This is a genomic window from Halomonas sp. OfavH-34-E (assembly GCF_024124525.1).
Taxonomy (GTDB): Bacteria; Pseudomonadota; Gammaproteobacteria; order Pseudomonadales; family Halomonadaceae; genus Halomonas; species Halomonas litopenaei.
The window spans coordinates 1-115343 of sequence record NZ_JAMXRY010000006.1; the positions used below are offsets into that span (position 1 = coordinate 1).

Here is a 115343-nt window from a genome sequence, read left to right on the forward strand (position 1 = left end):
CAAGCTAGGATCGTTTCCGCTCGACTTGCATGTGTTAGGCCTGCCGCCAGCGTTCAATCTGAGCCATGATCAAACTCTTCAGTTTAAAGTCTGATAGTCCGTTAAGCGGACCAAACTTGGCTCAAGGCTCAAACGTCTCGTTTGACGAGTCGCTTGCCTTGATATTTCAGTGACAGTGTCACTGACTCATCGGCAAGCGCCCACATGAATTACCTGATCAAATTATTAAAGAGCGTGCTCTGGGCTCTACAAGGAGCTTAAAGAGCGTCTCGCTTTGCTGCGCTGCAGCCCGAAGGCTTGTCACAGCGCCCTGCGAGGAAGGCGTATTCTACAGAATCGAAGCGTTTCGTCAAGGCTTTCTTTTTTCGCCGTGCAAGCGACGCCTGCAGGACCCAAGAGAAAGCGAAGCGAGCCTGACGCGCATCCTGCGATACCGTCCTGGCGACTCCGATCGAGTGGCGAGCATTTTACCGATTTCTCGTTGCCCGTCAAGTGGAGAATTTTTCGAAGACTTGAAAAAGCCTTTTCAAAACAATCACTTTACCACCCTTCACCGCCTGTGACGTTTGCTCGTCGCCGGCAGCGGATGCGTACTTTACGCATCCCCTCCGCCCTTGGCAATACCCTTATGCAAAAAAGTTCATCGAGCTGTCTTCGGGGCGTCATCGACAGCGGTTCAGGCTTCAGTCGCGACCTGGAGCAGGGCCTTACAGCGAGACGGTGCGCTCTTCCGATACGCCCCCTTGAGCAGTCGGCTGACTCGCGCGGTCCAGCAACTCCAGTATGGAGTGATAGGTAAGACCGGAGTGCTGGGTCATGCCCATCTCGCAGGTTCTCGAATTGGAGACACCAAAGTCACAGCCCGCCACCTGCCCCGACAGATCGCGCAGCGATGAAGCCGTCAGTTCCGGTACGCGCAAGCCCTTGTCGCCGGCAAATCCGCAGCAACTGATACCATCCGGCACCACCACCTCCCTGGCACACGCACGCGCCAGCTCCACGAAGGAGTCGGTCAGCCCCTTGCGATGGCTGGAGCAGGTCACGTGCACCGCCACCTTGCAGTCCAGCGGCGTCACCTCCAGGCGCGGCAACAGGTGGTCATGGGCGAAGGCCACCGGCTCCTGCACCTTCAAGCGCTCATCCAGATGCCCCTCGACCTGCAAGCTGCAAGGACTGGTATCGAACAGCACCGGGAAACGACCGTTCTGGCTCGCGACCAGCAACTCCCGGTTGAGTTCGCGCGCCTTGTGCGTCGCCTCGTTATCCATCCCTTTAGAGGAAAACGCCATCCCGCAACACAGGTGGCCTGGCATTTCGGGAATGATGACGTCATACCCGGCTCTGTCGAGCAGACTCAGTACGATCTCCATCACCGCACGCGCCGAGTCGTCCCGCTTGTCGGCGCCAAACACCCGAGTGGCGCAGGAAGGGAAGTACACCACCGAATCGCGCGGCCCCTCGGTGGACGATGCGCCCGCCGATGGCCGCGACGACTTGAGCACCCGAATCGGGGCGGCGGCGGGTATCGCCGGTATCCACTGTGGGACACGCTTGCCGCTGGCCTTGTGAACACCCTGACTGGCTCGGGCCATCAAAGCGTCGCCGATGATCCCACGCCCCAGGCTGGCCGCACGCAGGCCGCCCCGGACAAGCTTGGTAGCCCCGGAGAAGTGACGCCCGATTCGCCTTGCCAATTCCTGCTTGCCGACATGACGTTCCTGGCGCATGGCGAGCACCATCTCGCCGGTATTGATACCGACCGGGCAGCGCGTCCCGCACATGCCATCGGCGGCGCAGGTGACATCGATATCGTAAAGCGCACTCTGCTCGAAGGCATCGCGACGCTCTCGCTCTTCATCGCTCAACTCATCCAGGGCTGCCAGGCGAGCTCGCTCGCGGGTCAGCACGATGCGCTGGCGAGGCGTCAGCGTCAGCTCGCGTGAAGGACACACGGCTTCGCAGAAGCCACACTCGATGCAGCGATCGACGATGGGGTCGGCCTCGGGCAATGGCTTCAGATTTTCGAGGTGCAGCGTCGGGTTGCGCGTCAGCATCACATCGGGGTTGAGCAGATGGCCCGGATCGAACAACGCCTTGATCTGCCACATCAGAGCATAGGCCTCTTCGCCCCACTCCAGCTCCACAAAGGGTGCCATGTTGCGGCCGGTGCCGTGCTCGGCCTTGAGCGAGCCACCGAAGTCCACGGCTACCAACTGGGCCACGTCGGCCATCAGCGCCTGGTAGCGCTCCTTCTCCCCCGGACGCTCAAAGCCCTGAGGGAAGACGAAGTGCAGATTGCCTTCCAGGGCGTGACCAAACAGCAGGGCGTCGTCGTAGCCATGGCGCTTGAACGCCTCGGTCAGGGCGGCGACACCCTCCTCCAGCCGTTCGATGGGAAAGGCCACGTCCTCGATCACCACGGTAGTTCCGAGATCACGCACAGCACCGACGGCGGGGAACAGTCCCTTGCGTACCTTCCAGTAGAGCGCGTAGCTGACCGGGTCTTCGGTGAAGGCGATGGGCTCGAGGGTCGTGATGCCTTCCAGCGCCTGGCCGACCTCCTCGATACGCGCCTCCAGCCGAGGCCCATCCTCCTCGCGGACATCCACCAGCAATGCCGTGGCGCCGTCCGGTAGCTCACGCAGCTGCTCCGGCATGCCCGGCTGCCGCTCCACCGAACGCAGCCCCGCACGATCCATCAGCTCCACCGCCGCCACGCCGGTGCCACGCAAGGCGATGGTGGCACGGCAGGCGCTGCCGAGATCCGGGAAGAAGATCAGGGCGGCGGCCTTGCGTGGCGGCTCCGGCACCGACTGATAGGTAATCCGCGTGATACAGCCCAGGGTACCCTCGGAGCCGATCATCAGGTGGGCCAGGATGTCCACACCGTCACGGAAATCCACCAGGCTGTTGAGAGCGTAGCCGGTGGTGTTTTTCAGGCGATACTTGTGGCGAATGCGCTTGGCCAGCTCGAGATCGGTGCGCACATTGGTCGACAGTCGCTCCAGCCCATCGAGCAGGGCCGCATGGCTTTGACGAAAGGCTGCCACGCTGTCGGCATCGGCGGTATCCAGTACCGTGCCATCGAGCAGCACCATGCGCAGGCTGTCCAGGGTCCGATAAGTATTCTGGGCGGTGCCACAGCACATGCCCGATGCATTGTTGGCGGCGATGCCGCCGATCATGCAACTGGCGATGGACGCCGGGTCCGGCCCGATCTTGCGCCCAAAGGGCGCCAGCAGCTCGTTGGCCCTGGCGCCGATAACACCGGGCTGCAGGTCAATTCTGGCACCGTCATCGAGCACCCTGGCATCGCGCCAGCCACGTCCCAGCTGAATCAGCACCCCATCGGTGATGGCTTGACCGGACAGCGAGGTACCTGCGGCGCGGAAGGTCATCGGCCAGTTGCCCTCGCGGCAGGCGCCAATGACTTCGACAAGCTCCTGTTCGGTCTCCGGCCTCACCACCAGGCTCGGCACCAGCCGATAGAAGCTGGCATCGGTACCGTAGGCCAGCCGGCGCAGCGGATCCTGGACCAATCGCTCGATGGGCAGGCGTTCGGTCAGCATCGCCGTCAACTCATCGATGGAAATGCTGGGCTTGGTGGTGGTGATGGCCGTCATGGTGCGCTCCCTGTCTGATTATTCGCTATTGCAGCCGTTCAGATACTAAAACGCCACTCCGAAGAGTGGCGTTTGGCGTTAGGGGTTAGCCCCTGACGTCGATCTGGACGATGCCGCCGCCCCCGCCATAGCCGCTGACGGTAACGTCATAGACACCTGGCTCCAGACGGGTTTCGATCAGCGACCCGAGTTGGGTACTGCCACCGTCGTCGTCCTGGAAGAACACGCCCTCACCCTCGAGCTCCAACAGCGTATCCACGGCGTCGGACTGAGTCTCGATGCTGATGACGCCAGCCTCTTCGACCACCAGCTGGTAGTTGAGCCTGCCGCTGGCATCGAGTTGACCGTAAAGGGTCTCGCCGGTGCGAATCTCACCCTCGGAGCGCAGTTCGCCGCTGAAGGGCGTCTGCGACAGGCTCAGCGAGTAGGTGCCGGAGCCACTGAAGCTTCGCGCATCGACACTGTAGGTACCAGCCTCGAGGATCGCGCTGATACGCGAATTGGTACCCGAGCCACCATCGTCATCGCTGGTGTCGATTCCTTCGCCGCGCAGGCCAAGCATGGCGTCGAAGGCGCTGGAGTTCATCTCCAGGGTCACCTCTGCGGCGTCTTCCAGGGTGAAGCTGTATTGATTGACACCGCTGGCCCCCACCATGCCGCGCACCGTGTCTCCCTGCTGCAGCTCACCGCTGTTGCGCATTTCGCCATCGAAGGCAGTGACGTCGGTCTCCAGCCGGAACATGCCGGAAGCGACACCCGAGTAGCTCGCCACCTCGATGCGATAGCTACCGGGCTCGAGCACCTCGCTCAGCCGCGAATTGGTACCACCGCCGCCGTCATCGTCGCTGAGCGACACACCGTTGCCCTCAAGATAGAGCTGGGTGTCGAAGGCAGAGGACGACAGTGCAATCGTCACCTCGGAGGGCTGCTCGATGTCCAGGGTGTAGGCATTGGGTTGAAACCCGCCGGCCATGCCCTGCACAGACTCACCTGGCTCGATGGCCCCTTCGTTCTTCAACTCGCCGTCGAAGGGCGAGGTCGAAAGCTCCAGCGAATAGCCGCCGGACTCGCCCCCGTAGCCGCTGACCACCACCCGGTAGTCGCCCGGCATCAGCACGCTGTCGAGATGAGAGTCGGTACCGCTGCCCGAATCATCGACCTCGATATTGGTCTGGCCGCCGCGTACCCGCAGCACGGTGTCGAAATCGCTGGAGGCGAGCGCCAGATTGACGCTGGTGGGCTCGTCGATCTTGAGGCTGTAGGTGTTGCTGGAGGAGGCGTCGGCCAGGGTACCGGTGATGCTGTCACCGGCGCGCAGTGGTCCGGCATTACGCTCGCCGCTGGAAAGATCGGCTTGCTGCATCGACAGACGATAGCCGTCACCGACGCTGACGAAGTCATCCTGGCATTCCACGTCCACGCGTTCCTTGACCGGCTGACCAGGCGTCACACGCACCTCATAGTCACCAGGATCGAGGAACGCCTTCAGGGTCTGCTGGTCATCACCGCAGCGCGCGGCCTTATGCTCGACACCATTGCCACTGAGCACCAGCGATGCGTCAGACGCACCGGCAAGCACCAGAGAGACCTGGCGAGCCTGCTCGAGCGAGAAGCTGTAGCTCGCCGCCTCGCCTCCCAGCGCCCCGACGACGTCCTGGTCGTCGCCCAGCGTCTCGGATGCCTGGGCCTCAGTCGGCTTCAGCGAGTAGGGGCCAAAGCCTGCCATGTCGTCGCTGCTGACGACCACCAGCGAGCACCCCTCGGCGGAAGACAGCAACAGCGATGCCGGCGCCTCCTGGGTGCTGCTCGCACCTCCCTGCCACTTGCCGTCTTCGGAATACACCGAGAGGCTGGCGGCAAAGGGTGAATCGAGCCGGTACAGCACACCAGATTCGGCCTCGCCGCAGACCCAGCGACGGTCGTGGCGCGAGCCATCCTTGAGGTTGATCCCGCTTTGCGAGGTCAATTCGCCCTCAATCGCTTCGCCCAGCGCAACATCCGGCGCCTCGACAAACCGCCCGCCCTGGCTACCGCCGTCGTCCTGGCATCCGCTCAGCAAGACCGCCATGGACACCCCGCTGATCACCAGCAAAGGGGAAATGGCCTTGCAAAGTGGGCGTTTCGACCCCGGACACTGCTGCTTGGACATGCCTGCCTCCATCAGTTGAATTTCGCTTCCTGCGCCGACAACAGAACATCGTCGGGAACGCACACTATAGCCAACTTGCATGACGCGCGTCAGGACGCAAACCACTCCGATGTCGCAGGTGTCGCACGCGAGCACGGTGAATCAGGCGTCGCGCAGGATGACCACCAGTTCTCTTGGACCGTGTACGCCGTAAGCCAGCGTCTGCTCGATATCCGAGGTCTTGCTCGGCCCCGAGATCAGCAGCGCATTGGTCGGCATGGCGCTCGCCCAGCCTTGCCCGGTGACGACATCGAAGAAGGTGTCTTCGACGCTGTCGGCATCGAGCACGGCGATATGCACAGGCGGCACCAGGCTCAGCAGACGCGGTTCATCCGGGGTCGGCCACAGCCACAGACTGCCGGTCTCGGCGATGGCGCCACGGGTGGACGTAAGGCCAGCCTCGACGCCGTCGAACAGCTCATGCTTCCAGCCCTCGATGTCACGGTCGGCGTCGACCAGCTCGACCTCATGATCCGCCAGGGCCTCACGGGCCTGCTGCGCTACCGGATGCTCCCGGCCCAGCGCCAGGCGCTTGACGCCTTTGTCCGCCAGCACCCTGGCGAGGGTCTCGGTCCAGCCGGCAGAGTCACAGTGAATCACCTCGCCATGCACCGAGGAGATCCAGTGCTCGAAGCGCTCGAGTCGTTCGTGGCGCGACCACTGGCGCCCGGTGACCACGCCGAAGTCGCTGTCGGGGGCCGACAGCGGTCCGCCCTGGCGATCGCGCAGGCGACCCAGAATGTTGTCTCTGGCACTCATTCGCCCTTCTCCTTGCGATGACGCTTGATCAGCGTGTGAAGTGACGTCTTGGCCGGCTTCGGGGCGCTGCGGTACTGCGTCCAAGGCCCCAGGTGGGACGGCGCCAGCGCACGGAAGCTGCCGGCGACCAGGGTAGCGCCTCGCCAGGCTCCGGGATGGGTAGCCAGCCACTGCCAGCTCTTCCATGCGGCGACCTCCTTGCGCGAGCGCTTGACCCCGGCACCGGGCACATTGCCGACGCCGTCGCCCACGGCCTCACGCCGCAGACGCACCAGCAGGTCCGGAATCGGGATCTTGACCGGGCACACCTCACCGCAGGCGCCGCACAGGCTCGACGCCGACGGTAGATCCTTGGTCGCTTCAAGCCCCATGAGGTGCGGCATCAGGATGGCGCCGATCGGCCCCGGGTAGGTGGTGCCGTAGGTGTGACCGCCGACCCGGGTGTACACCGGGCAGTGGTTCATGCAAGCGCCGCAACGGATGCAGCGCAGGGTGTCGAGCAGTTCATCGTCCTGGTAGACCCGCGAGCGACCGCTGTCGACCAGCACCAGATGCACCTCTTCGGGACCGTCGTGTTCGTCGGCCTTGCGTGGCGAGCTGATCATGTTGAAGTAGGTGGTCACGTGCTGGCCGGTGGCAGAGCGCGTCAGCAGGGCGTAGAGCGGCGGCACGTCGGCCAGGTGCTCGACCACCTTCTCGATGCCGGTCACGGCGATGTGCACCGGCGGCGCGGTGGTGGTCAGGCGCCCGTTGCCCTCGTTCTCCACCAGGCACAGGGTACCGGTCTCGGCCACCGCGAAATTGACCCCGGACACCCCGACATCCGCCGTCATGAAACGCTCGCGCAGCTGGGCCCTGGCCGCTGCGGTCATCGCGTCCACGTCGGTGGTGCGCTCGGTCCCGGTGCGCTCGTGCATGATGTCGGAGATTTCGCCAGTATTGAGGTGAATCGCCGGCATGATGATATGAGACGGCGTCTGCTCGTTGAGCTGCACCAGGTACTCGCCCAGATCCGACTCCAGGGCATCGATGCCAGCCTTCTCCAGGTGGGCGTTCAGGTGCATTTCCTCGGACACCATGGACTTGCCCTTGATCACCGAGGACGCACCATGACGCTGACAGACCTCGGTGATCAGCTCGCAGGCCTGCTCGCCATTCTCGGCCCAGTGCACGCGGATGCCATTGGCCTCGCAGTTGGCCTCGAGCTGCTCCAGCAGGTCGGGCAGCTTCGACAGCGCACGTAGCCGGATATTGGCCCCCAGCTCACGCAGGGTCTCCAGGTCCCAGTCGTCGAAGGCCTTGCGACGCTTGCCCATCAGGCCGTCCATCGCCTTGCGGAAGTTGGCACGGATCTGCGGATTCTCCAGCGCCTCGTGGGCCTGGCGATGGAACGCCTCGGGAGTAAAGGTCTGAACAGGCTGGCTCATGAGGTCCTCCGCCACAGATAGGAAGCGATGTGCTCGCCTTCGAGCGTGCTGTCGCGGTGGGCCAGACGCCCGGCGATGTTCATCAGACAGCCACAGTCGGAGGTCACGAAACGCTCGGCGCCGGCGGCTTCGATGGCACGACTCTTGTCTTCGACCATGGCACCGGACACCTCCGGATGGCGCACCGCAAAGGTCCCGCCGAATCCACAGCATTCGCTGGCCCGCTCCTGCTCCACCAGCTCGACCTGGCCGAGCTTGGCCAGCAGCGCGGGGCCGGTCTCGGCGAGGCCCATTTCGCGACGGGCGCTGCACGAGGTATGCATGGCGACCTTCTCCGGCGCGCCTCGATCCTCAAGCGTCAGGTGGCAGACGTGCACCAGGAATTCGGTCAGTTCGAACACCCGATCAGCGACCTCCCTGGCCCTTGCCTCCTCGGGGGTGCCGGCAAACAGCGAGGGATAGTGGGTACGCATCATGCCGCCGCAGGAGCCGGACGGCACGATGATCGGCCAGGGCTCGGGGAACAGATCGAGCTGGGCCCTGGCCACCGCCCTGGCCTCGGTGTGATAGCCCGAGGTGTAGGCAGGCTGGCCGCAGCAGGTCTGGTCGTCGGGGAAGATCACCTCGATCCCTTCCCGCTCGAGCAGCCGAACGGCATCGAGGCCAGCCTCGGGATAGAGCATGTCGATCAGACAGGTTCCGAACAGGTAGACCTTGTCGGGGCGAGGGGGATAAAGCTTGACGGCGGTCATCGCGGGGTCCTCAGGGTCAGGCACGGCAGGACGTTGTCGTTGTTCCCGGTATCAATAGCGGCACAACAGAGGCGAGCAGGCTACCGCTGCACGCCTCGTCTGGACCGCCGGAACCGAGGCCCCCGGAGCATCATCGGTCTTGCCAACGACCGCCAGGGATAGAGTTGGAGTAAATTGGTAAAACCAATTGACAACGCCGAATCTAGGCACAGTAGGTTCGCTCTTCCAGAGTGTCAAACCAGACGCCGATTTTTGCTCGGACTTTGCGCTATACTTTGGTCTATGTCTCGATGGCCGTGAACGTAACAGGTTGATAATCCGGGAAGAACGAGGATCAGAATAGGCAACAGGACAACCTCGTCTATTGGTAATACCAATTAGTTGTCGTTACACTGGCGGCCTCGTTCCCACGTCGATGATAAACCGCCATGGCCTACCAGCCCGTGCGCCAGCCTCGCCTGGCCGATGTGATCACCGAGCGCCTCGAGGCGCTGATTCTGGAAGGCAGCCTGACCCCCGGCCAGCGCCTGCCCCCCGAACGCGAACTGGCCGAGCGCTTCGGCGTCTCGCGCCCGTCGTTGCGCGAAGCGATCCAGAAACTGGCCGCCCGCGGCCTGCTGGTCAGCCGCCAGGGCGGTGGCACCTATATCACCGAGGCTCTCAACAGCGGCTACAGCGACCCGCTGCTGGAGATGCTGTCTCGCCACGGCGAGTTCCACCTGGACCTGCTCGAATTCCGTGACGCCATGGAAGGCCTGTCAGCCTACTATGCGGCGCTACGCTCGACACCCACCGACAGGGCGCTGTTGATTCAGCGCTTCGAAGAGCTCGAGACGTCCTTTCTCGGCGAGGACCCCCAGGGTGAGGCCAAGGCCGACGCCGCCTTCCACCTGGCGATCGCCGAGTCCGCCCACAACGTCCTGTTGCTACACACCATTCGCGGCATCTTCCACCTGCTGGAACGCAGCATCGTCGACAATCTCGCCCATCTGTTCGAGAAGCCGGAGGCACGCCCCCGCCTGATGCAGCAGCACCGGGCACTGCTCGACGCTATCCTCGAGGGGCGCGCCGAAGACGCCCAGGCGCTGGCCCACGAACACCTGGTCTACGTCGAAGAGGGTCTGCTCGAGATGGAGCGCGCCGAGACCCGCTCGCAGCGAGCGCTGCGGCGTGCCCAGGTCATGCCGCCGCGCCGGTCGCGCTAGTCGATGCGACGCTGGTCACGCTGGCTGAATCGCCGCACCCTGGCGCTGGCGCTGGCGCTGGGTCTCGCCCTGGTGCTTTGGCAGAGCGCCACCCTGGCCCGTGAGCAGGCGCTGGCCTCGCTCAAGCGTGATGCCGATACCGAACTCCGGCTTTCCGCCACTGGCCTGACCGGTTACCTGTCACGCCACGAATACCTGCCGGAACTGCTCGCCACCCGGGAAACCGTCAAGCGATACCTGAGCGCCCCGGACGGCCAGGACGTGATGCCACTCAACCGACTGCTCAACCGCTTCCGCAGTACCACCGGCGTCTCCGATATCTACCTGCTCGACGCCGAGGGCACCACCCTGGCGGCCAGCAACTGGCACCGCCCCGACAACTTCATCGGCCAGAACTATCGTTTTCGCCCCTACTACCAGGACGCCATCGCCGGGCACTACGGCCGCTTCCACGGCCTCGGCGTGGTATCGATGGATCGCGGCTACTACTTCTCGGCGCCGGTCTGGCTCGACGAGGTCAATCCCGACGCCACCCCGGCCGGGGTCATGGTGGTCAAGGTCCGCGTCGATACGCTGGAGGCGAGCTGGCAGAGTCCGGGGACCAGCCTGCTGGTGGTGGACCAGAACGGTATCGTGTTCATGGCCAGCCAACCCGAGCTACGCCTGACCTCTCTCACCCCGCTGGCGCCACCGCGCCTGGCCGAGCTGCGCGACTCGCGGCGTTACGCCGATGAAGCGCTGAAGCCGAGCGGCCTCGAGGTCGTCGATCACCTCGCCAACGACGCCAGACTGGTGGGCTTCGACAGCGGCCCGCTGGCGTCCGGGCACTACCTTGGCGTCACTCGGAACTTTCCCACCCTGGGCTGGCAGATGCATATCCTCAAGCCCATGGCCCCGGTGATCGAGGCCCAGTGGCAGGCGATGCTGATGGGGGGTGGTCTATACGGCCTGCTGGCGCTGGCCGGAGGCATCGGCTGGCAGCGCCACCGACTGCGCCGGGAGCGCGAAGCCTTCGCCGAGCGTGAGCGCACCACCCTGGCGCAAGCCCGCGACGAACTCGAGCGCAACGTGGCCAGCCGGACCCGCGACCTGCTCGCCACCAATCGCCGGCTATCCGACGAAATCGAGGAGCGCCGACGCACCGAGGCGACTCTGCGCCAGACCCGTGACGAGCTGACCCAGGCCGCCAAACTGGCGGTGCTCGGCCAGCTCGCCGCCGGCATCAACCACGAGCTCAATCAGCCACTGGCGGCCATCCGCGCCTACGCCGAGAACGCCCGGGGCTTTCTCGCCCGACAGCGCCACGACACCGTCGACGCCAACCTCGGCGAGATCATCGAACTCACCGGCCGCATGGCCGAGATCAGCGCCCAGCTACGCCAGTTCTCGCGCAAGAGCGGTGAGCCGCCAAGCCCGGTGTCGACCCGCGCCTGCCTCGACTACGCCCTGCGCCTGTTCAAGGCACGCCTCGGCGAGCAACAGGTCGAGGTGGTGTTCGACACCCCGGAGGAAGCGCCCTGGGTACTGGCCGACCTGGTCAGACTCGAGCAGGTGCTGGTCAACCTGATCGGCAATGCCCTTCAGGCCATGGCACAGACGCCGTCACCACAGCTGATACTGGGCGTGGCCGCCGCCGATGGCCGCGCCAGGCTATGGGTCGACGACAACGGCCCCGGCGTCCCCGAGGACCAGCGCCGCCAGGTGTTCGAGCCCTTCTACACCACCAAGGCCCCCGGCGCCGGACTGGGGCTCGGGCTGTCCATCTCCGCACGGATCATCGATGATCTCGGCGGCCGCCTGCAGGCCGGTGTCTCGCCTCTGGGCGGAGCACGCTTTACCATCGAGCTGCCCCAGGCCGAGCACGTCCTCCCGCCCCACGATGAGAGCCACGCCACATGACCGACGAAGCCCCCGTGATGATCATCGACGACGAAGAGCACCTGAGGGTCACCCTGGGCCAGACGCTGGAACTGGCAGGCTATCGACCACTGCCCTTTCCCAGCGCCGAACAGGCCCTGGCCACCCTGGACCGGGACTTCAGCGGGGTGGTGATCAGCGATATCCGCATGCCCGGCATGGACGGCATGAGCCTGCTCAGAGAGATTCGTCAGCGCGACCCGGACCTGCCGGTGGTACTGATTACCGGTCATGGCGATGTATCCACAGCGGTGGAGGCCATGCGGGAAGGCGCCTGGGACTTTCTCGAGAAGCCGTTTCCCGGTGAACGCCTGGGCGAGGTCGTGCGGCGAGGCGTGGAGAAGCGTCGACTGAGCCTGGAAAACCGCTTCCTCAAGGCCGAGCTCGAGGCCCAGCAGACCGCGCCAGGCCCACGTCTGGTAGGGCGCACCCCGGCGATCAAGCGGCTGTCGTCGATGGTCCAGCGCATCAGCCAGGTCGAGGCCGACGTGCTGCTGTTCGGCGAGACCGGCGCCGGCAAGGACCTGGTGGCCCGCGCGATCCACGAGCGCAGCGCCCGCGGCGGCAAGCCCTTCGTCGCCATCAACTGCGGTGCGGTGCCCGAGAGCACCATCGAATCCGAGCTGTTCGGCCACGAGAAAGGCGCCTTTACCGGCGCGGTGGAGCGGCGCATCGGCAAGTTCGAGCATGCCGCCGGCGGCACCGTCTTCCTCGACGAGATCGAATCCATGCCGCTGGCGCTGCAGGTCAAGCTGCTGCGGGTACTGCAGGAGCGCCAGGTCGAGCGCCTGGGCAGCAATACCCCGGTGACACTCGACATTCGGGTGATCGCCGCCACCAAGATCGACCTCAAGACGGCCGCCGAGGCCGGCGAGTTCCGCGAGGACCTGTACTACCGCCTCAACGTGGTGACCCTGATGATTCCGCCGCTGCGCGAGCGCCGCGAGGACATCCCGCTGCTGTTTCACCACTTCGCCGCGGTGGCCGCCAGCCGCAGCGGCATGGAAGCGCCGCCGCTGGACGCGGCCGGCGTCACCGCGCTGCTGGCCCACGACTGGCCCGGCAACGCCCGTGAACTACGCAACCTGGCAGAGCGCTACGTGCTGCTCGGCAGCACCTGCGACTACCGCCTCGACGCCTTGATGGAAGGCGTCGGCAGCGACGGTGGCGAGCTGCCGCTGCCCCAGCAGGTGGAGCTGTTCGAGAAACAGCTGGTCAGCCAGTCGCTGGCCCGCCACCACGGCCGTATCAACGAGGTCTGCGAGCACCTGGGACTCCCGCGCAAGACCCTCTACGACAAGCTCAAGAAGCACGCCCTCAAGCCCGACGACTATCGCCAGCGCCCCGACACCAGCGCCACGCCCTGATCGACCAGCCCCTGCAGCGCGTCCCAGGACGGCAGCCAGGGCGCCAGACTCAGGGTCACGCACAGCATCGCCAGAGAGTTGCCGGGATCGCCCCAGTCAAACGGTTTGAAGGCGGTGCCGAAGGAACGTTTCAGTCGCGCCCCGTTCAGATCCACGCTGTAGAGCTCATCGAGCAACAGATGGATGGCAAAGCCAAAGGTCAGGGCGCCGCCGTGGGCCCACGCCATGGCGTCCGGTGGTGCGAACAGATGGTGGCTGAGCGCCGCGGTCGCCAGGCCGCACATGGCCGCGGCCAGTAGCGAGTGCCAGAGCCCCCGGTGGACGGTGAAGCGGGCGAAGATCGCGCCGGCCACATAGCGCACCGCCAGATAGATGGCGCCGCACACCAACAGCAAGGTGCCGTCGGAGAACCGCTCCTGCAGCATCACCGCGCCGGCCACCACCGCCGGCACCGCCATCAGATTGAAGATCAGCCGGATCGCCTTGGAGCTGTCGGAGTCGATATCGGGGAGGATGCCGCCCAGGGTCGTCAGCGCCAGCATCGGCAGGCTGTCGAGCGCCGACCACAGCCCCGCCTGCCAGCCGCCATGGGCCAGCACCGCGCCGCCGGCGGCGGCCACGCTGAGGTGGGTGCGGAAGTTGGCCATGCCGGGCGGGCTCCTCGAAAAGGCATATACTGGATAAATGACCAGATTATCGCCCGGCAGTTCAATAGAAACAATTGGTTGGAAACATACTGGATAAAAAAACACGGACCTGCGCGGGCAGATCCGTGTTCTTCACCACTGCGGCTCTGCCGTCAGCCCTCGGCCGAGGCCAGGTACTGATCCTTGAGCTTGACGTAGTTGCCCGCGGTGTAGGGGAAGAAGGCGCGCTCTGCATCCTTCAGCGGGCGCAGCGCCTTGGCCGGGTTGCCGGCGTAGACGTGGCCGCTTTCCAGGCGCTTGCCGGGGGGCACCACCGCACCGGCGGCGATGATCACCTCGTCCTCGACCACCGCCCCGTCCATGACGATGGCGCCCATGCCGACCAGGATCCGGTTGCCCAGGGTGCAGCCATGCAGCACCGCCTTGTGGCCGATGGTGACTTCATCGCCGATGGTCAGCGGCCAGCCGCCTTGATTGAAGTCGCTGGCGTGGGTGATGTGCAGCACGCTGCCGTCCTGCACGCTGGTGCGCGAGCCGATGCGAATCCGATGCATGTCACCGCGAATCACCGCCATCGGCCACACCGAACAGTCGTCTCCCAACTCCACGTCACCCAATACCATGCACTGGGGGTCGATATAGACCCGCGTGCCCAGCCTGGGGCTTACGCCCTGCCAGGAACGGATCACCGGATAACCCGGCGCACCATCGTGCGCTTCCGTTGCCACCCTGTCTGCCATCGCTGTCTCTCCTGAAGGTTGTGCGCCGGTCGGTCGCGGCACTACAGCAGACCGCTGAACAGCACCACCAGTACCAGCGGAATCGATACCCAGCGTACCACGGCGCGCCACACGCGAAAGCCATTGGGCCCCGCATCCAGCGCCCGCAGCGCTTCCTGCTCAGGCATCACCCAGGCGGCAAAGATGGCGATCAACAGACCGCCCAGCGGCAGGAATATCTCCGGCGGGATGGTGCTGACCACGCCGAAGAAGTTCATCTCGCCGATCAGCTGGACATCGCTCAGACTCGAGAACGACAGCACGCACAACAGCCCCACCAGCCATACGCACAGGCCCACCGCCAGGGCGGCCATGCGCCGCGACAGCCCCCAGCCCACCAGGGTCGAGACCATCGGTTCGGCCAGGTTGATCGATGAAGTCCAGGTCGCCAGCAGCAGCAGCAGGAAGAAAAGTCCCAGCCAGAAGGGACCACCGGGCAGCTCGGCGAAGGCCACCGGCAGGGTCACGAATACCAGTCCTGGACCCTCCCCCGGATCCATGCCCTGGGTGAACACCACCGAGAAGATCGCAATACCGGCCAGCAGCGCCACCAGCACATCAAGTACCGCCACCGCGCCGGCGGCGCCAGGCAGGCTCTGGTGGTCGGGCATATAGGCGCCGTAGGCCATCAGCGCGCAGGCCCCCACCGCCAGGGTGAAGAAGGCATGTCCCATGGCGTGCACCAGCACCATCGGCGTCAGCGCCGAGAAATCCGGGGTGAACAGCCAGGCCATGGCCGGACCGAAGCCGTCCATGGTCACGGCGTGGCCGGCCAGCACGATCAGCAGCAGGTAGAGCGCCGGCATCAGCAGGTTATTGAGGCGCTCCAAGCCCTTGGCCACGCCGGCGGCGACCACCACCATGGTCATCACCAGAAACAGCGTATGGTTGAGCGTCATCCGCAGCGGGTCAGCCAGGAAGGCGTCGAAGCCTGCGCCGATCTGCGGCGCACTCTGGCCTGCGAAGCCTCCGCTGAAGGCCTTGACCATAAAGTCGATGGACCAGCCGGACACCACCGAGTAAAACGACAGGATACAGAACACCGTAAAGGCGCCGAACAGCCCCAGCCACTTCCAGTGGCTCGAGGTGCCGCGCTGACGCGCAAGCTCAGCGAGCGACTGCATCGGGCTGCGCCGACCGGCCCGGCCGATCATGATCTCTGCCATCATCACCGGCAGGCCCAGCACCACCACGAAGCCTACATAGAGCAGCAGGAAGGCGGCGCCCCCGTTCTCCCCGGTGATGTAGGGGAAGCGCCAGATATTGCCAAGACCGACGGCGGCCCCGGTCACGGCCAGGATAAAGGCGCGGCGCGAACTCCAGCGTTCCAGCGTTTGGTTCATGGTCTTTCGGTGTCCAGATCGAGAAAAACGAAGGCCGCAAGACTAGCACATTGAAACCGCCGGCAGTCGCCCGCATTTACTGAACCATTGTCGAATTCCCGAGAGGTGCCCATGTCCCGCAATCCGCTGCTAGAACGCCACACCCTGCCGCCCTTCGGCGAAATTCGCCCGGAGCACGTCGCCCCTGCGGTGGAAGCACTGCTCGAGGAGCTGCGCGAAGGCGTCGAGAAGCTGGTGGCCGAAGCCGAGCGCGACACCCCCAGCTGGGACAGCCTGGCGGCGCCGCTGGAAGAGATGAGCGATCGCCTGGCCCAGGCCTGGTCGCCGGTATCGCACCTCAACTCGACCATGAGCACACCGGAGCTGCGCGAGGCCCACGACGGCTGCCTCGAGAAGCTCTCCGCCTACAGCACCTGGATCGGCCAGCACGAAGGCCTGTTCCGCGCCTGGCAGGCGCTCAAGGACAGCCCGGCCTTCGCCGAGCTCGACGAGGCTCGCCAGCGCTCGGTGGACAACGCCCTGCGTGACTTCCGCCTGGCCGGCGTCGACCTGCCGGCAGACAAGAAACAGCGCTCGGCGGAAATCCGCACGCGCCTGTCGAGTCTGTCGAGCACCTTCTCCAACCAGCTGCTTGACGCGACCCAGGCCTGGGCGCTGGAACTCGACGATGACAGCCGTCTGGCCGGCCTGCCCCAGAGCGCCCTGGACACCCTGGCGGCCAACGCCGAGGCCAAGGGCAACAAGGGCTATCGCATCACCCTGGACTTCCCCAGCTTCTTCCCGGTGCTGAGCTACGCCGAAGACCGCGAACTGCGCCGTGAGGTCTACACCGCCTTCGTCACCCGGGCCTCCGAGAAGGGCCCCAACGCAGGCGAGTACGACAACGCCCCGATCATGGAAGAGACCCTGGCGCTGCGCCGCGAGATGGCCGAGCTGCTGGGCTTCTCCAGCTACGCCGACTACTCGCTGGCGACCAAGATGGCCGACAGCCCCAGCGAGGTCATCGGCTTCCTAGACGACCTGGCCAGACGGGCCCTGCCCCAGGGCCAACAGGAATTCAGCGAGCTCGAGGCCTTTGCCCGTGACGAGCTGGGGCTCGAGGAACTCGCCCCCTGGGATGTGGGCTACGCCAGCGAGAAACTGCGCGAGGCCCGCTACGCCATCTCCCAGGAGCAGCTGCGCCCCTACTTCCCTGCGCCCAAGGCGGTCGCCGGGCTGTTCAGCGTGGTCGAGCGCCTCTACGGCGTGCAGGTCGAGCAGGATCCCGACGCCCCCAGCTACCACGAGGACGTCAGCTTCTACCGGGTGCTCGAGAACGGCCAGCCCATCGCCGGCTTCTATCTCGATCTCTACGCCCGGGAAGGCAAGCGCGGCGGCGCCTGGATGGACGAGTGCCGGGTGCGTCGTCTTCATGGCGTCGAGCTGCAGCTGCCGGTGGCCTACCTGACCTGCAACTTCACCCGCCCGGTGGGCGACAAGCCGGCGCTGTTGACCCACGACGAGGTCACCACCCTGTTCCACGAGTTCGGCCACGGCCTGCACCATATGCTCACCCGCCAGGAGGTGGCCGACGTCTCGGGCATCAACGGGGTGGCCTGGGACGCGGTGGAATTGCCGAGCCAGTTCATGGAGAACTTCTGCTGGGAGCGTGAAGGACTGGACCTGATCTCCGGCCACGTCGACACCGGCGAGCCGCTGCCCGACGAGCTGTTCGACAAGCTCACCGCAGCCAAGAACTTCCAGTCCGCCATGGGCATGCTGCGCCAAGTCGAGCTGTCGCTGTTCGACTTCCGCCTGCACCTGGAGCCGGCCGCGCCGTCTGCCGCCGACATCCAGGCGCTGCTGGACGATGTCCGCGCCAAGGTCTCGGTGGTACCGCGAGTCGAATTCAACCGCTTCCAGAACAGCTTCGGCCACATCTTCGCCGGCGGCTATGCCGCGGGCTACTACAGCTACAAGTGGGCCGAGGTGCTGTCCGCCGACGCCTGGAGTGCCTTCGAGGAGGCCGGCACCTTCGACGCCGAGACCGGCACTCGCTTCCGCCGCGAGATCCTCGAGCAAGGCGGTGCCAGGGATGCCGCCGAACTGTTCAAGGCCTTCCGCGGCCGCGAGCCGAGCATCGAACCGCTGCTGCGCCACAGCGGCATCCGCGCCGCCTGACCACCCGTCTCGTCGACGCCCCCGCCGCCAGCGGGGGCGTTGCCATTTGTGGAGACCGACATGACCGTCAAGAAACGCTTTATCGCCGGCGTCGTCTGCCCCCGCTGCGCCGCCATGGACCGTATCCGCGCCTGGGAGCAGAACGGCGTGCGCTACCGTGAGTGCGTCAGCTGCGACTTCTTCGAACAGCTACCGATCGAGGACGACGTGGTCGAAGAGCTCGCCACCCGGGTCAACCAGGACTCCGAAGCCCCCGCCACTGAAGAGATCCAGCCGGTTCGCATTCTCGACCCCGGCAAACGCCACTGATCCAGCACGCGACGCTTTTACGCCCAAGGGTGTGCGGATATCCGCACACTCTAATTCGGCAAACGTGCGAAACTTCGGACAAAGACCTTGACGACATTTTCGACCAATGTCTAAAGCGCCTTTTATAACCAACTGATTTACAGATAAATCCTTGGGTCGGGCACACCCCTTGCGATACCTCTTGCGTTGACCGACGTCCGGTCAGGCTCGGTCTTGGCGTCTAGGCTTGAGACCGCAGCACGATAACCACAACGTCCATCGCATTGGGAGACATTGCATGAGCACCTCTACCCGGCTCCTCACCGGCGTCCTCGCCACCACCTTCGCCGGCACCCTGCTGGTGTCCGCTGCCGCCCAGGCAGACCGTGAAGACTGGCCCGAAAGCTTCACCGTGGGCACCGCGAGCCAGGGCGGCACCTACTTCGTCTACGGCTCCGGCTGGGCCAACCTGGTCGCCGACCAGCTCGGTCTATCCGGCGGCGGCGAAGTCACCGGTGGTCCGACCCAGAACCTGGCGCTGGTGCACGGCGGCGACGTGGCCTTCGGCCTGACCACCATGGGTCCCGCCTCCGACGCGGTGAACGGCAAGAGCCCGCTGGCCCCCGGCGTGAAGATGGACAACGTCTGCGCCATGTTCCCGATGTACGAGACCCCGTTCTCCATCACCGCCCTGTCCGACAGCGGCATCACCTCGATCTCCGAGATTCCCGACGGCGCTCGTATCGGCTTCGGCCCGGCAGCCTCCACCTCCGACACCTACTTCCCGGCCATCCTCGAAGAGCTGGGCGTCAACTTCGATCGCCGCAACGGCGGCTGGTCTGACCTGGGCGGGCAGCTGCAGGACGGCCTGCTCGACGTGATCGCCTTCGCCGCCGGCATTCCGATCCCCGCGGTCAGCCAGCTCGAGGTGCAGACCGACGTCAACATCGTCGAATTCACCGAGGAAGAGCAGCAGCAGGTCCTCGACAAGTTCCCGGTCTCGGCCTTCCAGATCCCGGCCAGCACCTACACCACCCTCGAGGAAGACGCCCGTGCGGTGTCCATGTGGAACTTCGCCATCGCCGGCTGTGACCTGCCCGAGGACTTCGTCTACGAGGTCACCAAGCTGACCATGGAAAACAACGACAAGATGCTCGACGTGCACCGCAGTGCCGCGACCACCATTCCCGAGAACATTCAGTACAACACCGTGCTGCCGTTCCACCCCGGCGCCGCGCGCTGGTACGAGGAAAACGGCTACGAGATCGATCCGTCCATGATCAAGCAGTAATCAGGATCACCCGCCCGCGGCCAGTCCGCGGGCGGGCACCCGGCCGGTCGTCCGTTTCTCAAGGTATCGTTCCATGACCCACACCCCAGATTCTCCCCGCGACGAGGATGCGGCCGACGCTTCGGTCGAACCCATCGTCGCCTCGGGCGTCGACGACGAAGCCGTCGAACCCAATCGCCGTGTCTTCCAGGGCGGCAAGTGGTGGCTGTTCGGCGTGCTCGCCGTGGCCTACACCGTCTTTCATCTGGTCTCGCTCAATATCTACCCCATCGAGACCTGGTCGTTTCGCATCATCCATATCGCCGGCGCGCTGATCCTCGGCTTCGGCCTCTACACCGGCTCGCGCTTCGTCGAGGACGGCCAGGACGGTGCGCCGCGCTGGGCCAGCGTGATCGCCCTGGCGTTGCTGCTGCCCGCAGGCTACGCCCTGATCCAGGTGGTGCTGATGCAGCAGACCATGGCCGGCGGCGCCATGCGCATCGAGCCGGCCATCGAAAACTGGCACTACGGCGCACCGCTGATCCTCGCCACCGTCGGCGCCATTGCGCTTTCCTGGTTTCCCCGTCAGGCCCGCCACCAGTTGCTGCTGGCCGACGTCGTGTTGATGGTCTGCGCCGCCGCCGTGGCCGGCTACCTGCTGGTGGTCTTCAACAGTCCGCTGCGCGCCTCCACCGGCACCTCCTTCGCGCCCATGGGCATCAGCTGGGCCGCCATCTCCGGCTCGCTGCTGATCCTCGAGCTGACCCGCCGCGTCGCCGGTCTGGCGCTGGTGGTGATCTCCGCCATCTTCCTGGCCTACGTCTTCATGGGCCCCTGGCTGCCGGGCTTCCTCGGCTACCCGGGACTGTCGCTGGGGCGCTTCTTCAGCCAGGTCTACACCGACGCCGGCATCCTCGGCCCGACCACGGCGGTGTCCTCCACCTATATCATCCTGTTCATCATCTTCGCGGCCTTCCTGCAGGCCTCCAAGGTCGGTGACTACTTCGTCAACTTCGCCTTCGCCGGCGCCGGTCGCGCCCGTGGCGGCCCCGCCAAGGTCTCGATCTTCGCCTCCGGCCTGATGGGCATGATCAACGGCACCAGCGCCGGTAACGTCGTGTCCACCGGCTCGCTCACCATCCCGCTGATGAAGAAGGTCGGCTATCCGGCCAGAAGCGCAGGCGCCATCGAGGCGGCCGCCTCCACCGGTGGCCAGATCATGCCGCCGATCATGGGTGCCGGCGCCTTCATCATGGCCGAGATCACCGGTATTCCTTATACCGAGATCGCGGTGGCCGCCTTGATCCCGGCGATCCTGTACTTCGCCTCTGTCTACTTCATGGTCGACTTCGAGGCGGCCCGCAAGGGCATGCGCGGCATGCGCAAGGAAGAGATTCCGCAGTTCTCCAAGCTGATCAAGCAGGTCTACCTGTTCGCCCCGATCATCATCCTGATCACAGCGCTGTTCATGGGTTACTCGGTGATCCGCGCCGGCACGCTGGCGACCGCCTCCGCCGCGGTGGTGAGCTGGCTGTCACCCCACAAGATGGGCATTCGCTCCATCCTGCGGGCCCTCAGCCTGGCTGGCACCATGTCGATCCAGATCATCGCGGTATGTGCCTGTGCCGGCCTGATCGTCGGCGTCATCGCCCTGACCGGCGTCGGCGCGCGCTTCTCGTCGCTGCTGCTGGGCCTGGCCGGTGTCAGCCAGCTGCTGGCGCTGTTCTTCGCCATGTGCATCTCGATCCTCTTGGGCATGGGCATGCCCACCACCGCCGCCTACGCGGTAGCCGCCTCGGTGGTCGCCCCAGGCCTGATCGACATCGGCATCCAGCCGCTGGTGGCGCACTTCTTCGTGTTCTACTTCGCGGTGGTCTCGGCGATCACCCCGCCGGTGGCGCTGGCCTCCTACGCGGCGGCGGGTATCTCCGGCGACAACGCCATGGGCACCTCGGTGGCCTCGTTCAAGATCGGCCTGGCAGCCTTCATCGTGCCGTTCATGTTCTTCTACAGCCCGGCCATGCTGATGGAAGGCGACTGGCCCCAGATCCTGAGGGTCGGCACCACCGCCACCATCGGCATCGTGCTGCTGGCGGCCACCGTCCAGGCCTGGTTCTTCGGACCGGTGAAGGCCTGGCAGCGGCTGGTGATGCTGATCGGCGCCCTGTGCCTGATCTACGGTGGCATCGTCACCGACCTGGCAGGGCTGGCCATCGCCATCGGCCTGTTCGTGATGCAGCGCGCCAGCGGAGGCGGCACCCGCAGCGCCACCGCAGGCTGAACCCCGCCCCCCTTTAACCCCGCACCTTGAGCCCCGCCCTCTGGCCCCGCCCCATGGCGGGGCTTTTTCGTGCCTGGGACTCCCCTCATGACGACGGCCGCCCGCCGTTAGCCTGCGCCCAACCGCCAGGCTTCTTCGTTTCTCTACCCTCCCCCAGAACGACGACGGCCCCGCACAGGGCGGGGCCGACGTTCTTGTTGTTGTGGTCGCGACTGGCTAGCGCGACCCGTCCAGCGTTGTTGTTGGTGTCATGAGCGGCCGGTGATGTTGTCGACGATCTTCAGCGTCGGCTCGGCCTGGTTGAGGGTGTAGAAGTGCAGTCCCGGGGCGCCGCCGTCGAGCAGGCGCTGGGCCAGGCGCGAGATCACCTCTTCGCCGAAGTCGGCGATGGCGGCGCTGTCATCACCGTACGCCTCGAGCTGCTTGCGAATCCAGCGCGGGATCTCGGCACCGCAGGCGTCGGAGAAGCGCGCCAGCTTGGAGTAGTTGGTGATTGGCATGATGCCGGGGATGATCGGTGCTTCCACGCCAAGCTGGCGGGCCCGCTCGACGAAGTGGAAGTAGGCGTCGGCGGTGAAGAAGTACTGGGTGATCGCCAGATTGGCACCGGCATTCATCTTGCGGGCAAAGTTCTGCAGATCCGACTCGAAGCTCGCCGCCTGGGGGTGAGACTCCGGATAGGCCGCCACCGCAATCTCGAAGTGATCGCCGGTCTCCTCGCGGATGAACTCCACCAGCTCATTGGCGTAGCGCAGCTCGCCGATGCCGCCCATGCCGGAAGGCAGGTCACCGCGCAGGGCCACCAGGCTGTTGATGCCCTGGGCCTTGTAGTCGGTCAGCAGCTCGCGCAGCTGGGCCTTCTCGCTGCCGACGCAGGACAGGTGCGGCGCGGTGGTGATGCCGCACTCGCGCACCGCATTGACGGTGGCAAGGGTGCGATTCTGGGTGGAACCGCCGGCACCGTAGGTGACGGAAAAGAACCGCGGGTTGCGCTCGGCCAAGAGGTCCCGGTTGCGCATCAGCTTCTCCCGCCCGGCGTCGGTATTCGGGGGGAAGAATTCGAAGCTGATGCCCAGCGGGTGCTCTTGTGCGCTCATCTCGGGGTCCTCGTGAAGCGTGTCGGGCTACCGCAAATCGGCGGCCGTAAAGGTGATGGGTGCCATTGTGACGACTCGGCCTCACCCCGACCAATGAAAGTTTCGCGGGTAAACTTCAATTCTCTTCATATAAGAAAGGGGAGACTCATAACCATCTGTTCTAAAAAATGACCTCGGCAGCCGGCCCGGGCTGACACCGGCGCGCCCAGACGGCATGATACGGGGCCTGGCACCCAAGGATGATGAACATGGCCGTCGACCCGACCTCGCTGATGGGCCCCCTGTGGACCCTGCTCGCCTTCGTCGCCCTCGGCGTCCTGTCCGCCAGGCGGCTCAAGGTCGACCCTCGTCCCATCGCCACCCTGCTGATCTACCTGATCGCTCCGCTGACCTTCTTCCGCGCGCTGGTACTGGGCGGTCCGACGCCGGCCTACCTCGCCCTGACCGCCGCCCTGTTCGTGATCGCAAGCCTGGTGGCCATGCTCATCAATCGGCTGGGCAAGCGCTGGCTGGGGGATGAGGAAGGCTCGGTGCTGGCGTTTTCTGCCGGCACCGGCAACACCGGCTACTTTGGTCTGCCGGTGGCGCTGGTGTTGCTGCCCCCCTCCGGCGTCACCCTGTACCTGTTCTGCGCACTCGGTGTCACCCTTTACGAGTTCACCGTCGGCTTCTATCTAAGCGCCCGCGGCCGCTTTACGGTGCGCGACAGCCTGCTCAAGATCGCCAGGCTGCCGCTGATCTACGCCTTTCTGGCGGCGCTGCTGGTGGAAGGGGTCGGCGTGACGGTGCCAGCGGCGGTGACCGATGCCATGTCGGTGTTTCCAGCGACCTACACTCTGCTCGGCATGATGATCATCGGCATGACCCTGGGCCGTGTTTCCGTGCGCTCGCTGGATGGGCGCTTTATCGGCGCCTGCGTGGCGGTGCGTTATGCGCTGTGGCCACTGCTGATGCTCGGCGCCGTCCTGTTGCTCAAGGCCACCACCGGGCTGTCACAGGACATGGCGCTGGCGCTGCTGTTGATCGGGGTGGTGCCCATGGCCGCCAACGTGGTGGTAGTGGCCATGGAGCTTGGCATCGCGCCCGAGAAGGGCGCCCTGGCGGTGTTGATCACCACCCTGGCCGCGCCGCTGGTGATCCCGCTGTACCTGAGCGGGATGCTGGGACTGGTGCAGTGAAGCTGAAAGGCGAAAGTCGCTAGCGCCGAGAGTGACTAACGGGGAAACACGGGCGCGACCAATACCGCCTTGCCGGAAGGCCGCGATCTCAGACGCTCCACGTAGGCTCGGACATTTGGCGCCTCCTCCATCAGCGAGGCGGCGGGCGGCGTGGCCTCCAGATAGTCGAGCATCGGCGCCGCCAGGGCATCGGCCAGGGTGAAGCCATCACCGACGAGAAAGTCCCTCCCCGCCAACTGGTGCTCCAGGATGGCCAGTATCCGTGCCACCTCCGGGGCCGCCTCGCGTACCCGGTCTTCCCTCACCTCGCCATTGGGCCCCTTGGGAAAGACCAGTTCCAGCAGGTAGTGCCGCACGATGGCCTGGTCGGCCTGGGTGGCCAGCGCAGCACACCACTGGTCCACCTGGGCCCGCGTCCAGTCATCCCTGGGTAGCAGGTCGGGCCCATCGAAGGCGCCCTCCAGGTAGCGGCAGATGGCAACGCTCTCGTACAGGCGTCGTTCGCCGTGAATCAGCACGGGGATCTTGTCGAAGGGATTGAGTGCCTTGAACTCCGGTGAATGCAGCTCGACCCGACGCCCCTCAACCTCCATCCCGACACTGTGCTCGATGCCCTTCTCGTGACACACCAGCACCACGCTGCGCACGAAGTTCGAGAACGCGGGACCCACGATATGTACGCTTGCCATGCCAACCTCCTGGTTACCAGACGAAAAACCGCCGGCGCTTACCGATATATACGCCGACGTGTGTGCAAGTCGTGCTCGCTCGTCTTGCAGCATGGCCGCTGACACCATATGTTCAATAACATATTCTGCCATCGGAGACGGCCCATGCCCTGGAGCCGCGAACGCAAGCACGAGACCCGCACCCGCATCCTCGACGCAGCTGCCCGCTGCTTTACCCGAAAAGGCTACGATGCCGTCAGTATCGACGAGGTGATGGCCGCCGCCGGTCTGACCCGGGGCGCCTTCTACGCCCACTTCGACAGCAAGTCGACGCTCTACGCCAATGCTATCCGTCATGCTGCCAGGCGCGGGGCCATCGCGCTCGATCACCTCGAAAGTCGAGAAGCCCGCATCGAGGCCTACTTGAGCCAGTCTCTCGCCAAGGACGAGGCAACCTGCCCACTGGCCTGCCTGGTCAGCGATGTGGCACAGCGCGACGAGCAGGTGCGCACCACCTATACCGCCCTGCTGGAAGGCTTCCTGACGCGCTTTGTCGACACCTCTGACATGGACACCGACACGCGAAAGCGCGCGCTCGGCCAGACGATTGCGATGATCGGCAGTCTGGCCATGGCGCGTACGGTCAATGACCCGCGGCTGGCGGAAGAATTACTGGAGGTTGGCAGAGCACTGGCAAAGGCCAATGCGCTACCCGTCAGTCGGAGCGGCGTTGTCGGCCAGGAAGCCTGAAGAAAACGACTGAGCAAGGCCGGTAAAGCGAACGGATACAACACGAGCGATGGGGGAAGCCTCTCAGGCCCCCGCCAGGGCGCCCTCGGGGCAGGCGCGGGGCATCGAAGGCTCGGCCTCGATCACCTGCCCTTCCCAGTCGATCAGCGCCAGGCTGCCGTCGGGACGCTCGATCAGCGCCGTGCAGTGCTCCACCCAGTCGCCGTCATTGCAGTACAGCACGCCGTCCTGGGCGCGAAATCCGGCCTTGTGAATATGCCCGCCGACGTAGCCATCGAGTCCTTCCCGGGCCGCCTGGTGGATGGCCGCCTGCTCGAACTGTTCGACATAGCGCTGGGCCGCGCCGATGCGCCCCTTGACCGCCGCCGCCAGCGACCAGTAAGGCAGGCCCAGCAGGCTGCGCGCCTTGTTGCACCAGCGATTGAGCGACAGCACAAACTGATGCATGCCATCACCCAGCGCCATCAGCCAGGGAGCCAGGCGCACATGGGTATCGAACTCGTCGCCGTGGCTCACCAGCAGACGGCGACCATCGGCGGTCTCGTGGATCGCCCGGCGCTCGATGCGCACCCGGTGCATACGGATGCCACACAGCTGACGCAAGGCCGCGTCGTGGTTGCCGGGGATGTAGATGATCTCGCAACCGCCCTTGGCCAGGCGCAACAGTCGCCCCACCAGACGCTGCTGCTCCGCCGGCAGTGACGCCCGACGGTGCATGGCGATAAGGTCGATCACATCCCCTACCAGATACAGGCGCTCCGGACGCACGCGGCGCAGCAGCCGCGACAGCAAGGCGGCCTGGCAATCCCGGGTGCCGAGGTGAAGATCGGAAATGAACAGGGTACGAGCGGTCAGTGATGTGGCCATGGGCAGTCTCCTGTGACGCCCACCCAGCCTGTCCTGTCCCGGTGACACTGCCGTGGCGCGACCATGACGAAACGATGACCGGTGCCGTCCCCTGCCCCGCTATTCCCCAGGCTCGCCCCAGGCTGACTACCCAGCCCTGATTCCCTGCCCCCTATCAAGGCTGGCGGGGCTCACAGCCCCCTATCCGGCAAGCCTCAGTAACGATAGTGGTCGGGCTTGTATGGCCCCTCCACCGGCACTCCGACGTACTCCGACTGGGCCTCGGTCAGCTGGGTGATCACGCCGCCAAAGCCCTCCACCATGTAGCGTGCCACCTCCTCGTCGAGATGGCGTGGCAGCACCGTGACATCGATCATGCCGTCGCGCTCGTCGGGGCCCAGCTCGGCGAAACGCCGGGCGTACAGGTGCATCTGTGCCAGCACCTGATTGGCGAAGGAGCCGTCCATCACCCGCGAGGGGTGGCCGGTGGCGTTGCCCAGGTTGACCAGACGCCCCTCGGCCAGCAGGTAGATCACATTGCGGCTGTCGGGATCGTACGTCTGCCCCGGCCCGGCGTCACGGTAGATCTTGTGCACCTGGGGCTTGACCTCCTCCCAGAGCCATTGCTTGCGCATGTAGGCGGTATCGATCTCGCTGTCGAAGTGGCCGATATTGCAGACCACCGCGCCATTCTTGAGAGCGCCCAGCATGGCGGCGTCACAGGCGCCGATATTGCCGGTGCAGGTCACCACCAGGTCGGTCTTGCCGAGCAGTTCGAGATCGAGACTGTCGACGCCACGATTGACACCGCCACGATAGGGGGAAACCACCTCGAAGCCATCCATGTAGGCCTGCATGGCACAGATCGGGTCGATCTCGGCGACCCGCACGATCATGCCTTCCTGGCGCAGCGAGGCCGCCGACCCCTTGCCCACGTCCCCATAGCCCATCACCAATGCCTGCTTGCCCGCCAGCAGGTGATCCAGCCCACGCTTGATGGCGTCATTCAAACTGTGACGGCAGCCGTACTTGTTGTCATTCTTCGACTTGGTGACGGCGTCGTTGACGTTGATGGCCGGCACTTTCAAGGTGCCTGCCCTGAGCATCTCGAGCAGTCGATGGACACCGGTGGTGGTCTCTTCACTGATGCCGTGGATGGCGTCAAGCTTGTCCGGATGTCGCTCGTGCAACAGCAGCGTCAGGTCACCGCCATCATCCAGCACCAGATTGGGGGTCCAGCCGTCGGCGCCATCCACCGTCTGCTCGATACACCACCAGAACTCGTCCTCGCTCTCGCCCTTCCAGGCAAATACCGGGACGCCTGCTGCGGCGATGGCCGCGGCGGCGTGGTCCTGGGTGGAAAAGATGTTGCAGGACGACCAGCGTACGCTCGCACCAAGGTCGACCAGGGTCTCGATCAGCACCGCGGTCTGAATCGTCATATGGATACAGCCGGCGATACGTGCGCCCTTGAGCGGCTGGACCTCACGGTACCGGGCTCTGAGGGACATCAAGGCCGGCATCTCGCTTTCGGCGATGCGAATCTCGCGGCGCCCCCAGTCGGCCAGGCCGATATCGGCGACCCGGTAGTCATCCTGACGCTGAGCCCACTGCGCCCTTTGCGAAGCCTCGGTCGGAGTCATGCTCGCCTCCTGCTGGTTATCCAGCCTTCACTATAGGAGTCACTATGGCGGACTCGCCAACCAGGGCGCTGCGTCGATCTCTAGCCGGGCGCCAGCATCACTTTTCAGTCGAGTCGCTGAGGGAGAAGCTGGTGCGCGGTGTGAGGGACTAGCTGGAGGGCGGTTCGAAGGGCTATGAGAAGGGCTATGAGAAGGGCTAGCTGAGCCCGGCGTGGCAATCGAACGTGTCGCGTCATCGTCGAAGGCCCCGACGAAGCCAGCAATACCGGCGTCGGCCAGTTGCCGCGCCAGGGCGACGACCTCGGGATGCGAAAGAAACGCTCGCCAGCGCCTGGCGCCAACATCACCGACGCCGGGGCGGCGGCGCCAGCCGGCTGCGTCCAACGCCGACAGCGTGCGCCAGGAGTCGTGCTCGGAGATACCCCCGGCCGCGGGCGCTCCCAGGGCCCTTAGCCACCGCGAGAAGCTGCGATGACTGGTCTCGGAGAAGGCAACACCAAGACGCTCTGCGGTGACCTTGCCGATGCCGCTTGCCTGGGCCAGTCGCTCTGGCGACAGTTCCCGCCAGTCCAGCAACCCCGCCACCAGGCCGGCGTCCACCAGCGCCTTCCAGGTGCCTTCCCCGACGCCGTCGAGATCCAGCGCCGATGAATCACTGAGCCAGGCCAGGCGAGCCAGAAACTGCTGCCGACACTCCGGGGTCGGGTGCCAGCAACTCAGCAGGTGAAAGTCCGATTCCGCGGGAACCTCGAGGTCAGGCCTCTCGGCTGCGCGCCAGGCCACCCCCTTTAGCTGAGGGATGATCAGCCCGGCCAACTCGATGATCACCTGATCGCCGGGCCGCAGATCCCACTCACGCCAGCGTGACAGGCTCCCCAGGCTGACCTGGCTCAGCCTGCGTCCATCCACCTCCACCGGCACAAGCCGGGCCACCGGGGTGATGCGACCGCTGCGACCAATGCGGAACGCTATGTCGGCTACCTCCGCCAGGGCCTCTCGCGGAGGATACTTCCAGGCCAGTGCCCAGTGCGGCGGCTCGGCCTGCCAGGTCACACCGTCGGGCCTGCGCCCACGCCGTAGTACCACGCCATCGGTGGCGAAGGGCAGCGGCGAGCGATACCAGCGCTCGCGCCAGGCGGCGGCGTCCTCCTGGGATTCAACAGGGTGGGTGTATCGCGATATTTGACCCAGGCCCAGGTGCTCGAGCCCTGACAGTCGATCCTCGAGCCCCCGCGGCCCCATCGGCCAGGACCAGACGAACAGACCGATACGCTGGCCCAGCGCAGGGGACAACTCATCGCGGGCAAGCCAGCCGGCCACATGGGAGCGTGCCCCTGCCCCGCCATCCCGTTGCTGGACATGATCTTCAAGGCGCTCATACAGCTCACCCTGAAACACCAGACCATCGCCGTCGGCAAGCGACTGCCAATCACCTGCCAGGCGCTGGGGAATCGACGGGATGACCGCGGCATGGCGTGTCCAGTCCTGGCCGGTCCGCCCGTCCCCACGACTGTACACGCCCGCCAGGCGGCCTCCGTGATAGACAAGACTGACCGCCACACCATCCACCTTGGGCTGAATCCAGACATCGGTAGCGCGGTCGGCCGGTGCCGCAGGCGGCGAGCCTGGACCTTCAGTCACCAGCCAACGCTTCACCTCGGCGGCGCCCTGCGCCTTGCGAAGCCCGGTATGCGCCACAGGGTGGCGCTGCCAAGGGGTGGCACTATCCACTGTCGGCGCGGAAGACCTATCCTTGAAGTCCGCCACCTCGAGCTCGGGAAAACAGCGCTGGAGTTCGCGCCACCGACGTTCGGTCTGGTCGAACACATCATCGCTGACCGGCGAGCTGCCGTCCTTGCGGTAGGCCTGCTCCCACTGCCGCAGGTGGCTGGTCAACTCGGTGATGCGACTGGACGCCATGCTCGCCGTCCAGTCAGGACAGCTGGCGTTGGCCCACGAAGGCAGGACCAGCGACACCACGAACAGCAGGCATCGCCAGCTGGCTGAGGAACGGTGAGACGAGAGGATGGTGCTTTTCTGACAAGATACGAAACTCTGACAGGAGACGAGACGCCCGGCCATCTGGCCCTCCTTGGTCACGACCGAAGGTCACCATCGCAGACCACGACCTGACATGACGGCCGAACGCCTCGGCCGAACGCCTCGACCGATCGGCACGTTCGAACGGCGTGATCAGACGGCATACCTGAACGGCGCGGCTGTACGGAGAGCCCGTATGCTGAGGTGCTACTGGCGACGCTTTCTCAGATGGCGATCGGTACGTCGTACCGACCACCATGTCAGCACCAGCAACGGCGAGGTGATGGCGACGCCGAGCAGCACCTGTTGACCGATGCTCATAATCGAATATCTCCCAAGGGTTCGCTCTCGAACATCGTTGCATCATGCCCCAGGCACGAAAGGCGCTGCGTCGACAGCACAAAGGCGGGCACGCTCAGTGCAATGACGATGACGGCGGTCAAGAGTCCCTGGTGCTGAAGCAGAATCATCATGATGGCGGCGGCAGTCACCAGGAACGTTGCCAGTGCGGCGGTAGCCTCCAGCGCCAGCTTGGTCATGAATAGCTCACGATACTGGAGATAATCATCGTCACCTTCCGGCGATACCACGTCATGGGAGTATCGCCCTCCAGCCTCGGTGGTCCCGTCATCGCCAGCCCCCTTGCGCGACGGCGACTCCTTGCGCCAGAGTTCCTGCTGTGACGCCAGCCTGGTTCGCGAGCAGGTCGGGTCCGCGTGAAGACGCTGAAAGTGCCCCTGATGATGGCGCTGATAGAAGTGATAGTGGTGCCTTGCTTCGCCCATCTTCTGATCCCCCTGTCGTTGCTACCGTCTTGGCGCAGCGCTCATGTCCCTGATCCTGTCTCACCCGCACATCGGCTCTTCTTCGTGCCGCCCGGGGCACCAGCCAGTATTCCTGTCACGGGCGCTATGGCCTCTTTCCATCGTGCCGACCACACCATCGTGCCGGCCACACTTCAATCGCGGCCAAGACATGTGCTTCCACGAACCGCCTTCTGTCCAGCGCCCCAAATGCCAAGGACATGGATATATACCGACGTCCAACTCACACAGGCCATATATGCCTGTCGCCGAAAGCGCCTCTTTCCTGACATCTTTCAGGCGGCTCGCCGGCGTTTTTTATCGCTAATCATTCTCACGTTCTGGCCGCCTTCCAACCGATTTTTTCCAGCCGCTGCCTAACCAATTCACAGCCACTTAGTGACCGCTTTCTCACCGCTTTTCCGGCGACGTGGGCGTCACTTTCCCGTTCAGGCCACTTGGCCGCCGATGGTTCTTGAACAGCGGTTTCCCGACAGCGGTTTCTCGACAGTGGTTTCTCGACAACGATCTGGCGATGGACAACGACACATCGAACCTTTGACTACCGAGAACCAACGACCATCACTGGCTGCCTGACAGATGATGACGCGCTGATGCGATACCGCGCTGCCGACTAAGCGGCATCTGCATCCTGTCTCCATCTAATATTAGATTAGCCGTGAGCCAAAGGCTTCTCCGCCCGCATGCGCGGATATGAAAAGGAATGAGATGATGTCGCCGTTTGACGCATAACCCGGCGACAAAGAGGTAGGCAAAGACGCACAATCACCACCAGGTCACCAGAAGACTTGCGACCGCTCTGCCAACGTCTCTTCGCACATTCGCGGCCCCCCCGCCGCCACAATGCGACAAGGCCCGCCTGGCGAACCAGGCGGGCCTTGTCATGTCGGCAGGCGCGGACACCGTGCCGATACTGTCGGATGAGGGCTCAGATACCGGCGGCGGCGCGCAGAGCGTCGGCCCGGTCGACCTTCTCCCACGGGAAGGCGGTAAAAGTCTCGGTGTGGATCTCGCCTTCGGTATCGGTCCAGCTATAGCTGGTCTCGAAGGGCTCACGGCCAAAGTGACCGTAGGCTGCGGTCAGCTGATACATGGGATGCAGCAGATCCAGCATGCGAGTAATGGCATTGGGGCGCAGGTCGAAGTGATCGCGCACCAGCTCGACGATACGTTCGTCATCGATACGACCGGTGCCGAAGGTGTTGATCGACACCGAGGTCGGCTCGGCGACACCGATGGCGTAGGACACCTGGATCTCGCAACGCTCGGCCAGTCCCGCCGCTACCACGTTCTTGGCCACGTAGCGGCCGGCGTAGGCGGCGCTGCGGTCGACCTTGGACGGGTCCTTGCCGGAGAAGGCACCACCACCATGTCGCGCCATGCCGCCGTAGGTGTCGACGATGATCTTGCGCCCGGTCAGGCCACAGTCACCCACCGGGCCGCCGATGACGAACTTGCCGGTCGGGTTGATGTGATAACGCGTGCTGTCGGACAGCCACTCCGCCGGCAGTACCTGCTCGATGATCTCGCGCTGGACCATCTGGCGCAGCTGCTCCTGGTCGATGTCCGGATCATGCTGGGTGGACAGCACCACGGCATCGACCGCGCAGGGCTTGCCGGCATCGTCGTAACGGAAGGTCAGCTGGCTCTTGGCATCGGGACGCAGCCAGGGCAGCAGGCCACGCTTACGCAGCTCGGCCTGGCGCTCCACCAGCCGATGGCTGTAGTGGATCGGCGCCGGCATGTAAGAGTCGGTTTCGTTGGTGGCATAGCCGAACATCAGGCCCTGATCACCGGCGCCCTGATCCTCGGGCTTTTCGCGATCGACGCCCTGGGCGATTTCGACGCTTTGCTTGCCGATCAGGTTGAGCACCCCGCAGGTCTCGCCGTCGAAACCGACGTCGGAGGAGGTATAGCCGATATCCATGATCACCTTGCGCACCAGCTCCTCGAGATCCACCCAGGCGGAGGTGGTGATCTCGCCGGCCACGATGGCGACACCGGTCTTGACCAGGGTCTCGCAGGCCACACGGGCATTCTTGTCCCGCGCGATCAGGGCATCGAGCACGGCATCGGAAATCTGATCGGCAATCTTGTCCGGGTGTCCTTCGGACACGGACTCGGAGGTAAACAGGGAGTATTCGCTCATGGCGTCCTCGACCCTCTGTAGGATAATCGGCAGGCGGGCCTGGCAAGATGGAAACGGGAGCGACCGTGATCGACGATCGCACTATGCAGATTCCGCGTGGACCTGGCGGGACGAAATTCTACACGCTCGACCGTCCGGTTCCTAGCGACAGGCCGGGCCATGGCAGACCCTGCCAGGCATGGATCAAGTCCCCGGCATTTGATGGATCTGTCATTTCCGGCGACAATATGTCCCCGATCGATCCGCGCCGCCCCTCCCGCCCTCGTTGTCCACAGGCACGACAGGCGGCGCCTATCCTTGACGCCGCTGCGCCGCCCCCACCGGGCAGGCCAACGTCAGATTGCCACTTTGCCCCAGGCGAGGAGCCCTCAATGCCGTCCCGTTTCGAACTGGCCAACGCCATTCGCGCCCTTTCCATGGATGCCGTCCAGAAGGCCAACTCCGGCCACCCCGGAGCCCCGATGGGTATGGCCGATATCGCCGAGGTGCTGTGGAACGACTACCTCGTTCACAACCCTGACGATCCCAAGTGGGCCGATCGCGACCGTTTCGTGCTGTCCAACGGCCACGGCTCCATGCTGCTGTACTCCCTGCTGCACCTGTCAGGCTACGACCTGGGTCTGGAAGAACTGCAGAACTTCCGCCAGCTCCACGCAAAGACCGCTGGTCACCCCGAGTACGGCTACGCTCCCGGCGTCGAGACCACCACCGGCCCCCTCGGCCAGGGCCTGGCCAACGCCGTCGGCATGGCCATGGCAGAGCGCACCCTGGCGGGTCAGTTCAACCGCCCGGGCCACGAGATCGTCGACCACTACACCTACTGCTTCCTCGGCGACGGCTGCCTGATGGAAGGCATCTCCCATGAGGTCGCCTCGCTTGCCGGCACCCACCAGCTCGGCAAGCTGATCGCCTTCTACGATGACAACGGCATCTCCATCGACGGCGAGGTCGAAGGCTGGTTCACCGACGATACCGCCAAGCGCTTCGAAGCCTACGGCTGGCACGTGGTACCGGCGGTGGACGGGCACAAGCCCGAGGAGATCAAGGCCGCCATCGAGATGGCCCGCACCCAGCAGGATCGCCCGACCCTGATCATCTGCAAGACCGTCATCGGCTTCGGCGCCCCCAACAAGCAGGGCAAGGAAGAATGCCACGGCGCGGCACTCGGCGAAGAGGAAGTCGCAGCGGCGCGCAAGCAACTCGACTGGCCCCACGCGCCCTTCCATATCCCCGAGGATATCTACCAGGGCTGGGACGCCTGCGAGCGTGGCCAGAAGCACCAGGCCGACTGGCAGGCTCGCTTCGAGCGCTACCAGCAGGAGCACCCGGAGCTGGCCCGCGAATTCCTGCGTCGCCAGAAGGGTGAATTGCCGAGCGAGCTCAACAGCGAAGCGCTGGTCGAGGCCGCCCAGCAGAAGGGCGAGTCCGTGGCCTCGCGCAAGGCCTCGCTGAACTGCCTCAACGAGCTCGGCCCGCAGCTGCCGGAGCTGCTGGGTGGCAGCGCCGACCTGGCGCCTTCCAACCTGACCTTCTGGAAGGGTGCCGAGGCCATCAGCGCCGAAGCAGCCGGCGGCAACTACCTGCACTACGGGGTACGCGAGTTCGGCATGGGCGCCATCATGAACGGTATCGCCCTGCACGGCGGCTTCGTGCCCTACGGCGCCACCTTCCTGATCTTCATGGAGTACATGCGCAACGCCGTGCGCATGGCGGCGCTGATGAACCAGCGCGCCATCTTCGTCTACACCCACGACTCCATCGGTCTGGGCGAGGACGGCCCGACCCACCAGCCGATCGAGCAGCTGACCAGTCTGCGTACCACCCCGAACCTGTGCACCTGGCGCCCCTGCGATGCGGTCGAGACCGCTGCCGCCTGGGCCCACGCGGTCAAGCGCAGCGCCGGCCCCACCGCGCTGGTACTGTCCCGTCAGGGCCTGCCCCACCAAGAGCGCAACAAGAGCCAGCTGGCCAACATCCAGCGTGGTGGCTACGTACTCAAGGACAGCGAAGGCACCCCTGAGCTGATCCTGATCGCCACCGGCTCCGAGGTGACACTGGCCATGCAGGCCGCCGAATCCCTGGAAGCCGAAGGCAAGCAGGTGCGCGTGGTATCGATGCCGGCCACCGACGTCTTCGACAGCCAGGACGCCGACTACCGTGAGTCCGTCCTGCCGCGCAGTGTTCGCGCCCGTCTGGCCATCGAGGCAGGCCATCGCGACTACTGGAGCAAGTACGTGGGCCTCGACGGTGACACCATCGGCATGTCCAGCTTTGGCGAGTCGGCCCCGGCGGGCGACCTGTTCAAGCACTTCGGCTTCACCGTGGACAACCTGGTGGAACGCGCCAAGGCGCTGCTGGGTTAAGTCCAGCGCGGGCCGGCACGCCCGGCCTGTTGCGACCGAAAGCGTGACCAGCAGAAACGAGCAGGGGCACGGCTTACGCCGTGCCCCTGCTGTATCTAGCGACCTTGATGGTCGGCCTAGGCGGCCTGATCCTCTATCCTGCGCGGTTGTTGAGGCAGGCTTGGATCAGGCGATGGTGACATCCGGCGCCAGATAGACGTCCTGAATGGCGTTGAGCAGGCTTACCCCGTCACGCATCGGCTTCTGGAAGGCCTTGCGACCGGAGATCAGGCCCATGCCACCGGCCCGCTTGTTGATCACCGCGGTACGCACCGCCTGGGTCAGATCGCCTTCTCCGGTGGAGGCACCGCCGGAGTTGATCAGCCCGGCACGCCCCATGTAGGCGTTGGCCACCTGATAGCGGGCCAGATCGATCGGGTGATCGCTGGTCAACTCGCTGTAGACCTTCTCGTGGGTGTTGCCGAAGCCGATGGTGCGATAGCCATCGTTGTTCTCGGGCAGCTTCTGCTTGACGATGTCCGCCTTGAGCGTCGCCGCCAGGTGGACCGCCTGACTGGTGAGGTCGGAGGCCACGTGATAGTCGGTGCCCTCATGCTTGAAGGCCGGGTTACGCAGATAGGCCCACAGCACCGTCACCATGCCCAACTCGTGGGCGCGCTCGAAGGCCGCGCTGATCTCTTCGATCTGGCGACGGCTCTCGGGGGAACCGAAGTAGATGGTCGCACCCACGGCGACGCACCCCATGTCGAAGGCCTGGTCGACCTCGGCGAACAGGGTCTGATCGTAGATCGCCGGATAGGTCAGCGTCTCGTTGTGGTTCAACTTGAGCATCATCGGGATGCGGTGGGCATAGCGGCGCGCCACCGACGACAGGCCACCCAGGGTAGAAGCCACGGCGTTGCAGCCGCCCTCGATCGCCAGCTCCACAATGTTGGCCGGATCGAAGTAGATCGGGTTGGGTGCGAAGGAGGCGCCAGCGGAGTGTTCGATCCCCTGATCCACCGGCAGGATGCTGAGGTAACCGGTGCCCCCCAGACGGCCATGGTTGAACATCGTCTGCATGCTGCGCAGCACCGCCGGCGAGCGGTCGGAGTCCATCATCACCCGGTCGACGAAGTCCGATCCCGGCAGGTGGAGTTGCTCCTTGGCGATACCGCGACATTCATGAGTCAAAAGGTCCTCTGCCTCGGCACCCAGCCAGCTGGCAATATCACTCATCATCAATCTCCCTGTCATGCCCGACCCAGTCGGGCGGTAGGCGAATAGTCAGTCTACACAGGGTAGCGGATGACGCGCTGCAACGAGAGCCCCTGCTGACCAAGGCACCATGAGTCGGCACAATGGCTCAATTCCCCTGGCCCCGGCCAGTGACAATGACCCAAGAGGATTGCAATGTCCGTGTTACGAGGCTTTTTATGGCTTTCGCTGCTGTGGCTGGTCGGCGACCTGGTGGTCAGCCTGGGTGAACTGCCGCTGTCCCCCGGCGTCGTCGGACTGATGCTATTGACTGGTGTCTTCGTACTACGAGGCCGCATGCACGAAGACGTGGCAGCGGCGGCACAGCCGCTGATCATGCTGCTGGCGATGCTGATCATGCCCGGCGTGGTCGGGGTGTTCTGGGTGCTCGACCAGATCTCGGGGCACTGGCTCGCCGTAGGGCTGGCGCTGACCCTGGGCACCCTGCTGAGCGTTGCCAGCACCCTGTGGCTGATGCGCCGCCTGCTGCCGGCGACGCCCTCCGAGGCGACCACCACCGCCCAAGGAAAGACCTCATGAACCTCGCCGTGGTCGATCACCTCGATACCCCAATGCTGGCCATCGCCCTGTCCATCGGCGCCTACTTGGCCGGCATGGCGCTGTTTCGGCGGCTCGGCTCTCCCGGCTGGTGCCCGCCGGTACTGCTGGCCTCGTTGCTGCTCGCCGCGACGCTCAAGGCGGCCGGCATCGCCTACGTCGACTATCGGCAGGGCGCCCAGTGGCTGATGCTGTTGCTGGGCCCGGCCACGGTGGCCCTGGCGGTACCGCTCTACCAGCAGATGCACCACATACGCGCGTTGTGGCGGCCGCTGCTGGTCTGCCTGCCGGTGTCGACGGTGCTGGCCGCCTGCTATGCGTTGCTAATCGCCTGGGCACTGGGGGCGCCGCCGGAACTGCTGGCCTCGCTGGCACCCAAATCGGTGACCGCTCCCATCGCCATGGGCATCACCGAGCGCCTGGGCGGCTCGGTGCCGATCCTGATGGGGGGATTGTTGATCACCGGCGTCGCGGCCACCGCCTGCGTCAGCCTGTTTGGCCGGCTATTGAAGATCACCGATCAGCGCCTGCTGGGGCTGGCACTGGGCATCAACGGCCACGCCATCGGTACTGTGCGCGCCTTCGAGCTGGGCCCCACCGCCGGTGCCTTCGCTTCTCTCGGCATGACGCTGACCGGGGTGCTGACGGCACTGATGATGCCGCTGGCCTGGCGCCTGGCCGGCATGCTCGGCTGAACCGATTCAGCTTTATTTTTATGCTACCTGCGCGGTTTTATGCCCAGTGTGACGCCGCTGGAGCCGCGACGCGCGGGGCGATTTGAGATAGACTTTCGCGCCTGTGTCCATCCCTCCGTGGAGAGTATCGAGCCCCATGGCCCAGCGTATTGCCATCAATGGCTACGGCCGCATCGGCCAGTGCGTCCTGCGAGCCCTCATCGAACGCAACGACCCCAGCTTCGAGGTGGTGGCGATCAATGAGCTCTCGGGACTCGATACCATTACCTACCTGACTCGCTACGACACCACCCACGGGCGCTTCCCCGGCCGGGTGGAAAGCAGCGACGGCCACCTTATCATCAACGGGCATGCGATCCGGGTGCTGTCCGAAGAGGACCCTGACCTTCTGCCCTGGCGGTCACTCGGCATCGACCTGGTGCTGGAGTGCTCCGGCAGCTTCAAGGATCGCGCCACCGCCGAGCGCCATCTCGCGGCAGGGGCCGGCCGGCTGTTGTTCTCCCAGCCGGCAGAAAGCGACGTCGACGCCACCATCGTCAGCGGCATCAATGACGACGACCTGACGCCCGACGTCCGGGTGGTCTCGGCAGCGTCCTGCACCACCAACTGCCTGGTGCCGATCCTGACCGTGCTCGACGAGGCGCTGGGCATCGAGCACGGTGTGACCACGACCATTCACTCGGCCATGAACGACCAGCCGGTGATCGATGCCTACCACCAGACCGATCTGCGCCTGACCCGCTCGGCGATGCAATCCATCGTGCCGGTGGACACCGGCCTGGCCCGAGGCATCAATCGCCTGATGCCGCACCTGGCGGAGCGCTTCGAGTGCCTCCATGTACGGGTGCCGACGATCAACGTCTCGGCCATGGACATGTCCATCTGCGTCAAGCGCGATACCTCGGCCAGCGAGGTCAATCGACTGCTGCGCGAGGCCAGCGAGTCACGGCTTCCTGACCTGCTGGGGTATACCGAGGAGCCCATGGCGTCCATCGACTTCAACCACGATCCCCGCTCCGGTATCGTAGACGCCACTCAGACGCGGGTGGCCGGTGGCCGCCTGCTCAAGCTGCTTTGCTGGTTCGACAACGAATGGGGCTTCGCCAACCGCATGCTGGACGTGGCCGGGCGCCTCGCCAGCCTTCCCCGGGTTCCCGAGCGATGACACTTCCACTGACCAGCCGTTGCCATTCGCTGTCTCCCTCAGACTTTCCAGACGAGGATCTGCCGACATGAACGTGCGCAAGATGACCGATCTCGACCTCAAGGGTCAGCGGGTACTGATTCGCGAAGACCTCAACGTACCTGTCAAACACGGCCAGGTGACCAGCGATGCCCGTCTGCGCGCCAGCTTGCCGACCATCAAGGCAGCTCGCGACGCAGGTGCCAAGGTGCTGCTGATGAGCCACCTGGGCCGCCCCACCGAAGGCGAGCCCGCCGACGAGTTCACCCTGGCACCGGTGGCGGCCTACCTCGGTGACCTGCTGGACTGCCCCGTGCGCCTGGTGACCGACTATCTCGAGCAGGAACCGAGCCTGGAAGACGGCGACGTGGTACTGCTCGAGAACGTGCGCTTCAACCAGGGCGAGAAGAAGGACGACGAAGCCCTGGCCAAGCGCTACGCCGAGCTGTGTGACGTCTTTGTGATGGACGCCTTCGGTACCGCCCACCGTGCCCAGGCCTCGACCCACGGGGTGGCCCGCTTCGCACCGACCGCCTGCGCGGGCCCCTTGCTGGCCGCCGAACTCGATGCCCTGGAAAAGGCGCTGGCGACTCCCAGGCGCCCGATGACCGCCATCGTCGGCGGCTCCAAGGTCTCGACCAAGCTCGAGGTGCTCAACGCCCTGTCCGAGAAGTGCGACCAGCTGATCGTCGGCGGCGGTATCGCCAACACCTTCATCGCCGCGGCGGGTCACAACGTCGGCAAGTCTCTTTACGAGGCCGACCTGGTGGACAAGGCCAAGGCGCTGATGGCCAGGGTCGAGATTCCGCTGCCCACCGATGTGGTCGTGGCCACCGAGTTCTCCGACTCCGCCGAAGCCGTCACCAAGCCGGTGGACCAGGTCGCCGACAACGAAATGATCCTCGACATCGGCCCGGAAACCGCCGCCCGCCTGGGCGACATGCTCAAGAGCGCCGGCACCATCCTGTGGAACGGCCCCGTCGGGGTGTTCGAGATCGACCAGTTCGGTGGCGGCACCGAGGCCCTGTCCAAGGCCATCGCCGAAAGCGACGGCTTCTCCATCGCCGGCGGCGGTGACACCCTGGCAGCCATCGACAAGTACGGCATCGCCGAGCAGGTGTCCTACATCTCCACCGGAGGCGGCGCCTTCCTCGAGTACGTCGAGGGCAAGGAACTGCCGGCGGTCAGCGCCCTCGAGGCGGCCGCTCGCTGAGGTTTGCCGAAAAAGCAGCGGCGCTCGCCGATGCTTTCTACCAAGCCTAAGCCCCGGGGCCGGCCATCGCCGGCCCTTTGACAACCCAAGCGACATGGGCGCGACAGCATCGCGCTCTCGACCTCTTCAAGAATCAGGTACCTCCATGGCACTCGTCAGTATGCGCCAATTGCTGGACCACGCCGCCGAACATGGCTACGGCGTGCCGGCCTTCAACGTCAATAACCTCGAGCAGGTTCGCGCCATCATGGAAGCCGCGGACGCCACCGATTCCCCGGTGATCCTGCAGGCCTCCGCCGGCGCCAGTAAATACGCCGGCGCCCCCTTCCTGCGCCACCTGATCCTGGCCGCCGTGGAAGAGTTTCCGCATATTCCGGTGGTCATGCACCAGGACCACGGCACCAGCCCCGCTGTGTGCCAGCGCTCGATCCAGCTCGGCTTCTCCTCGGTAATGATGGACGGCTCCCTGGGCGAGGACGGCAAGACCCCGGCAGACTACGACTACAACGTCGACGTCACCCGCCGTACCGTCGAGATGGCCCACGCCTGTGGCGTGTCGGTAGAAGGTGAGCTCGGCTGCCTGGGCAGCCTGGAAACCGGCATGGCCGGTGAGGAAGACGGCATCGGCGCCGAGGGCAAGCTGAGCCACGACCAGCTGCTGACCGACCCGGAAGAGGCCGCCGACTTCGTCAAGGCCACCGGCGTCGACGCCCTGGCCATCGCCATCGGCACCAGCCACGGCGCCTACAAGTTCACCCGTCCGCCCACCGGCGACACCCTGTCGATCCAGCGTATCAAGGAAATCCACGAGCGCATCCCGGATACCCACCTGGTCATGCACGGCTCCTCCAGCGTGCCCCAGGAGTGGCTCGAGGTGATCAACGCCAACGGTGGTGCCATCCCCGAGACCTACGGCGTCCCGGTGGAAGAAATCGTCGAGGGCATCAAGCACGGCGTGCGCAAGGTCAACATCGACACCGATCTGCGTCTGGCCTCGACCGGTGCGGTACGTCGCTTCCTGGCCGAGAACCCGGCAGAGTTCGACCCGCGCAAGTTCCTCAAGCTTACCGTCAGCGCCATGAAGGACATCTGCATCGCCCGCTACGAAGCCTTCGGCACCGCCGGCAACGCCAGCAGGATCAAGCCGATCAGCCTGGAAGGCATGTTCGAGCGCTACGCCCGAGGTGAACTTGATCCAAAGGTGAAGTAAGCGTCGATCAGATTCCCGCAGCGGTTACGCAAAACGCCCCATGCCTTCAAGGCTTGGGGCGTTTTATTGTGCGCCGCTGGTACAACACCAAACCGCTCGTCAGGTGTCAGCAGGTGGACTCTTCCAGCCGTCGCCGCAACGGAATATTGGCCTCCGTGCGGGCCGAGGACACCGGTAGCTCGGCGCGAATGTCCTCGATGGCATTGAGCAGCGGCTCCAGCGCGGTGAGATGGCGCGGAGCACGCAGTCGCCTTTCAAGCGCCCGATAGACCTCATCGGGGTCTTCCCCCGGCGCCTGGCTCGAGGTAAAGGGTGCCCGCCGCGCAGCAGGCGCCACCGAGACAGGCTCGAATAACCGCGCGTAGGGGTCTTCGCCGGACCAGGTCAGACACAGCAGATGATCCCGGGTGACCTGAACGTTCAGTTCCGGATAACTGCGGGCAAGACGCACGAGACAGTCAACGACATCATCGGTAAGAAACGCCGCCAGGGCGTCATGTTCCGCCGTGCAGGCGACGAAATAGCGAGAAAAGGCGCCCTCTCCCCAGCGTTCGCCGGTGGAACCGTGGTGCAACAGTCGCCACTTGCCCTCTCGCGGGTTGCAAAGATCCACCGCCGCTACCTCGAAGAGATCGCAGATCAGGCCGTTGCGATGGTAGGTCCGGCGGTCCTTGTCCATGCCCTCGTCATAGGCGAAGCGATAGACCCAGTATTCGCCACCGACGCGCTCATCGGCCGCCCTGCGGCAGTACTCAAGCTCGCCATTGTCCGCATAGGTACGCTGAAAGTCGGTGATCTTTCGCCGGAGCGTCGTCAGCATCGCATCAAGATCGACATCGGGCTCGGCCAGTCGAAAGTCGAGCTCCGCCGCACGCCGCACCAACAGTCGCAGGAAGGCGGCCACCCGCTCGGTGGCGTGCCAGTCGAAACCCAGCAAGGCTGCCCCGACCAGCGCCAGCGGAATCAGCCACGGCCAGGAGAGCCCTCCCGCCAGGGTGATGATAAAGCCGAGCGTGCCCAGCAACAGGCAGAGAAGCCCCAGCGCCAGAATAGACGAGGAAGGACGCGGATTGAGCGACACGTCCTCGTCCCGGGCGCGATCCAGGATCTGGATCAGCGACTCCCGTGATCTGGCCGCTTCCGCGGCATGCTGCTCGCGGCGCGTAAACCGATATGCCTTCCATAGCGGCGTCATCGTCGCGCCTCTCCTTCGCTCATGGTGATAGCTCTCTTGATGGCAACCTTGATGACAGTGATGTCAGCAGCAACAAGTCTAGTGTCCACCAAGACCTGGGCGCCCCTTGGCATGGCCACATCAGGGGTACACGGGCCGTCCCCATGGAGAGTGAAACACATCCTTCGGACCACACCCGGCTGCAGCTGTGCTGAAGCGATAACCTAAGCGCACTTCAGCGCAATCGCCTCGCGCCCACCACCCGGGCTGCCGACTCGAAGACCAGCGCCTAACCTGCGCCGTTCGATCTCCGCCGCTGGTGCTGGCGCCAGCGACTCGGCGCAACCCCAAACCAGCGGCGACAACCTCGCGTCAGCGCGCTCAACTCGGAGTAGCCCAGCAGATTCGCGATATCGGTCAACGGCAGCGACGTTTCCCGAAGATAATGAATCGCCAACTGCCTGCGGACCTCATCGACCAGATCCTGGAAACATCGCCCCCTGGTGGCCAGACGTCGCTGCAGCGTTCTCGGGTTCAGCGCCAGTCGCCTGGCGATGTCATCGAGTCCAGCGCTCCCCTGCCCCAGCTGCTGACGGATTTGCCACGACACTTCATCGACCAGATCTTGAGGGAGTTGTTCCGGCCGATAGGTCAGATACTGCTCCATCAAGCGATGCAGACGTCCGTCGGCGGTCACCAGAGGACGCTCGAGGTCGGAACATTCCAGCAGCCAGCCATCGGAAGGGCTGTTGAAGGTCGGCACCACCCCCAGCAAACGTTGATACAGGAGCGCAGGCACGCTGGGGGACGTCGCCAGATAGATGGCCCTGGGACGCCACTGCGGCCCCAGCAGCAACGACAGCAGGCGCTGGCCGACGCCTACCGGCAACTCGCTGATCTGGCGACCGGGAGCCGCCCCGCCCCCCACCATGGTGTAGCTGAGAAAGGCTTGGCGGGGGCCACGTTCGATGTCGATGACCGCACTGCTCGAGTGGGCGGAAAAGTGATCTGCCAGCGCCTCCAGCGCCAGGCCGACCGTGGCGGCATTCTGAATCAGGTAGAGCAAGGGTCCGAAGATATCGACTCCCTGGTACTGGCCGAACTTCAGGCCGAACAGCGAATCTCCGGATGCTTCGGCACAGTTTTCGAGCAGCATCGCCAGACTCGAGAACTCGATGATGCTTTCCGGCGACTCCAGCAACGAGAGCGATAGTCCCACCCTGGCAAGCTGGGCCTCGGGGTCGATGCCCTGCTGGCGCGCGAAGTTGGCGAAACCGTGCAGTGACGACGCTCGCGAATAGTCGGCCATGCTCTCTCCCTCAGCCTGACTTCCTTACCACCTACGTTGCTCGGATGCTGATTCTCTCTTCAATTTTCGAAGCGGTTCATCGTTTTCGAGGCGGTTGATCCTGGGGCTCTTGCCTCCAGCGCGCTTGGCCTGGCCCTCTCCATCTAAGGTCTAGCCCTGAGTGTCGTGCAAGGTCAAATCCTTGTCATCAAATGTCAAATCGGAGGATGTCTGGCAGACGAGGATGATGCTTCGAAGACGTTTCTTTGATCCATCCACGACAAGAGCGACAACAAGATGCCATTTCCTTTCCAGATTTCGACCCATGATGCCCTGTTGACCCTGGATACCCAGGAACTCCCCATCTATGAAGACGCGCTGCCAGGCATCCCCGGCGTCGACGTCCAGCCGCTGTTTCTCGACCCGCACAACGGCGTCTGGGTGCTGCGGGTGAAGTTCAAACCCGGTGTGGTGCTGCCCAAGCACTACCACACCGGTACGGTGCACTTCTTCACCCTGTCGGGACGCTGGCACTATCTCGAGTATCCCGATCAACCCCAGACCGCCGGCTGCTACCTGTACGAGCCCGGCGGCTCCATCCATACCTTCGCCACTCCCGCCGACAATGACGGGATCACCGACACCTTCATGGTCGTCGAGGGCGCCAACGTCAACTTCGATCAGCAAGGCAACTATCTGGGGCTGATGGACGCCAGCAGCATCATGGGGCTCATCGATGCGCTGATCACCGAGCGCGGCCTCGACCCGGCGCGCTATGTCACGCCTCCCCAACCGCACTACACCGACGCGCCGCGCTAGCCCGCCAAGATCACGCCTCCACGCGGCGTCAATCGACAAGACTCCCTACAACAATTGCGCTCGGTATGTGTCCCGCCAGGCAGGTGCCGCGGGGCCCGTCATCGACGCCAAGGAGATTCCCCATGCGCGCGATCGTCCTGCGCAACGAGCGACTCGGCCTCGAGTCACTGCCCGACCCGACGCCGGAAGCGGGAGAAGTGCTGGTCAAGACCCTGGCCTGCGGTATCTGCGGCAGCGATCTGCACATGGCAGATCACTGTCACGATGCGCTGGCGGGGCTTCGCAAGGGCCGCGTTCCGGTGGCCTTCGAACCGGACCAGGGCGTGGTCTTCGGCCACGAATTCTGTGCCGAGATCCTCGACCACGGCCCCGGCTGCGACAAGCGATACAAGGCCGGAACCCGCGTCTGCTCGGTGCCCTACGCGGTCAACGCCCAAGGCTTTCATCACATCGGCTATGCCAACGCCTACCCCGGCGGCTTCGGTGAGCTGATGCGCCTTCAGGAACACAGTCTGCTGGAGGTGCCCGGCGATTTGCCCAGCGAACTGGCGGCACTGACCGAGCCACTGGCCATCGGCCGCCACGCCGTCGCCAGAGCCCGGCTCGCCGGAGGCGAAGTGCCGATCGTGATCGGCTGCGGTCCGGTCGGCCTGTCGGTGGTGATGGCACTGAAGGCGGCCGGCTTTGGCCCGGTGGTGGCCACCGACTTCTCCCCCCATCGGCGCCAACTGGCCGAGTGCCTGGGTGCCGATATCGTTGTCGATCCGGCCGAACGTGCCCCCTTTGATTGCTGGCTCGAGGCCGCAGAAGCGCCACAGGGCTTCGACATGTACGGCCCCATGGCAATGCTGTCGATCGGCGCTCAGCCCAGGCCTTGCGTGGCCTTCGAGTGTGTCGGCGTGCCCGGTCTGATCGCCCGGACCATGCTCGACCTGCCACCAAGAAGTCGGCTGGTGGTGGTCGGCGTCTGCATGCAGACCGATCAGATCGAGCCGATCGTCGGTATTGGCAAGGAGCTGGACCTCAGCTTCTCGTTCGGCTACCGCCCCGAGGAGTTCGCTGCCACCCTCACCGACCTCGCCGACGGCCGCCTCGACGCCGCCCCCTTGATCACCGACCGCGTCACCCTCGACGGGGTCCCTGCGGCCTTCGAGACGCTTCGCCATCCCGGTGATCACGCCAAGATTCTGATCCAGCACGGAGACAGAACATGACCCCGAGCCTTTCCTCTTCTCTCGAAAATGGACCACACAGGCTGTGCGTGCTGGGTGGCGGCGTCCTGGGTGGCCAGATCGCCTGGCACAGCGCCTTCAAGGGCAAGAGTGTCATCGTCTATGACATCGACGACACGGCGCTGGAGCGCTGCCGCGCAAGCCATGACCACTACGCCGGCATCTATCAGGCCGACGTGGGCGCCAAGCCCGAAGCCATCGCCGCCACCCGCGCGCGGCTCGCCTATACCAGCGACCTGGCCGAAGCGGTGGCCGACGCCGAACTGGTGATCGAAGCCGTACCCGAAGATCCCGAGATCAAGCGCCAGCTGTACCGGACCTTGTCACCGCTGCTCAGCCCCGAGACCCTGGTGGCAACCAATTCCTCGACCCTGCTGCCCGCCGACTTCGCCGATGACAGCGGACGCCCGGAGCGCTACTGCGCGCTGCACTTCGCCAACCTGGTGTGGATCATGAATGTGGCCGAGGTGATGGCTCACCCACGCACATCACTCACTACCCTGGAGTCGGCTACGCGCTTCGCCATCGACATCGGCATGATCCCCATCCCGGTCGAAAAGCCGCGCAACGGCTATCTGATCAACAGCTGGCTGGTGCCACTGCTGACAGCTTCCCTGACCCTGCTGCGTGAGGGCGTCGGCAGCGCCGAGATGATCGACCGCACCTTCATGAAAATGTGGAGCTCTGCAGCGGGGCCCTGCGGCATGATGGACATCATCGGCATGAAGACGTGCTTCGACGTCAGCCACCACTGGGGCGAGGTCGACGACAACGACGAAATGCGGGCCAACGCCGACTTCCTCCATCAGCATTTTCTTGCCAACGGAAAGCTAGGTCTGCCCAGTGGCGAAGGCTTCTACCGCTATCCCGACCCCGCCTATTCCCAGAGCACCTTCATGGCGATCCCCGACCACAGCGAAGCAGGTCACATCGCGGCCCAGGTGCTCAAGGGCATGACGGGTTGACCCAGGAAGGGGCGGTGGGCGACGCCCCTTGCTGTACTGTGATCAACGCTTGCCGGGCAGCAGCCTGGCAGAACGCCCGCCCTTGCGGGTCTTGTCCAGCGCCTTGCGCCCGGCGCTACGGCCCACTACGCGGGCCACGCCGACCATCACGCCGGTAGCGGCTCCCCACAGGATCGCCTCGCGCCACTCGACGTCGTCGCGATCCGGATTTTCCGGCGGTTCCTTGTCCGATACCTTTTGATAGGCACGCTTGGCGGCCTTGCGTGACATCACGCTGGCCCCCACCGCGGCCGCGGATCCCACGATGGACCACAGTGTCTCTTCTTTCATGAGTACCTCCTTGAACCATGGCCGGGGCCATCCCGCCCCGAGAATGTGGTGTTTCGAACACCGCAGTGTTTCAGCATAGCGAAGAGGTCCTCGCCGCCTCAAATTCCCCTTTTCCGCACCGCAATAGTGCGGACTGCGCAGCGTGAAAAAACAGTGTTCAAAAATTGTGGTTTTCGACTTCGAACACAGGCAGACTCCGCAGAAATCTGCAACACTGTTCGATAACGCAACGAATCGCGAGGTCGCCTCCATGGCTCGCCCCCTCTGCCTGCTGTTCGACTGTGACGGTACCCTGGTGGACAGTGAACCCCTGCTGGCCGCCGAGATGGCCGTCAGCCTCTCCGCCGCCGGACTGCCGTTCCGGGCCGAGGACTATATGGGCGACTTTCGCGGCGCGCGCTTTCGCAACATCGTCGCCACCCTCGAGGCACAACATGGTCAGGTCGATCCGGACCACCTCGAGGTGCTGGAAGCGAGCATGCGCGCCAACCTCAACCGCCGCCTGGCCACCGACCTGACCCCCATCGCCGGTGCCACCGAGGCCCTCGCCGCGCTGTCGCACTACCCCATGGGCGTGGTTTCCAACGGCCCCGAAAACAAGGTGCGCACCTCGCTTGCCACCGTGGGCCTGACCGAGGTGTTCGGCAATCGCCTGTTCAGCGGCTACACGGCCAACTGCTGGAAGCCGGACCCCTGCCTGTACCTGCATGCCGCCAGCATCATGGGCTTCGCCGCCGAGGACTGCATCGCCATCGATGACGCCATCGTCGGCGTCAACGCGGCCCTGGCCGCAGGCATGACCGTGGTCCACCTCAATCGCTTCGCCGATGCCGAAGAAACGCCCGAAGGCGCCCACATGATCACCAGCATGTTCCAGCTGCCGACGGTCATCTCACGGCTGCAGAAGGATCGCGACAGACACGCCATGCTCTCCAGCGGCTAAATTCCGCTGCATATACCCTGAGGCCCGGCAATTGTCGGGCCTTTTCATTGCTCTACATCACCTCAAGACCATTGTCTAAGGCACGCCTTGTTGCTGGCTTCGGCCTTTAGCGCCTAAGCTTGTCAGCCAATGGGAACGTTCCCATACGGACTTCTCGACGTCCTGCCGTTGTCGCATCACCTGGCCTGCTCACCTCGACAGGGCTCGCCAGCGTCGCCCTTGTAAACGGACGATGCCATCTTATCCAAGAGCCGCCCCATGAATGACCGCCGTCGACCCGCCACCATCCTCGAAGTCGCCCGCCAGGCTGGCGTCTCCAAGACCAGCGTCTCGCGCTACTACAGCGGTGAACGAGAACGGCTGTCCGGGGCCATGCGCGAGCGTATCGTCGCTGCCGCCACTGCGCTGGGCTACCAGCCCAATCCCATGGCCCGGGGCCTCAAGGGAGGCCCCTCCGGCCTGGTCGGCATGCTGGTGGCCGATATCCGCAATCCTTTTTCGGTGGCGATCATGCATGGCGTCGAACAGGCCTGTCGTCAGGCGGGACTGTCGTTGATGGTGTGCAACAGCGATAACGACCTCGAGCAGGAGCGCCAGCAGCTGGCGCTGCTGTCGTCCTACCGTATCGAGGGCCTGGTGGTAAACGCGACCGGCCGCCACAGCGACGCCCTCGCCCAGCTGGCCGACAGCGGCACGCCGTTGGTACTGCTCGATCGCAGCCTCGCCGACGTCCATGCCGACGAGGTAGGGCTCGACAACGACGCCGCCATCGACATGGCCATCGCGCACTTGCGCGAACAGGGCTACGGGCGCCTGTTGTTCATTACCGAACCGCCGGCCCAGGCCAGCTCTCGCCAAGCTCGTCTGGAGCGCTTCAACCAGCGCTGCCGTGACGGCTCGCTATCCGGCGACACCCTGGTCATCGAGCTTGGCGATCGCCAACGCCTGGACCAGGCATTGGCTCGATTTGTCGATAGCGCAGGCGATTCCCGCCCGGCGATCCTCTGCGCCAATGGCCAGGTAACCCTGGCACTGACCCGACGCATGAAGGCCCTCGGCTACCTCCTGGGAGAGATCGGGCTGATGGGCATCGACGAGCTAGAGTGGTGTGACCTGACCGAACCGGGCATCACCACCCTTGCCCAGCCCACCGGTGCCATCGGTCAGGCCGCCGTCGACTGCCTGCGCGCCCGTGCCGTCGGGCCTCGGCAGGCGCCGCAGCGTGCGACCTTCGCCCCGACGCTGACGGCAAGGGGCTCCACCCAGCCCGCTGCCACCCCTTCCGTCACTGCGGAGCCTTCCTCAGTGTCCTCTTCGTCTTCCACCTCAGAGACCTCCTCATGAACCAGAACACTCCTGACATCCTTACCTTCGGCGAGGCCATGACGCTGTTCGCCGCCGACGCCCCTGGCGACCTGGCCGAGGTCGAGCGCTTTTCGCGCAGCTGTGCCGGCGCCGACACCAACGTGGCCATCGGCCTGTCACGGCTGGGCTTCAAGGTGGGCTGGCTCAGTCGGGTCGGCGAAGACTGTTTTGGCCGCTACCTGCGTGCGAGCCTGGAGCGCGAAGGCCTCGACTGTCGCCACCTGATCACCGACGCCGAGCACGCCACCGGTCTGGTGTTCAAGGAGCGCGCGGTGGGCGGCGCGGATCCCCGAGTCGAATACCGTCGCCACAACAGCGCCGCCAGCAAGCTGTCGCCGGCCGACGCCCAGGACGTCGACTTCAGCACCCTGCGCCATCTGCACGCAACCGGCATCCCGCCTGCGTTGTCCGCCAGCTGCCGTGAACTCTCGCAGTTTCTGCTCGAAAAGGCCCGCCAGCATGGCACCAGCGTGTCCTTCGATCCCAACCTGCGTCCGACCCTGTGGGCCAGCGAAAGCGAGATGCGCGACACCCTCAACGGCCTGGCCGCCCAGGCCAACTGGGTGCTGCCCGGTCTGTCCGAGGGCCAGTTGCTGACCGGCCAGACCAGCGCCCACGATATCGCCGGCTTCTACCTGGATCAGGGTGCAGACGCCGTGGTCATCAAGCTAGGCCCGGAGGGCAGCTACTACCGCGGCACCCTGACAGGGCAAGACGAAACCTTCACCGTGGCCGGCGTCCCGGTGGAGACGGTGGTCGATACCGTCGGCGCGGGGGATGGTTTCGCCGTGGGCTTCGTCAGCGCCATGCTCGATGGTCTCGATCCGCGCCAGGCGCTCAAGCGCGCCAACCTTATCGGCGCCGAGCAGGTCCAGGTACCGGGCGACATGGAAGGACTCCCCGACCGCGAGCGCCTGGACCAACTGGAAGCCGCAACCGCGGCCTGATGCGCCGACTGCCGAAGGCCCCCTTGCCTTCGGCAGACGTCACCCGACGCGGCCCCCGGCTGCCCCATGCCGAAAAGGACGGCCGGGAACCCACCGCACCACAACGACAAGAGCACCCCATGACCAAACGCATCCTGGTATTTCGCGAGATCAACCAAGAGCAGCTCGACGCCCTGCGCGAGGAGTTCCACGTGGACTACCTGCCGGGCGTCTCGCATACCGAGGACCCGGCCTTTGTCGACGCCCTGTCACGGGCTCATGGCCTGGTTGGTTCAAGCCTCAAGATCACCTCCTCGCTGCTCGACAGGGCGCCGAACCTCGAGGCTATCGCCAGTATTTCGGTGGGCTACGACAACTATCCCCTCGACGAGCTGACCCGCCGCGGCATCCTGTTGTGCAACACCCCTGACGTCTTGACCGAGACCACCGCCGATACGGGCTTTCTGCTGATCATGAGCACCGCACGGCGAGCCGTCGAACTGGCCGAGCTGGTCAAGCAAGGCAACTGGAAGGAAAGCATCGGCAAGCCGCTCTATGGCAGCGACGTCCACGGCAAGACCCTGGGCATGGTCGGCATGGGCCGCATCGGCGCCGCCATCGCCCGCCGCGGCGCCCTGGGCTTCGGCATGAAGATCCTCTATACCAAGGCCTCACCCAAGCCTGAGCTCGAGCGAGAACTCGGCGCCCAGCGACGCGAGCTGGAAGAGCTGCTCGAGCAGGCCGATTTCGTCTGCGTCACGGTGCCGCTCTCCCGCGAGACCGAAAAGCTCTTTGGCGCCGCCGAGTTCCAGCGCATGAAGCCCGGCGCCATCTTCGTCAACCTGGCCCGTGGCAAGGTGGTAGACGAAGCCGCCATGATCGCGGCGCTGCAAGACGGCACCCTGCACGCCGCCGGCCTCGACGTCTACGAGCAGGAGCCGCTGCCCGCAGATTCACCGCTGCCGCACATGGCCAATGTGGTCGCCCTGCCCCATATCGGCTCGGCCACCCACGAGACGCGTACCGCCATGGCCCAGCGCGCGGTGGACAATATCCGCCTGGCGCTCCAGGGTGAACGCCCGCTGAGCCCGGTCAATGACGAAGTGCTGACGCGCTGAATCCCCCTCTTCCCGCGAGGTATCCATGTCCGACACCACCGCCCCCCTCTGCCTGCTGTTCGACTCCGACGGCACCCTGGTCGACAGCGAGCCGCTGCTCGCCCGGGCCATGGCCGAGACCTTCCCCGACTTCGGCCTGCCGTTCACGCCCGAGCAGTACATGGAGGAGTTTCGCGGCGTGCGCTTTCTCGACATCGTGCTCGAACTCGAGCAACGCTTCGGCGCCCTCGATGACGCCCGGCGCGACGTCATGGAGGATCGCCTGCGGGACAATATGGCCGCGCGCATGAAGGCCGAGCTGACCCCGGTTCCGGGCATCCCGGAAGCCCTTGCAGCGCTTTCCGGCCACCCCAAGGCGGTGGCCTCCAACGGCCCGCTGGCCAAGATCCGCCTGGCCATGGCAACCAGTGGACTGGCGCCGCACTTCGGCGACAATCTCTACAGCGCCTACGAGTTGCAGGTGTGGAAGCCGGACCCCGGGTTGTATCTCGCCGCCGCCGAAGGCATGGGCGCCGAACCGGAGAACTGCGTGGTGATCGACGACGCTGCGGTAGGGGTGGAAGCCGGACTCAAGGCCGGCATGCAGGTCATCCACATCAACCACTTTCCCGACGAGGAGCACACCCCGGAGGGCGCCATCGCCATCACCCACGCCAGCGAACTGGTGACAGCCATCGAGCGCTTGAACCTGGAGCGGCGAGGCCACCAGCGGGGCGTCGCCGCCACCGAGTGACCGGGCCAGGGCGCTGCGAGACACTCGTCCAGGCCCCCCCAGGCCAACCGGTGGTCTTTTCGCCACTCTTTGCTACTTTAGCGATCGTCGGTGCTCTATGCGCGATTGACCACAACGGCTCGCGAATTGATCTTGATCGCTATACTAAAGTCCCCCGTCGAAACCGGGCATACAGGGATTGCCGCGTTGCACAAGGCTCCCTATGCTGACGGGACAGCCCCTTAAAGTCAGGAGACACTCCATGCAAGAAGTGGTGATCGTTGCTGCACGCCGTACCGCCGTTGGCGCCTTCGGTGGCTCCCTCGCCGGCATTCCCGCCAGCGACCTTGGCGCCGCCGTGATCAAGGACGTGCTGGCACAGACCGGCGTCAAGCCGGAACAGGTCGACGAGGTCCTGCTGGGGCAGGTGCTGACCGCAGGTGTCGGCCAGAACCCCGCCCGTCAGGCGTCCATCAAGGCAGGCCTGCCCGACGCCGTGCCCGCCATGACCATCAACAAGGTCTGTGGCTCCGGCCTCAAGGCCCTGCATCTGGGCGCCCAGGCGATCATGCTCGGCGACGCCGAGGTGATCATCGCCGGCGGTCAGGAAAACATGTCGGCTTCCCCGCACGTGCTGCCCAATTCACGCAACGGCCAGCGCATGGGTGACTGGAAGGCCATCGATACCATGGTCCATGACGGCCTGTGGGACGCCTTCAACAACTACCATATGGGCATCACCGCCGAGAACCTCGGCGAGAAGTACGGTGTCACCCGCGAGGAGATGGACACCTTCGCCGCCGCCTCCCAGCAGAAGGCCGCCGCCGCGATCAAGGAAGGCCGCTTCAAGGGCCAGATCGTGCCGATCGAGATTCCCCAGCGCAAGGGCGACCCGGTGGTCTTCGACACCGACGAGAACCCGCGCGAAGTGTCCGCAGAAAAACTCGGCACCATGCGTCCGGCGTTCAAGAAAGACGGCAGCGTGACCGCCGGCAACGCCTCCTCGCTCAACGATGGCGCCGCCGTGGTCATGCTGTGTTCCGCCGACAAGGCCAAGGAGCTCGGCCTGGAGCCGCTGGCACGCATCAAGGCCTACTCCAACGCCGGCGTCGACCCGGCGATCATGGGCATCGGCCCGGCCCCGGCCACCCGCCGCTGCCTCGAGAAGGCCGGCTGGAGCATCGATGAGCTGGATCTGGTCGAGGCCAACGAGGCCTTCGCCGCCCAGGCCATCTCGGTCAACAAGGAACTCGGCTGGGATACCGACAAGATCAACGTCAACGGCGGCGCTATCGCCCTTGGCCACCCGATCGGCGCCTCCGGCTGCCGCGTGCTGGTGACCCTAGTCCACGAGATGATCGCCCGCGACGCCAAGAAGGGCCTTGCTACCCTGTGTATCGGTGGCGGTCAGGGCGTGGCGCTCGCCATCGAGCGCTGATCGGCGTCTCGACGCCAGAGGGCGCTGACCGACAGGCCCTCGCCAATCAAGCACTTGCGAAGTAAGCACTGCCCAGATAGGCCCCTGCCCAGCAGGGGCCTTTTTCATGCCACGTTGAGCGCCCCCCAGGACGCGCTCGCTGGCGCCTCGGGCGCCAGGGCTCATACCCCGTTGTCTACCGCCCTACCTCTTGTCGCTCGGCCATGACGCTCTTCCCGGTGGGCTCCCCACCGCTTTTCCGCCCAGACCGGCGCCGCCAGTCGGAAGAAGCGCTCGACCACTGATTCATCGGTGGGGGCGCTTGCAAGGCTCGTCACGACGAACACCGGCAGGTTGACCAACAGCCCCCAGAAGCCAGCATGGATGCCCAGCGGATGCGGCCACAGGGTGATGCAGGCCACCGTCACCACAAAGCCCGCGAGGATGCCGGCGGTCACGCCGCGAGCGTTGGCCCGGGGCCAGAAGAACATGCCGATGAAGGCCGGCAGCACCTGGGAGGCGAAGCCGAGACCGATCAGCAGGATCATCACCAGACTCCCCGGCTCGGCGATCGCCAGCGGCGCGATCACCAACGCCATCAAGGGCACGATCAAGCGCTTGGCCCAGCGCCCGGCACGCTCATCGCTGAAGCCTGCCCAGGGCCCTATCACGTCGCGGCTGAGGCTCAGCGCCACCGAGTGGATAAAGGGCTCGGACGAGGACATCGAGGCGGCCAGGGTGCCGGAGCCGAGCAGCCCTACCAGCAGCACTGGCAAGTTGGCCATGGCGTACTCGAGCACCACGGTATCGGCACGCTCGAGCCCCGGCAGGGCGAAGACGCCGATAAAGCCCACCGTGACCAGCGGCAGGATCACCAGATAGTAGCTGGGCAGCCAGGTGGCAGAGAGCCGTAGGGTGCGCGCCGAGGTGGCGCTCATCCACTGGGTCCACACCGGCGGCATGAACGACAGCATCGAGACGATGATCGAGGTGGTCCAGAAGGCAAAGCTCATGTCGCCACCGGCGCCGGGAAGGGTCAGAAACGCCGGGCGCTCGGCGAGGGCCTGACGGTACACCTCGTCAAATCCCCACTGACCGGTGGCGCTGTGGGTGGCCCACAGACCGACGGACCAGGCCACCGCGAACATCAATATGCCCTGGAAGACGTTGGTACGACCGATGGCCCGCTGTCCGCGCAGGGTGAGATAGACCGCAATGGCGCCCAGCACGATCACCACACCGAGCCAGATCGGGATGCGCCCACCACTCATCACATTAAGGATGTAGGCCGAGCCGATGGTCTGCAGCACCGCGTAGGCCAAGGAGCCGATCGCCATCACCAGCGCCGCCAGCGCACCGAGCCCCGGGCTCTGGTAGCGATCGGCGATGGCACTGGCCTGGGTAACATGGCCGAAGTGGGCACCGAAGGCCCACACCCGGGGGCCGAAGTACCAGGCCACCAGTGCCAGATAACCCAGGTAGACCACCACGTAGAACACCGGCACGCCCTTGGCGTAGGCCCAGCCCGGCGCCCCCATGAAGGTGTAGGCACTGACGCTGCCGGCGGCGATCAACAGATACAGTGTGACCGGGCCCATGCTGCGCCCGGCCACGCCCCACTCCTCCAGCGCGTTCGACGAGCGCCCGGCGCGACCGCCCAGGCCGATGACCAGGGCCAGCAGGACGTAGCCCAGGGTCAGACTCAGCGGCAACCACTCACTCATCGTTGACCTCGCCCTCTCCCACCTTTCCGATCCTTGTGCGCGTATCGCCATTGCCAGCGTGCTCACCGGCTTCGTCCTGACCTCGATGGAGCAGACGGTTGCCCAGCAGCATCGTCAGCGTACAGCCAACCAGGATCAGGTAGCTCCAGGCCACCAGCGCCGGCAGGCCCAGCACCAGCCGCGCTTGATTGACCAGCGCGATCACGGGCCAGATACCCGCAGCAAAGACGGCGACGGCCGCCACCAGCACCAGCCAGCCACGCAGGCTCGCTGGCACAACAAGGGAAGAAGACATCGAGGCTCCTCGACTCACGGTAAGTCCATCATCAAACAACAAGAACGAAAGCGAGCCGAGGTTACCCTCTGCCACGACTCGCCATAAGGGCTGACGCCCTGCGCCATGCCCGGGATCAAGTCCGCGACGTCGTCCCGGGCGGCCTGGTTTCCTGCCGGCTGACCACCCGCGCAGGGGTCACCGCGATCAGCAGCGCCGCCGCCACGAACAGCCCTCCCGCCGCCAGCAGCACCGCCGATAGTCCGAGCGCATCCACCACCTGGCCGCCGGACAGGGCGCCGAGGCCGATCGACAGGTTGAACACGAAGGCCATCATGGCGGTGGCAGCCTCGGGATTGGTGGCCGAGCGCAGGATCCAGGTCTGCAGGCTGACCGAGATACCGCCGAACACCAGCCCCCACAGCATCAGCAACACCGTGGCGCTGAACGGGCGGATACCCAGCCAGGGAAAGGCCAGGGTCGTGGCCGCCAGCACCAAGGGTATCAGCAGCACCGTGAGGTAGGGCCGGCGACCGGCGAGGCTACCGGCAATGAAGTTGCCGGCGAGCCCCGCCGCGCCGAACAGCAGCAACAGGCGAGAGACATCGCCCAGCGCTACCCCGCCAAGACGCTGCAGGATCGGGCTGACAAAGGTATAGGCGCCAAAGTGGCCGACCACGATAAGCGCGGTCGCCAAGGCGCCGATGCACACGCCGGGCACCCTGAGCTGGCCACCAAGGCTCGCCAGTCGTACCGGCTTGCGGGCGGGCAGGCTCGGCAACAGGCGCCACAGCCCGATGCACACCACCACACTCAGCCCGCCAAGAGCGGCGAAGGCGGTGCGCCAGTCGCTGACATCACCCAGCCAGGTCCCCGCCGGCACCCCCAGCACCGTGGCCGCGGCGACACCGCTGAAGATCAGCGACATCGCCCGCGGCACCTGCTCGAGCGCCACCAGCCTGCCGGCGAGTCCGCCGGCGATGGCCCAGAAGCCGCCGATGCAGCAGCCGATCAGCACCCGGGTGGCCAGCAGCCAGCCAAAGCTGTCCATCAATGCACCGAGGACACTGGCCAGGGCCATCAAGGCCATCAGCCCGGTCAGCAGGTAGCGACGATCGAGGCGCCCCACCGCCACCGGCAACAGCGGCGCGGCGAACGCCGCCACTACGCCGGGCACGGTGATCATCAAACCCGCCTTGCCCTCGCTGACGTCCAGCGAGGAAGCGAGCTGGGACAACAGCCCGATGGGGAGCTGCTCGGCGGTCACCAGCAGAAAGATGCCGGCCATCACACTGACCACGGCCCACCAATCGCGGCGACGGGTGGTGGCCTTGGCGGGCGCGGCCGAAGAGGAATCGAGTTGCGTCATGTCCATCTCATTACCGCCCGGTGATCGCGCCGACAGGCCGAGATCAGCGGGACACACACAAAAACGCCCCCGTGGCGTCAGCGACGGGGGCGTCAGACACCGAGTGCGATCAGATCTCGGTTTCGGCTTCCTCGGCTTCGAAGGCAGCCTTCTCTTCTTCGGTCATTTCCTTGATCGTCAGCTTGACGCGATTGCGGTTGTCGATGTCGAGCACCTTGACCACGATCTCGTCACCCTCATTGAGGTAGTCACGCACGTCATTGACGCGCTCGGGCACGATCTGGGAGATGTGCACCAGGCCGTCGGTACCCGGCATGATGTTGACGAAGGCGCCGAAGTCGGCGATACGCACCACCTTGCCACGGTACAGCTTGCCGATTTCCGCCTCGGCGGTGATCGCCAGCACGGTATCGATGGCCTTCTTGGCGGCCTTCTTGTCCTCGGCGTAGATGCGCACGGTGCCGTCGTCGTCCAGGTCGATGGAGGCGCCGGTGTCGTCGCAGATCTTGCGGATGGTGGCGCCACCCTTGCCGATGACGTCGCGGATCTTGTCCGGGTCGATCTTGATGGTGGCCATGGAGGGCGCGTTGTCGGAGACCTCGGCACGGCTCTCGGCGATCACGGTGTTCATCTGCTCGAGGATGCTGATGCGCGCCTCATGGGCCTGGTTCAGGGCCGTTTCCATGATCTGCTCGTCGATACCCTCGATCTTGATGTCCATCTGCAGGGCGGTGACACCCTCGGCGCTGCCGGCCACCTTGAAATCCATGTCGCCGAGGTGATCCTCGTCGCCGAGGATGTCGGTCAGCACGGCGTAGCCATCAGCGTCCTTGACCAGGCCCATGGCGATACCCGCCACCGGTGCCTTGATCGGCACGCCGGCGTCCATCAGTGCCAGCGAGGTGCCGCAGACAGAGGCCATGGAGCTGGAGCCGTTGGACTCGGTGATCTCGGAGACCACGCGAATGGTGTAGGGAAAGTCCTCTTCCGCCGGCAGCATGGCCTGGACACCACGACGGGCCAGACGACCGTGGCCGATCTCGCGACGCTTGGGACCGCCCATGAAACCGGCCTCGCCCACCGAGTACGGAGGGAAGTTGTAGTGCAGCAGGAAGCGGTCCTTGCGCTCGCCTTCCAGCGACTCGATCAGCTGGGAGTCACGCAGGGTGCCCAGGGTCGCGACCACCACCGCCTGGGTCTCGCCACGGGTGAAGATGGCGCTGCCGTGGGTCTTGGGCAGGGTACCGGCCTCGATGGCCAGCGGACGCACGGTCTTGTGGTCACGGCCGTCGATACGCGGCTCGCCCTTGATCACGCGGGCACGTACCACGCGCTTCTCGAGACCGGCGAAGGCGCCTTCGACCTCGGAGGCCTCGAACTTGCCGTCTTCTTCACCGGCCAGCTTCTCGACGGCCTCGGCCTTGAGTGCGGACAGGGCATCCTGGCGCTGCATCTTGTCGGTGATGCGGTAGGCTTCGCCGACCTTGGCTTCGAAGCCCTGGGCCAGGGCTTCCTTGAGCGCGGTGTTCTCGGCGGCGGGCTGCCACTCCCACTTGGCCTTGCCGGCCTCGGCGGTCAGCTCGTTGATCGCCTGGATGACGGTCTGCATTTCCTGGTGGCCGAACAGCACGGCGCCCAGCATCTCGTCCTCGAGCAGCTCTTCGGCCTCGGACTCGACCATCAGCACGGCCTTCTCGGTACCGGCCACGACCATGTTCAGCTCGGAGCCGCCGAGCTCCTCGACGGTCGGGTTGAGGAAGTAGCCACGCTCTTCATTGAAGCCCACACGAGCGGCGCCGATGGGACCATTGAAGGGCACGCCGGAAATCGCCAGCGCCGCCGAGGTGCCGATCATCGCGGCGATGTCCGGATCGTGGTTGCGATCGGTGGACAGCACGGTACAGATGACCTGGACTTCGTTCATGAAGCCCTTGGGGAACAGCGGACGGATCGGACGGTCGATCAGTCGCGAGGTGAGGGTTTCCTTCTCGGTGGGACGCCCTTCACGCTTGAAGAAGCCGCCGGGAATCTTGCCGACCGCGTAGGTCTTTTCCTGGTAGTGGACAGACAACGGGAAGAAAGGCTGGCTCGGGTTGGCCTCCTTTCTGGCCACCACGGTGCACAGCACCACGGTGTCGTCCATGGTGACCATCACGGCACCGGTGGCCTGGCGGGCGATGCGCCCGGTTTCCAGGGTGACGGTGCTGCGACCGTACTGAAACGTCTTCTTGACCGGATTCACGGCGACTTCCTTTACTTTTCGATGTTTGGGTCGTTTTTGACTCGGCGACTATTTTAGGGGGTCAAGCCCGTGAGGGCCACCACAAAGGTCAAGGGAGTTTCAAGTGGCCGCCGCTGCCTGCCGCGACCGCGCACAACGCTGTACCACCAACGACAACGGGCAGCCCCGTGGGGCTGCCCGTTATCTGACGCCGCTTCCCGAAGGAAGCCTTGTCGCGCTTGCGTCTTAGCGACGCAGACCCAGACGCTGGATCAGGGACTGATAGCGCTCGAAGTCCTTGCGCTTGAGGTAGTCAAGCAGCTTGCGGCGCTGGTTGACCATGCGGATCAGGCCACGACGGGAGTGGTGATCCTGCTTGTTGGTCTTGAAGTGATCCTGCAGGCCGTTGATGTTGGCGCTGAGCAGGGCCACCTGAACCTCGGGGGAACCGGTGTCGCTGTCACCACGGCCGTATTCGTTGACGATTTCGGCCTTCTGTTCGGCGGTAAGTGCCATCTGTCTCTCCAGTAAGCAATATGCCTGAATGATGAATGTCGGAGACCACGCATATTTGCAGTCTCCAGCTGCCGCAACCCCTTGAGGGGGTCAGTCTTGCCCTGAGCCCGCGACGAACGTGCTCAGAAGGCGCCGGGGCACGATATCCCCGGTAGGCTCGACCAGACCGAGACCGATAAAGGACTCACCCTGATAGAGGCGATACAACGACTCCTCGGCCATGGCCGAATCGCCGCCCTCGAGCTCACCGCGTGCCGGGCGTCCAAAGCGCAGGGCCTGGACACCTGCCTCACTGAGGCGATGAGCCGGGAGGTGTTGAAGCAGACTGTCGATCGGTGCCAGGCGCGCCTGGCGCTGGCCGTCGTCCTGGGCCTCGAGCGTGTCGAAATCGACCATGCCATCGGCATCGAAGGGGCCGGTCTTCAGCCGTCTGAGCTGCGAGATATGCCCTTCGCAACCCAGCGCCTTGGCCATGTCCTCGGCCAGCGTACGCACATAGGTGCCTTTGCTGACCCGGACCTCCAGGTCGAATCCTGGGGACTCGCCCTCGAGGCTGGCGGAAAGTAGCCGAGCATCATACACCCTTATCCGCCGGGTTGCACGATCTACGCTTTTGCCCTCTCGCGCCAGTTCGTAGAGCTTGCGCCCCTGGTGCTTGAGCGCGGAATACATCGGCGGCAGTTGATCCTGCTCGCCGATGAAATCCGCCACTACCGACGCGACGTCGCTGCGCACCAGCGCCGGCACCGGCGCCTCGGCGATGACCTCGCCTTCGGCGTCACCGGTATCGGTGCTCTGCCCGAGCTCGACCCGGGTGCGGTACACCTTGTCGGCCTCGAGCAGCTGGTTGGAAAACTTGGTAGCCTCGCCGAACAGCACCGGCAGAAGCCCTGTCGCCATGGGGTCCAGGGTACCGGTATGACCGGCCTTCTGGGCCTGGTACAGGCGCCTCGCCCGCTGCAGTGCAAAGTTGCTGGACATGCCCTTGGGCTTGTCCAGCAGCAGTACACCATCGATCGGCAGTCCTCGACGACGACGGGCCATCAGTCCTTGGCCCCGTCCTCGCCGCTGTCGTTCTCGTCATCCCCCTCGGGGTGGCGAGAGCGATCGCTGGCCACCGCCTCTTCGATCAGCGATGACAGGTGCTGACCACGCACCACGCTTTCGTCATAGTGAAAGCGCAGTTCCGGCACGTGACGTAGTTTGATGCGACGCGCCACCTGGCTACGCAGGAAACCGCCGGCGCGCTTGAGCACCTTGAGGTTTTCCTTGATCCGTTCCGGGTCCTGCTCACCCAGCAGGGTGATATGGACGTCGGCGTAGCCGAGGTCACGACTGACCTCGACCCCGCTCACGGTGACCATCCCCAGGCGCGGGTCCTTGACCTCGCGCTGGATCAGGACCGCCAGCTCCTTCTGGAGCTGGTCGGCCACTCGGTCGGTACGCTTGAATTCGCGCATGGATGACGACTCCTCGAACGCTTACAGCGTGCGCTCGACCTTGACCTGGTCAAAGACCTCGATCTTGTCGTTGACCTGGACATCGTTGTAGTTCTTCACCCCGATGCCACACTCCATGCCGTTGCGCACTTCCTGGACGTCGTCCTTGAAGCGGCGCAGCGACTCGAGCTCGCCTTCGTAGATGACCACGTTGTCGCGCAGCACGCGGATCTTCTTGTTACGGAAGACCGTACCCTCGACCACCATGCAGCCAGCCACGGCACCGATCTTGGGCGCGCGGAAGACGTCACGGACCTCGGCAATACCGACGATCTCTTCCTTCCACTCGGGCTCGAGCATGCCGCTCATGGCCTGCTTGACCTCGTCGATCAGGTGGTAGATGACGCTGTAGTAGCGCAGCTCCAGACCTTCACGCTCGATGATCTCGCGGGCGGCCGCATCGGCACGCACGTTGAAGCCGACCACGATGGCCTCACTGGCCAGCGCCAGGTTGGCATCGGTACCGGTGATACCGCCAACGCCGGAGGACACCACGGACACCTGCACCTCGTCGGTGGACAGCTCCTCGAGGGCGCCCTTGATCGCTTCCAGGGAACCCTGGACGTCGGCCTTGAGCACGATGTTGACCTTGGCGGCCTCGCTCTGGCCCATCTGGGAGAACATGTTCTCCAGCTTGGCCTTCTGCTGGCGTGCCAGGCGAATCTCGCGGTACTTGCCCTGGCGGAAGTTGGCGACTTCACGCGCCTTCTTCTCGTCGGCCACGACCATGAAGTCGTCACCGGCTTCCGGGGTGCCATCGAGACCCTGGATCTCCACCGGCATGGCGGGACCCACGGCGTCGACCTGCTTGCCGAGTTCGTTGGTCAGGGCACGCACACGGCCGTAGTGCAGACCGGCCAGCACGATGTCGCCCTTCTTCAGGGTACCGTTCTGGACCAGCACGGTGGCCACCGGGCCGCGACCCTTGTCGAGGCGAGACTCGACCACCACACCCTTGCCGGGTGCGCTCGGGACCGCCTTGAGCTCGAGCACCTCGGAGACCAGGTGAACGGCTTCCAGCAGCTCCTCGATGCCTTCGCCAGACTTGGCGGAGACGTGGACGAACTGGGTGTCGCCACCCCACTCCTCGGAGATCACGCCGTGCTGGGACAGCTCGTTCTTGACCCGGTCGGGATCGGCTTCCGGCTTGTCGATCTTGTTGACCGCGACCACCATCGGCACTTCGGCAGCCTTGGAGTGCTCCACCGCCTCGATGGTCTGGGGCATGACGCCGTCGTCGGCCGCCACCACCAGGATGACCACGTCGGTGGCCTTGGCACCACGGGCACGCATGGCGGTAAACGCCGCGTGACCAGGGGTGTCGAGGAAGGTCACACCGTCGCTGTCGTCCTCGACGTGGTAGGCACCGATGTGCTGGGTGATACCGCCGGCTTCACCGGTGGCCACCTTGGCACGACGAATGTAGTCGAGCAGCGAGGTCTTGCCGTGGTCGACGTGACCCATGACCGTGACCACCGGAGAGCGGGTGATTTCCTCGCCCTCGTAGGAGATGGCTTCGAGCACTTCGGTCTCGAGGGCATCGTCCTTGACCAGCTTGGGCGTGTGGCCCATTTCTTCCACCACGATAGCCGCAGTGTCCTGGTCGATGGTCTGGTTGATGGTCACCGCGGCGCCCATGGTGAACATGGCCTTGATGACCTCGTTGGCCTTGATCGACATCTTGTCGGCCAGTTCGGCCACCGAGATGGACTCGGGAATCGAGACCTCACGCACGATCGGCTGGGTCGGCTTCTGGAAGCCATGCTTGCCGTTGCCCTGGCTGCCGCCACGACGGCTGCCACGGCGCTCGGCGCGCTTGGCCTTCTTGCCACCGCCACGACGACGCTCTTCGCGGTCGCTGCGATCGTCGTCGTCACGCTCGCCACGGCCTTTCTTGCCGGTCTTGGCGGCGGCCTTCTTGACGGCGGCACGACGCACGTCGCCACGACCTTCCTTGGGCGGCGCCGGCGGCTCGTCGCCAGCCGGGGCAGAGGTGTCGAGCTCGGGCACCGGAATGTCGGGCACGACGGCGGCCTCTTCGGCCTCGCGCTTGGCCTTGGCGGCCTGCTCGGCGTCCTGGCTCGCCTTCTGCTCGGCGCGCTGCTTGGCTTCTTCGGCCTCCTGGGCCTCGCGACGTGCACGGGAATCGGCCATGTCGCCGACCAGCTGACGCGGACCGTGGTCCTCCACCGGCGCCGGGGCTTCTTCCTGGGCCTCGTCACGCTTGACGTAGGTGCGCTTCTTGCGGACCTGGACCTCGATGGTCTTGCCGCGCTCGCTGGTCTTGATCTTGCTGCGCGTCTTGCGGGTCAGGGTGATGCGATTGCGCGCAGCCGCGCCCACACCGCTGCCACCGCCATGGCTCTTGGTCAGAAAGTCCAACAGCTTGCGCTTGTCTTCCTCGGACACGGCGTCGGCTTCCGACTTGTGCTCGAGTCCGGCTTCTTTCATCTGTTCCAGCAGACGGGGCACTTCACGCCCCACCTTCGCTGCAAAATCCTTAACGGTCATCTCTGACATTACGACCCTCCTCAGCCCGTGACCCTGTTACTGTTCGCTCTCGAACCAAGGCGCACGGGCGGTCATGATCAATGCCGCGGCGCGCTCTTCGTCCACCTCTTCGATGTCCACCAGATCATCGACAGACTGTTCAGCCAGATCTTCCATGGTCTTGATGCCACGGCTGGCCAGGATGAAGGCCAGATGGCGCTCCATTCCGTCCATCTCCAGCAGATCATCCGCCGGCTGGGCTCCGTCCAGTTCCTCCTCGGAGGCAATGGCCAGGTTCAAGAGCTCGTCCTTGGCGCGAGCTCGAAGCTCCTCGATGAGGTCTTCGTCGAACTCTTCGATTTCCAGCATTTCCTCGACCGGTACGTAGGCCACCTCTTCAAGCGAGGTGAAACCTTCCTCGACCAGCAGCCGAGCGACATCATCATCGATGTCCAGGTGCTGAACGAAGTGCTCGACCAGACTGTCGATTTCCTGGTCGCGCTTGGCCTCGGCGTCGGCTTCGGTCATGACGTTGATACGCCAGCCGGTCAGCTCGGACGCGAGACGCACGTTCTGGCCACTACGGCCGATGGCCTGGGCCAGGTTGTCCTCGGCGACGGCCACGTCCATGGCGTGGGCATCCTCATCCACCAGGATGGAGGCGACGTCGGCCGGGGCCATGGCGTTGATCACCAGCTGTGCGGGATTGTCGTCCCACAGCACGATGTCGACGCGTTCGTTCTGCAGCTCCGAGGACACCGCCTGCACGCGCGAACCGCGCATGCCGACGCAGGCGCCCACCGGGTCGATGCGACGGTCGTTGGTCTTGACCGCGATCTTGGCCCGGGAGCCCGGATCACGCGCCGCACCCTTGATCTCGATAAGCTGCTCGGCGATCTCGGGAACCTCGATCTTGAACAGCTCAATGATCATCTGCGGGTTGGTGCGCGACAGGATCAACTGGGCGCCACGCGCCTCGGCGTCGACCTTGACCAGCAGTGCGCGCACCCGCTCGTTCATGCGGTAGCGCTCACCGGGGATCATCTCGCTGCGCGGCAGGAAGGCCTCGGCGTTGTCGCCCAGGTCAATGATCAGGCCGTCACGTGTCGTCTTCTTGACGATACCCGCGACCAGTTCACCTTCACGCTCGGCATAGATGCGCACGACCTCGGCACGCTCGGCCTCGCGCACCTTCTGCACGATGACCTGCTTGGCGGTCTGGGCGGCGATACGACCGAAGGCCGCATTCTCGATGCGCTCCTCGACCACGTCACCCAGGCCCAGCGGCGGATCCCGCTTTTCGGCGAAGGTCAGCTTGATCTCGGCGTCGGGTCCGTCGAAGTCATCGTCCTCGACCACCACCCAGCGGCGGAAGGTCTCGTACTCGCCGGTCATCCGGTCGATGTGTACGCGGACGCTGGCTTCCTCATCCTCGAAGCGCTTGCGCGAGGCACTGGCCAGCGCCGCCTCGACGGCTTCGAAGATGACCTCGCGGGGGACACCCTTCTCGTTGGAGATCGCGTCAACGACCGCCAGAATTTCTTTACTCATGCCTTAAAGCCTCGCCAAAAAACCGATCCTTGTTCTCTCTTGTCGCGCATCAGTCGTCGCGCATCAGTGAGCGTCACTCGTCAAACTGAGGAACCACCCGCGCCTGATCGATGCCGTCGATCGGAAAGCAGTATTCCTCACCGTCGATCTGCACCAGCACCTCGTCACCCTCGGTTCCGGCGAGCACGCCCTGGAACTTGCGCCGACCCTCGAAGGGAGCGCGCAGCTTCAGAGCCACGTGATGGCCAGCGTAACGGGAGAACTGATCGAGACGGAACAGCGGACGATCCATCCCGGGCGAAGACACCTCGAGACGGTACTCCCCGGCGATGGGATCCTCGACATCCATGATGGCGCTGACCTGTCGACTGATATCGGCACAGTTGTCGACACTGACGCCATCGGCGTGATCGATGTAAATCACCAGACGGGAATGTTTTCCCTGGGACAGATAGTCGATACCCCAGAGCTCGAACCCCATGGCCGTTACCACCGGTTCGATCAACGCATTGAGCGCAGCATCTTTGGTCGCCACGAATGAAAGCTCCTACAGCCGTTGCATCAGCACCTGGCCGGGAGTGAACAGGAAAGTCAGGTGGCTGATTGGCGTTCGCGCCGCCGGGCGAGCCCCGGCAAGCTGCTAACAAAAAGCCCCTTCACAGGAAGGGGCTTTTTCCAAGAAACCTGTCACCATCTGGCAGAAGTTCGCATGCCCCTTGAGGATACCTGCATGCCTGCCAAGAAGATGGTAGCGGGGACCGGATTTGAACCGATGACCTTCGGGTTATGAGCCCGACGAGCTACCAGACTGCTCCACCCCGCATCAATCTAGGCCGGTGAGTATACTGCGCCTTGACCAGGGCGTCAAGGCATTTCACCGAACCGCCAACCCTGAGAGAAGATCACCGGTCATCACCGGTCATCACCGGGAGAGCTTGTCATCCACGCCGTCATTGCAGAAGACGAGGATGGTGCCGAAGGCGGGACTTGAACCCGCACGACCGTAAGGTCACTACCCCCTCAAGATAGCGTGTCTACCAATTCCACCACTTCGGCTAGGGGAGTTCCGGAGATCAGCCTTGGCTGTCCTCCAGCACTGGCGCTGCATTATCCACGTCGCTTGAACCTTCGTCAAGCGTAGGCGCAGAATTTTCCTGACTTTCTTCCTCAAGCGCAGGCGCACTGTTCTGGGTGCTTTCGTCATCCAGGGTCGGCGCGCTGTTCTGCCGCTCGATCACCTCGGCGTCGGGAATACCCGCTTCTGGCGCGGAATTGCCCGCCTCGGAGGCGAAGTAGGCCAGGGTCAGGGAAGTGGCGAAGAAACACGCCGCCAGCGCCCCGGTCGCCTTGGACAGGAAACTGCCGCTGCCACGGGAACCGAAGACGGTCTGGGAGGCACCGCCACCGAAGGAGGCGCCGGCATCGGCGCCCTTGCCCTGCTGCAGCAGGATAAGAACGACCAGGGCGATGGCGATCGCCACATGGATCATGAGAATGGCAACTTGCATGGATTCAACCTGCTGACTGACAAATGGCTAGAAAATCGTCGACCTTCAGCGATGCTCCGCCGATCAGGCCGCCGTCGATGTCCGGTTGGGCCAGCAATTCCGCCGCGTTGTCGGGCTTCATGCTGCCGCCGTAGAGAACCTGCATGGACGCCGCCAGGGCGCCATCGTAACGTTCGAGTCGTGCACGAATCGCCGCATGCACCTGCTGCGCCTGCTCAGGCGTTGCGGTACGACCGGTGCCGATCGCCCAGACCGGCTCGTAGGCCAATACCAGGCGCGCGCGCTCGTCACTGTCGAGGGCTTCCATCACCGCCTCGAGCTGACCGAGCACCACCGCCTCGGTACGCTCGGCGTCGCGCTCTTCCAGGGTTTCCCCCAGGCACAGCACCGGCGTCAGCCCCTGACCAAGCGCGGCCTGCACCCGTGCAAGCACCGCCGCGTCGTCTTCTCCGAACAGGGTACGCCGCTCGGAGTGTCCGACCAGCACCATGTCGGCGCCGACGTCAGCAAGCATGGCGCCGCTCACCTCGCCGGTGAAGGCTCCGCTCGGCTGGTCGCTCAGGGTCTGGCCGGCCAGCCTGACGCTCTGCGGCAACCGCTCCCTGGCCACCCCGACATAGGGAAAGGGAACCGCCAGGGCCAGCGTCACCGCCTGCGGCAATTCGGCGCCGGACAGCGCCTCGGCGAAGGTATCGATCAGGCTCAGCGAGCCATTCATCTTCCAGTTGCCGGCGATCAGCGGTGCACGCATGGAACATCCTCTTTCAAGGTGGGCCGAAATGGTATAGGAGCGGCCCTGTCAAGACAAGATTTGCCGCGGGATCGAAGCCTTCGGTCCCGCGCTGGAGCAAGCCGACAAGACGCTTTCGCCGGCATCTGGGTCCACCAGGCCTCGCGTCATGGCACCGCGAAACCGGGCGGTGAGATCAGGGTTCAGCCGACCAGCTCACGCACGTCATCGGCCAGACGCCTGGCCAGCCCTTCGACATCCAGATGAGGGCGCCCCTCGACCATGACGCGAATCAGCGGCTCGGTACCCGAGGGGCGCAGCAGCACGCGGCCCTCATCGCCAAGCTCGGCCTCGACCGCACGGGTGGCCTGTTCGAGACTCGGGTCGGCCATCACCGCCTTGGCGTCGACGCCCGCCGACAGGCGCACGTTGACCAGCGACTGAGGCGCCTTCTCGAAGCCGTGCAGCAGACGTGACAGGGGCTTTTCCTCACGCACCATGTAGGACAGCACCTGCAGCGCCGAGACGATACCGTCGCCGGTGGTCTGCACGTGGCGACAGACGATATGCCCCGAGGACTCGCCACCCAGCTGCCAGTCGTTGGCGGCCAGGCGCTCCATCACGTAGCGATCGCCGACCTTGGCACGCTCGAAGGGCACGCCCATGGACTCCAGCGCTGCAGCCAGCCCGAAGTTGCTCATCAGGGTACCGACCACACCACCACCCAGCTCGCCACGCTCGTGACGGTCCTTGGCGATCAGGTAGAGCATGTCGTCACCGTCGATCTCGTGACCATCGGCGTCCACCATCAGTACTCGATCGCCGTCGCCATCGAAGGCGATACCCAGATCGGCGCCTTGCTGGATCACCGCCGCGCGCAGCGCCGCGGGATGGGTCGAGCCCACCTCCTGGTTGATATTGAGGCCGTCGGGCTCGGCCCCGACCAGGCTGACCTTGGCCCCGAGCTCCTTGAACACCGCCGGCGCGATGTGATACGTCGCGCCATGGGCGCAGTCCAGCACGATACGCAGGCCGTGCAGGTTGACCCGGTCGGGGATCGTCGACTTGCAGAACTCGATATAGCGCCCGGCGGCGTCGTCGACCCGGCTGGCCTTGCCCAACTCCCTCGGTGACACCGTGGTCAGGGTCTCATCCAGTGCGCGCTCGATGCGCTCCTCGATCTCATCGCCCAGCTTGGCGCCCTCGGCCGAGAAGAACTTGATGCCGTTGTCCTGGTAGGCGTTGTGGGAAGCGGAGATGACGATCCCCGCATCGGCGCGAAAGGTCCGCGTCAGGTAGGCGATACCCGGTGTCGGCATCGGACCGAGCAGCATCACGTCAACGCCCGCCGCCGACAGTCCCGCCTCGAGGGCCGACTCGAACATGTAGCCGGAGATCCGGGTGTCCTTGCCGATCAGTACCCGCGCCCGCTGACGGCGTGGCTCGAGCACGCGGCCGGTAGCCCAGCCCAGCTTGAGCATGAAGTCCGGCGTGATCGGCGCCTGACCGACAGTACCGCGAATGCCATCCGTGCCAAAATAGCGTCTAGCCATGGTGTTCTCCTTCCTCGAGAACGGCCCAGGTCATGTTCACCGCGTCCACATGGGGCCCCACATCGTGAACGCGTAGTATCCGTGCGCCTCGCTCCACCGCCAGTGCCGACAAGGCCAGACCGCCCGACAGGCGCTCCTCGACCGCACGGTCGAGCACCTTGCCGATCATGCTCTTGCGCGACATCCCCACCAGCAGCGGAAGCCCCAGGGCTTCCAGGCGCTCCAGGCGATGCAACAGGCGAAGATTATGCTCCACGGTCTTGGCGAAGCCAAAACCTGGGTCAAGCAACAGTCGCTCTCGCTTGAGACCGGCGGCCTCGCACTCGGCGATGCGCCTTTCGAGGAAGTCTGCGACCTCTTCCTCCACCGGCCTGTCATAACGGGGCGCGTCCTGCATGTCGCCCGGCTCGCCGAGCATGTGCATCAGCACCACCGGCAGCCCGGTGCCGGTCGCCGCCGCGACGGCGCCCTCACGACGCAGGTTGCGCACATCATTGATCATGCCAGCCCCGGCCTGGGCGCTTTCGCGCATGACCTCCGGCGTCGAGGTATCCACCGACACCAGGGCATCCAGCTCCCGTACCAGCGCCTCGACCACCGGGATCACCCGGTCGAGCTCCTGCTGCGCGGTGACCGGCGTCGCACCGGGCCGCGTGGACTCGCCGCCCACGTCGATGATGGCGGCACCCTCGGCAAGCATCTGTTCGGCATGGCGCAGGGCGTCGTCGATGACCACGTGATGGCCACCGTCAGAAAAGGAATCGGGAGTGACGTTGAGGATCCCCATGATGCGGGGAAAGGTCAGATCGAGGCGGTGTCGACCACAGGGCAGTACAGCGGGGTAACGAGCGTCCATCGAAGAGGATGTCCTGGGAAAATCTGGGTATTCACCAAAGAATACTAATGCGAGAGGCGGGTCATGCAACGCCAGAGGCGCCCCGCGGGGCGCCTCTGTGAGCGGGCGGGCCGTCAGCTACCGGCGGGGCCGCCAAGGGGGTCGGAGGGGCGACGGCCGGAGCCTTTGTCATCCTCTTCCTCGTCCCCGTCGCTGGTGTCGGCGCTGGACTCCGGCTCCTTCGACGGCTCGGGATCACCGGTGACCGGAGAGCCGCCGCCGGAACCGGGCTCATCCCAGTCCTTGGGCGGACGCGGGTCACGCCCTTCCATGATGTCCTTGAGCTGATCCGCGTCGATGGTCTCGTAATGCATCAGCGCTTCGGCCATGGCATCGAGCTTGTCGCGATTGTCCTCGAGGATCTGACGCGCCTGCTCGTAGCAGCCGTCGATGATCTTGCGCACTTCCTTGTCCAGACGCGAGGTGGTTTCGCCCGACTTCAGCTTGCCACCGCCCTGGCCCGGGCCGCCGAGGAACTGGTGAGACTCGTCCTCGTCGTACATGATCGGCCCCATCTCCTCGGACAGGCCCCACTTCGCCACCATGTTGTGGGCAAGCTCGGTGGCACGCTTGATGTCGTTGGAGGCGCCGGTGGTGACACCGTTCGGTCCCAGCGTCATCTCCTCGGCGATGCGGCCGCCGAACAGCGAGCAGATCTGACTGATGATCTGCTGGCGCGACAAGCTGTAGCGATCCTGCTCCGGCAGGAACATGGTCACACCCAGGGCGCGGCCACGCGGAATGATGGTCACCTTGTAGACCGGGTCATGCTCCGGCATCACCAGACCGATGATGGCGTGGCCCGACTCGTGGTAGGCGGTGTTGAGCTTTTCCTTCTCGGTCATGACCATGGAGCGGCGCTCGGCCCCCATCATGATCTTGTCCTTGGCCAGCTCAAGCTCTTCCATGCCCACCAGACGCTTGTTGCGACGAGCGGCGAACAGCGCGGCCTCGTTGACCAGGTTGGCCAGGTCGGCACCGGAGAAGCCAGGGGTACCACGGGCAATGAAGGTCGGCTTGACGTCATCGGCCAGCGGCACCTTGCGCAGGTGCACGTTGAGGATATGCTCGCGACCACGGATATCGGGAAGCGGCACCACCACCTGACGGTCGAAGCGGCCCGGGCGCAGCAGCGCAGGGTCGAGCACGTCGGGACGGTTGGTGGCGGCGATGACGATGATGCCTTCATTGGCCTCGAAGCCATCCATCTCGACCAGCAGCTGGTTCAACGTCTGCTCGCGCTCGTCGTTGCCGCCGCCCATGCCGGCGCCGCGCGAACGACCCACGGCGTCGATCTCGTCGATGAAGATGATGCAGGGTGCCTGCTTCTTGGCCTGCTCGAACATGTCGCGCACACGGGAAGCACCCACACCGACGAACATCTCGACGAAGTCAGAGCCTGAGATCGAGAAGAACGGCACCTTGGCCTCGCCGGCGATGGACTTCGCCAGCAGGGTCTTGCCGGTACCGGGAGGCCCGACCATCAAGACACCGCGGGGGATGGTGCCACCCAGCCGCTGGAACTTGGTCGGATCACGCAGGAAGTCGACAAGTTCCTCGACTTCCTCCTTGGCCTCGTCACACCCCGCCACGTCGGCAAAGGTGGTCTTGATCTGATCCTGGGACAGCAGTTTGGCCTTGGACTTGCCGAAGCTCATGGGGCCGCCCTTGCCGGCACCACCGCCCTGCATCTGGCGCATGAAGAACATGAAGATGGCCAGGATCAGCAGAATCGGGAAACTCGCGATCAATAGTCGCGTCCACAGACTCTGCTGTTCCGGCTTCTTGCCCACCACGGTGACATTGTTGGACAACAGATCGTCCATCAGCTTCGGGTCCTCCGCCGAGGGGCGGATGGTCTGGAAGCTGGAGCCATCGTTGCGCTCACCGCTGATCGTGTAACCGTCGATGGTTACACTGCGTACCTGCTCGTTTTGCACCTGTTCGACGAACTGGGAGTAGTTCATCTGGTTGGGTGCGTTCTCGACGCTGAAGTTGTTGAACACCGTCAGCAGCACCGCCGCGATGACCAACCACAGAATCAGGTTCTTCGCCATGTCGTTCAAGGGACCACCCTCAATTGCAAGAATCTGTCGGCCTAGGTGCCTAAGGGTTCGACACTACATGACCCGGCCTGGTTCAGCCAGCCTGATCGGATCCAACGAAGCGGCGCAAGCGCCCCTTCCGCCGGGACTCACCCTCGGAAAATGCCGAAAAAATGTCGATGCGATGACTGCCTGGCAGGCCATCGCACGCCATCATGTGTCCTTTCCTGCCCGTACCATGCCTCAAGACTGGCACAGCCAGGCCACTTTTGCCGGTATCGCTCCGGTAGGCGCGGTCTATCAGACGTCGACCGGCGCCAATGCTCAGCCCTTGAATCCCTGGGCCAGCAGGTAGACCTCGCGGGAGCGTGCCCGCGATGCCCCCGGCTTGCGCGTCACCACCTTTTGAAAGGCGCCGCGCAGCTCCTTGAGATATTCGTCGAAGCCTTCGCCCTGGAACACCTTGGCCAGGAAGGTACCCCCGGGACGCAGCGTCTGGCGAGCCAGGTCGAGCGCCAGCTCCACCAGGTACATTGCCTGGGGCTGATCGATAGCCGCCATACCACTCATATTGGGGGCCATGTCCGACATCACAAGGTCCACCGGGCGATCACCGAGCCTTGCCAGCACCTCTTCCAGCACGCTTTCCTCGGTAAAGTCACCCTGTACGAAGTCGACCCCGGCCAGGGCGTCCATCTCGAGGATGTCCGAGGCGATGACCACGCCGGCGTCACCGACACGCTCTGCGGCGATCTGGCTCCAGCCGCCCGGCGCCGCACCCAGATCGATGACGGTCATGCCCGGCTTGAACAGCTTGTCCTTGTCGTCCAGCTCCACCAGCTTATAGCTGGCCCGGGAACGGTAGCCGTCCTGCCAGCTCTGCTGAACGTAGCGATCATCGAAGTGTTCCTTCAACCAGCTGGCGCTGGTCTTGCTCGCGCTGCTCTTGCCGGATGAGGATTTTTTACCGGAGGGGGGACGGGATGCTGCCACTGAGCCACCTGAAAGAAGATTTCCTGAACAATTGCCGGAAGGGCGTTGCTCGAAGTGCATTTACTGCGGACACCCGGCATGGCCGCCGGAGCCGAACCGCGTGGCGGGGAGGCTCGCCGCAGGAACCGAGGGGTGGGCTGCACGACGCATCGAGCGGCTTTGCCACCGCCGGCGAACGGCTGCCTGGAGATTGTCATGCACAAGCGCTTTCACCGCACGGGGAATCCCCGTACCATGTGCTGTCACGCGCCCTACGGCCAAAACGGAATGAAGCAAGATACCATGAGCTTGTCACAGGCACAAAAGAAAGCAATGCGCAGCATCGGCCACCACCTCGACCCGGTGGTGACGGCCTCGGAGAACGGTATTTCCGAAGGCATGCTGGCCGAGCTCGAACGAGCCCTGAACGACCACGAACTGGTCAAGGTGAAGCTCGCGATCCCCGACCGCGACGACCGCACCGCTGTGCTCGACGAACTCGTCGCCCAGAGCCGCTCCGAGCTGATCCAGAAGATCGGCAAGGTGGCCCTGCTGTACCGCAAGAACCCCAAGGCCAACCCGAAGCTGTCCAACATCACGCGCTTCGAGAACCACCACGGCCGCCACTGACGCACCGGCGCCACTGACGCACCGGCGTCGCTGCGCCACCACCGGGCGCCGACGAGCCTGTCGCCAGAAAAGACACCGCCCCGCCAGGAATCCTGGCGGGGCGGTGTCGTCTGGATCGAAGGGTCCGGGTCTAGATGTGCTCGACGCCGGTGATCTCGTACTCGACCTCACCACCGGGGGTGCGGACCAGCACGACCTCACCCTCTTCCTTGCCGATCAAGGCACGGGCGATGGGCGAGGTGACCGAGATGCGACGCTGCTTGATGTCGGCCTCGTCCTCACCGACGATGCGGTAGGTCACCTCTTCGTCGGTATCCAGATTCAGAAGCTCGACGGTCACGCCGAAGATCACTTTGCCGGTCTTGGGCAGCTTGGTGACGTCGATGACCTGGGCGTTGGACAGCTTGCCCTCGATCTCCTGGATACGCCCCTCGATGAAGCCCTGCTGCTCGCGCGCGGCGTGGTACTCGGCGTTCTCCTTGAGGTCGCCGTGCTCACGCGCTTCGGCGATGGCAGCGATCACTGTCGGGCGAGCCTCGCTCTTGAGCTGTTCGAGCTCTTCACGCAGGCGTTGCTCACCGGCGACGGTCATCGGGACCTTGTTCATGTATTCGCTCCTGCATGCAGTTCCTGTAGCCGCCGCACGGTCACGGCATTGCCGTACTCGAGCGCCAAACAAACGGCACTGGCCCCTGCCAGCGTCGTGGCATAGGGAACCTTGCGGGCGAGTGCGGTGCGGCGGATCACCGAGGAGTCATTGATGGCCTGGCGGCCCTCGGTGGTATTGACGATATAGGCGATCTCGTCGTTCTTGATGGAATCGACGATGTGTGGCCGGCCTTCGTAAACCTTGTTGACGACCTCGACGGGCAGACCAGCCTGTTCAAGGGCTGCCGCCGTTCCTCGGGTCGCACAGAGTGTGAAGCCCAATGTTACCAGAGAACGCGCCACTTCGATAACACCCGCCTTGTCCGGTTCGCGAACCGACAGGAACGCCTTGCGATCGCCGGTCAGCGCCGGAATCGCCTCACCTGCACCGAGCTGAGCCTTGTAGAAGGCCTCGGCGAAGGTGTCGCCGGACCCCATCACCTCGCCGGTGGACTTCATCTCCGGCGACAGGATCGGATCGACGCCAGGGAACTTGTTGAACGGGAACACCGCTTCCTTGACGCTGTAGAAGTGCGGCACGATCTCGCGCTCGAAGCCCTGCTCCTTGAGGCTGACGCCGGCCATGCAACGGGCCGCCACCTGGGCCAGCGAGGTACCGATGCACTTGGACACGAAGGGCACGGTGCGCGAGGCGCGCGGGTTGACCTCGATGACGTAGATCTCGCCGTCCTGCCAGGCCAGCTGGACGTTCATCAAGCCCTTCACGCCAAGCTCCACGGCCATGCGCTTGACCTGCTCGCGCATCTCGTCCTGCACTTCCGCCGGCAGCGAGTACGGCGGCAGCGCACAGGCGGAATCGCCTGAGTGCACACCAGCCTGTTCGACGTGCTGCATGATACCGCCGATCACCACCTGCTCACCGTCGGACACCGCGTCGATGTCGATCTCGATGGCGGCGCTCAGGAAGTGATCGAGCAGCACCGGCGAGTCGTTGGAGACCTTGACCGCGTGGGTCATGTAGTTCTCCAGCTCGCTGGCGTCATAGACGATTTCCATGGCGCGCCCACCGAGCACGTAGCTCGGGCGCACCACCAGCGGGTAGCCGATCGCCTCGGCCTTGCTGAAGGCCTCGTCAAAGCTTCTGGCGGTGGCGTTGGGCGGCTGCTTGAGGCCCAGCTTGTCGATCATCTGCTGGAAGCGCTCGCGATCCTCGGCGCGGTCGATGGCGTCCGGGGTGGTACCGATGATCGGCACACCGGCGGCCTCGAGCGCACGTGCAAGCTTCAGCGGCGTCTGACCGCCGAACTGCACGATCACCCCGACCGGCTTCTCCTTGTCGGCGATCTCGAGCACGTCCTCCAGGGTCACCGGCTCGAAGTACAGACGATCGGAGGTGTCGTAGTCGGTGGACACGGTCTCCGGGTTGCAGTTGACCATGATGGTCTCGTAGCCGTCGTCGCGCATGGCGAAGGCGGCGTGGACGCAGCAGTAGTCGAACTCGATGCCCTGACCGATACGGTTGGGGCCACCGCCCAGCACCATGATCTTCTTACGATCGCTGACCTCGGCCTCGCACTCCTCCTCGTAGGTGGAGTACATGTAGGCGGTGCCGGAGGCGAACTCGGCGGCGCAGGTGTCGACGCGCTTGTAGACCGGACGGATACCGGCGTCATGGCGCGCCCTGCGCACATCGTCCTCGGACACGCCCAGCACCTTGGCCAGGCGAGCATCGCCAAAGCCCTTGCGCTTGAGACGATAGAGTTCGCGCGCGTCCAGCGACGACAGCGGACGGCTGGACAGATCCTGCTCGATCTTGACCAGATCCTCGAGCTGCACCAGGAACCAGGGGTCGATGTTGGTCAGCTCGAACACTTCTGCCACCGACATGCCGGAGCGCATGGCATCGGCGATGAAGAAGATACGCTCGGCGCCGGCGGCCTGCAGCTCGCCCTTGATCAGCGCCATGTTCTCGTCGCTGAACTCGGTGACGATGGGATCGAGACCGTCGTTGCCGGTCTCCATGCCACGCAGCGCCTTCTGCAGCGACTCCTGGAAGGTGCGGCCGATGGCCATGACCTCGCCCACCGACTTCATCTGGGTGGTCAGACGGTCGTTGGCCTGGGGGAACTTCTCGAAGGTGAAGCGCGGAATCTTGGTGACGACGTAGTCGATGGACGGCTCGAAGGACGCCGGGGTGCGACCGCCGGTGATGTCGTTCTGCAGCTCGTCCAGGGTGTAGCCCACCGCCAGCTTGGCGGCGATCTTGGCGATCGGGAAGCCGGTGGCCTTGGAGGCCAGGGCGGAGGAACGCGACACCCGCGGGTTCATCTCGATGACCACCATGCGGCCGGTCTCGGGGTCCACGCCGAACTGGACGTTGGAGCCACCGGTCTCGACACCGATCTCACGCAGCACCGCAAGGGATGCGTCGCGCATGATCTGGTATTCCTTGTCGGTTAGCGTCTGGGCCGGCGCCACGGTGATGGAGTCACCGGTGTGCACGCCCATGGGGTCGAAGTTCTCGATGGCACAGACGATGATGCAGTTGTCGTTCTTGTCACGAACGACCTCCATCTCGTATTCCTTCCAGCCCAGCAACGACTCGTCGATCAGCAGCTCGTGGGTCGGCGAAAGCTCGAAGCCGCGCCCACAGATCTCCTTGAACTCTTCCTTGTTGTAGGCCACGCCGCCACCGGAGCCACCCATGGTGAAGGACGGCCGGATGATCACCGGGAAGCCCAGCTCTCCCTGGATCTCCCAGGCCTCATCCATGCTGTGGGCGACCTTGGCCTTGGGGCACTCGAGACCGATGTTCTTCATCGCCTTGTCGAAGCGATCGCGGTCCTCGGCCTTGTCGATGGTGTCGGCGTTGGCGCCGATCATCTCCACGCCGTACTTTTCCAGTACGCCGTGGCGATCGAGATCCAGCGCGCAGTTCAGCGCGGTCTGGCCGCCCATGGTCGGCAGCACGGCGTCGGGACGCTCGGCCTCGATGATCTTCTCCACCGCCTGCCAGGTGATCGGCTCGATGTAGGTGGCATCCGCCATGGCCGGATCGGTCATGATGGTGGCCGGGTTGGAGTTGACCAGGATGACGCGAAAACCCTCTTCGCGCAGCGCCTTGCAGGCCTGGGCGCCGGAATAGTCGAACTCGCAGGCCTGGCCGATGACGATGGGGCCAGCGCCGATGATAAGGATGCTTTTCAGGTCTGTACGCTTGGGCATGGTGCTTCCCGCAAGAAAATTGGACGATGAACCGGAGTCTGTGTCAGCGCCTTAGCGACGGCTGCGCATCATGTCGATGAAGCGGTCGAACAGCGGCGCCACATCGCGGGGGCCGGGGCTCGCTTCGGGGTGGCCCTGGAAGCTGAACGCCGGACGGTCGGTACGCTCGATCCCCTGCAGGGTGCCGTCGAACAGCGAGCGGTGGGTGGCGCGCAGGTTATCCGGCAGCGTGGTCTCGTCGGCGGCAAAGCCGTGGTTCTGGCTGGTGATCATCACGTGGCCGCTGTCCAGTTCCTGCACCGGATGGTTGGCGCCGTGGTGGCCGTGATTCATCTTGACCGTAGTGGCACCGCTGGCCAGCGCCAGCAACTGGTGGCCCAGGCAGATGCCGAACACCGGCACTTCGGTCTCGAGGATCTCGCGGATGGCGTCGATGGCGTAGTCACACGGCTCGGGGTCGCCGGGTCCGTTGGACAAAAAGACGCCGTCGGGGTCGAGCGCCAGCACCTCGGACGCCGGGGTCTGGGCCGGCACCACGGTCAGCTTGCAGCCGCGACTCGCCAGCATGCGCAGGATGTTGAACTTGACGCCGTAGTCGTAGGCCACCACATGGAAGGGCCGCTCGGCCCCTTCGGTATCGGCGTAGCCCTTGCCCAGCGTCCACTCGCCCTCGTTCCAGACGTAGCGCTCGCTGCAGGACACCACCTTGGCCAGGTCCATGCCCTTGAGCCCGGGGAAGGCGCGGGCGGCTTCCAGGGCGCGCGCTTCGGCGTCGTCGCCCAGGGCCTCGTCGCCGGCCACAATGGCACCGTTCTGGGCACCCTTGTCGCGCAGGATTCGAGTCAGCCGGCGGGTATCGATGTCGGCGATGCCCACCACGTTCTGGCTGGCGAGATAGTCCGAGAGGCTCTGGGTAGATCGGAAGTTGCTGGCGACGAGCGGCAGATCGCGGATGACGAGGCCCGCGGCGGCGATGCTGGCGGACTCAACGTCCTCGGGATTGATGCCGGTATTACCGATATGGGGATAGGTGAGGGTGACGATCTGTCGGGAATAGGAGGGGTCGGTCAAAATTTCCTGATAGCCGGTCATGGCCGTATTGAACACCACCTCACCACTGGTCTGCCCATCAGCGCCAATGGCCGTGCCGTGGAATACGCTGCCATCTTCCAGGGCCAAGATTGCGGGTTTGTTCAACGCTACGTCCTCCCAAAGCTCGTCAAGGTATCTACGACCGCCGCCATACGCTCGCCGGCGTCGGCGACCTGTCGCCAGGCCATTCGGCACCGACCCGGCCCATCGTGCGTCAAGCACACAAGGAGCCGGGCCGTAAAAAAGCGGGACGAAACCCGGTGTTTGACCGGTTTCATCCCGCTTGTTGTCATTCGCTCGGAATGCAGAGCCGGCACCTATGCTGCGAGAGACGTACTGAACGCTCTCGACGCGACACTTTCATGCCCGGCCCGGCCAAAATTTTTGGAATGTTACAGCATCTGGGCCGGGCTGACTACCCCGGAACAAGCGCTTTGCCATGGGTAACACCACCTCCGACGTCGCCAGAGGCCCACAAAACTCAGTCCAGGCCCAGCACGTCGGACATGCCGTAGCGTCCCGCCTCACGCTCGGCGACCCAGCGTGCTGCGCGCACCGCGCCCCGGGCGAAGGTCATGCGGCTGGACGCCTTGTGAGTGATCTCGATGCGCTCGCCTTCGGTAGCGAACATCACGGTATGCTCCCCGACGATATCGCCGGCACGCACCGTGGCGAAGCCGATTTCCTTGGGATCGCGAGGACCGCACTGGCCTACCCGCTCGAACACCCCGTGCTCCTTGAGGTTGCGATCCAGCGCCCCGGCGACCACCTCGCCCATGCGCAGGGCGGTACCGGACGGCGCATCGACCTTGTGACGATGGTGGGACTCGATGACCTCGATATCATAGCCCTCGTCGCCCAGCGCCTTCGCTGCAGTCTCCAGAAGCTTCAGGGTCAGATTGACGCCGACGCTCATGTTGGGCGCAAACACCGTGGGCACTCGCTCGGCATAATCGTCGAGCTCGGCCTGCTCGTCATCGGACAGACCGGTGGTGCCGATGACGATGGCCTTGCCATGCTCGGCACAGAAGGCCAGGTTGGCCAGGGTCACCTTGGGCGCGGTGAAATCGATCAGCACGTCGAAGTCATCGACGATGGCCTCGAGGGAGTCCACCGCCGCCACGCCCTGGCGGCCGACTCCGGCCAGCTCGCCCAGATCGGCGCCAGCCAGCGAACTGCCCGGCTCGACGATGCCGCCGGCGAGGGCGGCGTCGTCGTCCTGCATCACGGCGTTGACCAGGGTGCGGCCCATGCGGCCGGCGACGCCGACGATGGCGATACGGGGGGCGGTACGGCTCATGCAATCTCCTGGAGAAACGAGAGTTCGAACAGACAGGCGGATCAACGTAGATACGCCAAAATGTAAAGGGATTCGGCGCAGTATACCAACGTCGCTCCCTCTTGCCTCGCCCTGGCCTTCACGCTGACATTCCCGCCCGACAGGACCGCCCCATGCCGTTCAGAAAAATGCTCCGATTGCCCCTTATCAGCACGCTGGCAGCGTCCCTGTGGCTTGGCGGCTGCACCGCCCAGGTCAAGCCGACCAGCTTGCAGGGCGAGGCCCCCGCCCAGCCGGGGCTGAGCATGTGCGGCACCCTGGCACTGCCGAGCCAGTGGCGTCCCACCGAAAACGATACCAGCGTTCCCCTGGGTGGTCTCTCGGCCATGGCCTGGGACACTGACGACAACCTGCTGCACCTGGTCTCCGATCGGGGACGCGTGCACCAGGCAAGGCCAGTACTTGAAGATGGCTGGCTGGTGGACCTGCGCCCGATCACCAGCCACCGATTGAAGGCGCAGGACGGTAAACCGCTGGAAGGCAAGGCAGCAGACGCCGAGTCGCTGGTGCTGGAGAGGGCCGATGATGGCGTCACCGGCAACACCGAACTACTGATCGGCTTCGAGCAGGATCATCGCGTGCAGCGTTTCGCTCTCGACGGGATGCCAGAGGGGAACGCCCTTCGCTCACCGCTTACCCTTGATGCAGGTGCCAATGAAAGCCTGGAAGCACTCACCCGGGTGCCGGGCATCGGGCTGGTGGCGGGTCTGGAGTCACCGCCCGATGGCATGAGCGCGCAAAACGGCGTCAGGCACACCCTTCTGTTCAGCCTGGCGGAGGACGGTAGCGACACGCGCCGGTGGCGCTACCCGCTGGCCTCACCGGCCGACAGCGCCCTGACCGAGCTGCTGGCCCTGGAGAACACTGCCACAGAGACTCCACCGCGGCTGCTGGCGCTGGAACGCGCCTTTTCTCCGCCACGTCCGCTGACCATCAGCTTAAGCCTGGTGGAGCTGCTGCCACCGCCGCAGGTACGGGTGACACGCCTGGCCAGCCTGTCCGCCGGAGAAGGCTGGCGCGTCGACAATATGGAGGGGCTAGCGCAATTGCCCGGTGGCGAATTTCTGATGGTCAGCGACGACAACTTCAGCGCCCTGCAGCGCAACCTACTCGCCTGCTTTCGACTGCCCGAGGAGGCGCTCCCACGATACTGACCCCATTCGCGCCATCGGCCGACGATGTCACTCGGCCACCCTGCTTAGCGGCGGGCCACCAGCAAGTGATGATTGAACCCGTCAGGGCCCCACAGCCAGGCCGACTCAGCATCGGTGAAGCGCAGCGGCTCGCGCCTGACCTGAGAGAAGCCGACCGACTGCAGCGTTGTGACCACGATGCGACCAGGGATCGCCACGTGGTCCACCGGCAAGACGTCGTCACCGGCGCGCACCTGACCAGGCACCAGGCTCCAGGGCCGGGGCCGCTCGCCCGGGGCGACGCCCGGGTCGTAGCGATAGCTGGTCAACGCCTCGAGGCGATCCATGCGCGCCGGGTCAAGCACATAGTCGTGGGTGATATCGAGCCACACCAGCAGGCCACCGGGCTTGAGCGCCTCGAACAGGTTACGGCAGGCACGGGTGAGCATGGCCTGGTGCTGGATGAAGTGGAAGGCGAAGACACTGACCAGGGTATCGAAGGGCGCCTCCGGCAGAACAAGCTTGCGATAGGCGTCCTCGACCCGAAAGCCGAGGCCCGGTGCCTGGTGGCGCCGGCTGGCCAGCGCGACCTGGGAGGGACTGATGTCGATGCCCAGCACCTCTTGCGCACCCTTGCCCTTGAGTTCGGCCGCCAGCGCTCCGTTGCCACAGCCCACATCAAGAAGACGCTTGCCGACCAGATCTTCTTCCAGATTGAGATAGTGAAGAACGGAACCGGTGAAGGTGCCGTATCGCTCGTCGCGGGCCAGCTGGTCATAGCGCTCGCTCAGCGCCTCGGAGAAGACGTCGTTGGCAAGGCCGCGGTCGCCAGGCTGCTGACAAGGGGAAACGGCTTGTGCGCCGAGAAGGGGGCTGGCTGACGGCATGGGGGCTCCTTGGCATTGATGCGCCTTTGCCCCACCTTTACAGCTTCATATAACCACCACCACACCGCACTAAGCCAAATCCGTACACCGCCCACCTCTTTGCCCAATGATGCAAAGATGTCTGAGTAAAACTCGCCTGCTCACGCCTGGCTGCGCAGCTTGACGTCCCGCCGCAGCAGCAGCGCGATGGCCAGCACGACCAGCAGACTGCCCGGCAGCCATTCGAGTGCAAGGCGTTCAGGCGCCTGGGCAAACAGCAACAGCATCGACACAAAGGGCACCAGATAACCGTAGGCGGTAACCGCCGCCGGGGTCAGGATGGCGGTCGCCCGCTGCTGCAGCCAGAAGGTCATTCCGCTGGAGAAGAGCCCGAGATAGGCCACCACCGTCAGATCGAACAGCGTCATTCGGCCCAGCGCGGCCGGATCCCCGAAGACCAGACCCGAAACCCCGATCAGCAGTGCCCCCATCACCAGGCTCCACAGGGTACGCACCCCCGCGTGCTCAGATAGCCAGCCCTTCGCCAACCCCAATTTGGACAACACCGGATACATCGCCGAGGCGATGCAACCAGCGAAGAAGGCGGCTTCGCCCACGCCGAACTGCATGCGGGCAAAGGAGCCACCGGCCTCGGCCCAGGCCAGCCCCACGGCGCCGACGGCGCCAAGTACCAGCAAGGCCAGCAGCGCCAAAGCACGGTGCTCGACCCCCACCAGCCGGCCCAGGCCGTAGGCCAGCAGCGGCACGATGACGAACAGCGTGGCCATGGACAGCGCCGTGGTCAGGTGCGCCGCCCAGAACATGGTGCCGAAGAAGCTCGCCAGACAGAGCCCCATCAACCCATAGAGCCCGAGCCCGGCCAGACTCGGCCGGAGACCAGGCGCACCCCACACCAGCGGCAACACCGCCAGAGCGGCAATCACGAAGCGCAGTGCGGTCAGCGACAGTGGCGGAAGCCCTTCACTCAACATCCCCACCGCCGGAAAGGACAGCCCCACCAGCGTCGCCCACACCAGCATCCCGGCGTGGGCCCACCACACACTGCTATCGCTGGACACCCGGCAATCAGTCGTCATCACGGCTGACCTCCCCTTCCAGCGCCAACAGCAACTGGCGTAGACCAGCCGCCAGGCCTGCCGCCTCATCATCTGCCAGGGCGGCACGCATCGAAGCGAGTTCAGCCAGGTAGGCGTCCAGCAGCGCCGGCATCATGGCCTTTCCCGACTCACTGAGACGAATCAGTACACTGCGACGATCTTCAGGGTTGGCAACACGCTCCACCAGGCCACGACTGGCGAGCCGATCGAGGCGGTGGGTCATGGCCCCTGAACTCAGCACCACCGCCTCGCACAGGGCGTTCGGTGTCAGCCCCTCGTGCACGTCGCGCCGGTAGAGGGTCGCCAGCAGGTCAAACTCGCCTTCCTTCAAGCCGTGCTGCCGGAATACCGCCTGAACCCGACGGTCGACATGCTTCAGCACGCGATACAGCCGGGTAAAGATGCCCATGTCGCCAGGGTCGCGATCCGGGAGAACCCTGCACCACTCCGCCATCAGTCGATCGATGGCATCGTTCGGCCCGGTGGACGGAACCTGCATATCACTTATCTCCAAGAAAAGTATCTTTATTTGAAGATAGTTATTCCGACGCAAAATGCCAAGCCCCTCATGCCCACAACGCCTAACAGCGATGGTCGCCTGGGCGCAACATGCAGTCGGCAACCGCGACGTAGCGTCTACCTTTTCCTCAGAACCACGATAACAACCGCAAGGGGACAACGATGATCGTCAACTGCGTGGCGTATGAAGAAGGACGGCGTCTTTGCAACATCGACAGAGGCGAGATCGATGACTACCGCTCGCGCTCGAACTGCTTTGTCTGGGTGGCGCTGCACGACCCGGACGCCGAGGAGCTCTCCACCTTTCAGGACATCTTCGCGCTGCATGAACTGGCCGTGGAGGATGCCCTGGTCGGCGAACAGCGCCCCAAGGTGGAGGAATACGGCGACGCTCTGTTCGTCGTCACCCAAGTGATCAGCGTCAATCAGGGCGAGGTGCAGCATGGCCAGCTGGCCATCTTTGCCGGTCCCGGCTATGTACTGTCGGTACGTCAGCACTCCGGGCGTGGATTCACCGACGTGCGCGCCCGCTGCGAGCGCGAGCCCGAACTGCTCAAGCAGGGGCCGGCCTTCGTGCTCTATGCGCTGATGGATGTCGTAGTGGACCGCTACTTCCCGGTGCTCGAAGAACTCGAGGCCGAACTGGAAAGTATCGAGGACCAGATCTTCGTCCGTGGCAGCGCCCGCGCCAGCCTTGAGCGGCTGTATCAGCTCAAGCGCCGCACCATGTGCGTCAAGCACGCGGTGACCCCACTGGCCGAAGCCAGCTCCCACCTGTTCGGTGGACGCGTCCCGACGCTGTGCTACGAGACCCAGGACTACTTCCGCGATGTCTACGACCACCTGCATCGAATCGAGGCGGCCATCGATACCATTCGCGAAACCATCATTACCGCCATCCAGGTCAACCTGTCGATGGTGGCCATCGACGAGAGCGAGGTGCACAAGCGCCTGGCCTCCTGGGCGGCGATCTTCGCGGTGGCGACCATCCTCGCCGGCATCTGGGGGATGAACTTCACCCATATGCCGGAACTGGACTGGCGGCTGGGCTATCCGCTGGCGCTGGGAATGATGGTCCTGTGCTGCGGCGCGCTCTACCGACGCTTCCGTCGCACCGGCTGGCTATAGCGCCGATCGCGTCCAGCCAAACTCACTGCCAGACGACGCTGAGCGGCTCCTTGCCCGCCATCCGCTCCAGGTGGCTGGCCACCACGTCCTTGAGGCGCTCCAGCCGCTCGGCGTCCTCGGCCTGGAGGTCGACGCTGAGCTGCGAGTCGGACGCCTTCATCCAGCACTCGCCGCCTGGGAACACCACGTGACCGCTCTCGGCATCCACCTCGAGCTTGTGGGCCCAGTGCTTGCACAGGCGATTGATCAAGCGTTGCCCTGATGCGGTCTCGACGAAGGCTCGGGATTCCACCATGCTTTCCACCGTTTCTGAGAATACGAATATATCGCAAAATCATATCCCCCATGTCATCTCGGCGTCAGGCAACGGCGTGTTGCTGTTCATCGTACCCACGCATGTCTAGCCGTTCTCGGGCGGCGAGCGCCGGCGCGGCCACCCCAGGCGACGGCCTTCCATGGCGGCCAGGGCGGCACCGCCGAGCAACAGCGGCAGCGCCAGCAGAAAGCCGCTCGACAACGGCTGGCCAAACAGCCAGAGATCGGCCAGCACCGGCCACACCAGGGCGATGTACTCGAAGGGGGCAAGCCTCGACACCTCGGCGAAGCGCAGCGCCAAGGTCATGCAGATGTGCGCCGCGCCCCCCAGCAACCCGGCCAGGATCAGCAGCGTCAGCGTCTGGGTCGGCAGTGCTACCCAGCCCAGCGGCAGGGTCGCCAGCCCCGCCAGGGTGCAGGCCAGCACGAAGTAGAAGGCGATGGCACCGGCCCCCTCTGTGCGCGAGATGCGCCGCACCGTGACCAGCGCTGCGGCGGTCAACGACGCCCCCAGCACACCGAGCGCGTAGCCCGACAATTGGCCGGCCTTGTCGGCGTTACCGATATCCGGCACCACCAGCACCGCCACCCCGCCCAAGGCGAGCACAAGTGCCAGCGCCCGCGACGGGGTAAGGCGCTCGCCCAGCAACACCACGCCGCCGATCGCCATCAGTACCGGTGCCAGCTGCGCCAGCAGGGTGGCTTCGGCTACGGGCAGACGCGCCAGGGCCGCAAAGGTGGCAAACATCGAAGCGGCGCCGAGGCTCGAGCGCAACAGATGGCCCAAGGGGCGACGGGTCGCCAGCCCCGCCGGAAACTCTCGACGCCAGGCCAGAAACAGCACGATCGGCAACAGCGCAAAGGCGGAGCGATAGAATACTACCTGGCCCAGCGGCACCTCGTCGCTCACCCACTTCACGCACACCAGCATGGCGGCGAACAGCACCCCGGAGGCGATGCGCAGCACGATGCCCGCCAGGGGCCTATCCCTATCACTCATGATCATCGTCCCTGTTCAGAAGAGCCGCGCCGTCCACAAGCCCTGCCCCACCCAATCAAGCCGCCCAGCAGAACCGCCCACGAGAACCGCCCGAGCGCGACGCCCCGCTGACGGCCCTTGTGCTGCCGACAAAAAAAACCGACCCCCGGCGCCAGGCGTCGGGGGTCGATCATCGTCACTAAGCCCTGGTCGGCGCAGGATCACTCCTGGCCCGAGGGTACGCGACTTACAGCTTCATATCTTCGAAGAACTTCTTCACTCCGTCGAAGAAGCTCGACTTCTTCGGCGAGTGCTGGGCGTTGCTGCCACCCAGGCTGTCCTGGAACTTGCGCAGCAGATCCTTCTGTTCCTCGCTGAGCTTGACCGGGGTTTCCACCACCACCCGGCACAACAGATCGCCGGCGGGGCCGCCGCGCACCGGCTTGACACCCTTGCCGCGCAGCCGGAACAGCTTGCCGGTCTGGGTTTCCGCCGGAATCTTCAGCTTCACCCGACCATCCAGCGTCGGCACTTCGAGCTCACCGCCAAGGGCGGCGTCGACGAAGTTGATCGGTACCTCACACTGCAGGTGACGCCCTTCGCGCTCGAAGATATGGTGCGGCTTGATCGCGACCTGCACATACAGGTCCCCGGGCGGACCGCCGTTGATACCGGCTTCGCCCTCGCCATTGAGACGAATGCGATCGCCGGAATCGACGCCGGCCGGAATCTTCACCGACAGGGTGCGGGTCTCGCGCACGCGACCTTCGCCATGACAGGCGTGGCACGGCACCTTGATGTGCTGGCCGCTGCCGTGACAGGTCGGGCAGGTCTGCTGCACGGCAAAGAAGCCCTGCTGCATGCGCACCTGACCGTGTCCGTGACAGGTCGGGCAGGTTTCCTTGGTGGAACCCGGCTCGGCACCTTCGCCGTCGCAGCGCTCACATTCGATGTGACGCGGCACACGGATGTCGACACTGGTGCCGGCCACCGCGCTCTCGAGGTCAAGCTCGAGGTTGTAGCGCAGGTCGCTGCCCCGCTGGGGCGCATTGGGGTTACGACGTCCGCCGCCACCGCCGAAGATGTCACCGAAGACATCACCGAAGATGTCACTGAAGCCGCCAGCCCCGGCGCCGCCAAAGCCACCACCGCCCTGGCCGTCGACACCGGCATGGCCAAACTGGTCGTAGGCCGCACGCTTCTCGCTGTCGGTCAGGACCTCGTAGGCCTCGGACACTTCACGGAATTTTTCCGCTGAGGTGTCATCGTCCGGGTTACGGTCCGGGTGGTACTTCTGTGCCAGGCGCCGATAGGCCTTCTTGATGTCCTTCTGATCGGCACCGCGCTCGACACCTAGTACCTCGTAGTAGTCTCTCTTGGACATGGGTCTGTCCGCCTCCGTCGCGACGCTCAGCAACACCAACGCGGGAGTCCGGCTCCCGCGTTGGCGTCATCCGAGGTTCAGATGTCGTGGTTACTGCTTTTTCTGGTCGTCGTTGACTTCTTCGTACTCGGCGTCGACCACGTCATCTTCCTTCTTGGCGCCAGCGTCGGCGTCACCCGCCTGCTGGCCAGCGTCCGCCTGCTCGGCGTACATCTTCTGCGCCAGGTTGCCGGAGGCCTCGGTCAGGGCGTCGAGCTTGGCCTGGATGGCATCCTTGTCGTCGCCCTGCAGCGCTTCCTCGAGCTCCTTGATGGCGCTCTCGATGGCCTGCTTCTCTTCCTCGGAGGCCTTGTCGCCGGCTTCCTCGAGGGTCTTGCGAGAGGCGTGGATCATGCCGTCGGCCTGGTTGCGCAGCGCCACCAGTTCCTCGAACTTCTTGTCCTCGTCGGCGTGGGCCTCGGCGTCGCGGACCATCTGCTCGATCTCGTCGTCGGACAGGCCGCTGGAGGCCTTGATGACGATGGACTGTTCCTTGCCGGTGGCCTTGTCCTTGGCGGACACGTTGAGGATACCGTTGGCGTCCAGGTCGAAGGCGACCTCGATCTGCGGCACACCGCGCGGCGCCGGCGGAATGTCCGACAGGTCGAAGCGACCGAGCGACTTGTTGCCGCTGGACTGCTTGCGCTCACCCTGCAGCACGTGAATGGTCACGGCGGTCTGGTTGTCGTCCGCGGTGGAGAACACCTGGGTCTTCTTGGTCGGGATGGTGGTGTTCTTCTCGATCAGCGGCGTCATCACGCCACCCAGGGTCTCGATACCCAGTGTCAGCGGGGTCACGTCCAGCAGCAGCACGTCCTTGACGTCACCGCCGAGCACGCCGCCCTGGATCGCAGCACCCACGGCCACGGCTTCGTCCGGGTTGACGTCCTTGCGGGCGTCCTTGCCGAAGAACTCGGCGACCTTGGCCTGAACCATTGGCATACGGGTCTGGCCACCGACCAGGATGACGTCGTCGATCTCGGAGGCGGACAGGCCGGCGTCGGACAGTGCGGTCTTGCACGGCGCCAGCGAACGGCTCACCAGCTCTTCCACCAGCGACTCCAGCTTGGCCCGGGTCACCTTGACGTTGAGGTGCTTGGGACCGGTGTTGTCGGCGGTGATGTAAGGCAGGTTGACGTCGGTCTGCTGGGCGCTGGACAGCTCGATCTTGGCCTTCTCGGCGGCTTCCTTCAGGCGCTGCATGGCCAGGTTGTCGCCAGACAGGTCGATACCGCTGTCGGCCTTGAACTGGTCGACCAGGTAGTTGATCAGCTTGAGGTCGAAGTCCTCACCACCCAGGAAGGTGTCGCCGTTGGTGGCCAGCACCTCGAACTGCGTCTCGCCGTCGACGTCGGCCACTTCGATGATGGAGATATCGAAGGTACCGCCACCCAGGTCATAGACCGCGATGGTCTTGTCGCCGCGTGACTTGTCCATGCCATAGGCAAGGGCAGCCGCGGTCGGCTCGTTGATGATGCGCTTGACCTCGAGCCCGGCGATGCGACCCGCGTCCTTGGTGGCCTGACGCTGGCTGTCGTTGAAGTAGGCCGGCACGGTGATAACCGCCTCGGTCACTTCTTCGCCCAGGTAGTCCTCGGCGGTCTTCTTCATCTTCTTCAGCACTTCCGCGCTGACCTGGGGCGGTGCCAGCTTCTTGCCCTTGACCTCGACCCAGGCGTCGCCGTTGTCGGCTTCGGTGATGGTGTAGGGCACCATCTTGATGTCCTTCTGGACGACGTCATCCTTGAAGCGACGGCCGATCAGGCGCTTGATCGCGTACAGGGTGTTTTCCGGGTTGGTCACCGCCTGACGCTTGGCCGCCTGACCCACCAGGGTCTCGCCATCATCGGTGTAGGCGATGATGGACGGGGTGGTACGTGCGCCTTCTGCGTTCTCGATTACCTTGGCGCTGTCGCCGTCGAGCACGGCCAGACAGGAGTTGGTGGTACCAAGGTCAATGCCGATGATGCGTCCCATAGGAAATCCTCGAATTCGTGTCTTGCGTAACTGAAGTTTGGCTTGCGGCGTTCGCCGCGGGGTTGCCGACTATCTGGGGGGCGTCTCCGCCGATTTCAAGGCCCCATGTTCAACTCCTGTCGACAACCCGTATCGGTCAGGCCCCGTGGGCCGGATGTTTCAGCCGGCCGCCTGGCTCACTACCACCATCGCCGGGCGCACCAGGCGTCCGTTGAGCACGTAGCCCTTCTGCATCACGTCGATGACGGTGTTGGGGTCGACCTCGGGGTTCGGCACCATGGCCATGGCCTCGTGGTACTGCGGGTCGAACGGCTCGCCCTGGGGCTCGACGATCTCGACGCCGAACTTGGCCAGTACGTCGAGCTGCATCTTCAGGGTCATGGAGACACCCTCGCGATGCACCTCGGAGGCGTCCTCACCCATGGCCTCAAGCGCCTTTTCCAGGCTGTCGACCACCGGAAGCAGGTCCTTGATGAACTTCTCCAGCGCAAACTTGCGCGCCTTCTCGGCCTCGGCTTCCGCCCGCCTGCGCACGTTCTGCGCCTCGGCGGCGGCACGCAGGGCCTGGTCCTTGGCCTCGGTCACGCTCTGCTCGAGCTCCTCGACGCGGGCCGCCAGCACCTCGGCCTCGGGGTTGTCACCGCCTTCCACGGCCTCGGCCTGTGCCTCATCCTCAGCCTGATCGACGATGTCCTCGAGTTCGCCCTCGACGGCCTCGGCAGCATCGACCGCCTGCTCCGGCTCGCCTTCCTGCTCCTGGCGAGCGAGTTCGTCATCCAACGGGGTCTGGGGATCTTTGGCCATGTGCAGCCTCCTGAAGAAGTCCAACAATTGCGGTAGCACCGCCTGTACAGTGGCTGGTCCGGGGACCAGAGGTTGCAGAGGTATATGGGGTTGGCCACAACAATCTCAAGGGGAAAGACGCAGATCCTGATCAGACTTTCCCCGGCAGGCCCAGGATTTGCCGCAGCGCTGACCCGCAACCACTGAAGTTGCTGCGCAAGGATGCATTGAGGGCGCGCCTGGACTACTGTATAAACAGACACCACATGGATGGATAAACAGTAATGCCAACCCCCATCCATTGCGCCATATCGATGCTCTAGCGATTGCGCGAGCGATTGCCGCACCCATCGCCCTGTACGACCGCCACCCTTGCACTGACCGTCGCACCGCTCGGTGACGCCACCAGGAGGCACGCATGCTGACCGAACTCTCGATCCAGGACTTCGCCATCGTCGACCACCTCGAACTCGAGCTCGAGGGCGGCATGACTGCCATCACCGGCGAGACCGGCGCCGGCAAGTCGATCCTGCTTGGCGCCTTGGGCCTGTGTCTCGGCGAACGCGCCGACGCCGGCAGCGTGCGCCACGGCCAGTCCAGAGCCGACCTGAGCGCGCGCTTCGACATTGCCAACCTGCCCAACGCCCGGGCCTGGCTTGCCAACCGAGAACTGCCCGATGACGACTGCCTGCTGCGTCGCGTGGTCACTAAAAGCGGTCGCTCCAAGGCCTGGATCAACGGCCAGCCGGCCACCATCGCCGACCTCAAGTCGCTGGGCGAGACCCTGATCGAGATCCACGGCCAGCACGCCCACCAGGCCCTGCTGGCCGAGGACACCCACCTGCGCCTGCTCGACGACCTGGCCGGCCACCGTGAATCGGTGAGCCGACTGGCCGAGCTCTATCGGGAGTGGCAGTCCACCCGGCGACAACTGAAACGGCTGGCCGACGACGGCGATGAAATCCGCGCCCGTCGCCAGCTGTTGCGCTATCAGGTGGAAGAACTCGACCAACTCGGCCTGGGCGAAGACGAGCTCGAACAGCTCGAACGTGAACAGGAGCTGCTGGCCCACGCCGAGTCGCGCCTGGCGGAGACCCAGTTCGCGCTCGACTGCTGCGATGGCGAGGAAGGCGGTGCCCTACCCCTGCTCCACCAGGCAAGCCAACACCTGGCCGCCCTGCCCGGCAGCGACAAGGGAGCCCTGGCCAACGCCATCGCCTTGCTGGGTGACGCCAGCATTCAGCTCGAGGAAGCCGGCCGCGAACTGCATCAGGTGGTCGCCGACGTGGAGCTGGACCCGGAGCGCCTGGCCTGGGTAGAGCAGCGCCTGGGCGAGGCTCACCGCATCGCTCGCAAGCACCATGTACTGCCCGACGAGATCGTCGCCCTGCACCAGCGCCTGACGGCAGAACTTCAGGGGCTGGAGGGCGGTGACGAGGACCTCGAGGCGCTGACCGAGAAGGCCGACGCCCTCAAGGCAGAATGGCGTGCCCTGGCAGAGACCGTCAGCGCCGCTCGCCAAAAGGCCGCCAAGCGTTTCGGCAAGGAAGTCCAGCAGCAACTGGCGTTTCTGGCCATGGGCAAGGCCCGCTTCGAGGTCGACGTCAGTCGGCGCGATGCCGCCGCTCCAGAGGGCATGGACCGGGTGCGCTTTCTGATCGCCGCCAACCCCGGCCAGCCGCCACGCCCGCTGGCCAAGGTAGCCTCCGGTGGCGAGCTGTCGCGTATCAGCCTGGCCATTCAGGTGATCGCCGCCCAGCACTCCACCATCCCCAGCCTGGTGTTCGATGAGGTCGACGTCGGGGTGTCCGGTGCCACCGCCGAGATCGTCGGCCAGCTGCTCAAGCGACTGGGCCAGGGTGGCCAGGTACTAACGGTGACCCACCTGCCCCAGGTCGCCGCCCAGGCCCACCACCATCTGCACATCGAGAAGAAGGCGCGCAAGGATTCCACCCGCACCCGCATGGCGCATCTGGACGAAGCCGGGCGGGTCGGCGAGCTGGCGCGCATGCTCGGCGGCGTCAAACTCTCGGACCAGACCCTGGCCCATGCCCGCGAGATGCTCGACGCAAGCCAAAGGGCGCACCACTAGGCCCGGCGAACCCAGACAGCACAGAAAAGCGATACTGAAGAGCAGTACGCAAGAAAAAGCAGCATTTTACAGTGAGCCAACAACGCAAGCGCCACGCCCCCAATTGACGGGGACGTGGCGCTTTTGTGTATCCACTGGCCGAACAGCGCTGATCACATCTTCCAGACACGAGAAAGCCTCCGCCCGGGGGCAGAGACTCTTGCTCAGCGCTACGCGCAGAGGGATCCGTTACTTCTTGGCGATGCCTTCCTGACGCGTCGCCTTGGAACCCTTGGGTCTGACGTAGAGGACCAGCGCGTGATCGACGAGTTCGAAGCCGTGCTCCTCGGCGATCTCCTGCTGCCGACGCTCGATGGTCTCGTCGAAGAACTCGATGATCTCACCGCTTTCCAGGCACACCATATGGTCGTGATGCTCTTCCTGGGAGAGCTCGAAGACCGCATGGCCACCGTCGAAATTGTGTCGGATCACCAGGCCCGCCGACTCGAACTGAGTCAGCACGCGATACACCGTCGCCAGGCCCACATCTTCACCGGCTTCGAGAAGCGTCTTGTACACGTCCTCGGCGCTGAGGTGGTGCTGATCGGTGGCAGATTCGAGGATCTGCAGGATCTTTACGCGCGGCAGAGTGACTTTCAGTCCAGCCTTGCGCAATTCATGGTTCTTGTCGGCCATGGTTGCTCTTCGCAGTATCAGGTAGGGTCGGGTATGATCGACCGACCCCACGATAGTGAAGAACAGGCGCAAATGCAAAAGTTGACCGGAATTGTCACCCTTTCACTGGCCCTGGCGCTGACCAGCGGCTGCACCTACTTCAGCGTGTACAAGCGCGACCTGGCACAGGGCAACCTGGTGACCAACAGCATGGTCGAACAGCTGCGCCCCGGCATGTCCCGACAGGAGGTCATCAACCTCATGGGCTCGCCGCTGCTGGAGGCCCCGTTCAGCGCCGACCAGTGGGACTACGTCTACCGTCTCGACGAAGCTTACGGCGACGTGATGCAAAGACGCGTCACCCTGACCTTCGCCGGCAACAACCTGGTCAATATCGACCGGGAAGGCGACTTCAGCATGAACCCGGACGTGGCAGGCAAGCATAGCTACGGCGTAGGCCCCACCAGCGGCGGCGGCGACGATAACCCCGAGGGCGAAGCCAATATCGAGCCGATCTACAACCGCACCGTGGACCCCGAGCGCGAGTAAGCCGTTGGCGCCAGCGAGAACACGCATCAGGGTGGCCACAACGGCCACCCTGGTTGGTTCTACGCCTGGTTGGTTCTACACCTAGGTGCTTCCATGCGCAGCGCCTTCGCTCAGACGGCGACGCACCTGCCCCGGCCGCCCAGGGTCGCTAGGAGGAAGAGCGGCTACGAGCCGCCCTCTCTGCCCTCGCCGCCTTGGGATCGATCTTCAACGGTCGATAGACCTCTACGCGATCACCGTCACGCAGTATCTGCCGTGAGGGTTCTTTCAACGCCTTGCCGAAGATACCGAGACTGGCCTCGCTGAAGGTTTCCACAGGCAGTTCGGGAAACAGCGACGGCAGGTCGGCCAACGCCAGCGCTTCGCTGGCGGTCGTGCCCTTGGCGACGCGCAGCGCGACAAGACGTTGCTTGTGCGGCAAGGCAAAGGCCACTTCCACGCGAAGCACCTCGTCGCTTGCGTCTTCCTTTATATCTGGCCCCGCCGAGTGATCGGCGGGTGCCGGCTCGACGCGAGGAGTCGAGGGTCTTGCGCTGTCAGCGCCCATAGAGCTCATCGGCACGCCGCGTGAAGGCATCCACCTGCTGGCCCGCGATCTGCTGGAAGACCTTGCCAAAGGCCATGCCGAGCAGCCGGCTGGAGAACTCGAAGTCCATCTCCAGGCTGACCTTGCACACGTTCTCGCCCATGGTGATGAATTTCCAGCGTCCGTCCAGTCGCTTGAACGGCCCCTTTACCAGCGACAGCTCGATACGGTCAGGTTCGTGCAGGTCATTTCGGGTGACGATGGTCTGCTCGATGCCGGCCCGCCCCAGGGTCATTTCGCCGATCAGGTGCGATTCGTCCTTCTCCAGCAGCCGCGCGCGACGACAGCCCGGCAGAAACTCCGGATAGCGCTCGAAATCGTTGACCAGATCGAACATCTGCTTGGGGGTGTGCCGCACCATGGCGGACCGATTGACGGTTGGCATTGACCTCTCCGCTGACTTCCAGAAGCCCAGGGCGTATCATGAGCGGTTATTTCGGCCTCAAATGGTAGCACGCTTCCCCGGCAGAACTGGAGACAGCCGAAAGGGGGACCGACGGGCAGCGCCGCCGTGGCAACCGCCTGGCGTCGACCCGGAAGGCTACACATCGGGCCACATCGGTTACGACACCGCTTCCACGACCGATTCAGACATCAAGAGGTTCCATGGCCAGCAAGAAGGGAAAGGACAAGGGTCCCGGCAACAACACCATCGCTCAGAACAAGAAGGCGCGCTTCGAATACCATATCGACGAGTCCTTCGAGGCCGGGCTGGTGCTGGCGGGATGGGAGGTCAAGAGCCTGCGTGCCGGCAAGGCCCAGCTCACCGACACCTACATTCTAGTGAAGAACGGCGAGGCCTGGTTGCTCGGCAGCCATATCATGCCGCTCAACACCACCAGCACCCACGAGGTGGCGGACCCCACGCGCACGCGCAAGCTGCTGCTTCATCGCAAGGAGATCGCCAAGATCTTCTCGCGCACCCAGGACAAGGGGCACACCTGTGTGCCGCTGAAGCTGTACTGGAAAGGCAGCCGGGTGAAGTGTGAGCTGGCGCTGGTGACGGGCAAGAAGCTCCACGACAAGCGCGCCACCGAGAAGGATCGCGACTGGCAGCGTCAGAAGGGCCGCGTCATGCGGGAACAAAACCGCGCCTGAGCCGTCAGATGTAGTACAGACCGCCGGATCTTTGGTACACTGGCGGGGCGTTACGGGGGCGACATGGTTTCGACGCCGATGACAACCCCTGAGGTGCATGCCGAGAGCGTGATGTATCTCGTAAATCCAACATCACGACTAAATAGTCGCAAACGACGAAAACTACGCTCAGGGCGCGCTGGCAGCGTAAAAACTGCTAGCTTCTAGTCCTACCCGGCGGCGACGTGCTCATCCGTTGCCAATGGGCTACGAGCCAAGATAGGTGAGATCGCGGTTGGCGCTGTCCTCTCGTCAATCGCTAAACTTTGGAGGAATCGCGTTTCGGGATCCTGCCCGTCGGAGCCCGAGGCGTTAAATCAAATGACGGAACTAAGCATGTAGAGCCAATGGGCGAGTGTCGGCGGACGCGGGTTCGATTCCCGCCGCCTCCACCAACACCGACGAAAGAACCTCCCTTGTGGAGGTTTTTTTGTGCCCGACAGTTTCCAAAGGCAAAGAAGACCCAAGGGCGAGGTCGGCGCTCTCTACAGACCCAGGGGTTCGATTCCCGCCGCCTCTACCAACACCGACGAAAAGGCCACCTCATCTGAAGGTGGCTTTTTTGTACCCGGAAGATACGGTGAGCCAAGGGCGAGGTCGGCGCTCTCTACAGACCCAGGGGGTTCGATTCCCGCCGACTCCACCAACACCAGAAAGATGCCACCTTCCCAAAGGTGGCATTTTTCGTTTCAGGGCACACCCCCAGAAAAGCAGAGCCAAGGGCAAAGTCGGCGCTCTCTACAGACCCAGGGGTTCGATTCCCGCTGCCTCCATCAACACCGACGAAAATGCCACCTTGTGTATCAAGGTGGCGTTTGCTGCTGGAAGATCTCGAGCCCCAGCGACGATGGCCAGGTAAGCGCGTGACAGTGCCTGTGATGGCGGAGAGGTAGGTGGCGTCGGCTCTCACTCTTCCTGACGCTTTCCTTCGACAGGTGTGAGCGGGCTGTAGTCCTTGCGCGTGGCCAGGAACTCGGGGCGAGGCTTGTTGCCGCAGTAGGGATCGTGGAGGGTATTCTCGACACTGTTATAGACGAAGAACAGATTGCTCCTCGGCCAGCAGGACATATTGATATTGGAGCCGTGCAGCGTATTGCACTCGAACATCACCAATGAGCCAGAATCGCCTTTCGGCGCCTCTATATCGTTCTCCAGCATCAGTTTCTTCAGGCTGGCGGCATCAGGAACACCGATGTCCTGGCTCTTCAATGACTCCTTGTAGTTGTCCTCCGGGGTGCGTCCGACACAAGGAACGAACTGCTTGTGGGACCCGGGAATCAGCATCAATGGGCCGTTGAATTCACCGTTATCCGTCAGGATGATCGAGCAGCTCAGTGACCGCATCCGAGGCATGCCGTCTTCGCTATGCCAGGTCTCGAAGTCCGAGTGCCAGTCAAAACCTTTCCCCTTGAAGCCGGGCTTGTAGTTGATACGCGACTGATGGATGTAGACGTCGCTACCGAGTATCTGCTGCACCATGGCCAATAGCCTCGGTTCCCGTGTCAGACGGCTGAAACGATCCGAGACTTGATGTATGCCGAAGATCGACCGGATCTCCTGTTTTCCGGGCTCCAGCACCGTCCCTTCGGACAATTTGAGGTCCTCGTCTTCCTCGTACTCCCGCAATTCCTGGATAAAGGCATCCATCTCCTCCTTGTCGAAGAAGTTCTCGAAAGAGAGAAAGCCTTTTCTATCAAACTCATCAAGCTCTTCTTCGCTGAGGGGGCCGTTCGCTCGCTGCTGTTCATCGCAATGAACGACCGGGTCGATGCGCTCGAACATGCCCAGCTTGCGCTCCAGGCGTGTCGGAAAAAGATCCTGTGTATCTCGCATGGTGGCTTGCTCCCTTGTCATGGCAGAATCGCTGAACGAAAGACGAAGACGCCACGCCTGCCCGAGTCACCAATAAACCGTCGCGGACAAGACTCGATGGGCGCTTTATGTCAAAGCTGTTGCAATAGCGTCTAAACAACGTCAATTCGAAAGTCATCAAGGTAATCCTTTACGTCGCCATCAGACGCTGCCAGAGCAGGGCGCTGTTTCGTACTTCTTATTGAAAAGAGTTGTAACGCCGTGTGACTTCACTTCTTCACATTACTTCGAATCTCGACGGTCAGATTCAGCGGCGGCCAAGGTAGCACCGCTGTGCCCAGGCAAAAGCGCAAAAACCTCCAGCGAAAGGACACCTCCACGAAAGAACACAGGCCGACACACTCCCTGGCGAACGTCGCTCTTCCTTTCATATGATTTCGCCCACTCGCCTCTGGATACGTTTCGGTATTCAGGCAACTGGCGTTGAAGACGTAAATGGCAAGTGATTATGCTGGGACTGATCCGGGTCGAACCTGGCGGAGTCTGGCTTTTCGTCGTTGGGTCTGTCGAGCCTGCCAGGCAGCAAACTATTAACGCCGGTACGACAATCTTCTTTCCCTTCAAGGAGGTAACCATGCCAGCGAAATCGAAAGCCCAGCAGATGGCGGCAGGAGCGGCCCTCGCTGCCAAGCGCGGAGAACAGAAGGTGAGCGAACTCGACGGTGCCGCCCGGTCGATGTACGACTCGATGAGCGAAGACGAACTGGAAAAGATGGCGTCGGCCGAGCGTACCGGCAAGCCCAGGCACGATTCGCAGTCCTAGGGCTTGTCTGAAAAGTGCCTGCGCTCGGTAATACGGCGTTAAAAATCGGATCAAAATGCTCATTTACACCCCGTAAACTGCGCTTTCTCACCGATTTTTGCCTTGTCTAACCTTCGATCGTCGACTTTTCGGACAGCGCCTAGCCAGAGAACAGCGCCGGATCAAGGCTCCCGTCGATCCTTAAGCGTAGATTAAGGTTTTGCGCCCCATACTGCCTGAGAGACAGTTGGGTAGATCGACGGAGAAGACGCCATGCGGGCACTACTGGTGGAGGATGACCCTCTGTTGGGGGACGGTATCAAGGTCGCACTTGAACGAGAGGGCTATGCAGTCGACTGGTTCACCTGCGGCAAGCCGGCCCTCGAGGCGCTGACCCTGGAGGCGTTCTCGGTGGTGATCCTCGACCTTGGCCTGCCCGACTGCGATGGACTGGAGGTCCTGAGACGCCTGCGCCAGCAAACTGCCCTGCCGGTCCTGATCCTGACCGCCCGTGACGCCGTGGAAGAACGTATCCAGGGCTTGGACGCCGGGGCAGACGACTATGTACTGAAGCCCTTCGACCTCCAGGAACTGCTGGCGCGCCTGCGCGTGGTGATTCGACGAGCGGCCGGTCGCGCCAGTTCCACCATCGACGTCGGCACACTGTGCATCGATGAGGCTCGCCATTGTGTCGACTGGGAGGGACGCGGTATCGCCCTGAGTCGTCGCGAGTTCGCCCTGCTGATCGAGCTCGCCCGTCATCCCGGCCAGGTACTGTCGCGTCCCCGCCTGGAGAGCCTGCTCTACGGCTGGGGCGAAGAACTCGAGTCCAACGCGCTGGAAGTTCACGTACATCATCTTCGCAAGAAGCTGCACAAGGAGATGATCACCACGGTGCGTGGCATCGGCTATCGCCTCAATACCGACTTCCTGGCCATCACCCCGTGATGTCGATCCATCGCTATCTTTTCCGCACCCTGGCCCTATCCCTGGCCATGGTGGCGCTATTGTCGGTGGTGGCCGCCTGGCTGATCTCGCAAAACGAGCTGGAGGAGATCCTCGATGCCCAGCTCGCCTTCACCGGCAGGGGGCTGATGAGCATGCTCCCCGAGGCACCCGAGGCAGACGACTATCAACGTCTGGCCCGATGGATGGACCAGCGCAAGGCCAGCGCCCACCTGTACACCGACAGCGGCACGTCCGATGACCTGCCGGTGGCACCCGGCCAGACCTATCACCACGAAGAGCGCAAGATGGGCTTCGGACTGTGGACCGAGACCGGCCAGCCGGTGGTGATTGGCCCTGGATGGCAAGACGTCGATCGCCAGCCCCAGATGCCGCCACCTGGTGAGCAGGGTTTCGAGTGGCGATCGCTGGGCGAGTCTCGCTGGCGGGTCTTTGCCCTGCATGACCCGGGTCGTGGTCTGTGGCTACAGATCGGTATCGAGCAGGACTTCTTTCTCGACATCATCGAGCGCATCGCGCTCAATCACCTCTGGCCCATGCTACTGCTGATGCCGCTGTGCCTGCTGCTGGCGCTGCGTCATATCCGGCGCGGCCTGCGCCCCATCGAGCGACTATCGCAGCAGGTGGAGCATCGCGACTCCGCCGACCTCAGCCGCATAGCACTGGACGTACCGACGGAACTGGCTGGCCTCAGAGGGTCGCTCAATGACTTTATCGGGCGACTCAAGGCGACCCTGGAAAAGGAGAGACGTTTTACCGCCGATGCCGCCCACGAGCTGCGCACTCCGCTGGCAGCCCTCAAGATCCACCTGGACAACGCCCTGGCGGGCGAAGGCGACGCCCTGCCCAAGGCTCGTCAGGGTGTCGAACGACTCCAGCGCGTGGTAGAGCAGCTTCTGGTACTCGCACGGGTCGATCGCCACACCGCCGCGGCACCGGAAAGCGTAGACCTGCGCTCCCTGCTGCTGGACCTCGCGGCCGAGCTCTGGCCGCTGGCCGACGCCCGTGGCCAGCAACTCCGCCTGGAAGACGTCGACCCGACCACGGTCATGGGCAATGCCACGGAGCTCGGCATCATGATCCGCAATCTGCTGGACAACGCGCTGCGCTACACACCCGACGGTGGCACCATCGAAGCCATCCTCCAGGCAGAGCCCCAGGGTGTTCGCCTAAGCATCCTCGATAGCGGCCCCGGCATTCCCGATACGCACATGGAGCGTGTCGCCGAGCGCTTCCATCGCGCCAGCGACGCCACCATCACCGGTAGCGGTCTGGGCCTTTCCATCGTGCTTGCACTGGCTCATCAGCAAGAGGTCGAAGTCAGCCTGAACAACCGTGAGTCTGGAGGGTTGAACGCCACGCTCCGCTGGCGTCAGCACGCCAGCGCCGCGAGGTGAAGCGCTTTCACTGGCCGTCACCGGCCCACCCGGAGGAAAACGTCACAGCTGTCCGCCCATTTGCTCCAAAGCTCATCGTGAAGAGGCACGGAAATACCAGAATGCTTTCCTGATGTAACAGGGGGCCACGTAAAGCTTTGCCCGAATCGGCAACCAAGGTCGACTCGACTAAAGACAACGGCACTTTATCAGCGCTGTCTCAGCGCCTGACAACGCCTGCCTACTATGATTTTCTTCTCTGAGCCAGACGCCGGCATTTACACTTTTTTCACCGCCAGGACAACAATATAGCGCCCTGTATCACGCAAGCATTGACCGACAATTCTATACTCAAACGCGGATCCATCATGCTGGCGTGGCGACCACTCAGCCCGGCAGGAGCCTTTGCTCTACGCGCCAGGTCATGCTAATCAATGAAGAGGTTGTCTTAAGGCCTTACTACAAGGGACCCACCCCGACCCATGCCGCCCATCTTTATTACCTACCCGCAGGTCGCCCAGGCCATACAAGGAGTACACACGCCCTGGCTCGTCGTCCTGTCGTGTCTGGTGGCACTGGTATCGGTGTATTCGGCCATGGCCGTCGGCGAACGCGTTCACTCTGCGCGATGGCAACATCGACGCAGGGCCTGGTGGCTGGCCGGTGGCACCATGATGGGGCTAGGCATCTGGAGCATGCACTTCACCGGCATGCTCGCCTATCGTCTGCCCTTTCCCGCCCATCATGGTCTGTGGCTGACCCTGGCTTCTTTGCTGCCGGCGGTGGTCGCCGGCCTGATCGCCGTGGCGGCGATGGCTCGCAGGGGACTGTCCACCACGCGCAAGATCATCGCGGGATGCCTGCTGGGGCTGGGTATCGCCACCATGCACTACACCGGCATGGCAGCCATGGAGGCGCCTGCCAGCATGCGCTTCGCTCCCATTCCCTTGCTGCTGTCACTGGTGATCTCGCTGCCCTTTGGTATCGCCAGCATCTACAGCTTCCATGCGTCCAGACATTTGCCCCGCGTGCAGGGCATTCGCCTGGGCAGCCTGCTGGCAGCAGTTTTCGCCGCCCTGGCCATCTGCAGCATGCACTATTCGGCCATGATGGCGGTGTACTTTCTGCCGGACCCAGGCTGGCAGGCGACGGCACCAATGGCCCATCACGGCTCGCTACTGGCCACCGCCGTCGCCGTGCTGTCATTTCTGTTTGCGGTGGCCACCCTGGTCACGGTGCTTGTCGACAGGCGACTACAGGACAGCGCCATGCGCATGCAGGTCTCACGCCGCCAGTTGGTGGATGTCATCGAATCGATGCACGATGGCGTCGTACTGCTGGATCAGCGTGCCCGCATGATCATGTGCAACCACGCCTTCGAGACCCTGACAGGAGTGCCCCACACCGACCTCCAGGGCCACTCGATGCTCAAGCTCAACACCCTGCTGCGGCTCGATCAGCATCGCAGCCAGGTACTGCGCTCGCTGCGAGAAAATGGCGCCTGGATCGGCGATGTCGAGGTCCGACACCGCCAAGGTCGCCGCTTCCCTGCGCGCCTGAGCATCAATCGTGTACGCGCCGACGAGGAAGGAAGTGGGCATTTTGTCGCCACCCTCAGCGATACCTCCGCCCACCATGACGCCCAGCAGCATATCCGTTACCAGGCCTATCACGACGGTCTGACCACCTTGCCCAATCGCAGCTCGCTGCAGGAGCGCATCCACGCCCTGCAACTGGCCAGCGACATCAGTGGCCGGCACATCATGTTGCTGCTGGTGGATATCGACAACTTCAAGGGCATCAATGATGCCCTCGGTCAGGCCACCGGGGATCGCCTGCTCAAGGCGCTGGCGGCCCGTCTCAGGCCCTGGGCCAGGCAAGCCAACGATCTGGCGCGGCTGAGCAGCAATGAATTTGCGCTGCTCTACGACGGTCTCTCGGTCTCCCCTGAGAATGCCATGGGGCAGGCCAGGGAAAAGGCACGCAGCGTACTGGAATCCTTGAACGGCGACTATTCGCTGGCCGGCGAGCGCCACAGCTGCCGCGTCAGCGGCGGCTACCTGTTGTTTCGTGGCGGTGACCTCGGCGTCAGCGAACTGCTCAAGCGCGCTGGCCTGGCCCTGCTCGAGAGCAAGAGCGAGGCCGCCCAGCGTCCTTGCGCCTTTGAAGCCAGCATGGTCGAGCGCCTGAATGCTCGACTCAGGCTCGAGCGACAGCTCAAGGACGCGGTCGTCGGCGAGCAATTGCGCCAGTACCTGCAGCCTCAGGTCGATCACCAGGGCACGATTACCGGCGCAGAGGTACTGCTGCGCTGGGAGCATCCGGAGCTGGGGCTGGTCTCGCCGAGTGCCTTCATCAGCCTGGCCGAGGACACCGGCCAGATCATCGAACTGGGCAACTGGGTGCTGCGCAAGACCTGTGAGCTGCTGGCCGACTGGCAACACGACCCCCACAGAAGCGCCTGGACCCTGTCGGTCAACGTCAGCGCCCGGGAATTCCAGCGCGCCGACTTCGTCACCGGCGTGGAGAGGGCCCTGACGGATACCGGGGCGCCTGCAAGCCAGCTGACCCTGGAGCTCACCGAGTCCTTGATGCTGGGTGAGGCCTATCCGGTCATCGATACCCTGACCCACCTGCGCACCCTCGGGGTGCGCTTCGCCATCGATGACTTCGGTACCGGCTACTCCTCTCTGGCCTACCTCAAGCGCCTCCCGCTGGACAGCCTGAAGATCGATGTGGCCTTCGTCCGCGATCTGACCGATGACCCCACTGCGGCTCCCATCGCCCAGACCATCATCGCCCTCGCCCAGACCCTGCAACTCGGTGTCATCGCCGAGGGTGTCGAAACCGTGGAGCAGCAAAAGCGGCTGCTGGAGCTGGGCTGTCGTTCATTCCAGGGTTACCTGTACTCGAAGCCCCTTCCCCTCCATCAATTCCTGGCCCTGTCGTCGCGCCGCCGACTGCCGGCAGGTGGATCGGCGATGCCACTGCTTCAGGGCTGACGATTTCTCTGACATGGGCATATGCGAGAAGGTCTCGACGCGGGTACGCCTCTTCCCGCGGAACACCTCTACGTGAGGTATCACCTTTGCTGAACTTGCATTACCGCCACCAATTGGCAAGATGGACACCCTGACCCGAGGCGACTCCATCCCCCATGAACGACCCCCTCAACCACGACGAACGCGCATCGCTGATTTCCCCGGAAAGCCACGTCGAGGGGTTTCGCAAGGCACGAGACGCCCGCCGCACCGAACTGATCGAAGACTACGTCGAGCTGATCTCGGATCTGATCACCGACGGCGGTGAAGCGCGCCAGACCGATATCGCCCGCCGCCTGGGCGTCGCCCAGCCCACCGTCGCCAAGATGCTAAAGCGTCTCGATGACGAGGGCCTGATCATCAAGCGCCCCTACCGCGGCATCTTCCTGACCGACAAGGGCAAGGCCCTGGCCGATGCCAGCCGCGAACGACACCAGATCGTCGAAGCCTTCCTGATCAAGCTGGGCATCAATCCCGAAACCGCGCGGGTCGACGCCGAAGGCATCGAGCACCATGTCAGCGCCGAGACCCTGGCCGCCTTCGAACGCTTTCTGAAACGCTGACGCCATCGCCGGAGCCCATCAGGCTCCGTGCCCCCCCTCTGCCAACACTATGCCAGCCCTCAGCCAGCCCCTGGCCACCTCCAGGCTAGTGGGCCTGTCGGTGCGCTCCAACGCGCGAATAGCCTGACTCGATCACCTCGATTAGCGCTCTACGCTTGACGCGAGGGGCCTTAGGCGCCAAAACTTAGCCACGTCTATAAATGATAGCCAAATAGCACTTCGGTGCTGCTTGCGCGTCGTTCTTGCCCCGAGGAGCCCTGTTCATGCGTCGTTCAGCCCCGGCTTCGGCCCTGCTGACCCTGGCCTCGCTGGCCGCTCTGACCACCACCCAGGTTCACGCCCAATCCGACGCCGCGAAGACGCAGGCGCCGCTGGATGTGGTCGTCACCGTCGGCATGCTCGGCGATCTGGTCGAGCAGGTGGGCGGCGACTGCGTCGCGGTCAACACCATGATGGGGCCGGGGATCGATCCCCACCTGTACCAGGCCAGCGCCCGCGACGTGCACGATCTCGATAAGGCCGAGCTGATCCTCTACAGCGGCTTTTCACTGGAGGGCCAGCTCGGCAAGGTGTTCGATCGATTTTCCCGGATCAAGCCCACCGCCGCGGTAAGTGAACAGGCCGTCGGCGACGACCAACTTATCCACACCCAGGACGCCTATGGCGTCGACCCCCACCTGTGGATGGATGCAGGACTCTGGGCCCGGAACGTTCCGGTCATCGCTGAACTGCTGGGAGAGCAGCGTCCGCACTGTGCCGAGGCCATGCAGCAGCGCGCCGAGGCCTACCAGGCGTCACTGGCCGAACTCGATGACTGGATTCAGGCCAGCATCGACAGCATCCCGGCCGAGCAGCGCATCCTGGTGACCGCCCACGACGCCTTCGGCTACTACGGACGCGCCTACAGCATCGAGGTGGCCGGCATCCAGGGGCTATCCACCGCCACCGAGACCGGCGTGGCCGATATTCGCCGCATGGCCGAGCTGGTGGTCGAGCGTGGCGTTCCCGCCATGTTCGTCGAGAGCACCATCAATCCGCGCACCGTCCAGGCGGTGATCGACGCCGCCGCCGATCAGGACCACCGGGTCGAGATCGGCGGTCAGCTCTATTCCGACGCCATGGGCGCCAAGGGCACCCTGGAGGGTACCTACATCGGCATGCTCAAGAGCAACACCGAGCATATCGTCAGCGCCCTGGGCGGTCAGCCCGCTCCCTTGCCTGAGGCCCTCGCGGCGCAGATCGCCTCCGCCAGCCAGGACGCCGACCAGTGAACACCACCACCCCGCAGCGCTTGAACGCCACCGCGAGGTCGACAGGAGCCACACCATGAGCGAGCAGCTCCACGAACCCGACCTGGCCCTCCACGTGGAGGACCTGACGGTCAGCTACCATGGCAAGCCGGTGCTGTGGGACATCGATTTCGACGTACCGCCCGGTGTCATGGCCGCCATCGTCGGCCCCAACGGCGCCGGCAAGAGCACTTTGATCAAGAGCATCCTCGGCCTGGTGCCCAGCGTCGCCGGCCACGTCACCCTGCATGGGCGCCCCTACCGCCAGGCGCGGCGGCGGGTCGGCTACGTGCCCCAGCGCTCCACGGTGGACTGGGACTTTCCCACCACCGCACAGGACGTGGTCGGCATGGGCCTCTACGGCCGGCTGGGCTGGCTCAGGCGGCCCGGCCGCCGCGAGCGACACGAGGCCATGCAGGCGCTGGAGATGGTCGGCATGGACGGCTTTGCCGATCGCCAGATCAGCCAGCTGTCCGGCGGCCAGCAGCAGCGGGTGTTCCTGGCCCGGGCGCTGGTTCAGAAGGCCGACGTCTACTTCCTCGATGAGCCCATGGCCGGTGTCGACGCCACCACCGAACGCGCCATCGTCGACATCCTGCGCAGGCTGCGGGACCAGGGCAAGACGGTGATCGTGGTCCACCACGACCTGCAGACGGTGCGCAGCTACTTCGACTGGATGCTGATGCTCAACGTGCGAGTGATCGCCCAGGGGCCGGTCAACGACGTCTATACCGCCGACAACCTGCGCCGCGCCTACGGCGGCCAGATCGCCCTGCTCGACGATGTCACCGGCGCCATTCCCGCCGAGCGCGAGCTCGCCGGCCAGCGCCCCGAGGCGCGCCCGCAGGAAAGTCGCGAAGAGGTGCCGAGATGAGCCTGAACGCCCTGCTCGGCGACTACACCCTGCAAAACGTGGTGATGGGCGCGGCGATGCTGGGTCTGGTCAGCGGCGTGCTCGGCTGTTTCGCGGTGCTGCGCAAGCAGAGCCTGCTCGGCGATACCCTGTCCCACGCGGCGCTACCCGGTGTCTGCCTGGGCTTCATCATCGCCGGGGGCCGCGAGATGGGCAGCATCCTTGCCGGCGCGCTGTTTACAGGCTCCTTGGCGGCGCTGGTGATGCTGCTGCTGACCCGCATGAGCCGGCTCAAGACCGACGCTGCCCTGGGCATCTCGCTCAGCGTGTTCTTCGCCATAGGGGTGGTGCTGTTGACCTATATCCAGGGCACCGGCAACGCATCCCAGGGGGGGCTCGACGCCTTCCTGTTCGGCCAGGCCGCCGCCACCCTGCGCAGCGACCTGTGGATCATGGCCGGCGTCAGCGGCGTGGCGCTGGTGCTGGTCGGTGGGCTGTGGAAGGAATTCAAGCTGGTGTCCTTCGACGCCGAATTCGCTGCCACCCAGGGCCTGCCGGTCACACTGCTCGAGGCCTTGATGACAGTGATGATCGCCCTGGCCGTGGTGGTCGGCCTGCAGATGGTCGGCGTGGTGCTGATGGCTGCCATGGTCATCGCCCCGGCGGTGGCGGCGCGTCAGTGGGCCAACAAACTGGAGACCATGGTCATGCTGTCGGCGCTGTTCGGTATCGTCGGTGGCGTCACCGGCGCCTTGATCAGTGCCCTCGGTCCGGGGCTCGCCACCGGGCCGCTGATCATCCTGAGCCTGTCCAGCGTGGTGCTGGTATCGCTGCTGTTTGCGCCTCACCGGGGCTTTGTGTGGGAAATCCTCAAGCTTCAGCGTGATCGGCGCCAGCTACGTCACCAGAGGGTGCTCACCACCCTCTACCAGCTCGCCAGCCACCACGCCGATCGCCAGTATCGCTCCGAGAAACGCATGGTGGACGCCTACCTGGGCACCGACAGCCGGCGCGCGCTGGAGCGCTTGACCGCCCGTGGCCTGATCACCCAGCAGACCCCGCCGTCCCACGAACCCGGTGACCACAAGCGCTGGGTACTGACGCCGGAAGGCTGTCGCGAGGCCGAACGCATCCTCGATGACCTGGGCCGGGGAGGCCGCGCATGATGGCATCGCTGTTCAACAATATTCCGCTGATGATCATGCTGGTCGGCGCCCTCGTCGGCATCGCCTCCAGCCTGGTCGGGACCTTTCTGGTACTGCGCGGCACCAGCATGCTGTCCGACGCCATCGGACACTCCATCGTCTTCGGCATCGTGGTGGTGTGGTTGCTGACCCACCAGGCCAGCGGCCCGCTGCAGATCATCGGTGCGGCGCTCACCGGCATCTTCACGGTGTTTCTTACCGAGCTGCTGGTGTCGACCCAGAAGGTCAAGAAGGACGCCGCCATCGGTCTGGTGTTCCCGGTGCTGTTTTCCCTCGGGGTCCTGCTGATCAACCTCTACGCCAGCGACGTGCACATCGATGCCCACACCGTGCTGCTCGGCGAGATCGGCTTCGTGTGGCTCGACACCCTGCCTATCGGCGGTGTCGAGGTGCCCCGGGCGCTGGTCTCCATGGGCGCCATGACGGCGCTGAACCTGGCCTTCGTAGCGGCCTTCTACAAGGAGCTGAAGCTCGCCACCTTCGACAGCGCCCTGGCCAAGGCGCTGGGCTTCGCGCCGACCGCGCTGTTCTATGCGCTGCTGCTGTTGACCAGCGGCACCGCGGTGGCCGCCTTCGACGCTGTGGGCGCGGTGCTGTTCGTGGCCTTTGTCATCGTGCCGCCCTCGGCGGCCTACCTGCTCACCGACCGGCTGTGGAAGATCTTCGTCTACGCCTCGCTGATCGCCGCCGCCTCCAGCGTCTCGGGCTACTATCTGGCGGTGGCCTGGGACGTCTCCATCGGCGGCATGATGGCGGTGATGACCGGCGTCTTCCTCGCCCTGGCCTTCCTCCTCGGCCCGCGCTACGGCGTCTTCGCTCAATGGCTCGAACGTCGCCGCCAGCGCGAGCTGAACGAGAGCCGTACCCTGATGGTGCACCTCTATCACCACGAGGACGGCCCGGAGAAGGCGGTAGAAAACGTCACCATGGCGCTGCGTGATCACCTGATGTGGGACCCCGCCCGTGCCGAGCGGGTGGTGGAGCGCTCGCGCCAGCGCCATCTGGTCGTCCAGGAGGGCGAGCGTCTGCACCTGACCCAGGCCGGACGCAACCTGGCCCGGGAGATACTCGAGCCCGGCGCCAAGGCCGAGACCGGGGCCTGAAGCACCGCGCGGACCCGGATACGCCTCTGGCAGCGACATAAGCCCAGCTAGCGCAACAAAAAGGGCGGCCAATGGCCGCCCTTTTCGTGTTCCAACTACCGGTAGCAAAATCGCTTACTGGGCCTGGCGAGGGTCCGGCCAGGCCAGACCATCCTCAGATCTTGATGTCGTAGTCCACGTACTTGTGCATCAGCTCGTCGTAGGTGCCGTCTTCCTTGATCTCGGCCAGGGCCTGGTTGAACTGCTCGGCGAGCTCCTTGTCGCGGGGACGGAAGGCCACCGCCACACCATGGCCGAAGTACGACTTGGGCTCACGGATCAACTCGGAGCTGACCACCACCTCGCTGTCGGCCTCGTCCACCTGCAGATTGGCCAGCGCCAGCGGGTAGTACATGAAGGCGCTGTCCAGGCGTCCGGTCTTGACGTCCAGCGCCAGGTCCTCGGCGGTGGCGTAGCGACGAACCTCCATGATGTCGCCATAGGTGTCGGTGATGAAGCGATCGCGGATGGTGCCGCGCTGTACACCCACCGTCAGGCCTTCGAGGCTGTCACGATCGTCGGGGTCGATCTGCTGGTCGCGCAGGGTCACCCACACGCTGGGGTTGGAGTAGTAGGGTTCGGAGAACAGCACCTGCTGTCTGCGCTCCTCGGTGATCGCCATCGATGACATGATGGCGTCGTACTTGCGCGCCATCAGCCCCGGGATGATGCCGTCCCAGCTCTGCTCGACCCACTCGCACTGGCGCTGGATGCGCCGGCACACCTCTTCCCCGAGTTCCACCTCGAAACCGGCAAGGGTGCCATCGGGAAGACGATACTCGAAGGGCTCGAACGGGATATCCACCCCCAGCTTGAGTGGCTCATCCGCCTGAACGGTGGTGGAAGCAAGGGCGGAGAGCCCGATCAGGGCGCCAAGCAGCAGGGGGCGGGAAAACGATCGCATCCGTGAGATTCCTTTTTTGCGTTATGGTTATTGATCTATGCCTTTTGGGCCTGATGAGTCTGCCACTCTCCGCCTGCGCCGCCAAGCCACTTGCAGGACAATGACAGACACCGCCCCACCACGACCAAGGAATTCCGATGCTCAACGGCCGTGCCCTGGCCTATCTGTGTGAAGTGCAGCGCCGTGGCTCGCTGCGCGCCGCCGCCGTCCACCTCAATGTGGACGTTTCGGCCATCAGCCGATTGATCCGGCGCCAGGAAGAAGAGCTGGCGACGCCCCTGCTGACCCGCCACCCCGACGGCGTCTCGCTGACCGAAGCCGGGCGCCTGCTGGTCGACCACCATCGCGCCCAGTGCGACGCCGAAAGCGCCACCCTGTCGCGGCTCAACGCCCTGCAGAGCCTGAACAGCGGGGAGGTCCGTCTGGCGGTGGGCGAAGGCTTCATCGCCGATCTGATCAACGCCCCGCTGCAGACCTTCATGACCGCCCACCCGGGCATCGACATCGTGGTGGTGATGGCCGGCGTCAACGAGGCCATGGCCCTGATCCGCGATCGCGAGGTGGACCTGGCGCTGCTTTATGCCCCACCGGTGGACCCGACGCTGCACTGCCATGTCGAGCGCCGCCACCCGCTGGACCTGATCGTACCCGCCGACCACCCGCTGACGCGGCGCCAGACGCCGCTGACCCTCTACGAGATCAGCGACTGGCCGCTGGCGCTGATGGACAACCCCTTCGGCATGCGCCAGATGGTCGATCAGGTGGCCCACCAGGAGCGCCTGCATCTGACCTCACGGCTGCACACCAATTCGGTGGCGGTGCTGAAGAACTTCGTGCGCTCCGGGATCGGTGTCACCTTCATGCCGGAACTGACCGTTGCCGACGATATCGTGCAGGGGCTGATCCGGGTGTTGCCGCTGGCCCATCCGGTGCTCAATGGTGCCCGCGCCCAGATCGTCAGCCGCCAGGATCGACCGCTCTCGGTGGCCGCCGAGGCGTGCCTGTCCCATCTCAGACGAGGCATGCGCTTCTTTCAGGATGACGCCCCTCGCGTCAAGGCAGCTTGCCGCTACTGAGGCGTTGCCTGAAGATCAACGCCATAGGGTTTGATTAGTCAACGCGACAACGCCTAGTCTCGATATCGACTTGCAACGATGCCGTTTTACAACAACACGACAACACCGGAGAGTCCCATGAGCCTGTTTCGTCCCCTTCCCCTGGTCGCCGCCCTGTCCACCGCTGCGGCGCTGAGCCTGTCGGCCGCTTCGGCGCTGGCCGCCACCACCGTCAACCTGAGCTACAACGGCGCCCCGGATCCGGACAAGAACGCCGTCCACGTCTTCGCCACCAACCTCAAGGAACTGGTGGAAGAAAAGACCGGCGGTGAGCTCGAGCTCAAGCTCTACCCCAACAGCATGCTGGGTGAAGAGCAGGAGCGCATGGAGCAGACCATGGCCTCGCCGAGCCTGAACATCGCCTCCTTCGCCGGCATGTCGCCGATCGTTCCCGAGGTATTCGTCAGCGCCATCCCCTTCCTGTTCAAGGATTTCGATGACGCCCGCACCTTCTTCGACGAAGGCGCCTACTGGCAGGCGGTGAAGGACGATCTCGAGGGCCGCGCCGGACTTGAGCTGCTGGCGGTGGTCGAGGAAGGCGGCTTCCTGGCCTTCACCAACGACAAGACACCGATCGCCGAGCCGGCCGACTTCGAGGGCCTGCGCTTCCGCGCCATGGACCCGAGTCAGGTGGCCCTGTACGAAGCCTTTGGCGCCTCCGGCACCCCGATCCCCTGGACCGAGGTCTACATGGCGCTGAAGACCGGCGTCGCCGACGGCCAGATGAACCCGCCGATGTACATCATCCTGGGCAGCCTGTACGAGGTGCAGGACTACCTGACGCTGGCCAACATCCAGTACTCCGACCAGTTCCTGGTGGGCAACGCCAGCATGATCAACGGCTGGGATGAAGAGACCCAGGCGGCCTTCCGCGAGGCGGTGGCCGAGGCCAACCAGCTGGCTCGTGAGCACAACCAGGCCAAGGTCGACGAGCGCATCACCTACCTCGAGGAGCAGGGCATGGAGGTCATCCGTCCCAGCGCCGACCAGCTCGAGGCCTTCCGCCAGCAGGGCCAGCCGGCCTATCTGGAGTGGCTCAAGGATCAGAACATCGAGCAGCGCTACATCGACATGGCCCTGGATGACGCTGGCGTCGAGCTCAGCAGCGAATAACCGCTAGACCGTGCTCAGGCCCTGGCGGGCCTGAGCCAGACAGCCCAAGCAAGCGCCTGGTGGCCATACCCGTCGACCAGGCGCTGCCCAGAGCGCGGCTGCCTTGAGCCCCTCTAAACTGGGACTTTTCACTAAAGCCCGGTCGCTGGAAAGCCTCAATCTCCGGATAATCCTCGATTGGATGCTGCCCGAGGGCGCTCCGCCGATCTTCACCCCTGCCGTGGAAGCCTTTGCCCATGTCCTGGTCACTTGCCCACTCTCCGCCGCTGATGGCCCTGCGGCGACTATCGCTATGGGTCGCCAGCGCCCTGCTGGTGATCGACTTGCTCGCCATGCTCTACGGCGTGCTCGCGCGCTACCTGGCCGGCGGCGCGCCGATCTGGACCGATGAGCTGGCCCGCTACCTGATCATCGGCGCGGTGATGCTGGCGCTTGGCAGCGTCTGGATCGAGGGCGGCCATATGCGTGTCGCCCTGATCGAGCGGCTGATTCCGCGCCTGGCCAGCAGGCTGCTGTCCTGGTACCAGTGGCTGTTGACCCTGGTGCTGGCCATCGGCGGTGCCTGGTTCAGCTTCCAGTACGCCCAGTCGGTGGCCATCTTCCAGAGCCAGGGGCTTGGCATCAGCCGCGCGGTACCGGTGATGTCCGTGCCTATCGGGTTCGCCCTGCTGGCGCTGATGGCGCTGTGCCACGGGCCTCACCCGCTGCCCACCCTGGACACCGAGGAGCCGCACTCATGACCCTCGCCATGCTGGCGGTGTTTATCATCCATGTGCTGCTCGGCCTGCCACTGTTCATCTCGCTGCTGGCCACCGCGGTGGTCGGTTTTGCCTTCGTCGACCTGTCGATGATCCCGCGCATGATGCCCCAGCAGTTCTTCGGCGGCATCGACGCCTTCTCGCTGATGGCCATCCCGCTGTTCATCCTCGCCGGCAACCTGATGAACGCCTCGAAACTGACCGACCGGCTGATGGCCCTGGCGCGCCTGCTGGTGGGCCACCTGCGTGGCGGCATGGGCCACGTCAATGTGGTCTCCAGCGTGTTCTTCGCTGGCGTCAACGGCTCGGCGGTGGCCGACACCTCGGCGCTGGGCTCGCTGCTGGTACCGGCCATGCGCAAGGAAGGCTACTCCACCGCCTTTGCCGCCGGCCTCACCGCCGGCAGCTCGCTGATCGGGCCGATCATCCCTCCCAGCATCTTCATGATTCTGTACGCCTCTCTGACCAATACCTCGGTGGGTGACCTGTTTCTGGCAGGCGTCATCCCCGGGCTGCTGCTGGGCGCCGCCTTCATGGGCATGAACGCCGTCTACGCCAGGCGCAAGGGCCTGCCCAGGGGCGATGGCTGGCCCGGGGCGCGCCAGCTGGGCATCGCCGCCCTGGGGGCGCTGCCCGCGCTGATGGCGCCCTTCCTGATCGTCGCCGGCATCGTCATGGGCCTGGTCACGCCGACCGAGTCGGGCGCGCTGACCGTCGCCTATGTGGCGCTCTACGGCGTGCTTGCCGGCAACCTGAGCCTGGCCGGGCTGTGGCGGGCCTGCGTGGACACCACCCGCCTGACGGCGGCGATCTTCGTGATCATGGCCGCTTCCAGCACGGTGAGCTGGCTGTTGTCCTACGCCCAGGTACCCAACCAGTTCGTCGAACTGCTGACCCCCTACGTCGACAACCCGGTGGTCATCCTGCTGCTGCTGAGCCTGATCACCTTCATCACCGGCATGTTCATGGAGGAAGTCTCGGCACTGATGCTGCTGACGCCGATCTTTGCCCCGGTGGCAATGATGGCGGGTATCGACCCGGTCCATCTGGGCATCATCATCACCCTCAATATCACCATCGCGCTGATCACGCCGCCCATGGGTGCCTGCGTCTTTGTCGCCGCCGCCGTCAGCCGGCTGGAGATCACCGCGCTGTTTCGCACCATCTGGCCCTTCGTGGTCATCGCCCTGCTGGTCCTGGTGGCACTGATCCTGGTGCCGTCACTGACCCTGTGGCTCCCGACCACCCTGGGATGAGGCAACCATGACCCAAGATCGCTCTTCTCGTGATGCCTGCCGCGATCCGCGCCACACACCGATCCCCCTCGCGTCGGAACCGGCCTGGTCGCAGCTACGCCAGATTGCCATCCAGGGGCTCGACGAGCCGCTGGTGCCGATGAGCCTGGCACCGGCGCCGGTAAAGGTATTTCCGGCCTACGCCCGCCTCGGCATCCCCGGGGCGATCAACGAGTGCTATGTGCGCGAAGGCGTCTACCGCCGGGTGCTCGCCGCGGCACGCTCGCTGCCCCAGGGCGTTGGTTTGATCGTGCTCGACGGCTGGCGCCCCTGGCGGGTCCAGCAGTACCTGTTCGAGACCTTGATGGAAGCGATTCGCGGTAATCACCCCGATATCGCCGAAGATGAACTGCTCGAGCGCACCCGGGAGTTCGTCGCAGAGCCGAGCACCAGCCCGACCGGCCCCAGTCCGCACTTGAGCGGTGGCGCGGTCGACGTGACCTTGTGCGATGAAGACGGCCTGCCGCTGCCCATGGGTACGCTGTTCGACGAGGCGATACCGGCCTCCCACACGGCCTTCTACGAAGCCAAGGAGGCCCCCAGCGCGACCGAACGTGAGGTCCGCGACAATCGCCGCCTGCTCTACCACACCATGGCCGCCCAGGGCTTCACCAACCTGCCCAGCGAATGGTGGCACTTCGACTTCGGTGACCAGCTATGGGCGCACTACGGCGGCCACCCCCAGGCGCTATACGGCCCGGCGGAACTCGACACCATCGAGAATCGCTGGCGGCGCCAGCTCTAGGGAAATGACTCAGCGCAGCGCCACAGCCTCGAGGGGGCCAGCGAACCACTGCTGGCGCAGGCCACGCTGCTGATCGAGGATCAGCGCGAGGTAGTCGCGCAAGGGGTGGGCGGCGGGCAGACGCGCGCAGTGGCGTTCGAGTGCTTTCTTGTACGGTAGCTGCTCCGCGCGTTGGTGCTGTGAGTCGGCCTCGTGCGCTAGCCAGGAAAGGCGTGGCAGCAACATCCCGTCAGCGCCGCTGGAAAGCGCTTCGCGAACACCGGCAGCGTCGAAGTCGCCCAGATACAGGTGCGGTCGCTGGTCGCGAAAGCGCCGCCCCCAGGCCACCACCAAGTCATCGAAGCCCTTGCGATAGATTTTATCACCGCGATAGACCACCAGCGGATTGGCGAAACCACCCAGCTCCGCCTGCGTCACTTTCAACTCATGGACGCTATCCAGATTCTCCACCTGTACCAGGGCGTCGAAGGCGGCAAGCTCAAGCGTTCGCCCATCTACCTCAAGGGTCTCTCTCACAACTGCCGGAAACCCGGGGCGATGCTGGGTGCTTGGTGCGCTCACCAGCACCCGATAGCGTCGGGGTGGCTCGCGCACGTTCTTGTCTTCCCGGATCCCGAGCTTCGCCTGTTCGACCGTGGACAAGCCACTCAGCGACTGCCCCAACCCCGGCTGCTTGAGGCTGTCGAGCATGGCATCAATGTCGGCCAACAGACGCCGGTCAAAGCGCAGCGTCTTCCCCCAGCGATAGCCATCCAGCCAAATATCGTGGGCGTCGCACCAGGCCTCGATATTGGCAATAGCTGCAGTCTCGCGCTTGCGCTCGGTGCGGGGGGAGATATCCAGTTCTCCCTGAATGTTCTTCAGGACATTGCGCGCACGGTTACTCAGTTCGATCACGTATCACCTCTGCCTAGA

General features: G+C 64.5%; 98 protein-coding genes, 2 tRNA genes, 1 rRNA gene and 1 other RNA gene (1 of these 102 running past the window's edge). 45 read left to right on the plus strand and 57 right to left on the minus strand.

Annotation, left to right across the window (positions count from 1 at the left end; genetic code table 11):
• From NH448_RS04020 to NH448_RS04045, 6 genes are all read right to left on the minus strand, one after another.
• Nucleotides 1-85 (minus strand): 16S ribosomal RNA (locus NH448_RS04020); the annotation flags it as partial.
• A gap of 622 nt (nt 86-707) precedes the next feature.
• A complete protein-coding gene (locus NH448_RS04025; protein ID WP_253028423.1) occupies nt 708-3623 on the minus strand; it encodes an FAD-binding and (Fe-S)-binding domain-containing protein in 2916 nt (971 codons plus the stop codon).
• A gap of 85 nt (nt 3624-3708) precedes the next feature.
• The gene (locus tag NH448_RS04030) at nt 3709-5772 is read right to left on the minus strand and encodes a hypothetical protein (RefSeq protein WP_052704308.1); all 2064 of its coding nucleotides are present in this window, start codon (nt 5770-5772) and stop codon (nt 3709-3711) included.
• A gap of 141 nt (nt 5773-5913) precedes the next feature.
• The gene (locus NH448_RS04035; RefSeq protein ID WP_045992222.1) at nt 5914-6570 is read right to left on the minus strand and encodes a lactate utilization protein C; all 657 of its coding nucleotides are present in this window, start codon (nt 6568-6570) and stop codon (nt 5914-5916) included.
• The gene (locus NH448_RS04040) at nt 6567-7997 is read right to left on the minus strand and encodes a LutB/LldF family L-lactate oxidation iron-sulfur protein (RefSeq protein WP_045992223.1); all 1431 of its coding nucleotides are present in this window, start codon (nt 7995-7997) and stop codon (nt 6567-6569) included. The genes NH448_RS04035 and NH448_RS04040 overlap by 4 nt, the downstream gene beginning before the upstream one ends.
• Complete coding sequence (locus NH448_RS04045) at nt 7994-8749, minus strand: (Fe-S)-binding protein (protein WP_045992224.1); 756 nt, start codon at nt 8747-8749, stop codon at nt 7994-7996. The genes NH448_RS04040 and NH448_RS04045 overlap by 4 nt, the downstream gene beginning before the upstream one ends.
• Nucleotides 8750-9177: 428 nt before the next feature.
• Here NH448_RS04045 and NH448_RS04050 point away from each other — a divergent pair, with 428 nt between their 5' ends.
• Genes NH448_RS04050 through NH448_RS04060 form a run of 3 tightly spaced genes read left to right on the plus strand, consistent with a single transcriptional unit; the run spans nt 9178 to nt 13238 of the window.
• Nucleotides 9178-9954 (plus strand): GntR family transcriptional regulator, encoded by a 777-nt coding sequence (locus NH448_RS04050; RefSeq protein ID WP_045992225.1) that lies wholly within the window; start codon nt 9178-9180, stop codon nt 9952-9954.
• Nucleotides 9955-9957: 3 nt separating this feature from the next.
• Nucleotides 9958-11853, plus strand: a complete 1896-nt coding sequence (locus tag NH448_RS04055) for an ATP-binding protein (RefSeq protein WP_045992226.1) — start codon at nt 9958-9960, stop codon at nt 11851-11853.
• On the plus strand, nt 11850-13238 hold the full coding sequence (locus tag NH448_RS04060; RefSeq protein WP_045992227.1) for a sigma-54 dependent transcriptional regulator: 1389 nt from the start codon (nt 11850-11852) through the stop codon (nt 13236-13238). Before NH448_RS04055 ends, NH448_RS04060 begins: the two co-directional genes overlap by 4 nt.
• On the opposite strand, the gene NH448_RS04065 is transcribed toward NH448_RS04060, so the two are convergent.
• From NH448_RS04065 to NH448_RS04075, 3 genes are all read right to left on the minus strand, one after another.
• Nucleotides 13202-13885: a metal-dependent hydrolase gene (locus NH448_RS04065; protein WP_045992228.1), complete on the minus strand. Its 684-nt coding sequence runs from the start codon at nt 13883-13885 to the stop codon at nt 13202-13204. The two genes, NH448_RS04060 and NH448_RS04065, sit on opposite strands and share 37 nt — an antisense overlap.
• A 152-nt stretch (nt 13886-14037) precedes the next feature.
• Nucleotides 14038-14625 carry a gamma carbonic anhydrase family protein gene (locus NH448_RS04070; RefSeq protein WP_045992229.1) on the minus strand — a complete coding sequence of 196 codons (588 nt, stop codon included), beginning with the start codon at nt 14623-14625 and terminating at the stop codon, nt 14038-14040.
• 41 nt (nt 14626-14666) lie between these two features.
• On the minus strand, nt 14667-16007 hold the full coding sequence (locus NH448_RS04075; protein ID WP_222569884.1) for a sodium-dependent transporter: 1341 nt from the start codon (nt 16005-16007) through the stop codon (nt 14667-14669).
• Between the two features lie 111 nt (nt 16008-16118).
• Here NH448_RS04075 and prlC point away from each other — a divergent pair, with 111 nt between their 5' ends.
• From prlC to NH448_RS04095, 4 genes are all read left to right on the plus strand, one after another.
• The gene (gene prlC / locus NH448_RS04080; RefSeq protein ID WP_253028424.1) at nt 16119-18167 is read left to right on the plus strand and encodes an oligopeptidase A; all 2049 of its coding nucleotides are present in this window, start codon (nt 16119-16121) and stop codon (nt 18165-18167) included.
• A gap of 60 nt (nt 18168-18227) precedes the next feature.
• Nucleotides 18228-18476 carry a YheV family putative zinc ribbon protein gene (locus NH448_RS04085; RefSeq protein WP_045992232.1) on the plus strand — a complete coding sequence of 83 codons (249 nt, stop codon included), beginning with the start codon at nt 18228-18230 and terminating at the stop codon, nt 18474-18476.
• Nucleotides 18477-18753: 277 nt separating this feature from the next.
• Complete coding sequence (locus NH448_RS04090; RefSeq protein ID WP_045992233.1) at nt 18754-19746, plus strand: TAXI family TRAP transporter solute-binding subunit; 993 nt, start codon at nt 18754-18756, stop codon at nt 19744-19746.
• Between the two features lie 73 nt (nt 19747-19819).
• A complete protein-coding gene (locus NH448_RS04095) occupies nt 19820-22006 on the plus strand; it encodes a TRAP transporter permease (RefSeq protein WP_213227310.1) in 2187 nt (728 codons plus the stop codon).
• Nucleotides 22007-22254: 248 nt separating this feature from the next.
• Here the strand turns inward: NH448_RS04095 and metF are convergent, their stop codons facing one another.
• Nucleotides 22255-23103, minus strand: coding sequence for a methylenetetrahydrofolate reductase [NAD(P)H] (metF, locus tag NH448_RS04100; RefSeq protein ID WP_222516151.1), 849 nt, complete (start codon nt 23101-23103; stop codon nt 22255-22257).
• A 248-nt stretch (nt 23104-23351) separates the two neighbouring features.
• On the opposite strand from metF, the gene NH448_RS04105 reads away from it, so the two are divergent.
• Nucleotides 23352-24281, plus strand: coding sequence for an AEC family transporter (locus tag NH448_RS04105; RefSeq protein WP_253028425.1), 930 nt, complete (start codon nt 23352-23354; stop codon nt 24279-24281).
• Nucleotides 24282-24316: 35 nt separating this feature from the next.
• Here NH448_RS04105 and NH448_RS04110 read toward each other — a convergent pair whose 3' ends face one another.
• Nucleotides 24317-24970: a glutathione S-transferase family protein gene (locus tag NH448_RS04110; protein ID WP_253028426.1), complete on the minus strand. Its 654-nt coding sequence runs from the start codon at nt 24968-24970 to the stop codon at nt 24317-24319.
• 144 nt (nt 24971-25114) lie between these two features.
• Between NH448_RS04110 and NH448_RS04115 the strand changes: the two genes are divergently transcribed.
• Entirely contained in the window at nt 25115-25699 is a 585-nt protein-coding gene (locus tag NH448_RS04115) for a TetR/AcrR family transcriptional regulator (RefSeq protein WP_253028427.1), read from the plus strand.
• A 63-nt stretch (nt 25700-25762) separates the two neighbouring features.
• Here NH448_RS04115 and NH448_RS04120 read toward each other — a convergent pair whose 3' ends face one another.
• The 5 genes from NH448_RS04120 to metK all read right to left on the minus strand — a co-directional run bounded on the left by NH448_RS04120 (nt 25763) and on the right by metK (nt 33201).
• Complete coding sequence (locus NH448_RS04120) at nt 25763-26566, minus strand: UDP-2,3-diacylglucosamine diphosphatase (protein WP_045992239.1); 804 nt, start codon at nt 26564-26566, stop codon at nt 25763-25765.
• Between the two features lie 194 nt (nt 26567-26760).
• The gene (gene ahcY, locus NH448_RS04125) at nt 26761-28188 is read right to left on the minus strand and encodes an adenosylhomocysteinase (protein ID WP_253028428.1); all 1428 of its coding nucleotides are present in this window, start codon (nt 28186-28188) and stop codon (nt 26761-26763) included.
• Nucleotides 28189-28230: 42 nt separating this feature from the next.
• On the minus strand, nt 28231-30270 hold the full coding sequence (gene ligB / locus NH448_RS04130) for an NAD-dependent DNA ligase LigB (RefSeq protein WP_253028429.1): 2040 nt from the start codon (nt 30268-30270) through the stop codon (nt 28231-28233).
• Between the two features lie 275 nt (nt 30271-30545).
• Complete coding sequence (locus NH448_RS04135; protein WP_108449996.1) at nt 30546-31013, minus strand: hypothetical protein; 468 nt, start codon at nt 31011-31013, stop codon at nt 30546-30548.
• A 967-nt stretch (nt 31014-31980) separates the two neighbouring features.
• Nucleotides 31981-33201 carry a methionine adenosyltransferase gene (gene metK / locus NH448_RS04140; RefSeq protein ID WP_045992242.1) on the minus strand — a complete coding sequence of 407 codons (1221 nt, stop codon included), beginning with the start codon at nt 33199-33201 and terminating at the stop codon, nt 31981-31983.
• Between the two features lie 371 nt (nt 33202-33572).
• On the opposite strand from metK, the gene tkt reads away from it, so the two are divergent.
• Nucleotides 33573-35564, plus strand: a complete 1992-nt coding sequence (gene tkt / locus NH448_RS04145; RefSeq protein WP_253028430.1) for a transketolase — start codon at nt 33573-33575, stop codon at nt 35562-35564.
• Between the two features lie 165 nt (nt 35565-35729).
• Here the strand turns inward: tkt and NH448_RS04150 are convergent, their stop codons facing one another.
• Nucleotides 35730-36782, minus strand: a complete 1053-nt coding sequence (locus tag NH448_RS04150) for a class I fructose-bisphosphate aldolase (RefSeq protein WP_045992244.1) — start codon at nt 36780-36782, stop codon at nt 35730-35732.
• A gap of 174 nt (nt 36783-36956) precedes the next feature.
• Between NH448_RS04150 and NH448_RS04155 the strand changes: the two genes are divergently transcribed.
• From NH448_RS04155 to fba, 5 genes are all read left to right on the plus strand, one after another.
• Nucleotides 36957-37340, plus strand: a complete 384-nt coding sequence (locus NH448_RS04155; protein WP_045992245.1) for a CidA/LrgA family protein — start codon at nt 36957-36959, stop codon at nt 37338-37340.
• Nucleotides 37337-38053, plus strand: a complete 717-nt coding sequence (locus NH448_RS04160) for an LrgB family protein (protein ID WP_045992246.1) — start codon at nt 37337-37339, stop codon at nt 38051-38053. Before NH448_RS04155 ends, NH448_RS04160 begins: the two co-directional genes overlap by 4 nt.
• 136 nt (nt 38054-38189) lie before the next feature.
• On the plus strand, nt 38190-39218 hold the full coding sequence (locus tag NH448_RS04165; RefSeq protein WP_045992247.1) for a glyceraldehyde 3-phosphate dehydrogenase NAD-binding domain-containing protein: 1029 nt from the start codon (nt 38190-38192) through the stop codon (nt 39216-39218).
• Nucleotides 39219-39285: 67 nt separating this feature from the next.
• Nucleotides 39286-40449: a phosphoglycerate kinase gene (locus tag NH448_RS04170; RefSeq protein ID WP_253028431.1), complete on the plus strand. Its 1164-nt coding sequence runs from the start codon at nt 39286-39288 to the stop codon at nt 40447-40449.
• A gap of 145 nt (nt 40450-40594) precedes the next feature.
• Nucleotides 40595-41659 carry a class II fructose-bisphosphate aldolase gene (fba, locus tag NH448_RS04175; RefSeq protein ID WP_253028432.1) on the plus strand — a complete coding sequence of 355 codons (1065 nt, stop codon included), beginning with the start codon at nt 40595-40597 and terminating at the stop codon, nt 41657-41659.
• A gap of 106 nt (nt 41660-41765) precedes the next feature.
• Here fba and NH448_RS04180 read toward each other — a convergent pair whose 3' ends face one another.
• On the minus strand, nt 41766-42854 hold the full coding sequence (locus NH448_RS04180; RefSeq protein WP_253028433.1) for a hypothetical protein: 1089 nt from the start codon (nt 42852-42854) through the stop codon (nt 41766-41768).
• 268 nt (nt 42855-43122) lie between these two features.
• Nucleotides 43123-44142, minus strand: coding sequence for an AraC family transcriptional regulator (locus NH448_RS04185; protein ID WP_253028434.1), 1020 nt, complete (start codon nt 44140-44142; stop codon nt 43123-43125).
• A 276-nt stretch (nt 44143-44418) separates the two neighbouring features.
• Between NH448_RS04185 and NH448_RS04190 the strand changes: the two genes are divergently transcribed.
• From NH448_RS04190 to NH448_RS04200, 3 genes are all read left to right on the plus strand, one after another.
• The gene (locus tag NH448_RS04190) at nt 44419-44940 is read left to right on the plus strand and encodes a 2,4'-dihydroxyacetophenone dioxygenase family protein (protein ID WP_108449999.1); all 522 of its coding nucleotides are present in this window, start codon (nt 44419-44421) and stop codon (nt 44938-44940) included.
• A 122-nt stretch (nt 44941-45062) separates the two neighbouring features.
• The gene (locus tag NH448_RS04195; RefSeq protein ID WP_213227328.1) at nt 45063-46154 is read left to right on the plus strand and encodes a zinc-binding dehydrogenase; all 1092 of its coding nucleotides are present in this window, start codon (nt 45063-45065) and stop codon (nt 46152-46154) included.
• Nucleotides 46151-47137 (plus strand): 3-hydroxyacyl-CoA dehydrogenase, encoded by a 987-nt coding sequence (locus tag NH448_RS04200; RefSeq protein ID WP_253028435.1) that lies wholly within the window; start codon nt 46151-46153, stop codon nt 47135-47137. The genes NH448_RS04195 and NH448_RS04200 overlap by 4 nt, the downstream gene beginning before the upstream one ends.
• 42 nt (nt 47138-47179) lie before the next feature.
• Here the strand turns inward: NH448_RS04200 and NH448_RS04205 are convergent, their stop codons facing one another.
• Nucleotides 47180-47467: a DUF4235 domain-containing protein gene (locus NH448_RS04205; protein ID WP_052704310.1), complete on the minus strand. Its 288-nt coding sequence runs from the start codon at nt 47465-47467 to the stop codon at nt 47180-47182.
• Nucleotides 47468-47717: 250 nt separating this feature from the next.
• Here NH448_RS04205 and NH448_RS04210 point away from each other — a divergent pair, with 250 nt between their 5' ends.
• The 6 genes from NH448_RS04210 to NH448_RS04235 all read left to right on the plus strand — a co-directional run bounded on the left by NH448_RS04210 (nt 47718) and on the right by NH448_RS04235 (nt 53969).
• Complete coding sequence (locus NH448_RS04210; protein WP_045992255.1) at nt 47718-48410, plus strand: HAD-IA family hydrolase; 693 nt, start codon at nt 47718-47720, stop codon at nt 48408-48410.
• 258 nt (nt 48411-48668) lie between these two features.
• Nucleotides 48669-49754: a LacI family DNA-binding transcriptional regulator gene (locus NH448_RS04215; protein WP_045992256.1), complete on the plus strand. Its 1086-nt coding sequence runs from the start codon at nt 48669-48671 to the stop codon at nt 49752-49754.
• Nucleotides 49751-50722 carry a sugar kinase gene (locus tag NH448_RS04220; RefSeq protein ID WP_253028436.1) on the plus strand — a complete coding sequence of 324 codons (972 nt, stop codon included), beginning with the start codon at nt 49751-49753 and terminating at the stop codon, nt 50720-50722. The genes NH448_RS04215 and NH448_RS04220 overlap by 4 nt, the downstream gene beginning before the upstream one ends.
• A 119-nt stretch (nt 50723-50841) precedes the next feature.
• Nucleotides 50842-51819 carry a D-glycerate dehydrogenase gene (locus NH448_RS04225; RefSeq protein WP_253028437.1) on the plus strand — a complete coding sequence of 326 codons (978 nt, stop codon included), beginning with the start codon at nt 50842-50844 and terminating at the stop codon, nt 51817-51819.
• 25 nt (nt 51820-51844) lie between these two features.
• Nucleotides 51845-52552 carry an HAD-IA family hydrolase gene (locus NH448_RS04230; RefSeq protein WP_108450006.1) on the plus strand — a complete coding sequence of 236 codons (708 nt, stop codon included), beginning with the start codon at nt 51845-51847 and terminating at the stop codon, nt 52550-52552.
• A 241-nt stretch (nt 52553-52793) separates the two neighbouring features.
• Entirely contained in the window at nt 52794-53969 is a 1176-nt protein-coding gene (locus NH448_RS04235; RefSeq protein ID WP_108450007.1) for an acetyl-CoA C-acetyltransferase, read from the plus strand.
• Between the two features lie 161 nt (nt 53970-54130).
• On the opposite strand, the gene NH448_RS04240 is transcribed toward NH448_RS04235, so the two are convergent.
• The 18 genes from NH448_RS04240 to rlmE form a co-directional block, all read right to left on the minus strand.
• Nucleotides 54131-55672, minus strand: a complete 1542-nt coding sequence (locus NH448_RS04240; RefSeq protein WP_253028438.1) for a sodium:solute symporter family protein — start codon at nt 55670-55672, stop codon at nt 54131-54133.
• The gene (locus NH448_RS04245) at nt 55665-55967 is read right to left on the minus strand and encodes a hypothetical protein (RefSeq protein ID WP_253028439.1); all 303 of its coding nucleotides are present in this window, start codon (nt 55965-55967) and stop codon (nt 55665-55667) included. Before NH448_RS04245 ends, NH448_RS04240 begins: the two co-directional genes overlap by 8 nt.
• Before the next feature lie 115 nt (nt 55968-56082).
• A complete protein-coding gene (locus NH448_RS04250; RefSeq protein WP_253028440.1) occupies nt 56083-57315 on the minus strand; it encodes an MFS transporter in 1233 nt (410 codons plus the stop codon).
• A 109-nt stretch (nt 57316-57424) separates the two neighbouring features.
• Complete coding sequence (gene pnp, locus NH448_RS04255; RefSeq protein WP_045992263.1) at nt 57425-59557, minus strand: polyribonucleotide nucleotidyltransferase; 2133 nt, start codon at nt 59555-59557, stop codon at nt 57425-57427.
• 225 nt (nt 59558-59782) lie between these two features.
• Entirely contained in the window at nt 59783-60052 is a 270-nt protein-coding gene (rpsO, locus tag NH448_RS04260; protein WP_045992264.1) for a 30S ribosomal protein S15, read from the minus strand.
• A gap of 90 nt (nt 60053-60142) precedes the next feature.
• Nucleotides 60143-61096, minus strand: coding sequence for a tRNA pseudouridine(55) synthase TruB (truB, locus tag NH448_RS04265; protein WP_045992265.1), 954 nt, complete (start codon nt 61094-61096; stop codon nt 60143-60145).
• Nucleotides 61096-61512 carry a 30S ribosome-binding factor RbfA gene (gene rbfA, locus NH448_RS04270; protein ID WP_045992266.1) on the minus strand — a complete coding sequence of 139 codons (417 nt, stop codon included), beginning with the start codon at nt 61510-61512 and terminating at the stop codon, nt 61096-61098. Before rbfA ends, truB begins: the two co-directional genes overlap by 1 nt.
• 21 nt (nt 61513-61533) lie before the next feature.
• Nucleotides 61534-64071, minus strand: coding sequence for a translation initiation factor IF-2 (gene infB / locus NH448_RS04275; RefSeq protein ID WP_045992267.1), 2538 nt, complete (start codon nt 64069-64071; stop codon nt 61534-61536).
• Nucleotides 64072-64098: 27 nt separating this feature from the next.
• Nucleotides 64099-65592, minus strand: a complete 1494-nt coding sequence (gene nusA / locus NH448_RS04280; RefSeq protein WP_108131788.1) for a transcription termination factor NusA — start codon at nt 65590-65592, stop codon at nt 64099-64101.
• Between the two features lie 73 nt (nt 65593-65665).
• The gene (rimP, locus tag NH448_RS04285; RefSeq protein ID WP_045992269.1) at nt 65666-66127 is read right to left on the minus strand and encodes a ribosome maturation factor RimP; all 462 of its coding nucleotides are present in this window, start codon (nt 66125-66127) and stop codon (nt 65666-65668) included.
• Nucleotides 66128-66338: 211 nt separating this feature from the next.
• Nucleotides 66339-66415: transfer RNA gene (locus tag NH448_RS04290), tRNA-Met, on the minus strand.
• 146 nt (nt 66416-66561) lie between these two features.
• Nucleotides 66562-66648, minus strand: a tRNA-Leu gene (locus NH448_RS04295).
• A 17-nt stretch (nt 66649-66665) separates the two neighbouring features.
• Complete coding sequence (gene secG, locus NH448_RS04300) at nt 66666-67100, minus strand: preprotein translocase subunit SecG (RefSeq protein ID WP_222516168.1); 435 nt, start codon at nt 67098-67100, stop codon at nt 66666-66668.
• A gap of 4 nt (nt 67101-67104) precedes the next feature.
• Nucleotides 67105-67851 (minus strand): triose-phosphate isomerase, encoded by a 747-nt coding sequence (gene tpiA, locus NH448_RS04305; protein ID WP_108131789.1) that lies wholly within the window; start codon nt 67849-67851, stop codon nt 67105-67107.
• A 182-nt stretch (nt 67852-68033) separates the two neighbouring features.
• Nucleotides 68034-69383 carry a phosphoglucosamine mutase gene (gene glmM, locus NH448_RS04310; RefSeq protein ID WP_045992272.1) on the minus strand — a complete coding sequence of 450 codons (1350 nt, stop codon included), beginning with the start codon at nt 69381-69383 and terminating at the stop codon, nt 68034-68036.
• On the minus strand, nt 69376-70170 hold the full coding sequence (gene folP / locus NH448_RS04315) for a dihydropteroate synthase (protein WP_108131904.1): 795 nt from the start codon (nt 70168-70170) through the stop codon (nt 69376-69378). Before folP ends, glmM begins: the two co-directional genes overlap by 8 nt.
• Before the next feature lie 182 nt (nt 70171-70352).
• Entirely contained in the window at nt 70353-72344 is a 1992-nt protein-coding gene (gene ftsH, locus NH448_RS04320; RefSeq protein ID WP_253028441.1) for an ATP-dependent zinc metalloprotease FtsH, read from the minus strand.
• 303 nt (nt 72345-72647) lie between these two features.
• Nucleotides 72648-73316: a 23S rRNA (uridine(2552)-2'-O)-methyltransferase RlmE gene (gene rlmE / locus NH448_RS04325; protein WP_045992275.1), complete on the minus strand. Its 669-nt coding sequence runs from the start codon at nt 73314-73316 to the stop codon at nt 72648-72650.
• A 282-nt stretch (nt 73317-73598) separates the two neighbouring features.
• On the opposite strand from rlmE, the gene yhbY reads away from it, so the two are divergent.
• Nucleotides 73599-73925, plus strand: coding sequence for a ribosome assembly RNA-binding protein YhbY (gene yhbY, locus NH448_RS04330; protein WP_045992299.1), 327 nt, complete (start codon nt 73599-73601; stop codon nt 73923-73925).
• Between the two features lie 130 nt (nt 73926-74055).
• On the opposite strand, the gene greA is transcribed toward yhbY, so the two are convergent.
• From greA to dapB, 4 genes are all read right to left on the minus strand, one after another.
• The gene (greA, locus tag NH448_RS04335; RefSeq protein ID WP_108131792.1) at nt 74056-74532 is read right to left on the minus strand and encodes a transcription elongation factor GreA; all 477 of its coding nucleotides are present in this window, start codon (nt 74530-74532) and stop codon (nt 74056-74058) included.
• Complete coding sequence (gene carB / locus NH448_RS04340; protein WP_253028442.1) at nt 74529-77759, minus strand: carbamoyl-phosphate synthase large subunit; 3231 nt, start codon at nt 77757-77759, stop codon at nt 74529-74531. The genes greA and carB overlap by 4 nt, the downstream gene beginning before the upstream one ends.
• A 51-nt stretch (nt 77760-77810) precedes the next feature.
• Complete coding sequence (gene carA, locus NH448_RS04345; protein WP_253028443.1) at nt 77811-78956, minus strand: glutamine-hydrolyzing carbamoyl-phosphate synthase small subunit; 1146 nt, start codon at nt 78954-78956, stop codon at nt 77811-77813.
• Between the two features lie 376 nt (nt 78957-79332).
• The gene (gene dapB, locus NH448_RS04350) at nt 79333-80151 is read right to left on the minus strand and encodes a 4-hydroxy-tetrahydrodipicolinate reductase (protein ID WP_253028444.1); all 819 of its coding nucleotides are present in this window, start codon (nt 80149-80151) and stop codon (nt 79333-79335) included.
• Between the two features lie 152 nt (nt 80152-80303).
• Between dapB and NH448_RS04355 the strand changes: the two genes are divergently transcribed.
• Nucleotides 80304-81344 (plus strand): esterase-like activity of phytase family protein, encoded by a 1041-nt coding sequence (locus NH448_RS04355; RefSeq protein WP_253028445.1) that lies wholly within the window; start codon nt 80304-80306, stop codon nt 81342-81344.
• Between the two features lie 44 nt (nt 81345-81388).
• Here the strand turns inward: NH448_RS04355 and NH448_RS04360 are convergent, their stop codons facing one another.
• From NH448_RS04360 to NH448_RS04370, 3 genes are all read right to left on the minus strand, one after another.
• Complete coding sequence (locus tag NH448_RS04360) at nt 81389-82210, minus strand: class I SAM-dependent methyltransferase (RefSeq protein ID WP_253028446.1); 822 nt, start codon at nt 82208-82210, stop codon at nt 81389-81391.
• A gap of 140 nt (nt 82211-82350) precedes the next feature.
• Nucleotides 82351-83286: an EamA family transporter gene (locus NH448_RS04365; RefSeq protein WP_253028454.1), complete on the minus strand. Its 936-nt coding sequence runs from the start codon at nt 83284-83286 to the stop codon at nt 82351-82353.
• The gene (locus tag NH448_RS04370) at nt 83276-83806 is read right to left on the minus strand and encodes a MarR family transcriptional regulator (protein ID WP_253028447.1); all 531 of its coding nucleotides are present in this window, start codon (nt 83804-83806) and stop codon (nt 83276-83278) included. The genes NH448_RS04365 and NH448_RS04370 overlap by 11 nt, the downstream gene beginning before the upstream one ends.
• A 182-nt stretch (nt 83807-83988) precedes the next feature.
• Between NH448_RS04370 and corA the strand changes: the two genes are divergently transcribed.
• On the plus strand, nt 83989-84954 hold the full coding sequence (gene corA / locus NH448_RS04375; RefSeq protein ID WP_222569905.1) for a magnesium/cobalt transporter CorA: 966 nt from the start codon (nt 83989-83991) through the stop codon (nt 84952-84954).
• Nucleotides 84955-84976: 22 nt separating this feature from the next.
• Here corA and NH448_RS04380 read toward each other — a convergent pair whose 3' ends face one another.
• From NH448_RS04380 to grpE, 5 genes are all read right to left on the minus strand, one after another.
• Nucleotides 84977-85249, minus strand: a complete 273-nt coding sequence (locus NH448_RS04380; RefSeq protein ID WP_045992284.1) for a DUF2218 domain-containing protein — start codon at nt 85247-85249, stop codon at nt 84977-84979.
• 105 nt (nt 85250-85354) lie between these two features.
• Nucleotides 85355-86269 (minus strand): DMT family transporter, encoded by a 915-nt coding sequence (locus tag NH448_RS04385; RefSeq protein ID WP_124805079.1) that lies wholly within the window; start codon nt 86267-86269, stop codon nt 85355-85357.
• 226 nt (nt 86270-86495) lie between these two features.
• Nucleotides 86496-87632, minus strand: coding sequence for a molecular chaperone DnaJ (dnaJ, locus tag NH448_RS04390; RefSeq protein ID WP_045992286.1), 1137 nt, complete (start codon nt 87630-87632; stop codon nt 86496-86498).
• 90 nt (nt 87633-87722) lie between these two features.
• Nucleotides 87723-89648 carry a molecular chaperone DnaK gene (gene dnaK / locus NH448_RS04395; RefSeq protein ID WP_108131804.1) on the minus strand — a complete coding sequence of 642 codons (1926 nt, stop codon included), beginning with the start codon at nt 89646-89648 and terminating at the stop codon, nt 87723-87725.
• Between the two features lie 159 nt (nt 89649-89807).
• The gene (gene grpE, locus NH448_RS04400; protein WP_045992288.1) at nt 89808-90452 is read right to left on the minus strand and encodes a nucleotide exchange factor GrpE; all 645 of its coding nucleotides are present in this window, start codon (nt 90450-90452) and stop codon (nt 89808-89810) included.
• 397 nt (nt 90453-90849) lie between these two features.
• On the opposite strand from grpE, the gene recN reads away from it, so the two are divergent.
• Entirely contained in the window at nt 90850-92523 is a 1674-nt protein-coding gene (gene recN / locus NH448_RS04405; RefSeq protein ID WP_253028448.1) for a DNA repair protein RecN, read from the plus strand.
• Between the two features lie 228 nt (nt 92524-92751).
• Here recN and fur read toward each other — a convergent pair whose 3' ends face one another.
• Nucleotides 92752-93198 (minus strand): ferric iron uptake transcriptional regulator, encoded by a 447-nt coding sequence (gene fur, locus NH448_RS04410; protein ID WP_045992290.1) that lies wholly within the window; start codon nt 93196-93198, stop codon nt 92752-92754.
• 72 nt (nt 93199-93270) lie between these two features.
• On the opposite strand from fur, the gene NH448_RS04415 reads away from it, so the two are divergent.
• Entirely contained in the window at nt 93271-93726 is a 456-nt protein-coding gene (locus NH448_RS04415) for an outer membrane protein assembly factor BamE (protein WP_045992301.1), read from the plus strand.
• Between the two features lie 148 nt (nt 93727-93874).
• Here NH448_RS04415 and NH448_RS04420 read toward each other — a convergent pair whose 3' ends face one another.
• The gene (locus NH448_RS04420) at nt 93875-94174 is read right to left on the minus strand and encodes an RnfH family protein (RefSeq protein ID WP_045992291.1); all 300 of its coding nucleotides are present in this window, start codon (nt 94172-94174) and stop codon (nt 93875-93877) included.
• 88 nt (nt 94175-94262) lie between these two features.
• Complete coding sequence (locus NH448_RS04425) at nt 94263-94697, minus strand: type II toxin-antitoxin system RatA family toxin (RefSeq protein ID WP_045992292.1); 435 nt, start codon at nt 94695-94697, stop codon at nt 94263-94265.
• Nucleotides 94698-94918: 221 nt separating this feature from the next.
• Between NH448_RS04425 and smpB the strand changes: the two genes are divergently transcribed.
• Together smpB and ssrA are read left to right on the plus strand one after the other, a co-directional pair.
• Nucleotides 94919-95410: an SsrA-binding protein SmpB gene (gene smpB, locus NH448_RS04430; protein ID WP_045992293.1), complete on the plus strand. Its 492-nt coding sequence runs from the start codon at nt 94919-94921 to the stop codon at nt 95408-95410.
• 54 nt (nt 95411-95464) lie between these two features.
• Nucleotides 95465-95844: a transfer-messenger RNA gene (gene ssrA / locus NH448_RS04435) on the plus strand.
• Between the two features lie 511 nt (nt 95845-96355).
• On the opposite strand, the gene thpD is transcribed toward ssrA, so the two are convergent.
• Nucleotides 96356-97303: an ectoine hydroxylase gene (gene thpD, locus NH448_RS04440; protein WP_239452529.1), complete on the minus strand. Its 948-nt coding sequence runs from the start codon at nt 97301-97303 to the stop codon at nt 96356-96358.
• Between the two features lie 592 nt (nt 97304-97895).
• Between thpD and NH448_RS04445 the strand changes: the two genes are divergently transcribed.
• From NH448_RS04445 to NH448_RS04485, 9 genes are all read left to right on the plus strand, one after another.
• Complete coding sequence (locus NH448_RS04445) at nt 97896-98084, plus strand: DUF3008 family protein (protein ID WP_045992303.1); 189 nt, start codon at nt 97896-97898, stop codon at nt 98082-98084.
• A gap of 252 nt (nt 98085-98336) precedes the next feature.
• Entirely contained in the window at nt 98337-99011 is a 675-nt protein-coding gene (locus tag NH448_RS04450) for a response regulator transcription factor (protein ID WP_045993176.1), read from the plus strand.
• Nucleotides 99011-100426 (plus strand): ATP-binding protein, encoded by a 1416-nt coding sequence (locus tag NH448_RS04455; protein ID WP_239452562.1) that lies wholly within the window; start codon nt 99011-99013, stop codon nt 100424-100426. The genes NH448_RS04450 and NH448_RS04455 overlap by 1 nt, the downstream gene beginning before the upstream one ends.
• A 461-nt stretch (nt 100427-100887) precedes the next feature.
• A complete protein-coding gene (locus tag NH448_RS04460) occupies nt 100888-103407 on the plus strand; it encodes an EAL domain-containing protein (protein ID WP_045993174.1) in 2520 nt (839 codons plus the stop codon).
• Between the two features lie 155 nt (nt 103408-103562).
• Complete coding sequence (gene mntR / locus NH448_RS04465; protein ID WP_045993173.1) at nt 103563-104009, plus strand: manganese-binding transcriptional regulator MntR; 447 nt, start codon at nt 103563-103565, stop codon at nt 104007-104009.
• A gap of 263 nt (nt 104010-104272) precedes the next feature.
• A complete protein-coding gene (locus NH448_RS04470; RefSeq protein WP_052704379.1) occupies nt 104273-105280 on the plus strand; it encodes a zinc ABC transporter substrate-binding protein in 1008 nt (335 codons plus the stop codon).
• A gap of 55 nt (nt 105281-105335) precedes the next feature.
• Nucleotides 105336-106172: a metal ABC transporter ATP-binding protein gene (locus NH448_RS04475; RefSeq protein WP_045993172.1), complete on the plus strand. Its 837-nt coding sequence runs from the start codon at nt 105336-105338 to the stop codon at nt 106170-106172.
• Nucleotides 106169-107317, plus strand: coding sequence for a metal ABC transporter permease (locus tag NH448_RS04480; RefSeq protein WP_045993171.1), 1149 nt, complete (start codon nt 106169-106171; stop codon nt 107315-107317). Before NH448_RS04475 ends, NH448_RS04480 begins: the two co-directional genes overlap by 4 nt.
• On the plus strand, nt 107314-108459 hold the full coding sequence (locus NH448_RS04485) for a metal ABC transporter permease (protein ID WP_045993170.1): 1146 nt from the start codon (nt 107314-107316) through the stop codon (nt 108457-108459). The genes NH448_RS04480 and NH448_RS04485 overlap by 4 nt, the downstream gene beginning before the upstream one ends.
• A gap of 154 nt (nt 108460-108613) precedes the next feature.
• Here NH448_RS04485 and NH448_RS04490 read toward each other — a convergent pair whose 3' ends face one another.
• Complete coding sequence (locus NH448_RS04490; RefSeq protein ID WP_045993169.1) at nt 108614-109402, minus strand: transporter substrate-binding domain-containing protein; 789 nt, start codon at nt 109400-109402, stop codon at nt 108614-108616.
• Nucleotides 109403-109539: 137 nt separating this feature from the next.
• On the opposite strand from NH448_RS04490, the gene NH448_RS04495 reads away from it, so the two are divergent.
• From NH448_RS04495 to NH448_RS04515, 5 genes are all read left to right on the plus strand, one after another.
• A complete protein-coding gene (locus NH448_RS04495; RefSeq protein WP_253028449.1) occupies nt 109540-110478 on the plus strand; it encodes a LysR family transcriptional regulator in 939 nt (312 codons plus the stop codon).
• A 117-nt stretch (nt 110479-110595) separates the two neighbouring features.
• On the plus strand, nt 110596-111630 hold the full coding sequence (dctP, locus tag NH448_RS04500; RefSeq protein WP_045993167.1) for a TRAP transporter substrate-binding protein DctP: 1035 nt from the start codon (nt 110596-110598) through the stop codon (nt 111628-111630).
• Nucleotides 111631-111866: 236 nt separating this feature from the next.
• A complete protein-coding gene (locus NH448_RS04505; RefSeq protein ID WP_045993166.1) occupies nt 111867-112370 on the plus strand; it encodes a TRAP transporter small permease in 504 nt (167 codons plus the stop codon).
• The gene (locus NH448_RS04510; protein WP_045993165.1) at nt 112367-113644 is read left to right on the plus strand and encodes a TRAP transporter large permease; all 1278 of its coding nucleotides are present in this window, start codon (nt 112367-112369) and stop codon (nt 113642-113644) included. The genes NH448_RS04505 and NH448_RS04510 overlap by 4 nt, the downstream gene beginning before the upstream one ends.
• 7 nt (nt 113645-113651) lie before the next feature.
• Nucleotides 113652-114428: a M15 family metallopeptidase gene (locus tag NH448_RS04515; RefSeq protein ID WP_204248955.1), complete on the plus strand. Its 777-nt coding sequence runs from the start codon at nt 113652-113654 to the stop codon at nt 114426-114428.
• Nucleotides 114429-114437: 9 nt separating this feature from the next.
• Here the strand turns inward: NH448_RS04515 and NH448_RS04520 are convergent, their stop codons facing one another.
• Both NH448_RS04520 and NH448_RS04525 read right to left on the minus strand, forming a co-directional pair.
• Nucleotides 114438-115325: a hypothetical protein gene (locus NH448_RS04520; protein WP_052704378.1), complete on the minus strand. Its 888-nt coding sequence runs from the start codon at nt 115323-115325 to the stop codon at nt 114438-114440.
• Nucleotides 115326-115338: 13 nt separating this feature from the next.
• Nucleotides 115339-115343, minus strand: partial view of a hypothetical protein gene (locus tag NH448_RS04525; protein ID WP_045993164.1) — the end only. Its footprint extends 1249 nt past the window's final position; only the last 5 of its 1254 coding nucleotides appear in the window; the start codon falls outside the window, past its right edge; its stop codon occupies nt 115339-115341.

Coding starts and splice junctions, on each gene's coding strand:
- NH448_RS04025 (WP_253028423.1), bottom strand. CDS start 3,623: ATGACGGCCATCACCACCACCAAGCCCAGCATTTCCATCGATGAGTTG.
- NH448_RS04030 (WP_052704308.1), bottom strand. CDS start 5,772: ATGTCCAAGCAGCAGTGTCCGGGGTCGAAACGCCCACTTTGCAAGGCC.
- NH448_RS04035 (WP_045992222.1), bottom strand. CDS start 6,570: ATGAGTGCCAGAGACAACATTCTGGGTCGCCTGCGCGATCGCCAGGGC.
- NH448_RS04040 (WP_045992223.1), bottom strand. CDS start 7,997: ATGAGCCAGCCTGTTCAGACCTTTACTCCCGAGGCGTTCCATCGCCAG.
- NH448_RS04045 (WP_045992224.1), bottom strand. CDS start 8,749: ATGACCGCCGTCAAGCTTTATCCCCCTCGCCCCGACAAGGTCTACCTG.
- NH448_RS04050 (WP_045992225.1), top strand. CDS start 9,178: ATGGCCTACCAGCCCGTGCGCCAGCCTCGCCTGGCCGATGTGATCACC.
- NH448_RS04055 (WP_045992226.1), top strand. CDS start 9,958: ATGCGACGCTGGTCACGCTGGCTGAATCGCCGCACCCTGGCGCTGGCG.
- NH448_RS04060 (WP_045992227.1), top strand. CDS start 11,850: ATGACCGACGAAGCCCCCGTGATGATCATCGACGACGAAGAGCACCTG.
- NH448_RS04065 (WP_045992228.1), bottom strand. CDS start 13,885: ATGGCCAACTTCCGCACCCACCTCAGCGTGGCCGCCGCCGGCGGCGCG.
- NH448_RS04070 (WP_045992229.1), bottom strand. CDS start 14,625: ATGGCAGACAGGGTGGCAACGGAAGCGCACGATGGTGCGCCGGGTTAT.
- NH448_RS04075 (WP_222569884.1), bottom strand. CDS start 16,007: ATGAACCAAACGCTGGAACGCTGGAGTTCGCGCCGCGCCTTTATCCTG.
- prlC (WP_253028424.1), top strand. CDS start 16,119: ATGTCCCGCAATCCGCTGCTAGAACGCCACACCCTGCCGCCCTTCGGC.
- NH448_RS04085 (WP_045992232.1), top strand. CDS start 18,228: ATGACCGTCAAGAAACGCTTTATCGCCGGCGTCGTCTGCCCCCGCTGC.
- NH448_RS04090 (WP_045992233.1), top strand. CDS start 18,754: ATGAGCACCTCTACCCGGCTCCTCACCGGCGTCCTCGCCACCACCTTC.
- NH448_RS04095 (WP_213227310.1), top strand. CDS start 19,820: ATGACCCACACCCCAGATTCTCCCCGCGACGAGGATGCGGCCGACGCT.
- metF (WP_222516151.1), bottom strand. CDS start 23,103: ATGAGCGCACAAGAGCACCCGCTGGGCATCAGCTTCGAATTCTTCCCC.
- NH448_RS04105 (WP_253028425.1), top strand. CDS start 23,352: ATGGCCGTCGACCCGACCTCGCTGATGGGCCCCCTGTGGACCCTGCTC.
- NH448_RS04110 (WP_253028426.1), bottom strand. CDS start 24,970: ATGGCAAGCGTACATATCGTGGGTCCCGCGTTCTCGAACTTCGTGCGC.
- NH448_RS04115 (WP_253028427.1), top strand. CDS start 25,115: ATGCCCTGGAGCCGCGAACGCAAGCACGAGACCCGCACCCGCATCCTC.
- NH448_RS04120 (WP_045992239.1), bottom strand. CDS start 26,566: ATGGCCACATCACTGACCGCTCGTACCCTGTTCATTTCCGATCTTCAC.
- ahcY (WP_253028428.1), bottom strand. CDS start 28,188: ATGACTCCGACCGAGGCTTCGCAAAGGGCGCAGTGGGCTCAGCGTCAG.
- ligB (WP_253028429.1), bottom strand. CDS start 30,270: ATGGCCGGGCGTCTCGTCTCCTGTCAGAGTTTCGTATCTTGTCAGAAA.
- NH448_RS04135 (WP_108449996.1), bottom strand. CDS start 31,013: ATGGGCGAAGCAAGGCACCACTATCACTTCTATCAGCGCCATCATCAG.
- metK (WP_045992242.1), bottom strand. CDS start 33,201: ATGAGCGAATACTCCCTGTTTACCTCCGAGTCCGTGTCCGAAGGACAC.
- tkt (WP_253028430.1), top strand. CDS start 33,573: ATGCCGTCCCGTTTCGAACTGGCCAACGCCATTCGCGCCCTTTCCATG.
- NH448_RS04150 (WP_045992244.1), bottom strand. CDS start 36,782: ATGAGTGATATTGCCAGCTGGCTGGGTGCCGAGGCAGAGGACCTTTTG.
- NH448_RS04155 (WP_045992245.1), top strand. CDS start 36,957: ATGTCCGTGTTACGAGGCTTTTTATGGCTTTCGCTGCTGTGGCTGGTC.
- NH448_RS04160 (WP_045992246.1), top strand. CDS start 37,337: ATGAACCTCGCCGTGGTCGATCACCTCGATACCCCAATGCTGGCCATC.
- NH448_RS04165 (WP_045992247.1), top strand. CDS start 38,190: ATGGCCCAGCGTATTGCCATCAATGGCTACGGCCGCATCGGCCAGTGC.
- NH448_RS04170 (WP_253028431.1), top strand. CDS start 39,286: ATGAACGTGCGCAAGATGACCGATCTCGACCTCAAGGGTCAGCGGGTA.
- fba (WP_253028432.1), top strand. CDS start 40,595: ATGGCACTCGTCAGTATGCGCCAATTGCTGGACCACGCCGCCGAACAT.
- NH448_RS04180 (WP_253028433.1), bottom strand. CDS start 42,854: ATGACGCCGCTATGGAAGGCATATCGGTTTACGCGCCGCGAGCAGCAT.
- NH448_RS04185 (WP_253028434.1), bottom strand. CDS start 44,142: ATGGCCGACTATTCGCGAGCGTCGTCACTGCACGGTTTCGCCAACTTC.
- NH448_RS04190 (WP_108449999.1), top strand. CDS start 44,419: ATGCCATTTCCTTTCCAGATTTCGACCCATGATGCCCTGTTGACCCTG.
- NH448_RS04195 (WP_213227328.1), top strand. CDS start 45,063: ATGCGCGCGATCGTCCTGCGCAACGAGCGACTCGGCCTCGAGTCACTG.
- NH448_RS04200 (WP_253028435.1), top strand. CDS start 46,151: ATGACCCCGAGCCTTTCCTCTTCTCTCGAAAATGGACCACACAGGCTG.
- NH448_RS04205 (WP_052704310.1), bottom strand. CDS start 47,467: ATGAAAGAAGAGACACTGTGGTCCATCGTGGGATCCGCGGCCGCGGTG.
- NH448_RS04210 (WP_045992255.1), top strand. CDS start 47,718: ATGGCTCGCCCCCTCTGCCTGCTGTTCGACTGTGACGGTACCCTGGTG.
- NH448_RS04215 (WP_045992256.1), top strand. CDS start 48,669: ATGAATGACCGCCGTCGACCCGCCACCATCCTCGAAGTCGCCCGCCAG.
- NH448_RS04220 (WP_253028436.1), top strand. CDS start 49,751: ATGAACCAGAACACTCCTGACATCCTTACCTTCGGCGAGGCCATGACG.
- NH448_RS04225 (WP_253028437.1), top strand. CDS start 50,842: ATGACCAAACGCATCCTGGTATTTCGCGAGATCAACCAAGAGCAGCTC.
- NH448_RS04230 (WP_108450006.1), top strand. CDS start 51,845: ATGTCCGACACCACCGCCCCCCTCTGCCTGCTGTTCGACTCCGACGGC.
- NH448_RS04235 (WP_108450007.1), top strand. CDS start 52,794: ATGCAAGAAGTGGTGATCGTTGCTGCACGCCGTACCGCCGTTGGCGCC.
- NH448_RS04240 (WP_253028438.1), bottom strand. CDS start 55,672: ATGAGTGAGTGGTTGCCGCTGAGTCTGACCCTGGGCTACGTCCTGCTG.
- NH448_RS04245 (WP_253028439.1), bottom strand. CDS start 55,967: ATGTCTTCTTCCCTTGTTGTGCCAGCGAGCCTGCGTGGCTGGCTGGTG.
- NH448_RS04250 (WP_253028440.1), bottom strand. CDS start 57,315: ATGACGCAACTCGATTCCTCTTCGGCCGCGCCCGCCAAGGCCACCACC.
- rpsO (WP_045992264.1), bottom strand. CDS start 60,052: ATGGCACTTACCGCCGAACAGAAGGCCGAAATCGTCAACGAATACGGC.
- truB (WP_045992265.1), bottom strand. CDS start 61,096: ATGGCCCGTCGTCGTCGAGGACTGCCGATCGATGGTGTACTGCTGCTG.
- rbfA (WP_045992266.1), bottom strand. CDS start 61,512: ATGCGCGAATTCAAGCGTACCGACCGAGTGGCCGACCAGCTCCAGAAG.
- infB (WP_045992267.1), bottom strand. CDS start 64,071: ATGTCAGAGATGACCGTTAAGGATTTTGCAGCGAAGGTGGGGCGTGAA.
- nusA (WP_108131788.1), bottom strand. CDS start 65,592: ATGAGTAAAGAAATTCTGGCGGTCGTTGACGCGATCTCCAACGAGAAG.
- secG (WP_222516168.1), bottom strand. CDS start 67,100: ATGCAAGTTGCCATTCTCATGATCCATGTGGCGATCGCCATCGCCCTG.
- tpiA (WP_108131789.1), bottom strand. CDS start 67,851: ATGCGTGCACCGCTGATCGCCGGCAACTGGAAGATGAATGGCTCGCTG.
- glmM (WP_045992272.1), bottom strand. CDS start 69,383: ATGGCTAGACGCTATTTTGGCACGGATGGCATTCGCGGTACTGTCGGT.
- folP (WP_108131904.1), bottom strand. CDS start 70,170: ATGGGGATCCTCAACGTCACTCCCGATTCCTTTTCTGACGGTGGCCAT.
- yhbY (WP_045992299.1), top strand. CDS start 73,599: ATGAGCTTGTCACAGGCACAAAAGAAAGCAATGCGCAGCATCGGCCAC.
- greA (WP_108131792.1), bottom strand. CDS start 74,532: ATGAACAAGGTCCCGATGACCGTCGCCGGTGAGCAACGCCTGCGTGAA.
- carB (WP_253028442.1), bottom strand. CDS start 77,759: ATGCCCAAGCGTACAGACCTGAAAAGCATCCTTATCATCGGCGCTGGC.
- dapB (WP_253028444.1), bottom strand. CDS start 80,151: ATGAGCCGTACCGCCCCCCGTATCGCCATCGTCGGCGTCGCCGGCCGC.
- NH448_RS04355 (WP_253028445.1), top strand. CDS start 80,304: ATGCCGTTCAGAAAAATGCTCCGATTGCCCCTTATCAGCACGCTGGCA.
- NH448_RS04360 (WP_253028446.1), bottom strand. CDS start 82,210: ATGCCGTCAGCCAGCCCCCTTCTCGGCGCACAAGCCGTTTCCCCTTGT.
- NH448_RS04365 (WP_253028454.1), bottom strand. CDS start 83,286: ATGACGACTGATTGCCGGGTGTCCAGCGATAGCAGTGTGTGGTGGGCC.
- NH448_RS04370 (WP_253028447.1), bottom strand. CDS start 83,806: ATGCAGGTTCCGTCCACCGGGCCGAACGATGCCATCGATCGACTGATG.
- corA (WP_222569905.1), top strand. CDS start 83,989: ATGATCGTCAACTGCGTGGCGTATGAAGAAGGACGGCGTCTTTGCAAC.
- NH448_RS04380 (WP_045992284.1), bottom strand. CDS start 85,249: ATGGTGGAATCCCGAGCCTTCGTCGAGACCGCATCAGGGCAACGCTTG.
- NH448_RS04385 (WP_124805079.1), bottom strand. CDS start 86,269: ATGAGTGATAGGGATAGGCCCCTGGCGGGCATCGTGCTGCGCATCGCC.
- dnaJ (WP_045992286.1), bottom strand. CDS start 87,632: ATGTCCAAGAGAGACTACTACGAGGTACTAGGTGTCGAGCGCGGTGCC.
- dnaK (WP_108131804.1), bottom strand. CDS start 89,648: ATGGGACGCATCATCGGCATTGACCTTGGTACCACCAACTCCTGTCTG.
- grpE (WP_045992288.1), bottom strand. CDS start 90,452: ATGGCCAAAGATCCCCAGACCCCGTTGGATGACGAACTCGCTCGCCAG.
- recN (WP_253028448.1), top strand. CDS start 90,850: ATGCTGACCGAACTCTCGATCCAGGACTTCGCCATCGTCGACCACCTC.
- fur (WP_045992290.1), bottom strand. CDS start 93,198: ATGGCCGACAAGAACCATGAATTGCGCAAGGCTGGACTGAAAGTCACT.
- NH448_RS04415 (WP_045992301.1), top strand. CDS start 93,271: ATGCAAAAGTTGACCGGAATTGTCACCCTTTCACTGGCCCTGGCGCTG.
- NH448_RS04425 (WP_045992292.1), bottom strand. CDS start 94,697: ATGCCAACCGTCAATCGGTCCGCCATGGTGCGGCACACCCCCAAGCAG.
- smpB (WP_045992293.1), top strand. CDS start 94,919: ATGGCCAGCAAGAAGGGAAAGGACAAGGGTCCCGGCAACAACACCATC.
- thpD (WP_239452529.1), bottom strand. CDS start 97,303: ATGACAAGGGAGCAAGCCACCATGCGAGATACACAGGATCTTTTTCCG.
- NH448_RS04445 (WP_045992303.1), top strand. CDS start 97,896: ATGCCAGCGAAATCGAAAGCCCAGCAGATGGCGGCAGGAGCGGCCCTC.
- NH448_RS04450 (WP_045993176.1), top strand. CDS start 98,337: ATGCGGGCACTACTGGTGGAGGATGACCCTCTGTTGGGGGACGGTATC.
- NH448_RS04455 (WP_239452562.1), top strand. CDS start 99,011: ATGTCGATCCATCGCTATCTTTTCCGCACCCTGGCCCTATCCCTGGCC.
- NH448_RS04460 (WP_045993174.1), top strand. CDS start 100,888: ATGCCGCCCATCTTTATTACCTACCCGCAGGTCGCCCAGGCCATACAA.
- mntR (WP_045993173.1), top strand. CDS start 103,563: ATGAACGACCCCCTCAACCACGACGAACGCGCATCGCTGATTTCCCCG.
- NH448_RS04470 (WP_052704379.1), top strand. CDS start 104,273: ATGCGTCGTTCAGCCCCGGCTTCGGCCCTGCTGACCCTGGCCTCGCTG.
- NH448_RS04475 (WP_045993172.1), top strand. CDS start 105,336: ATGAGCGAGCAGCTCCACGAACCCGACCTGGCCCTCCACGTGGAGGAC.
- NH448_RS04480 (WP_045993171.1), top strand. CDS start 106,169: ATGAGCCTGAACGCCCTGCTCGGCGACTACACCCTGCAAAACGTGGTG.
- NH448_RS04485 (WP_045993170.1), top strand. CDS start 107,314: ATGATGGCATCGCTGTTCAACAATATTCCGCTGATGATCATGCTGGTC.
- NH448_RS04490 (WP_045993169.1), bottom strand. CDS start 109,402: ATGCGATCGTTTTCCCGCCCCCTGCTGCTTGGCGCCCTGATCGGGCTC.
- NH448_RS04495 (WP_253028449.1), top strand. CDS start 109,540: ATGCTCAACGGCCGTGCCCTGGCCTATCTGTGTGAAGTGCAGCGCCGT.
- dctP (WP_045993167.1), top strand. CDS start 110,596: ATGAGCCTGTTTCGTCCCCTTCCCCTGGTCGCCGCCCTGTCCACCGCT.
- NH448_RS04505 (WP_045993166.1), top strand. CDS start 111,867: ATGTCCTGGTCACTTGCCCACTCTCCGCCGCTGATGGCCCTGCGGCGA.
- NH448_RS04510 (WP_045993165.1), top strand. CDS start 112,367: ATGACCCTCGCCATGCTGGCGGTGTTTATCATCCATGTGCTGCTCGGC.
- NH448_RS04515 (WP_204248955.1), top strand. CDS start 113,652: ATGACCCAAGATCGCTCTTCTCGTGATGCCTGCCGCGATCCGCGCCAC.